This is a genomic window from Streptomonospora sediminis, assembly GCF_054778995.1.
This window is the reverse complement of record NZ_BAAGYZ010000114.1, coordinates 1-114,885: the sequence shown is the minus strand read 5'-3', so window position 1 is coordinate 114,885 and position 114,885 is coordinate 1. Positions and strand designations below refer to the sequence as shown.

Here is a 114,885-nt window from a genome sequence, read left to right as displayed (position 1 = left end):
GCGGTCGCGGGCGGCGAACACGGTCCCCATCCCGCCCGCACCAACGCGGCCGACCACCGTGTAGGGGCCGATGCGTGCGGGGTCGCCGTCCAGCAGCGGGGAGAAGTACGTGGGGGGTGTGTCGGTCATTGGCCTGTTCCCGTGTCAGTGCGGCGGTGCCGGGCTGCGGAACCGCAGGGCTGCAGGGGCGCAGGCCTGCGTGGATGTTGTGCGGATCGGATGTGCGCCGCATGCGGCGCCGGCGGCTCGGCCCGGTTGCCCGGACCGGCCCCCGGGCCGGGGTCAGCCGCACGGCATCCCGCCGCCCTCGCCGCCGGTGATCGGTTGTTGGTCGTGCCACTCGGGGCCCTCCTGGTAGCACACTCCGTACCCGTCGCGTTCGACATCGGTGAGGGTGTGTCCCCACAGCTGCTCGGGAGCTTCGTAGCGGAGGTAGCGCATCTCGTGCTCCGTGACGGGGTTGGCGGCGGGGTTTTCGTTCTCCGGCGGGACATCGTGGATGGTGAGGGTGAACTCGCCGGTGGGCTGGTCGGCGTCCAGCGTGGTCAGCACCTCGGAGTCGTCGGAGCGGTAGAACCGGTCCCAGCCGCGGTTGTAGAGGTTCTCGATGTCCTCCTGCTGCAGCCGGAACTCCATGGCCTGGAAGTCCTGGGTGTGCAGCGTGTAACTGCCCGCGTCGCGGAAGTATTCGGCGCTGCCGTCGAAGACGACGTCGTCGCCCTGCCGTTCGGCGGAGGAGAAGCTGATGTGCAGTTGCGGTTCCCAATCCCCGACGGTCGCCTCGCCGCTGCTGTGCGCCTGCTTGGTGGCGACCTCGATGGTCTCCGGGGAGATGTTCTGCACCTGCACCGCGCCGACCGCGAAGCCGTCGCCGGAGTCGGTGGGGCGCAGGTTGGCGCCGCCCTGGTCGATCTCGCCGAGCCCGCCGCCACCGGCGCCGTCACCGCCCGCCTGGCCGCCGTTCCGGCCTTCACCGCCGTTACCGCCGCCCTGCCCTTGCCCTTGTTCCTCCCCGTCGGGGGCGCCCAGGGTGCGCTGCCAGAGCACGGTGCCCGCGCCTCCGGCCAGCACCAGTACCAGCGCCGCGGCCACCGGCATCAGCACCTTGCGGTTGCGCCACCGGGAGCGTTTGGGCGGGGCGAGGCTGTTCCACGTGGTGGTGGCGTCATCGGCGCCCCTGATGGCGGTCCAGCGCTGCTGCAGCAGGCCGGGCAGGACCCTGGTCGCCTCATCGTTGGTGATCTGCGGACTGCCCGTCCACATGGCGGTGACCGCATCCAGCGCCTGGGTGGCGGTGGGACGCTGGTCCGGGTCCTTTGCCATCGCCGCGGCGACCAGCGGAAGCAGTTGCTCGGGAATCCCCGCCAGGTCGGGCTCGTGTTCCAGGGTGCGGAAGGCGAGTTCGTCGGCTGTGCCCGAGCCGAATGGGCGCCGGCCCGTGGCCGCGTAGGCCACAAGCCCGCCCCAGGCGAACAGGTCCGACTGCGGGGCGGGGCCGGAACCCCGGTACTGTTCCGGTGCGAGCCATCCCGGGGTACCGAAGAGGCCGCCGGTGCGGGTGATCGCGGACTCCTCGATCGCGCGGGCGATCCCGAAGTCCAGCACTTTGGGCCCTGACGGGGCGAGGATGACGTTGCCCGGTTTGAGGTCGCGGTGCACGATCCCGGCGGCGTGCACCACCTGCAGCGCCTCGGCGATCCCGGCCGCCAGTCCTAGTAGCATGTCGCCGCTCAGCGGGCCGTTCCGGTCGATGTGCTTCTTCAGGGTCAGACCCGGCACGTACTCGATACCAAGCCACGGGCGGGAGCCTTTGGTGTCGGCGTCGCGGAATCCCGGCACACAGGTGCCGGTCACCCGGCGCAGCAGGTCGACCTCGCGGGCGAAGCGCGCGCGGAACTCGGAGTCGGCGGCGTACTGGCGGTGCACGACCTTGAGCGCCAGCGGCGCGCCGCCGTTGTCGACGGCCGCGTAGACGGCACCCATCCCGCCCGACCCCAACCGCCCGACGACCCGGTAGCCACCGACCTCGGTGGGGTCGTTGTCAGTGCGGGGGGCAAGACCGGCGGCGGCGAACTGATCAGGAGTACTGTGCACTGGGATCTTCCGGGGGATAGGCGGGGGGCGGGGCGGCGGCGAACCATCGGACGCTCCCGGCTACCGGGCGTGTCCGGCGTTGGACGAACCTGGCATCGTACCGCACAGGCCGACCCTCGCCATAGACCCGGCAAGGCGGGACAGCGCCGGCCCCGACCGGCGGCCGGGCCGGACCGCCACCGCCCGCTTGGCGGTCCGCCGCGCGCCGCCTGCCACGACCGGCCCGGTGATGCGCGTGCTTCCGCTCCCGGTCCGCCCGCCGCCCCCGGTTCCCCCTTCTCCGCAGGCGGCCCGCCGCTGCCGCAACCGTTGCAGGTGGCCGGTTGCGGCCGGTCCGCCGTTGGTCAGGCCGCTGCCCGCAGGTGGTCCCGCGCCCATTCCTCGAAGGAGGTGAGGGGGATCCCGAGTTCCCGCGCGAACTCCGGGCGGGCGGGGTGGCCGAACTCGTTGAGTATCGCCTGTGCAAAGCCCATGCTGGGCATTCCGGCGGCGGAGGCCGCGTCCTCGGTCATGTCGGGAGCCGTGAGCTCGGTGCCGAGGTTGCGGGAGAGGACCGCGGCGATTTCCGCCATCGTCAGGTGGTCGCTCGCCAGTTCCAGTTCGACCCCGCCGAACCGCTCCGGCTCGGCAACGGCCGCCGCGGCGGCCCTGCCGATGTCATCGGCCGCGACGAGCGACAGCCGGGTATCGGGCTTCAGGAGGGTCACCAGGCCGCCCTCGACCCCGCGGGGGAACATGATCTCCGCGGAGGGGAGCAGGTTCTCCATGAAGTAGCCCGGTTTGATGAGCGTCCAGTGCGCGAACCCGGCCTCCCGTACGCGGTCCTGGATCCCGGCCTTTGCGGCGTAGTACGGCTGCAGGAACGACCAGCGGTCCGCGACCCAGGCGCCGTGCTGCCCGGCACCGGAGACGGAGGTGTGCACGAACTGCGGCACCCCGGCGGTCCGCGCGCCCTCGATCAGGTTGGCCGCCTGGGCGACCTCGCCGGCAAAGCCGCGTCCCGCCATGTCGGGCATTTGGACGGAGAAGACGGCGCGGGCCCCTTCGGCGGCCCGGATCAGGGAGCCGCGGTCGTCGAGGTCGCCGGTGACCAACTCGGCCCCGAGCGCTTCGACGGCCTGCGCCCGGTCGGCGGCGGGGTTGCGTACCAGTGCCCGGACGCCGATACCCCCGGCCAACAGGGCGCGTGCGGTGGCGCCGCCCTGCCGGCCGGTGGCGCCGGTGACCAGGACGGGGGCGGATGCTGTGGCCATGGTTCTCCTCGGGTTGCCAAACGAACGCAGATAAATGGCGAGGCCCGCCATTTGCAGCGCAACAATACGGAGGCCCCCGCCACTTAGCAACCGCAGAGGCGGCCGACGCCCCGCCGCGGGCATTGGCCGTACTGTCGGCGGACGGTATGGGGCCGGCATCGGCGCCAGGGCCGGGATGGGCCTTTGGGGTGGAAGAGCGCCCCCGGCTCCTGTCGGGCGGACCGGAAGGTGCATCATGACCTGAACCAATGCGGCCCGCCTGGGCTGGGGGAAGGAAGTAGCCGCGTGCCGAACGGACGCCCCAACATCGTTGTGATGATGACCGACGACCACGCCGCTCCGGCGATCAGCACCTATGGCAGCGTGATCAACCGGACGCCCGCCGTCGACCGGCTGGCAGCCGAGGGGATGCGCTTCGACAACGCCTTCTGCACCAACGCGATCTGCTCGCCGGCCCGCGCGACACTGCTCACCGGAACGTACAGCCATGTGCACGGCATGACCACCCTGGAGCAGCCGCGCCAGAAGTTCCGCGCCGACCAGCCCGCGTTCCCCGAGCTGCTGCAGGAAGCCGGATACCAGACCGCCATCGTCGGCAAATGGCACCTCGGCCACGGGTCCGGACACGACCCGCGCGGGTTCGACCACTGGGAGATCCTGCCCGAGCACGGCGTCTACCGGGATCCGACCTTCGTCACCGCCCGCGGCGAGCGGGAGTATCCCGGCTACGTCACCGACATCATCACCGACCTCGGCCTGAACTGGCTCGATGGGCGCGACCCCGACCGCCCCTTCTGCCTGCTCGTCCAGCACAAGGCGCCCCACCGGGCGTTCGAACCGGCCGAACGGCACCGCCACCTCTACGAGAACGAGGACATCCCCGCCCCGGCCACCCTGCACGACGATCTGTCGGACCGGGCCTCGGCCGCACGCGAGGCGCAGATGCGGATGTCCGACCTCACGCCGGAGGACCTCAAGGCGGAGGTGCCCGAAGGGCTATCGGCCGAGGAGGAGTTCGAGTGGCGCTACCAGCGCTACATCAAGGACTACCTGCGCGTGGTCGCCGCCCTGGACGAGAACGTCGGCCGGGTGCTGCACTACCTGGACGTTTCCGGGCTCGCCGAGGACACCGCGGTCGTCTACACCTCCGACCACGGTTTCTTCCTCGGTGAACACGGATGGTTCGACAAGCGGTTCATGTACGACCCCGCTATGCGGATCCCGCTGGTCGTACGCCATCCGGGCGTGACACCGCCGGGCAGCGCCTGCGCCGAACTGGTCGCCAACGTCGACTACGCCCAGACGCTGCTCGATCTGGCCGGGGTGGCACCGCACCCGCGGATGCAGGGCCGCAGCCTGGTGCCGCTGCTGCGCGGCGAGCACCCCGGCGACTGGCGCGACGCCGTCTACTACCGCTACTTCGAGCATCTGGACGTGAACCACAACGTTCAGGCGTGCTACGGCGTCCGCACCAGGACGCACAAGCTGATCCACTATCCCGGGCACGGTTCGGGCCAACCGGGCGCCCGCGGCGGGCGCCGCGAACCCGAGTGGGAACTGTTCGACCTGGAGCGGGACCCCGACGAGCTGCGCAACCGCTACGCCGACCCGGCCTATGCCGAGGTGGTGGCCGAGCTGACCGCCAAGCTCGAATCCCTGCAGCAGGAGTACGGCGACACCTCCGACCACCTCGCCGGCGCGTAGCCGCGATCCGCTGCAGCGGGGGCCGCGCGCGGACAGCTTGAGTGCACGGGCGGGGGCAGGCCGGCCGGACCGGTGCCCCCGCGTCCGGTCGGCGGCGCCCTCAGCGCTGGGCCGGCGCACCGCTGCGCATGCTCGGCGCGGCATCGGAATCGCGGATCCGCGAAACAACGACCAGCCCGAGGACGGCAAAGGCCACCGCCGCCAGGAATGCGCTGTGGTAAGCGTCCATCTGGGCTTGGGCACGGGCCGCGCCTGAGGCCGCCGCGCCCAGGGCCGCGGTTTCGGCCTGGCTGCGGATGACCAGTACGGTCGACAGCACCGCCACACCGGTCGCCGTGGCGACCTGGCGGCTGACGTTGAACAGCGACGTCGCCCGCCCCATGGATGCGGGCGGGGTCCGCGCGAACGTCGCGGCCTGCAGCGGCACCATGGAGGTGCCCATGCCGATCCCTTGGACGAACATCAACCCGCCCAGGATCCAGTACGGCGTGGCCAGCCCGACCAGTTGGAACGACAGGTTGAGGCACCCGATCAGGGCCAGCCCCGCCAGCAGCAGCCGGCGCGGCCCGATCCGCGGATACAGGCGGCTGATGAACTGCGTGGTGATGACCATGCCCAGCGCCTGCGGCATCAGCACCAGCCCGGCCTCCAGCGCCGAGGCGCCGCGCAGGTTCTGCATGTACAGCGGCACGAGGAACAGCACCCCGAACATCCCGGCGGTGATACACAGCAGCGCCGCGTTGCCGGCCCCGAAGAGCCGCTGCCGCAGCAGGCGCAGGTCCAGCATCGGCTCGCGTGCCGACAGTTCCCGCCAGATGAGCAGGCCGATCAGCACAGGAGCGGCGATGAGGCCGCCCCACACCGACGGCTCGCCCCAGCCCTCCTGCGCCCCGCGGTCCAGGGTGACCAGCAGGCTCGCCAATCCCGCACCGGCCAGCAGGAACCCGGGGATGTCGAAGCCGCCGGCGCGCTCCTGGGTCTCCTCGCGCAGGAACAGGAAGGTGAACAGCAGTGCCAGCCCGCCGATGGGCACATTGATGAAGAAGATCCAGCGCCAGCTCGCATACTCCACCAGGAAACCGCCCAGCACCGGCCCCAGGGCGGGAGCGATGCTCGTGGGGATCATCAGCACCGCCGAAGCCTTCGCCCGTTCATGTGCGGGAAAGGCGCGGAAAAGCATCGCCTGGCCGACCGGCACCAGCATGCCGCCGCCCACCCCCTGCAGGACCCGGGCCGCGATCAGCCACCCGATACCGGTGGCCAACCCGCACAGCACCGATGCCGAGGTGAAGACCAGGACGGCCAGCTGGAAGGTGCGCTTGCTGCCGAACCGGTCGCTGATCCAGCCGGATGCGGGGATGAAGACCGCGAGGCTGATCATGTAACCGGTCAGCACCCACTGCAGGGTGCCCTCGTCGACACCGAACTCGCGCCCCAGCGTCGCCAGTGCCACATTCAGGATGGTCACGTCGAGGATCTGCATGATCAGCCCGAAGACGAACGTGACCGCGACCAGCCATTTGTACTCGACACGACGCAACAGACGACGCAAAGGACGACTCCGTCTCCATGATGCGGTGACCGGCGCGGGCCGGCCATGGCCGGCCCGCCCGGATCGGGCCCTGGAGGTCCGGCCGGCGCTCGGCCCGAACCGCGGCTCCAGGGCCCGCCCCCCTTCTACCCACGGTCCCGAGGGGTTCCCGTTGATGACCATGCAGAAATGACCGTCTCAGCTTTGATATTCGGGCATTCCTGCATGGTCATCGGTGCGCTCACCGGGCTTCGCGGGCGCACCCGTCCGATCACCGCCCTGCCGCGTATCCCTGGGCGCCGCGCGGGTTCGCCGCCGCCTGCAGGACCCCGGTGTCCGGATCGCGGGTGACGACCGACAGCCGGCCCTGGCTCCACGGCCCGGAGACGGTCACGTCGTGGCCGAGTTCGCGCAGTTCGCCGAGAACCGCCTCGCCCGCTCGTTCCTCGACCACCAATCCCGCCGGTGTCCGGGTCCGCGGCCAGAACGAACTCGGCGCCGCGGTGGTGTGGAACGCCGGTGCGTCGATCGCCTCCTGCGGATCCATGCCCAGAGCCAGCGTGCGCACCAGGTAGATCAGCTGCCACTGGTCCTGTTTGTCGCCCCCTGGTGTGCCCAGCGCGGCCACCGGGCTGCCGTTGCGCAGCAGCAGGGTCGGAGTCAGCGTCGTACGGGGGCGCCGCCCCGGTGCCAGGCGCGACGGCGCAGCGGCATCCAGCCAGGTCATCTGGAGCCGGGTGCCCAGCGCGAAGCCGAGGCCGGGCACGGCGGGCGACGACTGGAGCCACCCGCCCGACGGTGTGGCGGAGATGATGTTTCCCCAGCGGTCGACGACGTCGATGTGGCAGGTGTCGCCCTGGGTCTCCCCGGTCTGCTGCACGGTGGGTTCGCCCACGCCGTCGGCCGGGACGTCGGGCTGCTCGGCGGTGAGCGGCGGAGTGTACGGTGCGACGCCGATGTCGCCGATGTCGCCGGGCCGGAACGCGGTCGAGGCGGCGGCGCCGATCAGGCCGGCGCGCTCCTTGCTGTAGGCGGGGGACAGCAGACGGCGCAGAACGGCCTGCGCGTCCTCGGGATCCAGATGGCCGTAGTAGGCCTCCCGGTCGGCCATCGCCAGCTTCAATGCCTCGGTGATCGTGTGGATCCCGCGGGCGGTCGACGGATCGATCCGCTCGTCGCCGAAGTGGTCGAGCATGGTGAGGGCCTGCAGCAGCACGGGTCCCTGCGACCACAGGCCCGCCTTCGCCACCGTGGTGCCCCGGAACTCCGCGCTGACCGCGGGTTCGACCGATGGCAGGAAGTCGGCGAAGTCCGCAGCGGTGATCACTCCGGCGTGGTCTCCGCCCGAGGAATGGCGGTGCGGTACGGCTGCCGACGCCGCCACCGCATCGGCCACGAAACCGGTCCGCCAGGTGTGCCGCGCGGCGTCGATCCGCGCGCTTCGCGTCGTGCCGGTGCCCGCGGCGACCAGTCGGCGCAGAGTGTCGGCGTAGTCGGCGTTGACGAGCGTGTCGTATGCCTGCGGGACCCGTCCTGCGGGCATCCACTGCGTGTACGACGCCGGCCAGTGTGTGCGGAACAGGTCCTCGACCGTGGCGAGGACGCCCGCCAGTTGGGGCACGACCGCAACGCCGCGCTCGGCATAGTGGACGGCGTAGTCCAAGATGTCGGAGAGTTCCCAGGTGCCGAACTCGGCGAGCAGCCAGAGCCAGGAGTCGACGGCGCCGGGGACGGCGGCGGCAAGGGCGCCCGCGCCGGGGACGTGGTCGAGACCTTCGGCTCGGAAGTGCTCGATGGTGGCACCCCGCGGAGCGTGGCCCTGCCCCGCCAGCACCAGCGGCGCCGGGTCCGCCGCGGTCGCCAGCACGGCGACGAGGTCGCCGCCCGGCCCGTTGAGGTGGGGTTCGGCCACATGCAGCACAAAGGCGCCGGCCGTGGCCGCGTCGAACGCGTTGCCGCCGCGTTCCAGCACGGACTGGGCCGTTGCGGAGGCCAGCCAGTGCGTCGACGCGCACATGCCGAAGGATCCGCGCAGCGTGGGGCGCGACGTGTGCGGGGGAGTGCCGGCGGGTGATGGTTGCTGACCGCCCATGGCTGTCACATTCCGTTCGTATGGCGTATGGCGTATGGCGTATTGCGTCTGGTGGCGCGTGGCGCGTGGCGCGTGGCGCGTGGCACGTGGCACGTGGCACGCGGCGGCTTATGGCGCGTGGTGGGCGGCGTGGTGGGCGGCCAGCACGTCGCCGCCGAAGTCGGTCTCCGGATCCCGCCACGCGGCGTGGGCGTGGTTCACGCCGCGGTGGATGTTGGTCCACTCGACGAGCAGCCGCGGCCCCTGCAAGCGGTAGTAGTGCGGCTCGCCCGCCGCGGTGGAGCCGGCCCAGGCGAGGTGCACGGCATCCAGCGCCGCCGGGTCGTCGTAACGGGGCAGCGGGGACACCCCGTCGGGGACCCGGTCGAGGTAGGTGCCGAGCAGGGAGCGCAGCAGCTCGCGCTGCGCCGGGTCGAGTTCGGCGCCCGGCACCCCCTTGGGCGGCGGGCCCAGCGCCAGCGCCCGCCGGTCCGCACCGTCGAGGCCGGTGGCCGGGTGCTCGGCGCGGTCCGGGGTGTGCGGGCCGGGGCGCCAGAGTTCGCTGCGCTTCACCACGCGGTCATCGACCCGGGGGCTGTTGCCCGCCACGATGTCGTTCGGGGCGGTCGGCAGCAGCACCGCGCGAGCGGCGAGGTCGGGGTGCAGGGAGCGGACCAGCTCGCGGGCGAGGTCCTCGGCCGTGCCCAGCGGGCGCAGCGCCGCGCCGCCCAGCAGTGGCGACGCGGCCGGGTCGGCGCCCAGGAAGCACGGCGTGGTGGCGGCGACCCGCCCGTCCACGACAAGGTTGTTCAGCGAGACGTGGTGGCCGCCGAACCGCCATCCCCACGGCTGCGATCCGCCGGGCTCACCGAAAACCCGCAGGTAGTACATTGCCGGGTCGCGAGTGCGTTCCCGCCCCCAGTTCACCGAGAATCCCTCGGAGCGGTCGAGCACGTTCTCCAGGCCGAGCACGGTGGCGACGGTGTTGTACCCGGCTTCGGACAGGCCGGTGGCCACCAGTTGCATCACCAACCGGTGCTGAGCGGGGCGCTGCTCGTGGAAGGTCAGGCCGCCGTGGTCGGTGGGCGTGTAGAACCAGCGGGTGCGTTCGGCCTCGGCCGCGTCGCCGGCGCCCGGCGCCGGTCCGACCCCCGTCCTGCGCTGTTCGGCGTCCAGGGAGTCCAGCCACGCCCGGGCGGCTTCGGCCATCCGGTCGGCGACCTCGCGGTCGGTGCCGGTCATCGCCGTGCCGTCCCATCGGACGCGGGCGCGCCTTCGACTCCGAGGAACTCGCGCACCGAGCGGGCGACCGTGTCGGCGAACTCCACGGCGATCCCGTGGCGCCCGCCTTCGATCTTGCGCAGTTCGGCGTCGGGAATCCGTTCCGCCATCAGCACGGCGCCGGCGTAGGGCGCCAACCGGTCCTCCGTACCGTGCACGATCAGGGCGGGTGCGGCGATCCGGGCGAGGCGGTCCCGGACCTCGTGCTGCCGAGCGGCATCGTGGCGGCGGGCACTCTGCTCAGGGCTGCGGGCGGTGAGCGTCTGAGTGGGCCGGGCCTGCGCCTCGGCCCGTCCCCCGGGGGTGAAGAAGAAGTCGGCGGCGGCGTTCTTGCGTTCGGTGTGGGACATTTCAAGGAGTTCGTTGACCGCCGCGCTGCCCATTGCGAAGCTCGGCGTGCTGGCGACCAGGATGAGGGATGCGACCCGTTCGGGATGCCGGAGCGCCGCGTGCTGTGCGACGGCGCCGCCGAAGGAGGTGCCCAGCAGGTGCGCACTCGGCAGCTCCAGCGCATCCAGCAGCGCGACGAGGTCGTCGGCGAGGACGTCCAGCGTGTACGGAACCGGCGGGTTCACGGTGATCCCCGAATCGCGCTGATCGTAGGAGATCGCCCGTACCCCCGCGCCGAGTCGCGCGCGGAGCGCCGCGAACTGGGTGCGGTCGCTTTCGCCGCCGTGGACGAGCACGAGCGGCACACCAGCGCCGCCGCCGTCGATGAACCCCACCTCCAGTTCCCCCGCCCGCACGGTGGACCCGGCCGGTTCGGCCGATTCGGCTGGTGTGCCCTCTACCGGTTGTGCTGCCACCGCTGACCTCCTGGCCGGCATCGTGTTCATATATATGTACCAATTGAGAGAAACGTATCATGTAATAGCCATAATGCTCCAGCGGCTGCTGCCCGGATTTCGCGTGTGCTCGGCGGGTTCGGGCGCACCGCTGCCCGGGCCGGTGCCACCGGTGCCGCTGCACTGGTGCCGCGGCCATCGGCGGCGCACGGATCCGGGCCGGCGGCCGGCCGAGTCCGGCGGCGCGCTGCAGCCGGCGGACCTGCCGGACCTGTCGGCACTGGGCAGACGGGCGGGCGGTCGCGGCCCGGGGCGGGCCGGGGCCGCCCGCGGCGGGGCGGTCAGCCCGCCTGCGCCCACCCGCGCAACGCACCGCGGTAGGCCTCGGTCAGCCGGGTGATGACCTGCCGGCGGGACAGACCGGTTTCCTGCAACAGGTCCTGGACCTCTCGCGGATCGAAGATCATGTTGCTGAGGAACAGGGCGTATTCGAGCATGTCCTGCGGGAGCCCGCTGTCGTCGAGCAATCCCCGCACCGGCCCGTTCCAGGCGGCGTGCATGGCGGCGATGATCTCGTTGCCGTTGTGGAGCCGCTCCAGATAGCCCCGCCTGGACCGGAGTTGCACCAGCGCCGGGCCGTGCTCGGCGAGGAGGTCCACCCACTTTTCCACGACGGTGTCGAACAGCGGCCGCCCTTGCGCGGTCGAGGCCGTGCTGAAGTCGTGCAGCTCCTCGACGACACTGAGCACATAGGCCGCGAGCACGTCGTCCATCGAGGAGTAGTAGCGGTAGGCGGTGGCCGGGCCGATCTCCGCGCGCGACGCGACCGCCTGCATGGTGAGCGCGTCGGGCGCCTCACGGGCAAGCTCGCCGACGGCCTCGAGGAGGCGCCGGCGGTTGCGGCGGGTGTCGCTGCGCAGCTTGCGCCCCCCGCGTGGAGCGGCCTGCTGGTCGGTCACGGGCCTCCTCCGCCTCGTAGAAGTGCAGGCAAAGGGTATCGCCTCCGAGGGCGGTGCGTTCGATCGCTCGGCCGTGCGCGGGGCGCTGCGCGGCACGCACGGCCGGCTCCGTCAGGACCTCCCAACGCCAAGGTAGCCGACGATGCGGGCCAGCCCGGTGCGCAGGTCGTCGGCGGAGGCCGCGAACGAGATCCGGATGTGCCCCTCGCCCGAGGGTCCGTATTCGGCGCCTGCCCTGACCAGCACCTTCCGCGCGGCGAGCTCGCGGACGACCGTCTCGGAGCCGAGACCGGCGTCGTAGCGCAGGAACCCGTAGAAGGCTCCTTCGGGCGGCACCAGGTGCAGGCCGGGAACGTCCGACAGGTGGGCGACCACCAGTTCGCGGCGCTGCCGGTACCTGTCGACCATGGCGTCCACGGCGCCGTTGGGCAGATCGAGGGCGGCAAGAGCCGCGTGCTGGACCGCCGTGTTCACCGAGCCGTTGAGGGTCCGGTGCACGTGCGCCGCCGCATCGACCACCTCGCGCGGCCCGGCCAGGTACCCCACCCGCCAGCCGGTCATCGCATATGTCTTGGAAAACGTCTGCACGTATACCGTCCGGTCGCGCAGCGAGTCGACCGCCGGTGCCGGAGTCAGCTTGTGGCCCGGGTAGACCAGCCGGTGGTACGCCTCGTCGCTGACCACCAGGACACCGGAGCCGTCGAGGAGGTCGCCGAGGGCCTTGAGTTCCTGCTCGCGGTGCACGATGCCTGTCGGGTTCGACGGATTCGAGAAGATCATCATTGCTGCACCGGGCAGCGCGGCGGCCAACGCTGCGAGGTCCCAATGCAGGTCCGGGCCGAGTGGGACGAAGTCCGCGGTGCCACCGGCAAGCACGACCAGGTCGGCATAGAGCGAGTAGGCGGGCTCGGGGATGACCACGCGGTCGCCGGGGCCGATCATGGCGAAGACGACCGCCGCCAGCGCAGCGGTTGCGCCGTGGGTGACCACGACGTCGTCCGCGCTCCACGGCCGGCCGGGAAGCGCCGGCAATCCGGACGCCAGCGCGGCCCGCAGTTCCACCAGCCCCTTCTGGTCGGCGTAGTGGGTGTGCCCCGCGCGCAGGGCGGCCGCGGCGGCCTCGACCACCGGTGGCGGTGTCGGGAAGTCCGGCTCGCCCATGGCCAGCGAGACGGACCCCGGCGGGGCCGGGGCGAGGGCCGGGCGCCGCGAACTCCGCCGCAGCTCCCCCATCCGGAAGGCGGGCGGCAGGGCGGTCATCGGGCCGCCTCCGGACGGTCGGGGCGTGCGGCGAGGATGCGCTGCCGGAGCGCCTCCTCCTTCTCGCCGATCCCGTCGACCGCGTCGACGACCTCCTGCACGCGGTGCCGCGGGACGACCACGACACCGTCGGAGTCGCCGACGAGCACGTCGCCCGCCGCCACCACCACGCCGCCGACCGCCACCGGTGCACCGATGGCGCCGGGCCCGTCCTTGAACGGTCCGGCGGGCGTGGTCGCCCGCGCGTAGACGGACAGGCCCATCTCCGACAGCGCCTGGACGTCGCGGACGGCACCGTCGACCACTGCGCCGGAGATCCCGGTATTGACCATGATCTCGCCGATGAGGTCGCCGATCAGCGCGCGGGTCATGTCGCCGTGCCCGTTGACGACCAGCACGTCGCCCGGCCGGGCATCGTCGAGCGCCCGGTGGATGGCGAGGTTGTCACCCGACCGCACGTCCACCGTCAGCGCATTGCCCAGGAGGGCGGCGCGCAGGGTGAGCGGCCGGATGCCGCCGTCCAGCACGGTCATGCGCTGGAGCGCATCGCCGACGTTGGCGGTCGGGACTTCCCCCAGCCGGCGGGTCTCCGCCGCTGCCGGGCGCTCCCAGCCCGAAACGATGGACACGCTGTCCGTTGGCGCAGCTATGAACACGGCGATACTCCACTCTTAAATGGGGTGAATATCTCAGATAAGCCAGCATAGTCGCCCGGTAGTCCGCCGACAATGGTCCGAGCCGCCCGGATACCGCGCCGGCCGGGAGCGGGCGGTCGCAGAGCGCGCGGTCCGGCCCGGGGGACGGCCCCGCCGAAGCCGTTGTGGCGGTTGCGGTGATCGGTGCGCCCGCCGGCGCCCCAATTGTCCCAGGGCTCCGTTACGGTGGCGCCTCCGGTCCGGTCGGCGCGAAACGGAGCCCAGACAACGATGTATGACCAAGTCCGCGCAGTGCAGGATGCCCTGGCCCCGCTGAAGAGCGCCGACGCCCATGCCTTCGGGCGGGCGGTCGGTTACGTTGCCGAGGGCGCGGACCCGGATGTCTTGGAGCTGCTGCCGAGCCTGCAGAGCGAGCAGCGGGCGATGATCGCCAGGCCGGAGGACCGCGTCCCGGCCGACCGCATCGACGCGGTGCGGGCGCTGTGCCCGGGGTGGACCCGCGAAGCCGCCGAAGCGGGACGCCGCGCGATCTACCGGGATGCGTCGGCGGATGTGCTCGCGCGGTTCGGACGGGTACTCGATGCCGCCAACGGAGGCGCGGCGCCGAACCCGGGCCCGTCCTGGCTGCGCTTGCTCGCCGACGACGTCGTCCGACTGTTCTGCACGTCCAACCGGAAAGGCGGGGAACCCCCGGCCGAGCGCTGGACACCGGACTTCGCGGCCGACATCGCCCGTTGCGGCGGTGTGCCCCACGCGGAGGCGCCGCGTGTGGTGCTGACCGTACTTGTCTCTATGGAAGTCCCGTCGCCGAACCGGCATCGCCGACTGATCGAGACCGCTGCCGGCGACGACTTCCTGGAGCGCCACCGCGGCGAACTGGCGCAGGTCGCCCGCGGACTCGACTCCTACAGCAGACGCCATCTCCCAGCCCGGTGCATACCGCGGCGCGAGGCCCACGCCACGCTCCTGGCCGGGCTGGCCGCCGACACGGACCCGGGGGTCCGTGCGGAAGCGCTTGCCGTGTCGGCCTGGCTCGACGCGCGGGTCCAGGTGGCACTGCTGGCGCCGCACTTGCGCACCGCCGAGCCCGAACACCTGCAGGAGATTCTGAAGCGGCTGACCGACCTCGACGGCGGCCTCGCGGTGATGGAGGAAGCGCTGGAGGCGGTCGCTTCCGGGCCGCCGGACACCGTGCGGAAGCAAGTCCTGCAGCGCACGGCCGATCGCGCGCGAGTCCTCCGGGCGCCGGCGCCCGAGCTTGCCGTCCCGCCCTGCGAGCAGCCGGCGGACGGCGGGCTCCGGGACGAGCTGCGCACGCGCCCCCTGGAGTGCCGCTACGAGGACGACTTCTGGCCCGGTGTGCAGCGGCTGCTGCCGCGGTTGCCCGATGTCCGCGCGCTTCGCGACGCACTGGCCGCGGCCGGGATGGCAGACGCCGACCGGCGGACGGTTGCGCTGCTGGTCACGCGGATTCCGGATGATTCCCATGCGTTGATCGGAGCCGAGCTGACCCCGCAGGACGCCGACCGGTGGTGGCCGCTGTTCGCAGAGCGTCTGGACCTGGTGGATGAGTACCTGGACCTGGCCGACGAGGACCTGGCCCCCGGCGTGGAGCCGATCGACACGACCGCGATGATGCTGAGGATTCTGGAACGCTTCCCAGCGGCGCCCGAGGTACTGGTACCGCGGCTGGCGGACCTCGCGCTGGGACACACGCGGCACCGCCGCGCCGCGCGCCGCGTGCTCGCGGGGCACCCGCGTGTGCGGGCGATCGCCGAAGGAGCCCTGTCCGCGCCCTCCGGCGGTGCCGAGGTGCGCGCATCGGCCGCTGAGTGGCTCGCTGAGCTGGGCGACACCTCGGCCGTACCACCGGAGCGCGGCTGGGAGTTCGGCCCGGGGGTGTTGCCCGAAGCGGTCCGCGCGCTGCCCGCGGACGTGCTGGACAGGCTGGAGCGGTTCCGCGAGAAAGCGCTCGCCCAGGGCATCCCGCCGGCGGATGCGGACCGCTGGCTGGGCCTCGCGCGCCCGTGCGCGGCCCTGGCGAGCGGCGGCGATGGACCGGTCGCGGCCCGGCTCGGCGGCCCGCTGATGCTTCCGCCCGACGTGCCCACCCCGGCCAATGACTTCGTGTCATCGGGGCGTGAGTACCACGTGGAGCACCAGCTCATCGCGACACTCGACCTGTCGGCGATACCTCCCGAGGCGAGCGGCCTGCCGTCTCCGCCGGACGGCTGCGTGCTCTTGTTCGCCAACCCCGAACTGGAGCCCCTTCCTTTCGGCGGCGCGGTGTACGTCCCGGCCGGTACTCCTGTGGAGGAACGCGACACGAACCTCGACTACGAGCCCTACGCGTACGACACGGCCGCGGATCTTGACGCGGAACTCCGGTCAAAGGGCGGCCTCAGGATGCGTCGCGACGTGACCCTGCCCTTCACCAATGTCGACGATCTCCTCGCCGTGCACCCGCACGCGAACTCCCTGAGGGATGTGTGGGCGGAAGTGGTGGGCGAGTACGAGTTCGGTGAGTGGCAGGTCGGCGGCCACGCCTGGGACCACGACCACCTCGGCGATCCGGTGTCCGAGTCCGGCCCGCACGACGCCGGCAACTGGACCCGGGACCGGCCCCAGGACCCGGTACTGCTGGCGCAGTGGAACGGTCTGCCGATGGCGTCGCTCTACTGGACGATCACGCGGCAGGACTTGGCGGCGCGGCGCTTCGACCGCGTGAACGTCATCATGTACGCCAATCCCTGACCGCGGGCAGCGGGCCGCACTGCCTGGGGCGGGGGTGCCCGCGGCAGCGCGGCCCGCGGCCGGCGCGGCGGACATGCGGTGGGCGCCCTGCCGCTAGTCGAGGGTCACGCGCCCGGTTTCCAACGAGTAGTAGCCGCCGATGATGTCGAGGCTGTGTTCTTCGACGCGGGGTGCGAGCAGGGGGTTGCCGCGGAGCGCGGCCACGGTGTCCCGGGTGTTGATGCGGATCATCCGGTCGACGCGGTCGGGGCCGCCGTGCTCGGCGGCTTCCTCGTAGGCGGGCCGCAGTGCCTCGGCGATGTGCTGCAGCCGGCCGGGCAGGTGCTCATCTTCGCGGATGGCGGCCTCGGCCGCGGTGACCGCTCCGCAGCACTGATGGCCGAGGACGACGACCAGCGGGGTGGCCAGTTCGGCGGGGCCGAATTCCACGCTGGCCGTTGCGGTCGCGCCGAGGAGTTGGGCCGCGGTGCGTACGACGAACAGGTCGCCGATCCCGGTGTCGAAGACCAGTTCCGCGTGACCCGTGAATCAATGCAGATGAGCACGACGGCGAAGGGATTCTGCCCGTCCGCGGCTTCTTCGCGGTGTTCCACCGACTGGTGCGGGTGGTGCAGCTTGCCGTCCACCCAGCGGGCGTTTCCCTTGAGAAGTCGCTTGCGCGCCCCGCGCGGTGTCGAGACGTCGCCGTCGCCGTGATGCGCCGGGGCACCAGAGCCGGCCTCGTGCGGAGCGTCGCCCGGGTTCCCGTTGACCATGGCGGCCACTGCTATCCAGCAATTTCACGAGATAACCAGTTCACGATTCATCCCGTCCCGGCGCGCCCAAGCGGGCGCAGCCGGCTCCGCGCCCAAGGGCACCGCTCCGGCGGTCCCCCCGGTTGAGCGGCCGGCCGCGGCCCGCTTAAAGGATCGCGTTGGGGGCCGGCGTCCCGGGTTCGGTGAACCGTGCGGTGCGGAACGCGGACAGGTCGAACGCCGGCTCCGAGCCGGTGACCAGATCGGCGATCGCCTCCACGGCCGCCGGGGCCAGGCCGAACCCGTGGCCGCTGAACCCGGCGGCGACGACCAGGCCCGAGGGGGTCTGCGACCGGTCGATCACCGGCAACGCGTCCGGAGTGGAGTCGATCAACCCGGCCCAGGCACGCTCGATCCGCAGCTGTCCGGCAAGGCCGGGCAGCGCCGCGCGCAGCCGCCGGATGCTGTCGTGGACCCGTGAGACGGTGGGCCGCGGTTCAGCGGGTGCGCGGTCGCGCGAGGCCAGCCGGGACCAGGCGTCGGCGACCAGCTCCCGCCCCACCCGGGGGCGCAGCCGGCGGTGGTTCTTGCGGAAGGCGGGCAGGAACTGCGGAGTCTGCCGCAGCGTGTCGATGGTGAGGTCGACCTCGCCGCCACCGCCCGTGGAGACCACGATCCGCCCGCCGGCCTCCTGGCGGAACGCCAGGCCGGGCGCCCACACGGTGGCTTCGGTGACCGGGCCCACCGGGGCGGTCACCGCCACCGTGCCGCGCACCGTGCTCTGCGGCAGCGACACCCCAGCGGTGCGCAGCAGCTCCCGGGCGCCCGACCCGGCCGCGCACACCACCGTGTCCGCGTGCAGCAGGCCGGTGTCGGTACGCACCCCGACGACGGTGTCGCCGACGCGTTCGATCCGGCGCACGGTCTGCCCGGTGAGGACCCGCGCCCCGTTGCGGCGGGCCGCGGCGGCATAGGCGGCGGTCACCATGCGCGGGTCGGCGTGCCCGTCGCTCGCCGCGTAGATCGCCGCGCTGAACGGCATGTCCAGCTCGGGCACGATCCGGCGGACCTCCTCGGTATCCACGAGCCGGGTGTCGACCCCGTGGCGCCGGCCGATCGGCACCCAGGCCAGGTACTGCCGCGCCTCCGCGGCCGTGCGGGCCAGCGCCAGGTTCCCGCCCTGGGTCCACCCGAAGGACGCGCCGAGTTCGGCCTCCAGCTTCTGCCACCGCTTGTTGGCGGCGCGCATGAGCGGCAGCTCCGCCCGGCTGCGGCCCTGTTGGCGGATGAAACCCCAGTTGCGGCCGGACTGCTGCGTACCGACGCCGCCGGTGTCCTGCTCGACCAAGGTGACGGCGACACCCCGCCGGCTGAGCTCGTAGGCGGAGCCGGCGCCCATGATGCCGCCTCCGATGATGGCCACGTCCGTGCTCGTATCCGAATCGGCAACCATGTGTCGCGGTACTCCCGGTCTCATTGCTCCGCCTCGCCGGCTCCGACCCCGTCCGCGGGTCGACGCCATTGATCCTGGCCGGGCACGGCAGCCGCGGCAATGGCCAGTCCGTGCAGCCCGGACGCCGTTTCATGCACTTACCGTGCAATCCTGTTGCGATGGCACTAACGCTGTCGGAGATCCTCGACTTCGAGCCGTTCCGCAGGTCGAGCGCGCGGGCCGTTGCGGGCGAGCACGCACTCGACCGCACCGTGCGGTGGGTGCACATCTCGGAGATGCCCAACCCCGGGCGCCTGTTCACCGGGGGCGAGCTGCTCCTCACCCAGGGCCGCGGAATCGGGTCCGGGCCCGAAGCCCAGCGCCAGTGGGTGGCCGAGTTGGCCAAAAGCGACGTCGCCGGTGCCGCCGTCGAGACCGGTGTGGCGTTCGCGGAGCTGCCCCGCGCCCTGGTGCGAGCCGCTCAGCAGGCCGGGCTGCCGCTGATCGAGCTGCACCACCCCGCCTACTTCATGGACATGACCCAGGCGGTTCACTCGACGATCGTCAACGCGCACTACGGCATGATGCGCCAGGTCGAGACGATCAGCCGGGAGTTTTCCGGGCTGATCCTGCGCGGCGCCACGCTCGGCCAGATCGTGGTGGAGCTTTCGCGCATCGTCGGCAACCCGGTGGTGCTGGAGGACGAAGGCCACCAGATCATGGAGTACGCGCCGCAGACCCCCGAAGTGGGCGAGCGGCTGCGCGACTGGAACGGTCACGTCCGCATCGGCCACGAGCCCGGCAACGACGCATCGCCCACCCGCACGAGCGAACCGGCGGAGCCCTGCGTGTGGGTGCCCATCGTCGTGCGCGGCGAGACCTGGGGCCGCATCCACGTGCTGGAGCTGCAGCGGACCTGCGACGAGGTGGGGATGCTCGCCGTCGACCGGGCCGCAGCCGCCATCGGGATGTCGTTCGCGAACGCCCGCGACCACGAACGGCTGCACGAGGACGCGCGCAGCGCGGTGGTGCAGGACGCGCTCCGGGCCCATTATCCCGACGCCACCCAGATCCGCCGGCGGGCGAGCGCCTTCGGCGCCGACCTCTCCGGTGAGATGCGCGTGGTGGTGCTGCGGCCGCTCGACGTGCCCGGCACCGACGACGGCGCCGGCCGCTTCCTGAACCGGCGGCTGCGCGTGGTGTCGTCGCTGGCCGGCACCCGCCTCGGGGCGGACGGCGCCCCGCTGGTCGGCTACGACGGCGGCCAGGTCGTGGCGATCGTGCCGCAGGCCGCGGGCACACTCCACGACCTCGGGGACCGCTGCGCCGAAGTGGTGCAAGAGTGCGCCACCCGCCGCGAACGTGTCCAAGTGGTCGCCGGGCTCAGCGACCCCGCCGATCTCGCCCAGCTGCCCCGGGCCTTTGCCGAAGCGGAGGAGGCGGTGCGCTACGCCGTCCGCCAGGGGCGCGGACGCGGCATCGTGCGTTCCGGCGACCTGGGGATCGACCGCCTGCTGCTGGAGTTGGACCGCGGGCCGCTGCTCGCCCGCCACGTCGAACGCGAACTGGGCCCCCTGCTCGACCACGACGCCAAAGCCGGCACACCGCTGCTGCCCACACTGGATGCGTTCTTGGAGTCCAACGGCGCGAAGTCGCCCGTTGCACGGCAACTGGGCATCGAACGCCGCTCGCTGTACTACCGGCTGGAACGTATCGAACGCCTGGTCAACGGCTCGCTCGACGACGCCGGTACCCGCCTTCGGCTGCACATCGCGCTGCGCGGGCTGCACTTCCAGGACGCCCGCACCGCGCGTGCCCGCCGCACCCGTTAGCGCGCCCGCCCCGGCAGCACAGCACGGACGCTGCACAGACTGTGCAGCGGTCCTGCGCAACGGTTGCCCACTCCGCCAATTGTCTCAGTTCGCGCCGCCCACGATGCTCAGTGGCCAGGACACGTGAGACGGCGCCGGTTTGCCAACGACCCTCGGGAGGCCCGTGTGGACCCTGTCATGCAAGAAGTCGTGCGGTACCGGCTTTCCGCGATCGCCGACGAGATGGAGACAGCGCTGCTGAGGACGGCCTACTCGTCGATCGTCAAGGAAGGGCTGGACGCCTCAGCGGCGATTTTCGACCTGCGGGGCAACAACATCGCCCAAGCCGCGGCGATCCCCATCCACCTGGGGTGCATGATCCCGGCCGTGCAAACGGTCATCGAGCGCTGGCCGGTCGCGGAGATGTCCGACGGCGACGTCTACATCCTCAACGACCCCTACGCCGGCGGCACCCACCTGCCCGACATCGCCGTGGTGCAGCCGCGGTTCCACAACGGGCGGGTGATCGCGCTGGCCGCCACGATGTCGCACCACCAGGAAATGGGCGGCATGGTGCCGGGCAGCCTGCCGCCCAACGCCACCGACGTGTACCAGGAGGGGTTGCGGCTGCCCCCGATGAAGCTGCTCGACGCGGGCGAACCGGTCTCGCAGGTGTTCGACATCCTGCGTGCGAACGTGCGCACCCCCACCGTGGTACTGGGCGACCTGCGAGCCCAGCTCGCCGCCTGCTCCCTCGGGGCAGCGCGCGTCGGCGAGCTGGCCGACGAGATCGGCGCCGCCGAGCTGGACACGGCCATGCGCGCCCTGCTGGACCAGTCGGAATCCCTCACCCGCGCCCGTATCGAGGCGATCCCCGACGGCCGGTACGCCTTCACCGACCACATGGACGACGACGGGGTGGACGTCGGGCAGGCCATCCCCATCACGGCCGCCGTCACCATCGCCGGCACCGGGATGCACGTCGACTTCACCGGCACATCGGCGCAGGTGCGCGGGCCGTTCAACTGCGTGCCCGCCTCGTCGATCTCGGCGGTGTACTACGTGCTGCGGGCCGTGACCGGTTCGGACATCCCCAACAACAGCGGGTGCTACCGCCCGCTCACCATCACCCTGCCGGAGGGCAGCCTGGTCAACCCGGCCGAGCCCGCGCCGGTCAACTCCCGCACGGCCACCGTCCGCCGCATCTGCGACACCCTCCTGGGGTGCTTCCAGCAGGCGCTGCCCGGCCGCACCCCGGCGGCGTCGTGCGGCCAGCTGCTCGTGATGAACTTCAGCGGGACCGAACCCGGCACCGGCCGGTTCTACGTCACCAGCGAACTCGGCGTGGGCGGCATGGGCGCCCGGCCCGGGATGGACGGTGTCGACGCGGTCGAGACCGACGCGACCAACTGCATGAACGTGCCGGCCGAAACCGTCGAACTGGAGTCGCCCATCCGGGTGCGGAGCTGGGAGATCTGGCGCGACTCCGGCGGCGCCGGCCGGTGGCGCGGCGGCTGCGGCACCGAGAAGGTCTTCGAGCTGCTCGAAGGCACCGCCGCAGCGAACTACCGCGGTGAGCGCCACGACCACCGGCCCTGGGGCGCCGCCGGCGGCGCCCCCGCCGTGTCCAACCGCGCGGTCATCCACCGCGCCGACGGCACCGACGAGACCCTGCCGTCGAAGACGATGCTCCGGCTCGCCGCCGGGGACCGGCTGCGCATCGGACTGTGCGGCGGAGGCGGGTACGGCGACCCGTTCGACCGGCCGGCCGAGGAGGTCGCGCGCGACGTCGCCGACCACCGGGTCAGCGCGGACCAGGCCCGCCGCCTCTACGGGGTGGTCTGCGACGGCGACGGCCGCCTCGACCACGGCGCCACCGCGCGCACCCGGGCCGAACGCACCGGCGCGGCCGAGGCCGCGACCCAGAAAGGAGACCAGGCATGAGGGCCTCTGTCGGCGTCGATATCGGCGGCACGTTCACCGACATCATCGTCTGCCCCGAGGACGGTGCGCCGAGCACGGTCGTCAAGACCCCGTCGACCCCCCGGGACCCGGGCGAAGGCATGGTGCACGGACTGCGCACCGCCCTCGACCGGGCGGGGGTCCGGCCCGCGGAGGTCGGCCAGCTCGTGCACGGCACCACGGTGGGCACCAACGCGGTACTGGAGCAGGCCGGCGCCCGCATCGGCATCATCACCACCGCCGGGTTCGAGGACGTTCTCAACATCGGCCGCGCCAAGCGCACCGAAATGTACGACCTGTTCACCGGCCCGGACACGCCCGACTTCCTGTGCCCCCGCAGCCGGGTGGCCGGTGTCGCGGGCCGCATGGGCCGCGACGGCACCGTGGTGGAACCGTTGGACGAGGACGCCGCCGCCGCGGCGATCGACCGGCTCGTGGAGCGGCACGGAGTCGAGGCGATCGCGGTGAGCCTGCTGTTCTCGTTCACGGACCCGGCCCAGGAGCGCCGCGTCCAGCAGTTGGTGGCCGAGCGCCACCCGCACGTCCACGTCAGCCTGTCCTCCCGTGTCGACCCGCGGTTCCGCGAGTTCGAGCGCCTGGTGGTCACGGCCATGGACGCCTACATCCGGCCCAAGATCGCCTCCTATGTGCGCGGCCTCCGCAGCCGCCTGGCCGACTTGGGCGTCGCCGCGCCGCTGCAGATCATGGAGTCGCACGGCGGCATCGTCGGCAGTCCACTGGTGGAGCAGCGCGCCGTGGGCACCCTGCTCAGCGGTCTGGCGGGCGGCGCCAACGGTGCGGCGGCGGTCGGTACGGCCGCCGGCCGGTCCCGGGTGATCGGGTTCGACATGGGCGGGACCAGCACCGACGTCACGCTCATCACCGACGGCCGGCCGGTGGTCAGCGATGAGGGCGGCATCAACGGCCACCCGCTGCGCGTGCCCATGGTGGACGTGCACACGATCGGCGCCGGCGGGGGCAGTATCGCCTACGTCGACGAGGCCCGAGCCCCGCGGGTCGGCCCGCACAGCGCCGGCGCCGACCCGGGCCCGGCCGCCTACGGCCGCGGTGGCACCGAACCCACGGTGACCGATGCCAACCTGCTGCTGGGCTTCCTCGGCGGCGACGGGCTCGCCGGCGGCACGCTGCACCTCGACCCCGACCTGGCCGAGAAGGCGATGCGGACCCGCTTCGCCGACCCGCTCGGCATGAGCGTGACCGAGGCCGCGTGGGGCGTGCACCGCATCGCCGGCGCTGCGATGTCCGCGGCGGTGCGGATCGTCTCCGTGGCGCGTGGGCACGACCCGCGCCAGGCCGCACTCATCGCCTCCGGCGGCGCCGGTGCGCTGCACGCCTGCACCGTTGCCGAGGACCTCGGGATCACCGACGTCCTCGTCCCGCCGCACCCGGGCGTGCTGTCGGCCTACGGGCTGTTGGCGGCCGATCTCAGCGTCCCCCGCTGGCGCACGTTCTTCTGTTCCCTCACCGGGATGGACCCCGCGGCGGTCGAGGCGGCGCTGGCCGAGGTCCGGCAGGAGGCGCTCGACGACATCGCCGCAGCCGGCGCCGATCCGGGCGGCGTGACCGTGCAGCGCGCCGTGGACGCCCGCTACGCAGGCCAGTCGCACGAGCTGACTGTGGAGGTCGGCGAGGGCACCCGCTCCGGGGATCTGCCGGAGCTGGTCGCGGCGGGCTTCAACGAGCGCCACCAGCGGCTGTACGGCCAGCACGACCCCGACGGCGAGGTGGAGATCACCGCAGTGCGCGCCACCGCCACCGCCACCCGCACCACCCCCAACGCGGCCGGCCGGGGCGGGGCGCAGGCGAGCGCGCGGCGCCGGATCTACGTGCCCGAACGCGACCGGTTCGAGGAGGTACCGGTGCTGCCGCGGCCGGCGGTGCGCGAACCGCTGGAGGGGCCCGCCGTGCTCGTCCAGGAGGACTCCACCGTGCTCATCCGCACCGGTTGGACCGCCCGCCCCGGGGCCGGCGGGATCCTCACCATGTCCCGCGGCGGCTGACCGCTCGGCACCCCCCGATTTCAGGAGAAGACACCATGGCAACGAGTGCGGGTTCCGGCTCCTACCGGCTGACAAAGACACAACGCAGCGCCTTCATCAGCGCCTTCATCGGCTGGCTGTTCGACTACTACGAGGTCTTCCTGCTGACGTTCCTGCTGATCCCCATCAGCCGGGAATTCGGACTCAGCGCAGGACAGGGCGCGGCGCTCGTCTCGGTGTCGCTGGCATTCATGGCGGTCGGCGGTGTCGTGTTCGGCGTCGCCGCCGACCGCTGGGGGCGGCGCCGCATCCTGATCTTGACGATCCTGCTGTTCACGCTGGCGACGTTCGCCCGCGGGATCGCCCCGAACTACCCCGTTCTGCTGGTGCTCACCGCCGTCGCGGGGCTGGGGCTCGGCGGTGAATACGGGGTCGGCCAGTCGCTGGTGGCCGAGGTCCTCGACCGGCACCGCCGCGGCTGGTGGAGCGGGCTGTTCTACGGCGCGGCGTTCTGGTCGATCATGGCGGCCGCAGTGGTGGGCGGCTACCTGCTGCCGCTGATCGGCTGGCGGTGGACGTTCGTGGTCTCCGGGCTGCCGGTGCTGGTGGCGTTCTGGCTGCGCCGGCACACGCCGGAGTCCGCTGCCTGGCAGAAGACATCCCAGCGTAGCCGCAACCGGCCGGCCGCCTACGGGCGGCGCAGTTTCCTGGTGCCGTTCGCCAAGTGCTTCGTGGCCGCCACCCTGTACTTCTGGGCTTACTACGGAGTGGCGACGCTGCTCCCGCAGTACCTGGTCGACAACGGATTCAGCATGGCCAACGCGTCGTGGTGGGTGTTCTTCACCGCGTTCGCGGGTTTCGTCGGCTGTGTCGCCGGCTCGTGGGCCACCGACCGGTTCGGGCGCCGGCCGACGCTTTTCGGCCTGATGGTCCTGGCCGCGGCAGGCGGGTTCGCGGTGTACCTGCTCGGCACGGAGATGCTGCTGAGCGTGTGGATCCTGGTGCCGTTCTTCGTCATGTACTTCGGCTCCAACGGTCCCACCGTCTTCGGTTCGCTGTTCAGCGAGATGTTCCCGACCGAAACCCGTTCCACGGGCGTATCCACGGCGATCCAGTTCGCCCGCGGCACATCCTCACTGCCGCCGATCCTGGCGGCGGCCATCATCCCGGCCACCGGGTTCACCACGGTCTTCCTTATCGCGACCGGGATCTACCTGCTCGCGGGTCTGTGGGCGTGGGTGTTCCCCGAGACCCGCGGGATGGACGTCGACAGCATCGACGGCGACAAACACGAATCCGCAACGGGGGACGGGCCGGCCGACCGGTCCCCGGCAACGGCCACCGGCCGCCCCGAGCCACCCGGCGAGCGCTGAGCCGCCGGGCCGCCGCGCCGCTGAACACGGCGGAACGGCGGCACGGGGCAGGGGGCTTGCGGCTCGGACGCAACCCCTTGCCTGCTGCGGTCACGGCCGGTAGCGGGTCGGCGCGGCGCCCGGGGACGCGCAGCCGATGCACGTGCGGGCCGTGGGGCGCGCGCTGAGGCGGGCCGCGGGGATCGGACCGCCGCAGCCCTCGCATGTCCAGTACACGCCCTCGCGCAGCCGCTGCGCGGCCCGGTCGAGCGCGGCGAGCTCGCCGCGCACGTGTTCGCGCATCGCCTGGAGCCGTTCGCGCTCGTAGGCGATGGTGGGCCCCTCGGGATCGTGCTCGTCGTCGTTGGCCGTCAACGCCGCCGCCTCGACGACCCCGTCCCACTGCCGCAGCAGGGATTCGGCCAGTTCCGCCGCCTCGGCTCTGGCCTGCCGAATCCGTTCCGCGGCCGCGCGGTGCTCGGTTCCGGGGGATTCGGGAGGATCCGCTGCTTCGTCCATGGTGCAGGCCACAACGCGATCCGCGCGGCGGCTATTTCGCGGTCGGCGGAGCCGGGTCCAAGGCGGCGGTGGTCACGGCCGGCCGGGGGAGGCGCTCAGGTCGATGCGGGCGCCATGTGCGGGAACTGCGCCGTGGCGGTGTCGATCAGGTCATCGAGTTGCCCGAGGGGGACGACCCCGCAGTTGGCGAGGCCGGCTATGCCCTGGAGCGTGGCGAGGAAGACCAGTCCGGTCTGTTCGGGGTCCTGCGCCGGCAGCAGGCCCTCGGCCTGACCGCGGCGGAACATCGCAAGCATCGGCTCGAACGCGGCGTGGGCGCTCTCGGCGACCGTTTGCCCCTCCGGCCCGTGCTTGTGGGAGAACATCACCTCGGCCAGGTTCGAGTCGGAGACGGTGAAGTCGATGTAGGCGGCGGCGACCGCGCGGACCTGCTCGCGATACTCCGGCGCCGCAGCCACGGCCTCCCGCAGCCGCGCGCCGAGCCGGGTGAAGCCTTCGACAGCCAGCGCGTCGAGCAGCGCCTGCCGGCTGGGGAAGTGCCGCCGCGGCGCCGCGTGGGTGACACCGATCTCGCCTGCGAGCTCGCGCAGCGACAACTCGGAGGCGCCCCTGTGGCGGAGCATTGTCACAGCGTGATCCAACACTGCCTGACGCAGGTTGCCGTGGTGGTAGGGGCGGGCCATAAACCCAGGCTATCAACAGAACCTCGAAGTAGTCATTGACTACATAGTTTCCACTGGATACATTGCTCGCATGTTCACACTTGCCTCGCCTTCGCAGCTGCCTGACCAGACCGGCCGCACCATCGTCATCACCGGCGCCAACAGCGGGATCGGCCGCGCCGCAGCGTCCGCATTGGCCGCCAAGGGAGCGCGGCTCGTCCTGGCCGTCAGAGACCAAGAGAAGGGGCGCGCCGCGGCCGCCGCCATGAGCGGCGATGTCGAGGTCCGTCCGCTGGACCTCGCCTCGCTGGCATCGGTCCGGGACTTTGCCGCCGGCCTTGACGGCGCGGTGGATGTCCTGATCAACAACGCCGGCACGATGACCGACGCACTGCGGCATACCGAGGACGGCTTCGAACTCCAGTTCGGGGCCAACCATCTCGGACACTTCGCGCTGACCAACCTGCTGCTGGACCGGATCACCGATCGCGTGGTGACCGTCTCATCGACCGCATACCGCTCCGCGCACATCGACTTCGACGACATGCAGTGGGAACGGCGGGCCTACAGCCCGTTCGGTGCTTACGGGCAGTCCAAGCTGGCGAACCTGCTGTTCACCACGGAACTGCAACGCCGCCTGAGTTCGGTCGGTTCGGAAGCGATCGCCACTTCCGCGCACCCCGGTTGGGCGGCCACAGGGTTCCGGATCACGAGCGGCAACCGGTTCTTCGACGCCTTGATGGCGGCGGGCACACCTCTGCTCGCGCACGGGCCTGAAGGCGGCGCGCTCCCGACCTTGCTGGCCGCAGTCGGCGACGTCCCCGCTGGCGGCTTCGCCGGCCCGAGCCGCTTCGGCGGCGTCCGCGGACCGGCCGCGCGGACCGAGCTATCCGCCGCTGCGACCGACCCGGAGGTCGCCGGACGGCTCTGGGAGGCCTCCGAACGCCTGACCGGAGCCCGCTTCCCACTCCCGGCCGGCCCAGTCGCGCCCTGACCGCCACCGGGTGCGGCCGGATGCGGGCCGCCCCCGGAGCCCGCCGCCACTCAGCGCTCCGCCGTTCGGCGCCTCAGCGAGCGTGGTCCGGGCTCGGGGGGCGGTTCGGTGGCCATGCCCCGCCAGACCAGGTCGGTGAGATCGGCGGCATTGCGGTACCAGTCGTCGTTGGGGTCGAGGAAGAACAGGCCGCCCAGCCCCCGGATGACCGTCTCGGGAGTCACGTCGGTGCGGACGGTGCCGGTCCGGATATTGGCCGCGACCAGTGCCGAGGCCGCACCGAGCATCGTGTGATAGGCGTTCGCGGTCACACCCTCGGCCGCGGTGCCGGCGGCCGCCAGCGCAGTGGCCAGCCCGCGTTTGGTCATCATGTAGCGCGCCAGGTGGTCGGTGGCCCAGATGCGGAATGCCTGATCGGGAGAGTGGGACTCCAGGAGGTGCGGGACCACCTCGGCCAGGTGGCGCACCTCGCGCTCGTAGACGGCGAGGACGAGCGCCTCTTGGGTGGGGAAGTGGCGGTACACCGTGCCGACGCCCACGCCGGCCGCCTTTGCGATGGCGTTGAACGAGAGTTCGCCGCCGGTGACCGACTCTGCTGCGACGGCGAGGATGCGGTCGTGGTTGCGCCTGGTGTCCGCCCGGCGGTGGCTGACCGGTCCTGTCGTCATCGCCCTCTCCCTCGGTCTTGCGTCCTAAACCGCCAATGCTAGGGGAGGCGGTCGGACCTGGGCCGGAGTGCCCCGGGGATGGCATCTTTGCGAAGCGGATAATAATCCGCTAGCGTCCGTGCAACGCCACACACTCGACCCATTACCGAACCGGCCCCGCCGGGAAACCCCTCGGTCCAGGGCCACGGGAAAGAGAACCAGTGGACATTGCACTTGAGATCAACGGCAAACCCCACCGCCTGAGTGCCGATCCGGGCGTCACCCTTCTGGATGCGTTGCGCGAGCGCCTCGACGTCACCGGTCCGAAGAAGGGCTGCGACCGCGGCCAGTGCGGTGCGTGCACCGTACACGTCGGCGGCAGGCCGGTGCTCGCCTGCCTGACCCTGGCGGCCACCGTGCGGCAGCCGGTGACCACCGTGGAGGGCCTGGCTGAAGGCGACGAACTGCACCCCGTCCAGCAGGCGTTCGTCGACCAGGACGCCATGCAGTGCGGATTCTGCACATCCGGCCAGGTCATGTCGGCCGTCGCAGCGGTCGAGCAGGACGTGGCCGATGTCCGGGAGTTCATGTCCGGCAACCTCTGCCGCTGCGCCGCCTACCCCAACATTGTCGCTGCGATCGAACAGGCGAGGCAGGCCGATGCGTCCCTTTGAGCTCACAGCCCCCCAGACCCTCGACGCCGCCCTGGCCTCGCCCGGCACCTTCCTTGCGGGCGGGACCACCCTCGTCGACCTGATGAAACTCGACGTCCTGACCCCGCAGCAGGTCACGGACATCAACGCGCTGCCGTTGCACGGCATCGACACCACCGACGGACTGCGGATCGGCGCCCTGGAACGGATGAGCGACGTCGCCGCCCATCCCGGCGTCTACCCGGTGATCACGCGCGCCCTGCTGCAGAGCGCCTCCCAGCAGCTGCGGAACATGGCCAGCATCGGGGGGAACCTGATGCAGCGCACCCGGTGCGGCTACTACCGGGACGTCGCCACACCGTGCAACCGCCGCGACCCCGGCAGCGGCTGCTCGGCCATCTCGGGCGCCAACCGCATGCACGCGGTGCTGGGCACGAGCGACTCCTGCGTCGCCACCCACGCCAGCGACCTGGCCGTGGCGCTCGTGGCACTCGACGCGCAGGTCCGGCTGGTCGGCGCCGAGGGGGAACGCACCGTCGCGCTCGCCGACTTCTACCGCACGCCCGGCGAAACACCGGACGTGGAGTCCGACCTGCGCCCCGGTGAGCTGATCAGCGAGGTCCTGGTCCCGCGCCTGGGTCCGGACACGCGCTCCACCTACGTCAAGGTGCGCGACCGCCAGTCCTACGAGTTCGCGCTCTGCTCCGCGGCGGTCGCCCTCGACATCGAAGACTCGCGTGTCGTCGGCGCCCGGGTGGCGGCCGGCGGTGTGGCAACCGTGCCGTGGCGGTTGCCCGCGGTCGAGGAGGCCCTGCGCGGTGCGCCCGCGACCCAGGCGTCCTTCGAGGACGCGGCGGCGGTGGCGGCCGAGGGCGCGCGGCCGCTGTCGCAGAACGGCTTCAAGCTGCCGTTGCTCCGGCGGACGGTCGTCCGCGCACTGCTAGAAGCGGCGGAAGGGGACAGTGATGGTCAAGCGGTATGACGGCGCACTGAAGGTCACAGGTGGGGCCAAGTACGGGGCGGACAACAACATCCCCGGCATGGTCTTCGGATACGTCGTGCTCAGCACGGTCGCAAACGGCGAGATCGCGGACATGGACACCGCGGCGGCACGCGGCGCGCCGGGGGTCCTCGGCGTGTACACCCCGTTGGAGCCGCTGGAGCTGCACACGCCCCTGCACCCGGCCTTGGGTTCCACCTGGGTACCGTTGCAGAACACGGAGGTCGCCTACTACGGCCAGCCGATCGGCTTTGTCGTAGCCGAGACCTACGAGCAGGCGCGCGACGCGGCGATGCAGGTCCAGGTCTCCTACCGCGCGCAGCCGGCGTCGACCTCGCTGCAGCAGGGCCTCGCAACGGCAGAGGATGCGCCGCCGGCCATGGACGGTTCGCCGCCGTCGATCGCGCTGCTCGCCCCCGATGTCGGATCCATCGAGGACGCTTTGGCGGCGAGCCCGGTGACTGTCGAGGGGACCTACAGCACCCCGACGCAGAACCATGCCCCGATGGAGCCGCACTCCGCGGTCGCGGTGTGGGAGTCCGGCAGGCTCACCGTCTACAGCGGCAACCAAGGATCCGACCTCCAGGCGGCGGCGCTGGCCCAGGCCCTGGGTGTGGAGCCTACCGCGGTCCAGGCCCTGAACCCCTTCGTTGGCGGGGCGTTCGGCGGCAAGGGCCACACCTCGGCGCCGGCGTTTCTGGCCGCGGCGGCCGCCCGCGAGCTCGGCCGCCCCGTCAAGGCCGCGCTCACCCGCGAGCAGGTCTTCACCGCAACCGCCACCCGCCCGGCAACGGTGCAGCGGCTTCGCCTCGGTGCAAACGAAGACGGCACGCTCACCGCGCTGAGCCACGACTCGACCTCCAGTACGCCGATCAGCCGTTCGTTCATCGAACCGACCTCGCACGGCACCTCGCGGGAGTGGTACGCCACCCCGAACCTGGCCATCAGCCAGAAGATGGTGCCGTTGCACGTCCCGCTCACGACGTTCATGCGCGCACCCGGCGAGGCACCCGGCTCGTTCGCCTTGGAGAGCGCGCTCGACGAACTGGCGGTCGCGCTGGACATGGACCCGATCGAGCTGCGTCGGCGCAACAGCTCGGCCGCACCGCCCGGCAAGGATCTCCAGTGGTCGAGCAAGCACCTTGAGGAATGCTTCAGCATGGGCGCGGCGCAGTTCGGCTGGGCGGAGCGCAGCCCGCACGGCCGGGTGGACGGCGACTGGCTCGTGGGCATGGGCACGGCCACCGCGATGTTCCCGGCCCTCCGGTTCCCCGCATCCGTGCGGGTCACGCTGCACGACGACGAAACGGCCGAGGTCGCTACCAGCGGCGCCGACCCGGGCACCGGTCTGCTGACCGTCCTGTCGCTGGTGGGCGCCGACTCCCTCGACATCCCTCCCGAGCGGGTCACACCGCGGCTGGGCGACTCGGCACTGCCCGCCGGTGGGATGTCCGGCGGTTCGACCGCCACGGCGAGCGCCGGCTCGGCCATCATGGCCGCGGCTCCGGCGGTCATCGAGGAGCTGCTCGCGCTGGCGGCCGCCCCCGGGGCTCCGTTCGCGGGCGCGGAGGTCTCCTACGCCGACGGCCGCGTGCTGGCCGCCGACGGCAGGAGCCTGACCTTCGGCGAGGTGCTGCGGGCGGCGGGCCGCCGGTCCATCGCCGCGACCGGGTCCTCGGCCCCGGGCGAGGAGATGACCAAGCACTCCTTCAGCTCGTTCGGAGCCCAGTTCTGCGAGGTGCGGGTGCACCAGTGGACGCGCGAGGTCCGGGTGTCACGCATGCTGGGCGTGTTCGACGCCGGCCGGATCATCAACGAGCAGGCCGCCCGCAGCCAGATCATGGGCGGCATGATCTGGGGCGTGTCGGCGGCGCTGCACGAGGGCCTGGAGATCGAGGAGAACGGCCGCCTGGCCAACGGCGACTTCGCCAACTACCTGATCCCGGTGAACGCCGACATCCCCGAGGTCGACGTCACGTTCGTGCAGTACGCCGACACCCTGCACAATCCTGTCGGAGCGCGCGGCGTGGGCGAGATCGGTGTCGTCGGCATGGCGGCGGCGGTCGCCAACGCCGTCCGCAACGCCACCGGCATCCGGGTCCGCCACACCCCCATCACGGTCGAGGACCTGCTGGAGCAGTAACGCGAGCCGGCACCGGCCGGCGCCCGGGGCGGCACCGTCCCCCCGGGCCGCCGGCGGCTGCCGACCGGCCCCCCGGTCGGACCGGACCGGCCGGATTTCCCGCCGCGGCCGGTCAGCCGGCGGTCAGCCGGCCGTGCAACGCATCATGACGAAACGCAGGAACGTGTCGTCCGGGCCCGCCGGCAGTTTGATCTCCATTTCCTCGTCGATTCGGAAACCCGCGTTTCGGGTTTCCGCCGCGACGACCGGCGGGTCCAGATAGGCGACGGTCTCCGCTGAGAGGATGCGCCGGGTGGAACCGTCCTCGCCGATGATCTCGGAGTACATGTTGCTGATCTGGCGGCCCTCGGCAGGCGCCTGGCGCACGGACATCACCGTGAACGCCTTTCCTTGGTCACTGGGGAACGAGAAGGGGATGTGGTTCTCCTTGATGCCTTCCCAACCGGGCCTGGGCATGTAGTCGCGCAGCAGGGTTCCGCCGTCCGCCAGGTGGCGGCGGCTCGTGCGGAGGGCGGCCGCCCTGCCGTCGTCGTCGAACGTGCTCAAGGAGAGGCCGCCGACCACGACCGCGTCGAATTTCTCCGCAAGGTCCAGGGAAGTGACATCGCCGGTCACGAACTCGACACTGCCCGGAGACCGCTCGGCCTGGCCGTTCCAGAGTTCGCGGGCACGTGCGATCATGTCCTCGGAAAGGTCGACAGCGGTGACGGAGTGCCCCGCGGCTGCCAGGTTCCGCGCGAAACGGCCTAGACCGCAGCACAGATCCAGGATCCGCGCGGGCCGGTCACCGGCCCACTTCTGCACCACATTGATGTCGACGGCGTTCTTATCCACGAAGTTGCCGTAGATCGTGCCGTGGAACCCTTCGTACATGGTGGTGACCCGGGTTCCGGGGATGTCCAGGCCGTGGACAACCTCCGCCATACCAAAAAAGTTCGGCATAAATTCCGTTTCTCACTTCAGGGGCAGATGGCGTACGTCGATGTGCGGAACGGTCCGATGGACTCCGTTGTTGTGGTCGTGTGCTTTGGCCGTGCGGTCTTTCGGCGCAGCAGGGCGCCGTTCCCGCCGGCCGGCCCCGCTCGGGCCCGGCGCGGCGGGCCGGGCCGCGATCCGGTCGGCATTCGGGTCACCGGCTCGCCCGTTCACCGGAGGGTTGCGCCGGGTTCCGCGGGACGACCGCCACCGCTTGGAAATCGGCACGCCCCAACAGCCCGGCGGCCTCGCGGACCTGGTCGGCGCTGGTGCCGCGGAGCTCGGCGACCGCTTCGGTGAGCCAGTGCGCACCAAACGGGCCGCCGACCACACCGGCGAGCATGTCGGCGAGGGCGTTCGGGGAGTCGAAGGCGAACGGAATCTGAGCGGTGCAGTAGTCGACCACCCCGGCCAGTTCGGCGTCGCTCGGCGGATCCTCGGCCAGGCGCCGCAGCTCGCGGCGGATCGTGTTCACCGACGCCTCCAGCCGCTCATGCGGTAATGCGGACCGCACGAACACGCGTGACCGGTCCGCGGACCAGTCGTATCCCGCGTAGACGATGGCTCCCTTGCCGTCCAGCCGCAGGGCGGCCGTGACCAGGCGGGACGCCGGATGGCCGCCGAGTACCCCGATTGCCAGGTGCAGGGAGGCGGCCGAGGGGATCCCCGCGGGCTGGGGCGTCCACAGGGTCAGATGGGCGCTCCGGCCCCGTCCAGGCAGAATCAGTGGTTCGCCGTCCGGTGCCCACGGTTCGTGCTCGACGGTCCCGTCCGGGGCGAGCGCCCACCATGCGCGGAAGGACTCCACCGCCATGGCGCGCAGCTCCGCCGGATCCACCGGGCCCACCGCCACAAGCAGCGCGCCGTCCGGAGCGGGGGCCGCCACCTGTTCCTCATCGGTGGTCTCGACTCCGGCCATGCTCAGCGCCCGGATCGCAACGTCAGCGAAGGCGTGGGGTGACTGCGGCGGCCGCGCCGGGGGGAGCCCGCTCCATGTTCCGGCAGGACCCGCGAGCACCGATCCCAGGCGGGTGAGCCAGTCACGGACGCGTTCCGGCGGTGCCGCTCCCACCGCTGTCAGCCACTGGCCGTCCGTGTCCAGTTCGAGCGAGGTACCGGTGGTCGGCCCGCCGAGCCCGGCGAGCCGGATCTGCAGGGCGCGGACGAGCCGCCCCTCCCGGCCGGGCCGGGACCACACCCGCGTGCCCAGGGGAACGCGCAGCCGGAGCTCGACGAGGGGGACCCGGGTGTCGCGGGCGCCCACGAGGCGCATCCGGCCATCGACGGCGGTATCGAACATGTCGGCCGCCACGTCCGACGTCTGCGGTACGAGGGCCGGGGGTGTGCGCGATCGGCCGGAGTCCGAGCCCAGCCGGGCGGCCGACCGGCGGGGTATCTCGGTCTCCGGCTCGGCGGGAAGGCGGGTCGGCCGCTCCCGGGTCTCCCCGGGGACGAGGACCAGCGCGGCGGTGCGGGCGCCGCCGAGCCGGCGGGCCGTCTCGGGCAGGAGGCCGGCCGCGGCATCCAGCCGTTCGGGGATCCGGTGGAGCAGCGCGGCGTCACCGAGCAGGATCTCGGTGCGGCCCAGCGAACGGGCCAACCGCATCGGATCGGCGTGTTCGCGGTGGTGCCGTTCGGCGATCCTGGCCGCCGCCTCCTTGCCGGCGGCGGGTGATTGCGCGATACCGGCCGCGCGGCCCCGCAGCCCCGCCAGGAGCGGGGCCGCGTGTTCGGCGGCGGGGACGAGCGCGGTGGTGACCAGGGTGTCCGGGCCGCGGGTGTCGAGGGGCTCGAAGAACCCGCAGGAGCAGTCCACGCGGGCGGGCGCCCCTCCCGGTAGCTCGACGGGACCGTCGGCGAGGAGTTCGGCAGCGAGCATATGGGCGAGGTATCCGTCCAGGTCCTCCTGGGGGGAGGGGAGCCGGTGGGCGAACGCCACCGCCGCCCCGGAGAGTCCCGGCTGGGTCCCGGTGTGCCACTGGTCGGCGGTCCAGTCCGGTTCGGTGCCGGGTGCCTTGAGAGGTGAGGGCGAACGGGCCCCGATGCCGCCGAAATGGCGGGCGACGAGGTCGGTGGCCCGGCCCCGCGAGAAGTCCCCGGTCAGCGTGAGCACGGCGTTGCCGGGGGTGTAGTGGCGGTGGAAGAAGGCGGCGCACTGGTCCGGGGTGGCGTTGGCCAGGTCCTTGGGGCTGCCGTAGCCGTCGTGGGCGTTGGCCCACGTCCGGTAGACGGCGGCGGGAAGGGAAGGCCAGGACAGATCGTCGAGCGGGCCGCCGTGGATCGCGGCGTCGATCTCCTCCCGGATGCCCCGCAGTTGGTCGCGGACGGACTCCGCGGTGAACAAGGGGGCGCGCATACGGTCCGCTTCGGCGAACAGGGCCGCCTCCAGCGCTCCGGCGGGCACCTTCTGGAAGTACTCGGTGTAGTCCTGGCGGGTGGTCCCGCCCGATTCGCCGAAGCTCTGCACGATGTGGTCGTGGAAACGGCCGTCCGGCAGGTTCCGGCTGCCCCGGAACATCAGATGCTCAAGCAGGTGCGCGAATCCGGCATGGCCCGGTTCCTCGGACCGGAACCCGACACCGTAGTGGACCGCTACGCCCACCCGGGGAGTCCGCGGGTCCGGAGCGAGCACGACCCGCAGCCCGTTGGCGAGTGTGTACCGGTGGATCGGTTCGGGAGGCATCGGTGCCCTTTCACGGTCACATGGACAGCAGGCGGCTAAGGAGGGAGCCGTAGGCCCGGATCTCGACCGCGTTCCACGGAAACGACGCGGCATAGTCGTGCAGGTGCAACGCGATCCGCAGGGTCGCGGCCCGGTGGCAGGCATCGCCGAGTTCGGCCCCGTAGCCCTTGCCGAACGCGTCGGCCAGTTCCTGCCAGGCGGAGGGATCGCTCCCGCGCCCCCAGCGCAGCTCCATCAGTTCGCCCAGGACGAAACCGAGGTCGTACTCAGGGGCGCACACCGCCGTATCCTGGCCCGTCAGCAGGTCGGCGCGGGTCAGCCCGGCGTCGGGCACCAGCGCTCCCAGGCTGGGGAATCCGTGCACGATCACCGTGTCCCGCCGATCGGTGAGTTCCCGCGCCCAACTCCGCAGCGTGCGCCAGTGGTCCTCGCCGACCACGCTGCGCAGCAGCCGCCCCACCGAGGCCGACTGCGAGCTGAGGGGGCGGTCCTCCAGCCAGCGGTTCAGCCGCTCCAAGGCCGGGGGGAGCGGGCTGTGCACGGGAGCGGGGGCGCATTCGTGGAGTCCCCGCAGTGCCTCCCCCATGCCGTGCAGCAGGTCGGGCAGGGGCCCGCCGTCGTCCCAAGCGCGGTCTTCGGAGGTCAGTGCCGCCGCCACGGACGCGCCACCAAGGGTCCGGTAGTCCCGGCGGCCGGGCGCGTCGCCGCCCAACAGCAGGCGGACGGTTCCGCTGGAGTCCGCTGCGTGGCGGGCGACCTCCGGGGGGACGGGGCCGAATCCGTTGGGACGCAACCATCCCGGCTCGACCGTCCAGATGTGGTCGGAACCGCCGGTGCGGGCGACCCGGCAGCGCTGCAGCGCGCTGCTGGTCCCTTCGCGCGGATCGGGATGTGCGGGCCGCGCCTTTTCCACTAGTGCTGCGCGGCGTTCCTGCAGGCGCCACAGCGCGTCGTGCAGGGGTCCGGAACTGCCGCCGCCCTGCTTGCCGGTGGTGAGGCTGATCCCCTCCAGGGGAGGCACGAGCACGATGTTGCGGCGCTCCACCAGGCGGGCCCAGTGCTGCTGGAAGGGCTCGGCCTCACTCGCCCCCGGCGGAACCGATGGCACGACCGCGACCGGAACGGTCGTGGACTGCAGGGCCAGCAGCGACGGAGTGTCGGCCAGCCCGAGCGCGAGCCGCCCCATGTAGTGCAGGGTGGCTGGGAAGACGATGGCCGCCTCGGCCCACTCCTGCAGCCGGACGTGCAGCGCCCCTTCCCCGCCGGCGTCGTCGGGCCATTCGTCGAAGACGACCTTCCTGGTGCCGGCCGCGCTGAGCGCGGTGGGCGTGGCGAACCGCGCCGCGCTCCGCGTCATGACCACGGTGATCTCCAGGTCCGCAACGGAGCCGTGCAACCAGTTGAGCCACCCCGGGATGGTGCTCGCCGGCGCGGCACCGGTGACCACGAACAGCAGCCGGCGCACATCCACGTCGGGGGGCGCCAGGTTGTCCGCGGTGGGTAATCCGTTCACTGTTCCGTCTCCTTGAGTACCGTCTCGATCTCCGCCAGCGCCGCCGCGGTGCCCGAGACCTGGTGTGTCCCGGTGAGGTTGATGACGACCTCGTCGGCGCCCGCCCGGTGGAACTCGGAGATCCGCCCGGCCAGTTCGGCGGGGCCGCCGGCGAGGAAGGCGCCCGCCTCGATGACCTGTTCGGCCGATTTGGGCAGGTCATCGGGGTCGACGGCGATCCCGGCCCGGCGCAGCATGTCCTGGTAGTGGGGGCTGCTCAGATGGGAACCGCTTCCCGCCAGCAAGACCCGCAGCGGGTCCCGGTCCGGTGTGTCCACGCACATGGGGACAATTGCGACGACACGCGGCACCGGCCGCCCCGCCTGGGCTGCTCCCTCCCGCATCCGGGGGAGCAGTTCGTCCCGGAGGTAGGAGGCGGGCGCGAGCCAGGTGATCGCCGTGTCCGCGACCTCGCCCGCAAGGCGGGCCATCCGCGGGCGCAGCACGCCCACACCCACCTCCACGCCTGGGTGCGGCACCGGGTAGAGGGACATGTCGCAGCGGACGTAGTCCCCGTTCAACCGCACGTGTTCGCCGGCCAGAATGCTGCGGACGGTGGAAACGTACTCGCGGGTGGCCCGCAGCGGACTGTCGTAGGGCCGCCCGAGCATCGCCTCCTGGATCCCGGGCTCACCCGGGGAGAACCCCGCGACGACCGGGTGGCCCGTGGCCAGCGCCAGCGAGCGGAACTGCAGGGCCGCCTGCAGGGGGTGCCGGTAGGGCATGAGGGTGACACCGATGCCCGCGGGCACCCGGAAACCGGCGCCTGCGGTCTGGGTGAACGAGTCGAGGGGGTCGATCAGCGGTGTGTGCCCCTGCCACAAGCGGGCCGCGGATGTCCACTGGACGAGGGCGGCGTAGGGCAGCATCTGCTCGGACCGCATCGGGACCAGCGGCATCAGCACGGAGACCGCGCCCATCAGGTGCCGCTGCCCGTGTCCGGTGCGGCCGTGCCAACGGCCGCCCCCTGGCCTTGCAGGAGCGCCGTGTAGGCGGCCGAGGTCACCGCGAGGTGGTTGTGGGAGCCCTGGCCGACGACCCTCCCCTCGTCCAGCACGACGATGTGGTCGGCCGCGCGAACGGTGGACAGCCGGTGCGCCACGACCACGACGGCCCGGTCCGCGGCGAGGCGGCTGACGGTATCGCGCAGGCGGTTCTCGCTCACACCGTCCAGTTGGGAGGAGGGCTCGTCCAGGAGCACCAGCGGTGTGTCCGCGGCGATCGCGCGCGCCAGCGCCAGCCGCTGGCGCTGGCCGCCGGACAGGTCGGTTTCGCCGCCCAGTACGGTGTCGAGGCCGGCGGGCAGGCCGCGGACCGCTTCGGCCAGGCCGACCTCGGACAGCACGGCATACAGTTCGTCGTCGCTCCGGCCGCTCTCAGCACCGAGCAGGAGGTTGCTGCGCACCGTATCGGACAGCAGGGTGAACGACTGGTCGACATAGGTGATCCGCCCCCGCAGTTCGGACAGGTCCGTTGCGGTGGTGTCCTGCCCCAGAACGCTCACCGTGCCGGCGTTGGGGACCATGAACCGTTCGATCAGCCCGAGCACGGTACTCTTGCCCGCTCCGGAACGGCCGACGATGGCGGTCAGCCCGCGCCTGGGCACGTCGATGTCAGCCCCGAACAGCGCCGGGCGGCCCTCGTAGGCGTAGTCGACCCCTTCGAACCGCACGGCGGGAGCGTCGTCGGACGCGGCCGGTGCCCCGGGGCGGTCGCCGTCCTTCTCCAAGGGCAGCGAGAGGACCTCGTTGAACCGCTGCTGGGCCACCAGGCCCGCCTGGATGGTGGCCATACTGGTCGCGGCCATGAGGATCGGGGCCGCCAACTGCAGCATGTAGAGCAGGAACGCCGCGAAGACGGCCATGTCGAGTTGGCCGTCGAGCACGCGGACGCCACCCGCGATGATCACCACGACCAAGGCGACCTGCTGGCCGAAGGTGATTGTGGGCACCACCAGCGACTCCAGCCGGGCGGCCTTGAGTTCCAGACCGCGCACGTGTTGGGCCACACCGGTCAGTTCGTCACCGATGCGCTTCTCGGCGCGGCTGGCCTTGATGACCGTGACGGCGTCCAGAGCGGCGACGAACCGATGGGACATGGTGCCGATGTCGCCTTGGACCGCCATGTAGATGCGGCGCAGGGCGCGGAAGACCCCGAAGACCAAGGCGAGCGCGATGGCGAACGCCGCGACGGTCATCAGGAGGAGGCCGACGTCCAGTACGGCCATCAGCACGATTGTGCCGATGAGGTTCACCGCGGCCATCGGCAGCTGCAGACCGGTCTCCACGGCGGCCTTGATCCGGGCGGAGTCGGAGGTCAGCCGCGCGGCCAAATCACCGGAGCCGATCCCCTTGATCTTGCCGACCCAGGTGCTCAGGCTGTGCCGCATCACGCGTTCTCTGGCCCGGAGGATGACCGTGTTGCCGACCACCTGCAGCTGGTAGGTGGCCAGCGCGTTGGCCACGGCGCCGATCAGGGCGGCCGCGACCATGGCCGCCACCCACACCGCCACCGGGGAACCCTGGCCGAAGTCGTCGATCACCCTGGCCATGAGCATGGGCAGGGCGAGGGTTCCCCCGGACGAGAGCAGGGCCAGGACGACCACGGATGCGATGCGGCCCCGGTACGAGAGGAGTTCCGAGACCACGTCGAAGCCGCCGGGCGGCGGAACCAGGGCCGCGATTTCGGAGGGCGGCTCCGCCGGGTTGGTTCCCTTCGAGTCGCTCATGACACCACCGTGAATTCCAAGAGGGAGCGGACGGCGGACTCAGGGCCCCGCCACGACAGTTGCAGCCCGGCCGCCTCGGCGGTGCCGATCAGTTCCGGCGCGGTCCGCGCGGGAGTGGTGATCGTCGCGGTGATGTACAGGTCGGACGCGGTGGACGCCGGATCGTCGGCCGCCGCACCGGCCTCGGGCAGGTTGACCTCCGACAGCAGCACCCGCCCGCCGGGTCCCGCGGCTTCGGCGACCGTGCGCAGGACCCGCCGGGCCTCCTCGTCGGTCCAGTCCGCGAGGATCGCGGACAGCAGGTAGACGTCGGATCCGCTGGGGATCCGGTCGAAGAAGCTCGCCTCGACCGCCTCCCCGCGGTCGCCGAGTCCCGCTGCGGTCAGGCGCCGCTGCGCGGCGGCGACCGCGTTGGGAAGGTCCACCACGCGGCCGTTCAGGTGGTCGTGCTTGCGCAGCAGTTCGATGAGCAGGGACCCGGTGCTGCCGCCGACGTCGGTGACATGGGTGACCGATTCCCAGGGGTAGGAGTCGATGATGATTTCAGCGTCCCAGCCCACGCCGGAGCCCAGCACGGCTTCGAGGGAATCGGCGTAGACGGGGTCCCCCTGCACGTCGGACCAGAAGTCCGTGCCGAAGACCTTCTCGTAGGAGGGGCGTCCGGTGCGCATGGTGTGCACGAGGTCCATCGTGCCGAGGTCCGCGCGACCGAGGACGCCGTCGGTGTCCAGCATGGCGCGGACGCTCAGGGGGCCGTCGGAACGGAGCGGTTCACTCATTTCGGTCAGCGTGTAGTGGTCGCCGTCGGTGCGTTCAAAGACCCCCAGAGCGGCCAGATGGCGCAGCAACCTGGTCAGGCGGTCCGGATCGGCGGAGACCAGGCCGGCCAGGTCGGCCGCGGCGGTGGTACCCGCGGCGATGTGGTCCGCTAAACGCAGGGTGGCCGCCGCCCTTATGGCCGCGGGGCGCAGGATTCCGGCCATGTCGAACAGGGTTCGGACCGCCTCCTCCGCGCTGGTCGAGGGCTGAGTCGACACTCGTCTGGCTCCTTCTGGTCGGCGGGGACGGTCCCGCCCAGGTCGTACTCGGCCGCCGTGGCCCTGGGCGGGGAGTGCCGCGGTTCCGGGCACCTCGGGTCGGGTCCGTTGGTGCCGGGCAGCACGGGGGTGGGCGTTGGTGCGGCCGAGCGGCCGCTTCGTCGTAGCGGGTGCGGTCCTGCAGGCTCCGTGGCCGATACCGGCGGTGTTTGCCGGACCCGGCCACCGGGCCGGGCGGCCGGCGATCCAGCTCACCCGGCCCGGCCGGCCGGCAGGGGCACGGCCGGACACCGGAAAACCCGACTGCTTCCGGTGGCGGTCGTGCTCACCTGCCGGCGGCCGCGGCCCCGGGTCTTGCGACCCGGCGAATTCCATCAGGCGGTTGGACCGCCTAAGGGGTTAGCAGTGGATGACGACCGTGTAGGTGACGTTGAAGCACGGCACCGAGCTGGCCGATGCGCAGGGGAGGGTGGTGGCGGGCGCCTCGGAGACCGCGTCGGCGGACAGCTCCTCAGCGGACACGTAGGAGTCGTAGGCCCCGATGAGTTCCATTACGGAGGTGTTCTTGTCGTCGCTCATGAACTTCTTCCCAATCGTTTGGGGCGGATCGTCCGGTTGAAAGGCCGGACTGGGGGTGTACTCGGATACGCCCCCAGGGAGCTCTTCAACCTCCGCCGGGTGAATGCAGGTTGCGGAACGGGGCGGCGGGGTCGATGCCCGCAGCCGTGTACTCCTCGACCAGGGCCTGTTCGAGGGGGACGTCCTCCTCGGCCGCTGCGCGGATGAGTGCCCGCGCGGTCACCGACGCCCGGTGCTGCCCGAAGCTGAGTCCGCGCATCTGGGGCCTGGAGTCGTCGGGTTCCCACGCGAGCGCGAGCCCTGGGGCGAGGATCCGGGCGAACACGGAGGTGTCGGGGTGCAGGCCCGGCAGGCCGGCGAGCCTTGCGGCGAGCAGTTCGGGCACCTCGTCGGAGGTTTCGGTCAGGTACACGACGAGCGCGTCGCGCCGCGGGTAGAGCGCGTGCGAGGAGAGGACCTTGGCCAGGTAGCCGGCGCCCCGGGCCTCCATGAACTCCAGGGCGCTCTTCCAGGCGGGGTAGGCCGATTCGGGGTCGCGCAGGTGTGCGTACAGGCGCAGGCGCGGCTGCCCCTTCACGCGCGTGGAACCGCCGGCCAGGAAGAACCCGGGGGAGACGGCGGGGCGGCCCGCAGGCACCCGCAGTACCGCCCGGGCCCCGGGAGGGCCGTCCGCGCCCTCGACGAGGTCGGACGCCTCGGCCCAGACCCGGACGCCTCCGCGCAGCACCAGTACCTGGTCCGGTGCAGGGCGGGGGGTCGCCGCGGAGTCGCACAGCACGACCTCGTCCAGGGTGTGGCGATGCGGAAGTGCCGCAGCGAACATCCGGTCGAGTTCGGGGTCGCGGAGCAGGTAGGGGCGTTCGTCCTCGCCCGCCGGGCCCGATGAATGGAGGGTGTTGTAGAGGGCGCCGGACAGGGCTCCCCGCAGTTCGGACGGGTGCGCAGCCTCCACGAGCCGGCCCGCTACATCGGCTCGGGCCCGGTCCGGCTCGACGGTGATGCCGGCGAGCGCCTCCAGCAGGCGCGGGCAGAGCGCGTACGTTGCGTAAGCGGTCATGCGCGGACCTCCCCGAGCCCGATGGCGGACGCGAACCGCTCGGGGTGGATGAGCGCCGCGCGGCCGATGCCCGCTGCGGCACGTTCGATCCCAGTGAGGCGGTTGGTCCGGCTTGCGGAGGCGAGCAGCCGCTCCAGCAGATGCCATCCGGCGTGGGCGGTGGCCCGTTGCGGAAGGCCGGGATCAGCTCCGGTGTGCTGTGCGCGGTAGGCGCGCCAGAAGCGCTCCACAAGCGGCCGCACTCGGGCCAGGTTGGCCGTGCCGCGCTCCATGACGTCCTCGTGGGTCAGGTCGGCGTCGCGGAAGGCGGACCCGGCGGGAGCCGAGACGATGTCCAGTACCGCCCTCTGCAACCACTGGCCCGCGTAGTTGCCGACGTCGCGCGCCGGATCGGTGAGCCGGAACTCCTCCCAGTCGCTGACGTACAAGGTCCCCGCGCTGATGAGGAACTGGTCGAGCCGCAGGTCGCCGTGGGAGGGCACCGCGGGGTTGGCGGTTTCGGCGGAGCACAGTTCGGCGATGGCCCGGACCAGCGGCGTGTCCTGCTGGAACAATCGCCAGGTGTCCACCTCGGCGATGGTGAGGGAGTCGTACATGCCGCGGGGAAGCCCGATGAAAAGGCTGGGATCGGGCATGTGCGGCTGCGACGCGTCCAGGTCGGCGAGGTAATGGCGGGATCCGGCGTGCACGGTGCCAAGCGCACTTCCCGCCAGTTCGGCGAGTGGAATGTCGAACCGGTCGTCGGCCGCGAGTTCGGCTCCCGTTTGCGCGTCGTCGATGTAACCGAAAACGCACAGTCCCGTCTCCGTGTCGCTGGAGAGGAGTTTCGGGGAATTCAGCGGCCCGGGGCCGGTATCTTCGCGGAAACGTTCGAAGGCGCGCATCCGTTCGATGCGTTCCGAGATGTAATTGCTTTTCCCAGTGAGGCGTTTGACGAAAACATGCCTACCTGATTCGGACGGACCCAGCCAAATATCGTTGCGTCCCGGGGAAGTGGTGACCTCCGACCGGACCAGTGGGCCGAATCCGAGTTGTTCGAGGAGTGCGTCGACCTCGGGTACTCCCGCGAGATCGACAGGAGTGTACCGCGCCGGTCTTCGTGTGGTGTTCACAGCCGTATTCACCTGCAGGTAGTCGAGCGTCTGATCGAATTCGTTCAGCCGGCACGGTGAGTTCGTCGATGCGGGGCGGTCTGCTCGACATGGCGGGTCAGGGCCTATTCGAGTACTTCGGTGGCTTCCGATTCCGGTTTCTGCTGCGGTCGTTGGCGTGCTGCGCCCGGTCGCATATTTCAGCGGTGTGTGGTCCATGAATTAATTCATGAAGATTCGAATTAAGTGGACAGCTTAACCTTCGGAACTCGGCGTGGCAAGACTGGGTAAGACCGAGAGGGGCCTGCCCTGCATATGGATGCATGCCGCACGGTCCTAAGCAGCACTTTTCTTGTCGGTGAATCCCTTGGCCGAATCCGGACACCCGGCGGTGGAGTACAACTCCGCAGGAGGATTTTCCGGCTCGGCCGGCCGCCGGAGATGATCATTTGGGCCCGGGAATTCGCTGCCCGCGGTCGGCTTCATGGCCTGGTCAAGAAGCCGCTGGAGGGGAACCGGGTCCGGCGGCCCGGCCGGCGTCCCTACGCGCCTCGACGCGACCCGCACGGCCCGGTGGACCGGTCGGCGTGCCGAAAGCGCCGGTCCCGGACGGATGAAGTCGCAGCTCACGGATGTCGAATAGGCGCTCGCGGTCGCCGAGCCGCCGATCACGGAAACGGGGGATACCCGCCTCAGGAGGAATGTGGGATCGTGGCGTCCGGGGCCGCGGATTGTCCGTCGTCGAGGCCGCTCAATGCGGCGCGGAAAGTGGTGCCTGTTATGGGCGGACCCTCTGAGGCGGCCCCGCCGCCGGTCCCGCGGGAACGGAAGAGAACCGGGCGGTTCGACTGGCAGGGGCTGAGATCCGATCTGCGCGGCGCGGTGCCCGACGCAGCCCTCGCCCTGGTGGTCACGGGCCTCGTCTTCGTGCTCCTGTACGTCCGGGTCGAGAACGGGACCTCGGCGACGATCCGCGTCATGCCGATGCTCGCAGACGCTCCCAAGTTCTGGATGTACTGGCTGTCCCAGGCGTTCGGCTGGTCGGGGTTGCTGTGGGCCTACGTAACGGTCCTCTTCGGCCTGCTCCGGTCCGGACCCCGCCCTCCGTGGCAGTGGCTGACCGTGCCGCGGGTGGAGAAACTGCACCGCACGACGAGCCTGACCACCATCGGGCTGATGTTCATGCACGCGTTCATGTTCTTCGCCGACCAGGTCCGGTCCAACCAGCAGGACTTCTCCTGGGCCGGGGGACTCCTCAAAGCCTTCGCCGACGTCTTCGTCCCCGGCGTCTACTCGTCCGGTACCGGCCGCATCGCCATCCTGCTGGGCCTGCTCGCGTTCTACCTCGCGATTCCGTTGGGGCTGGCCTTCTACGTGCGCCAGCGGACCGGATCGCGCATGTGGCGCGCCCTGCACCGGTTCATCATCGTGGTCTATGTCCTCAGTGTGTGGCACACCCTGCTGTATGGTACGAACGTCTGGTTTGACGGTCCGTTCCGCACTCTGGTGTGGGCGCTGCAGATGCCCCTCGCCGCGCTCCTGCTGCTGCGTCTGCTTGCGCCGGCGCGTCCGAGTGAACGCCTGCGCCTGCGAGGGCCGGGCAGGGAATCGCGGACGCTGCCGCTGACGGCGCGGTTCGCCGGACGGCTGGCCGCCGCGGCCACCGTGCTCGGCCTGCTGGCCGTCGTCATCACCGGGGCCGACGGGGGCCGCACACCGGGCGGTGAGCCGCCGGGGCTCTGGCCGGAGCAATGGGTGATCTGGGCGGGCCTGCTGGTGCTGGCGCTCGTGCTGGTGGCCGTCGTCCACCGCACGCGGCCGCCGGCCGCCGCACCCCCGCCGGGGCCGAGGTCCGGCGGCACCCGGCGGTAGCGCAACGTCCCGCGGAGCAAGGAGACCGGCGCCTCACTCCGCTGGGGTGATGTAGGGGTCGTTATCGGCAATCTCGGGGGAGAACGGCACCGGGACCACCGGTACGTACTTGCCGCTGGGATTTCCCACCTGGTTCTGGTTGAACTTCAGGGTGCCGGTGGCGCCGCGGACTTTGAACGGCGCGTTCATGATGTGGTCGCGGACGTCCTCGGGCGCCGGCGGGGGGCCCTGCTGCTCGGCGTGGGCGTGGGCCGACCTGATCGCAGTGACGGTAATGGCCAGCGAGTCGTGGTAGGTGGCGGCGTACCCGTTCTCCAGGTTCTCCGCCAAGGTCGCGGAATCCCGCTTCATGCGTTCGCTGTAGTGGGAGTAGAAGTCGGCGAAGCCGGCAGGCTCGCCTTCGTTGCCCGGCTGCGCCCAGCGGGGATCGGATCCTGTGGCGGTGAGGAGGGTGATATTGCCTTCTTGCAGGGCCGACAACTGCTCCTGCTCCCAGGGGTATTCGCCGATCTCGGCGAAAACCACGGAGATGGGGTCGGATCTGCAGCTGCGGTGGCCCAACACATCCAGGAACGTGCGCAGATCGGGGGCGCGCCCGGCGAAGAAGACCATGTCGGGTGGGGGGTCGAGCGTGCAGATGGAGTCGGTGATGGGGCCGAAGACGTTCGCCCCGAGCTCGTCTATCGACTGGCCCTGGAACGTCCGGCGGAAGTCGATGTAGTCGCCGAGCTTTGCCTCGTAGCCATCGTGCAGTGTTCTGACGAACAGGTCCTCTTTTACCTCGTCGGAGACCATGACCGCGGAGTCGAGGTCGTCCCGGTTGTGCAAATAGCGGTCGAGCGCGGTGACGAAGTCGGTGTTGCTCGGCGCGGCGCGGAGGAGGCCGTCGACCGCCTCGTGGTCGATGCCGTCGGCCGTCGAGGCTCCGGTGACGACCGGTATCCCATGTTCGGTGAGACGCTCAGCCGCCTTCTTGGTCCGCTCGGTGCCCAGGGCCTGACCCATCACCGCGACCAGGGGGACCTCGTCGTCGGCCATTGCCTCGATCCGGGAGACCGGGACGGTCCACTCCTGCTGCCTGCTGCCCTCGTTGGCGAGGTAGAGCTGGATCAGCGGCTTCCGGTCGCCCAGTTCCGGGGTGCGGTTGGCCCTGTACAGCGCCACGTAGGCGCCTTCCAGCGCCCTGAGCGCCTGGCTGGGCGTGATCGCTCCCTCGGCGGACGTGGTCAGAGGGGACAACAGCGCCACCTTGACCAGCGGAGTGTCCTCGTCCTTGGCGGCCTCCCGCGCCGCCTCGTCGTTCTCGTCCTTGATGGCCTCGCCGATCGCCTGCAGTTGCGGGGTGAACGCATACGAACCGTCGGTGACCCCGACACACTCCCCGCCGGCATGGCGCACTCCGTTGAACCATAATCCGCACCGCAGCGTCGGCACCGCCCACCAGATGGTGCCGGCCACCAGGGCCAGCGCGACCGCTCCCGCCCCCCATGCCAGGATGCGGAGCCTGCGCTGGGCGTGCGCCACGGCCGGCGGGCGCGGGATGGTCCCGGGCCCGTTCCGCTGTCCGGTTCGCTTCGCTGCCACCTGGTCTCCTTCGCCCTCTCGCGGCCGCGCTGCGCGCGGGATGCCGACGTTTACGTCCAGTCGTGTGCCAAGCCGCCATGCCGCCGGGCTTCCTGGAACAGGTCGACCGGCTGGTTGCTGTGGGCCGCCAGACCGCGGAAATCGGTTGCGATCTGCGTGTGCAGGAAATATCGGTCCGGCGAGGTGCGGGGATCGGCGGCGATCCACAGCCCCGCCGCGATGCGGGCGACAACGGGAAGGTGCCGCTGTGCCGCCGCGTGCTCTTCGGTGCCGCCGTCCGCCCCGGCGGTAGCGGCCAGGTCGGTCTGCAGCCGGTGCGGCGCCTGTTCCGCGGTATCGCCGGCGTCGTCGCTGATGTGCGGCACCGAGGTGACCTCCGTGAGCAGCTCGACCCAGGGCGGCCCATCGCCGTCCCGGGGCGCGCGGCGGTCCAGACGCTCGGTGAGGCTGCGGGCGACACCGGCAAAGTCGCCCGCGCCCAGCGCATGGTAGAGCTCCCCGGTGGTGTCGCCGGTGGTGCGGCAGCGTTTGCTCAGGTCGCGGTGCAGTTCGGGGACCAGGTTGCCGTCGCGCCGGAGCGACCAGCGCAGCAGCAGCCACCGCAGTAGCGAGTGGTCGCCGGTCTGCGCGCCGTGGGCCCACAGGCATGAACGCCACAGCGTCTCCGGGCTGAGCAGGGCCGAGTGGAGGCGCTCGGCGATCAGCCAGGCGGCGTCCTCGGTGGTACGAGCGGTTGCGAAGACGGCCAGGGCCGCCAGCAGGTCGTCGTCCAAGGGCGCGGTCTCCGGGATGCCGGGCAGACCGAGCAGCAGGTCCTCCCGCAGCCGCTCTTCGACGGAGATCCCGGTGGGCACGTCCGAACCCTCGGCTATGGACCCGGGCTCCTCCTGCACCAGCAGCGAAGGGATTCCGCCCTGGGCGGCCGAAGGCCACAGGGCAACGGTATGCAGCAGCAGCGCCGTGGTTCCGGGATGGCCGCCGGTGAGCTGGTGGATCAGGCGCGGCACCCGGTGGTCGACCTCGCCGGGCAGGTCGGGCCGCGCCAGTGCCTCGGTCTCGTCGCAGGTGAGATCGCGCAGCGGAATATCCCGCAGATGGTTCTCGCGGGTGAACCGCTCGGCCGGCCGGCTGGTCGCGGCGATGACCATGGGATCGGCCGGATGCCCGTGGACCGCGGAACGGCGGCAGGTCGACAGGTACTGGTCCAAAAACCGCCGGCCGGCCTCGCCATCGATGTTGTCCAGCAGCAGCACGCAGTCGTACATGCCCGGCCGGGCACGGTTCCCGCGGTTGAAGGCCGCACGCAGATCGGCGACGAAGGCCTCCATCAGGAGTTCGCTGACCCGACGGCGGTTGTCGGCATCGGAGAAGTTGCGCGAGCGGCGGTTGAGGTCGGCGAGGGCGTCCATCGGATCGTTGGTGAGCCCCTGGTCGCGATGGCCGTACCAGCGGTAGGGCTCGCCGAGCAGAAACCTGTTGCCGAACTGTCCCAAGGCGATCTGGTCGACACCGAGCGAGGCGAGCGCGCTCACCGGGGCGTCCAACGGCGCCGCCACGGCCTGCCCTGCCAGTTCGCCGGCGGCGACACGGGTGGCCTCCCAGACCTTGTCGTAGCCGCGGTGCTGGCGCAGGACCGCCGACATCCGGCGCCGGAACGCCTCGGGGTCGGTGAAGTCGGTCTCCTCGTTCATCGCCAGCCTGCCCACAACCAGCCGGTGGAACCGGAGGCGGCCGTATCCCGGGCATTTCCGGCCCAACTCGTAGGCCAGGTCCGACAGCACCTCCGGCAGGTCCAGGTCCGTGCTCCGGTCGACCTGGTCGAAGTCCACCTCGGCGTAGGGCACGACCTGGTCGACCTCTGCGGCGAGTTTGCGCAGCAGAGAGGACTTGCCGCTGCCGCCGGTGCCGGTGAAAAGGAGCACCGGGGACCGCTCTTTCGGCCCGGTTCTCTGTATGGCGTTCCGGAGTGTTTCAACCGCTTCCAGGCGGCCGTAAATCCGGTCGGTACTTGGCGTGAGCACCGGTCTCCCCTTCACTGCGCACGGCGATCACCGGATGGCGCCGACCCGCTCCGGTGCGGTAACACCGACAGCACTGCGCAGCGGCGCCGAGTGCGGACTTCGATGCCGAATTCCCGTATGCGGGTCTCCGGAGAGCAGGGGATCGGAAACAGGTCTGCCGGCGGCATCCGGACCACCGTCGTGCGCGACTAGTGTGCAGGTAAGGGTAAATGTAGCAGTCCTTCCCTATTCGCGGTGGATGAAAACTGCGTTCCACTGGCCGTGTTGCGGCGTTCCGCAAATAGGGAACCGATATTAGCGGGGCTCGCGGGGCTGTGTGCAGGCCGGATAGCCTATTGGCCGATTCCGGCAACCCCGGGACTTGTGCCGCGCGGCGTGCCGTTTTCCTGTAGGGCCCCTCGGGTGTGGAAATCCGATGTCGGATCAACCGACTATCTGCTGACGGTGCCGGATCTACCCCTGCCACCTGGGGATTCGGCGCTATTCTGCGCCTGCGGCCGCGAACACCGCCCCTCGGACCGTGGCTTATGGGGATGATGGTGCCGTGTTAGTCAACTGGCGGAATTGTGCATCCTTCACCACCAACTGAAAACCGCTCAGAGCAGGAGCGGAGCGAACCGCGACTGATGCCGGCCCGTAGAACAGCAGTTGGCGGAAGAGCGTCGGCCGGGTCTCCTCCGGGGCCGCGCCGAGGATGAGGCCCCCGGTGATGCCGAGCGGGTTGATGTCCACGACCACCGAGGACAACGCCACCGCAGGTACGGCGCTGACCGTCGACGCGCCCGCGTCCACGACCGCGGGCAGCAGCGGCATTGCTGTGCATTGCTGTCACGAACACCGCGATCGAGCTTGCCGCGAACGAGGTGATGCCGGCGATGGAGCACAGCAGAAGCAGGGTGAGCATTGCCGAGCCCTCGATCGTGAGCAGTTCGCTGATGTGCTCGAAGGCGCCGAGCTAATCCGGGATCGGTGTCCTGGCCCCGTTCGAGCCATCCACCGATGTCCGGTCTGCGCTGGATCCCGCTGCGCAGCGCGGATCCGGTCGGGATCTGCCCGGTGCAGCCCAGCGGCAGCCGGCCCGCGCCATCGGCGCTGATCGTGCGCCGGCTCATAGCGGAGCGCGCAGCCGAACTCCCCGGTCGCGCCGCAGACCTCCCGCATGGTCCCAAGGCGCCCGCAGCGGCGGGAGCGCCGCGCGCACGCATGCGGCGGCGGTCCTGAACCGGTTCGGCATCCGATGGCGAACCGGTTTGGCGGAAGGTGCGCCCGCATCCGACCCGAACACCACGCCTTCAGGGCCGGCTGCGCGTTGCAGCCGGCCCTGTACCGGTTCAGCCGATCCGGCGAATTTTCCGATCCGAGCACCGGCGGCTCGCGGGAGTTGCGGACGCCGGGGGAGTACCGATTGGCGGATGGCGATGGAGATTGCGGTTTTCCCTGCGCACTCGCGCTGGGGTCCGATTCGTCCGCATAGGATCACACGCTCGGAATTGCAACGATCGGATCACGCCGTGACTACTCGTGCGCCGATCCGGCCACTTCGCCGCGGTCCCGAGTTCTGCGACCCGCCTGTTCCCGGCGTTGCCCGCCACCGCCGAAGGCCCGGACAAGAACGGAATCGACACTGAATCTGCCCGGCCCGTGGGCCAGGACCAGCAGGTTCACCGCCGCCAGCACCAGCACGTACTCGTAGCCGCCGTTGTCGAGCATGAGCCCGTTGGGGGCGTGCACGAAAACCAAGGCGCCGATCATATTCACGATCAGTACGGCCGCGCCCGCGCGGGTCATAAGCCCCGCGAGCAGCAGCAAACCGCCGATCAACTCACCGTAGGCCAAGAAGATGCCGCTCAACTCGGGAAGCGGAATCCCGAGATCGCGATTGCTCTGCACGACCTCGGCCACGCCCTGGCCGGCGACCTTGTCCCAACCGTGGGCGAGAAAGACGGCGCCGACACAGAACCGCACCACAAGCACGACCGCGTCGGTCAGCAGGGCATGCGAATGCATCAGGTATTTCATCGGTTCTCCTTCGATGAGGGATGCCGCCCATTCGAGCAGGGTTCACCACCCCCGGAGAAATACCGATTGCGTAGGCCAGGCTACCCTAAGAGCATGCATGAGGTTGACCTGCGGGAGCTGCGCTACTTCCTCGCGGCTGCCGAGGAGTTGAATCTCTCCCGAGCGGCCGAGCGCCTGGGAATCTCCCAACCGCCCCTTTCCCGCGCCATCCGGCAGATGGAGCGGCGCATCGGCGCGCCGCTGTTCCACCGCCACCACAACACCATCCGGCTGACGCCCGCAGGCGCCACGCTGCGCAGTGAGGCACGCAAGGTCCTGGAGGCGGCGAGTGCGGCCACGCGGCGCACCCGGCGCGCGGGCCGCGAGGCCGCGCTGCTGACCGTCACCACCACCCCCGGCCGCAGCACCGAACTGCTGCGGCGCATCGCCGACGTCTATGCAGGCCTGCCTGACGCGGCCGCCCCCGATATCGAAGTCACCGGCTGCAGCACCCAGGAGGCGGCCCTGCGCAGCGGCGAAGCCGACCTCGCCCTCCTCGGCACGCCTTTCAACGCCGAGGGCCTGTGTGTGCGCACCCTGTACTCCGAAGAGCGGGTGGCGGCCGTGCCGGCCGGCCACCCGCTGGCCGGAAGTTCCGCACTGCGCTGCCTGGACCTCCTCGGCCATCCGTTCCCGCGCTGGCCCGGAGACACCGATGCGGCCCGGCGGTACCGGTCGGGGCAAGACCAGGCGGGCGCCACCGGCGAGGGCACGGCCCAAGGCCCGCTCGTCCACGACATTTCCCAGCTCATCGAAGTGGTCGGGCTGGGACAGGCGCTCGCCCTCGTGCCGCGCCATGTCGCCGAGGCCAATCCCCGCCCAGACCTCACCTACGTGCCGATAGCCGACGCCAGCGCCTACCGCACCGTCCTCGCCTGGCCTGAAGGGCCGACGAGGCCGGCCGTCGACTTGTTCGTACGCACCGCGGTATGCCTCTTCACCCCCGACGCACCGCCCCTCACGGCTCGGTGAGGTCCAGGGTGGCCAACGGGGACCGGTGGTCTCCCGCCGTCCCTCGGCGCGCCGGTGACCGCGCTCACGGCCAAGAGAGCGGTCAGTCTCCGATGACGCGTCCGACCAGGAACCGCCAGCCGTCGACCAAGGGTTCGTCGGCGCCGGGCTCCGGCGGTTCGGGGGCCGCCTGCTTCATCGGCAGATACAGCATCAAGGGCCCTTCCAGAGCGGCGGTCAGCTGCACGGCCAGGCCGTCGAGGCGGGCCGGGGGCAGCCCGGCCTGTTTCAAGAGCATGCGGATGTGGGGCTGGGTCATGCCGACCGCGCGTGCCGGTACCGGCAGGGCGCGGTCCACGGCGGCCCGGGCGATCGCGTGGTGCTCCAGGAGGTAGGGGATGCGGGCGCACCCGTAGGCGACCAGGCGCGCCGCAGGGTCGGCGCCCGGTCCCAACGGCGGCGGCCCCGACAGGACCTGTTGCTGGAAGCGGTGCTCGGCATCCTCGAGCAGGGCCTGGAAGATACCGGCGCGGCTGCCGAAGCGGCGGAATACGGTGCCCTTGCCCAGGCCCGCGCGCTCGGCGAGGCCGTCCATGGTCACCTGGCCTGTACCCATTTCGGCGATCATCGCGCGGGCCGTCTCTAGGAGGTGCTCGCGATTGCGTGCGGCGTCCGCGCGTTCGCCGCGCGGCTTTCCGAAGGGCGCCAGGGGCACAGTCACCCGGCCAATCTACCGCGGAAAGAGTAATCGGGGTATAGTCCGTTTGAGTCAAGCGGGGGATAGTCCGCTTATGGTCCGGCCGTACGGCCGCGCACCGCCATCCCGCGAACCCGAACACCCTGGGAAGAGAACCTGATGAACCTGTTCCGCCTGGACGCCAGCATCCTGCCCGGGACCTCCAACAGCGCCGAGATCGCCGACCAAGCCGAGGCCGAATGGACCGCGGCCCACCCGCAAGGCGCAGTAACCCGCCGCCACCTGGGCACCGACCCGCTGCCCGCCGACGCGTGGGCCCTGGCCACCACCGGCTCCGTCACCGCTGAGGACGACCGCACACCGGCCCAGCGCCAGGCCTTGGACCTGACCGCCGCACTGGCCGCCGAACTCCAGGAGGCCGACGCCGTGCTCCTGGCCGTCCCGCTGTACAACTACGGCGTCTCCCAGCACTTCAAAACCTGGGTCGACCTGGTGATCGCGGGTGCTGGTCCCACCAACCCGCTGTTGAAGGGCACCCCTGCCGTGCTCGCCACCACGCTCGGCGGCGGCTACGGACCGGGAACCCCGCGCGAGGGCTGGGACCACTCCACCCCGTACTTGGAGCGTGTCATCGGCGACATCTGGCAGGCCGACCTGACCCTCATCAAGTGCGAACTCACCCTGGCCGCGACCACACCGGGGATGGAGAGTCTCAGGGACCTTGCCGAGCAGGAGCGCGCGAAGGCCTTGGCCGCCGCCCGTGATGCCGGCCGGGAGCTCGCCGCGCGCTGACGGCCGTGATCAACCGGTCCGCGCGCTCCACGGCCCGGGCCACCAGCACCCCGGTGATCGCTCCGATGTGCAACGAGGCTCCCGCCCGCCATGCGCTGGAGGGCGGGAACCGCCTGCATTCCCGGCCCGCGGCCGAACGGGCGGCGCCGGTCAGCTGAACTCGACGCCCTGGGCCAGGGGCAGTTCCCCGGAGTAGTTGACGGTATTGGTGGCCCGGCGCATATAGGACTTCCAGGCGTCGGAGCCGGACTCGCGCCCGCCGCCGGTCTCCTTCTCACCGCCGAAGGCGCCGCCGATCTCAGCGCCCGAGGTGCCGAGATTGACGTTGGTGATCCCGCAGTCGGAGCCCCGCGCGGACAGGAAGATCTCGGCCTCCGCCTGGTCGGTGGTGAAGATCGCAGCGGACAGCCCCTGCGGAACCCCATTGTGCAGTGCGAGTGCTTCGTCCAGCTCCCGGTAGGTGACCACGTACAGGATCGGGGCGAACGTCTCGGCCCGCACGATCTCCGACTGGCCCGGCATCCGCACGATGGCGGGTTGCACGTAGTACGCATTTGGGTACTCGTCCGCCAGGACGCGCTCGCCGCCGGTGAGCAGGGTGCCGCCTTGGGCGCGGGCGTCCACCAGGGCCTGTTGCATGGCGTCGAACCCGGCCTTGTTGATCAGCGGACCGACGAGGTTCCCTTCCTCGCGGGGGTCCCCGATGGTGAGCGTGCGGTAGGCGCCGACAAGCCGCCCGGTCAACCGCTCGGCCACCGACTCGTGCACGATCAGCCGGCGCATGGTGGTACACCGCTGCCCGGCGGTGCCCGCCGCCGCGAAGACGATGCCGCGCAGCGCAAGGCCGAGGTCCGCGCTCGGCGTGACGATCGCCGCGTTGTTCCCGCCGAGCTCCAAGAGGCACCGCCCGAAACGGGCGGCGACCCGCGGGCCGACCTCGCGGCCCATCCGCGTGGATCCGGTCGCCGAGACCAGGGCGACCCGCCGGTCGTCCAGGATCTCCTGGCCGGCCTCGCTGTCGGCCAGTACGAGTTGGTGGATATCCTCGGGCGCGCCGCTCTCGCGCACGGCCCGGGCCAGCAGGGCGTTGGCCCCCGCAGCGCTCAGCGCGACCAACTCGGAGGGTTTCCACACCACCGTGTCGCCGCAGACCAGGGCCAGCGCGGTGTTCCAGGAGTACACGGCCACCGGGAAGTTGAACGCCGAAATGACACCGACGACGCCGATCGGGTGCCAGGTCTCCATCAACCGGTGGCCGGGCCGCTCCGAGGGCATGGTCCGGCCGTAGAGCATGCGGGACTGGCCGACCGCGAAGTCGCAGATATCGATCATCTCCTGGACTTCGCCTTCGGCCTCCGAGGTCGTCTTGCCCGCTTCGGCCTGGACGAGCACGGCCAGCTCCCGCTTGTGCTCGGTCAGCAGCTCGCCCCAGCGCTTCACCACGTTGCCGCGGGCCGGGGCGGGGACGTCCCGCCATGTCCGGAAGGCGGTGTCCGCCCGACCGATCGCCGCGGCGACCTCGCTGCGGGAGGCGTGCGGCGGCGAAACCAGGTCCTCTCCGGTCAACGGACTGCGCACCAGCGGTCCGCCCGAGAGCTCGTCCGGGCGGACCCCGCACATCTCCAGGGCGCGCCGAACGTCCGCGGCCAGATCGGACTGGTGAGGGCTCGGTGTCATGTCTGTACTCCTCGGGAGGTTGCCGGGGCGGCCGCCGTTGCGCAGGCGGCCCGGGACGAGGCGGTCATCTCGTGCGGCGGTCATCAGGAGAGCCGGGCGGGATCGAGCCGGTCAGTGCCGGGCAGGGCTGGTCAGCGCCGGTCAGGATCCGACCGCGGCGGCGGTGTCCAGCCGGCTGCGGAGGCGGGCGATCGATTTGTCCTGCTGGCGCCGATACAGGTCGTGGGGGTCGGCTACGGGCCGGCCCACGATTTCGGCCATGACCGCGGCACTGTAGTCGGCGCCCCGCTGGGAGTCGTCGCGCGACCCTTCGCCGCTCAGGTTGGATTGGAAGATCCCGGCGGCGGAGCGGGGCAGGAAGTCCTCGTAGACGATCGGCTGGGGGACGGCGATACCCGCCTTCACCAGGTCGGCCAGGCCGGCCGGATCGGCGGGATCGGCCAGGCCGGCCGATCCGCGGCCGCAGGCGTTACCGCGGGCGCGCAGGGCGGCTTCGTCAAGTGTGTAGGTGAAGTAGCCGAGCCCTTCCAGCGCGAGTTCCGTTTCGGTCCGGGGCAGGTTCTCCGCCCAAACCGCGCGCGCCACCTCCGTCCGCACTCCGCCGCCCTCCCCTTGGCCAAGGCGGCCGTCGGTCTCGGTGACAAGCCGGTCATAGAGGTCCCGGCCAGCGGGGGTCAGCGCGATTCCGCGCTGTTCGACCTCGCCGAACCGGACGCGGATTTCGCCGCGGCCCACGGTGCCGTCTTCGAAGCGGAAGCTTCTCTGTTCGGCCAGTGCGCGGAAGGAGGTCTGGCGCAGCAGCACATCGGGGCCCTCCCACCGGGGCGGCCCCTGCACTTCGTCGATCATCGCGATCCCCCGGGCCGCCATGCGCGCATAGAGGTCGTCGATGTCCAGCACGCGCGGGGTCAGGTGGTTGATGTGCGTGGAGGTCACGCCGCCGATGTCGGCGGCCACGGCCGAGACCCGCTCAAGCTCCCGGTACCACGCGTGGTCGACCGGGTCGGCGGACAGTTCGAAGGACCGGGTAGCCAGGTGCAGCAGCCGCGCATCGTCCGGCTGTTCCAAACCGCCCTGTTCGGCGGCACGGTCCGCCAGCGCCAGGAGTTCCGGGGGGAACAGGGTCCGGCGACCGACGAACTCCTTGAGCCGCCGCCGCAGGTCACCGGTGAAGAACCGGGGATCGTCGGCGGCGAGCATCGAGGTGAACACCCGGAACGGATTGCGCGCGAGTTCTCCGGGGTCGACCGGCCTGAAGGCGGTCGCGACCACCGGAACCGACGACGCGGCGGCGTCACGCAGGTCGTAGAACCCGACGGGATACATGCCGAACGCGGCGAACACCCGCGCAACCTGCGACATCTCCTTGCGGGAGCCGACGCGAACGGCCCCGTGCCGTTCGGCGGTGACACGGTCGGCGGACCCCAGGCGTTCGGCGCCGGCGCCGTCGCGGCGCAACCGGTCCTGGTTCACCTCGGTCGCGACGTCGACGAGGGTTGTGTAGGCCGGGACCTCCCGGCCGTACATCGCCGACAGGCGAAGCGCGAACTCGGCCCGGAGCTGCCACAGGGCCGTGAACGGCATGACAACCAGTCCTTTCCGTGATGGGTGGTCGGTTCGTATTGGTCGCAGCGCACCGGAAGGGCGGCGGGGTGCGCCGTCAGCGCCGGAAAACACCGGCCTCGACCGCATCCGAAAAATCCCGGGGCAGCCGGTGCTTGGCGATCCGCTGGCTCGGAGTGAGCGGCATTCCGTCGACAAGCTTGGCGAATCGGGGTACGTGGAACCGCGCGAGCCGCTCGGCACCCCAGTCGAGTACCTCGCGCGGATTGATCTCGCTGCCTTCCGCCGCGGTGAGGAACAGCAGCATCTCCTGTTCCCCCAATTCGGCTTCCACCCCCACGACGGCACAGCGGTCCACCTGCGGATGCTGGCCGAAAACCTCTTCTATCTGCCACGCGGAGACGTTCTCTCCCCGGACGCGGACACTGTCACTGGCGCGGCCGTCGAAATGGAGCCGGCCGTGGGAATCCCAGCCGCCCATGTCTCCGGTGCGGAACCACGTGCCCTCTTGGGCCTTGGCCGTGGCTTCGGGGTTGTCCAGGTACCCGGACGTCACCAGCCCGTCGAACCGGCCCCGTACCGCGATCTCGCCCGGTGCGCCCGGTGCGCCCGGTGCGCCCGTTCGGCCGGCGGCATCGCCGCCGCCGCGGGGCGGCCGTACCGCTACCTCGAACCACGGCAGCGGTTCGCCGACGCCGCCGTCGGGGCGGTTTTTGTTGACGGTCACGATGCTGGACGTCTCGGTCATTCCGTAGCACTCATGCAGGGCGAACCCGAACCTGTCCTTGCTCGCCCGCCACAGCGCGGGGGTGGCGCCGGCCCCCCACGCCACTCGCACGCGGTTGCGCCGCTCCTCAGCGGACACCGGCAATTGGAGCAGGATCTGGAGGACGCCGCCGAGGTAATGCACGTGCGTCACCCCGTAGCGGTCCACATCGGCCCAGAACCGCGAGGCGCTGAAGCGCGGGGCGAACGCGAGCGAAACGTCGGCGTACAAGGGAATGAGTATCGTCTGGGCGCCGCCGATGTGGAAGAGCGGCTCCCACAGGTACAGCACGTCATCGGGCCGGACTTCGGTCACCTCGATGGCGCCCAGGACCGATGCGCGCAGCATGGCCGAGCTGACCTGCACTCCCTTCGGCGGGCCCGTCGTTCCCGAGGTGTACATGAGTACATCGGTGCCCGGCGGCGGTGGCGCGGGCGGGGCCGCGCGCCCCACCTCGACCATGCGGACGCCGGAAAGCAGGTCCTCGCCGGCCGCACCCAGCCCCGCCTCGACGATCGCCGCTGCCAAGCCGCCCTCCTCGGGAACCAGGCAGTGCGTCACGTTGGCGTCATTGATCTGATGGCTCAGCGGCAGCCCTTTCAACTGCGTGTTCATGGGGACCCACAACGCACCGATCCGGAACAGGGCGAGAATGATCGCCGCATGCTGGACGGTGGTCGGGAGGGCGACCGCGATTCGCGAACCCGGGCTGATGCCGTGTTCCCGGAACGCGGCGACCAGGCCGTCAACGCGCTGGTCCAGGTCGGAAAGGGTGGTCGCTTCGTCACCTTCGACGCCGTACACGTGGCCGGGCGCCTCGGCCGCCCGTTGCCGCAGCCGTTGCCCGATGCCGGTCCCGTTGACGAACTCCCGCGCCTCGTCGAGCCGCATCAGCCGCGGTTCCTCCGTTCCGTGGAGCGGGCCAGAAACCGGTCCGCGGTCTTCTGCGGCTCTCCGGCCCCGTAAGCCTGCTTGTCAACCTCCAGGGCGGCCGCAAAGGCCGCGTCCAGGCCGGGAAGCAGCGTGGCGTGCACACGGCGTTTGGTCAGCTGGAAAGCCTGCTGCGGCAGTTCGGCCAGCTCATTGGCAAGGGCGATACCGCGCGGAAGCACTTCCTCCCTCGGGTGGATCTCCGCGATCATGCCCAGGCGGTATGCCTCTTCGGCTGGCATCAGCCTTCCGGTCAGCATCAATTCCGTTGTCTTGCTGTGGCCCAGCGACTGCCACGTCAGGTACATGCCGGTAATGCTGGGGATCCCGGACTTGACTTCGGGTTGGCCGAACTTGACCTCCGGGTGCGCAATACGGATGTCGCAGACCAGGGAAAGCTGGTATCCCGAGCCGGCGGTCACCCCGTTGAGCGCGGCGACGACCGGCTTTGAGGTGGACAGCACCGCGTTGTAGACCCGGTAAAAGCTGTCGAGCCAGTCTTCGACGTTGCCCGTGGTGAACTCGGCCAGTTCGTTGAGGTCCTGGCCGGCGCAGAACGCGCGGTCGCCGGCTCCGGTCAGCACGATGCCCTGCACTTCGGGATTCTGGTCAAGCTCCTGCATCAAGTCCGCTACGCGGTGCTGCATCGCCTGGCTCCACGCGTTGAGCGCTTTGGGGTTGTTCAAGGTGATGACTCCGCAGCCATCGGTGATTTCCACGTCGACGTGGCCCATGATTCCTCCATTGGGTAAATGGTTGCTGTTTCCGGCGGGCCGGCGAGAGACACGGGTCCGCCCCGCCGCCGCGATTCCGCGCCGCCATGAATGAAGCCGGTTTTTTGGGTGGGTTACACGGCCTTGGGCTCGGAGACCTGCCGGCTGAGGTGGTCGAAGTCCTGTCCGACCCGCTCCTTGGGCGCCGGACCCAGGAGGTTCCCCAGCCAGAGGGCGAGCATCCCCACGGCAAAGCCGGGGATCATCTCATAAAGGCCGATGGTGTCGAATTGGCGGTAGATGACCACGGTCAGTCCGCCGCCCAGCATTCCGCACAGAGCGCCTACCCACGACGTCTTGCGGGAATAGAGGGCCGCCAGCAGAACCGGGCCGAACGCCGATGCAAAGCCCGCCCAGGCATAACCGACCAAATCGAGAATGGTGCCGCCGTTGAGCGCGATGACCACTCCTATTGCGGTGCATACCCCAACGGCCGCACGGCTGAGCCACACCAGGGAGCGCTCGGACGCCTCGCGGTTGGCGAACGATCGGTAAAAGTCCTCGGTGAGGGTCGTGGACGCCACAACAAGCTGGGAGTCGGCCGTGCTCATGACCGCTGAGACCACGCCCGCGAGGAACACCCCGGCGATCCAGGAGGGCAGCAGGCTCGAAACGAGCTCCATGTACGCGTTCTCCGGGTTGTCGAGCCCCGGGCCGAACACCGCGATCGCCGCAATTCCGATGACGCCGGCGGTTCCGAGCAATGTGATGGACAGGAAGATGCCCAACCGGGCGCCGCCCTTGACCGAGCCGGCCGAGCGCATCCCCATGAAACGGGACAGGATGTGCGGCGAACCGAAGTACCCGAGGCCCCAGGCGAGCGCCGAGATGATGGCGACGGAGGCGAAGGGCGAGCCGGTCACCCACTCACCGTCGACCAGGCTCACCTCAGTGAAGAGCGAACCGATGTCCGGATTCTGGGCGGAGACCGCGCGGAACATCCCGCCGAGGCCACCGGCGTTCGCCACGGCGACCACGGACACGACGACAAGGCTCGCGAACATGAGACAGCCCTGGAGGACATCGGTGTAACTGCTCGCCAAGAACCCGCCCAGCGATGAATAGACCATCACGAAGGCAGCGCCGAGAACCACGCCGGAAGTCGTGGACACGCCAAAGAGCTGGTTCAGTATCATGCCGGTGGCAATGAACGCCGACCCCAGGTATATCACGTAGAAAACAATGATTATTGCGGCCGTTACCGACCGGAGGATGTCGCTGTGGAAGCGGTTGGCGAAGAACCCGGGCAAGGTAACGGACTCGGTTTCCGTTCCCGTTCGCCAGTTGAATCCCCGTGCCGAGTACTCCCTCAGGCGTCCCGCCAGGACGTGCCAGCTCAAGTAAAACCCGAGCGTCAGCCCGAGGATCATCCAGACGTTGCTCATCCCGCTGACATAGAAGGCCCCCGGAAGCCCGATGAAGACCCATTGGCTTGAGTCGCTCGCCTTGGCGCTGACCGCCGTGACGAACGTCCCCAGGCGCCTGCCGCCGATGGCGAAGTCACTCATCCTCGAGTTCTTGCGGTAGGACCAGATCGCTATTCCGAGCACAACTGCGAAATAGACGATAAAGGCAACAGCGGTTGATGTCTCGGCACTCCCAGACATTCGCAACTCCCTCCGCCGTAATACGGGTCGGCCTGTCCGGTCCGCGGTACACGGTGTTGCATCAGGAGCGTAGGAGTCGGCGGAGATCCGCGGTAGGAGCCGAGGATTAAAATTTTGCGGCCTCCTCGACAGCAGCGCTTATGCTCGTCCGCATGAGGGCCCGCGGCATGCACGCGAATTAACGGCCGGCGGACGCGGAAACACCGGCGAAACAGAAGCGGCCGTGTTACCGCTCAAGACATTCGTGGGTGACCTGCCGGACGGCTTTGACGAACGCATCGGCCAGCGGGTTGCTGTGCCCCTGGCGCGTCGCCGCCACGATCTGCCTGCGCGGCCGCCGCTGGGTGACGGGGAGGGCAACGATCGTGTCGTGGTCGATATGCGCCAGCTCCGAGATCATGGCGACACCCAAACCGGAGGCGACGATTCCGCGCACCGTACCGAGGTTGTTGGTGCGAAACGCGATGTTCGGCACGAACCCCTCTTTGCCGCAGAACGTAGCGAGGCAATCGCTGGCGGCGGTCTCCTTGCGGTGCGCCACCCAGCGCTCGTTCCGCAGCTCCGCGAGATCCACGGATTCCCTGCCTGCGAGCCGGTGCTTTCGGTGCGCAATGACATGGAGTTCTTCGGCCTGTATTCCCGCCAGCTGCACCTTGGGGTCCCAAACCCGCGGCACCAGATCGTACTCGAATCCCAGCGCCACATCCAGATCGCCGCTCTCCACCCGGGGGAACAACTCGTAGGGCTCGCCCTCGTCCAGCGTTATTTCCACATCATTCCGTTTCACCAGGAAACGTGTAATGGCCTGAGCGATAATGGGGCCTCCAGCGGAGGCGAAACTGCCGACCCGCAGGTGCCCGACCTGACCGGCGGCCCATCGGGCAATGTCGACCTGCAGCTGGTCCATCAGCCGGAAAAGATCGCCGGCATGGCTCTTCAGGTGTTCGGCGGCATCAGTGGGAACGATCCTGCGGGGTTCGCGCCAGAAAAGCTCCAATCCCAGCGCCCTCTCCAGGCTGGCCATCTGCTGGGATACCGCTGAGGCCGTATACCCGAGCTCTCGCCCCGCGGCGGCGAAGGACCCCGTCTCGATTACCGCGCGCAAGGTCTTCAATGTCGTCAGATCCAACGCCATCGCGTCAGGGTACAGCGGAGACGGAAGTCACACGAGGCCTCTGCGCAGCAAGATCCGGCCATGGCGAGCAGACGGCCCCGGGCGTGAATCGAACGTCGCCCGCCACCGCCGTCAGTCCGGCAGGCGCACCAGCGGGAGGTAGACGGTGTCGAGGATGGCGTCGATTGCGGTGTCCGCGATCGGGGTGCCGCTGATGGGAGCGGCGTCGGTGCGGGTGAGGGCACTGCGATGCGGGCGGCGGTGATTTCGCCGGGATGCGAACCAGTGGCCCTACCGGGTCCTCCGGACACGGAGACGGAGGTGGAGGCGGTTGCTTCCGAGGGGATCGCCGTGCGGGGCGCGGCACGAAGCCGCCGTCGTGCCGCGGCGTGGACCGCGGCACGACGGGGATAGGTGCGTGCCGGAGGTCAGTTGAGTTCGATGTAGTCGAGTTCGGCGTAGCCGGCGGCGCCCCCGAAGTGCGGGGCGCCCTTGGCCAGGCGGATGACGTTGTATCCGGCGTGCAGGTCCACGGTGGTCGACACGGTGCCGCCGAACTCGCCCCATCCGCTGGTGGCCGGGTACTCGACGGTGCTCCACGGGCCGCCGTTGTAGGCCAGCCCGTGGGTGGCGGGCTCACCGGTCCCGTTCGCGTAGCCGATCGTCATGGTGTATTCGCGTGCCTCGGAGACTTCGACGGTGAAGTCGACGTAGCTGTCGGTGCGGAAGTCCCCGCTGTTGTCGATCCGGCCGACGTAGCCGCCGTTGGACGCGCTGCCGGACTCCAGGCGCTCGGCCCGGAACACCGACGCGTTCTCGGCCTCGTACCGCTGGGGATGGTCGGTCCCGCCGAGGGGCTCCACCACGAGCCGGTAGGCGCTGGTCTCGACCATCCCGGGAACCTCTACCTCGACCTCGCCGTCCTCGACGGCCCGGGTCGCCTCCAGCACGGTGTCGGGCTCGGGCACGTGGGTGAAGCGCCCGGAGGCCGGGGTCGACTCCACGCGCACACGCACCCGCTGGCCGAGGTCCTCCAGCCCGGTGACGCGGACGGTGTTATCGCCGGCCTGGTCGCCGAAGACGACGCTGAACGCGCGGCGCTCCTCGTCGTAGGCGGCGAACCCGTCCAGGCCGGTTCGGGCAGGCGGCTCGGTGTCCACCATCCGCCCGGTCATATCGCCGTACCACTTGTACAGCCACCAGGTTCCGGTGGGTTTGTCGTTGTCGGTCACCAGCCCGTTGACGGTGCCGTACTCGAACCAGAACGCGCGGTTGGCCGAGTCCACGCCGCCGCGCTCGAGCTTGGCGATGTAGCCGGCGACGGGGCCGGGCTGGTCGACCTTGTCCCGCGAGTCGTACGACGAGCCGTACTCGTTGATCGCGATCGGGCGCGGGCTGATCCCGAGTTCCTGTTCCAGAGCGCGGTAGTCGGCGATGTTCTGCTCGACCCGCTCGGAGGTGGGCTGGAGTTCGTGCCAGCACACCACGTCCGGCAGGGTTCCGGTGTCGCGGGCGTGGGTCAGGAAGGACCGCATGAAGTCCTCCCGGTAGCTGGAGATGCTCGGCCCGATGATGGGTGTCACCGGGTCCTGCGAGCGGACCCGCTTAAAGGTGCGCACCCACCCCTCGTTGAAGGGGCCGGCGGCCTCGGTGTCCCAGGTCCAACCGGGCTCGTTCCACAGCTCGTAGCCCTCGATGTTGCTGATGGACGAGGCGTCGAGGCGGTCCTGCACCTGGGTGTCGACCTTGTTCAGCCAGTCCTCCCAGCTCACCCACTGGTAGGGGAAGTCGGGATAGATGTCGGGCATCCTGATGATCACGCCGGCGCCGGCCCGGTCCGCCTGCGGCGCGACGCGCAGGGCGTCGCCGCCGGGCGGCTGCCCGTTGGGCTCGTGCAGGCTGCCGGGCGCAGGCTGGGTGACGTTGCGCATCCGGATCGGGTGGAGCATGGAGTCGTCCGGGCGCTCGTTCTCGGCGAGCGCGTAGAGCCCGCCGGAGGCGGCGTGGGTCACCGGCCGGAGGGGCTGCGCGGCGTCGACGACGAGTTCCGCGGCGGAGAGGGCGGGGGTGGCGCTGAGGCCCGCCGCGGTCACGGTGAGGACCGCGGTCGTGGCAGCCCAGCGCAGTGTCGTTCGTTTCATGGGGGACCTTTCTGCACGGCCCGGCCCGGCACGGTGGCCGGGGGCGGATCGGGTCGGCCGCGGCCAATCCATCCGGGGGCGGACGCGTAGCGGAGGAACGAACCGGTTCGACGGCGCTGTCGGCCGCAGACGCTATTTTCGAACGACGTTCGCCACAAGCCCCCGTCAGCAACAAACTTTTGATCTGGGGAAATAGCGAAAACCGGGGTTTACGCCAGCGAAATGCGCGGTTAAGGTCCGAACCGGTTCGCATTCGGCGCATCCGCAGCAAGGGAGTAGGCCATGGCCACAATCGGGGACGTCGCCCGCGCCGCAGGCGTCGCGCGTTCGACCGCGTCCTACGCCCTCAGCGGCAGACGCGCCGTGTCCGACGAGGTGCGCGAACGGGTCCGGCAGGCGGCGCGCGAGCTCGGCTACGCGCCCAACGCGGGCGCCCGCGCACTGGCCACCTCGCAAACGAGGGTCATCGGCCTGCTCGCGCAGTTCCTGCCCGACGAGTTCGCGCCGGCCATGCTGCAGTACATCCAGGGCGTGGCGAACACGGCCCGCGACGCCGGATACGACATCCTGCTCAGCTCCGACCCGGACGGCCCCACGGCGCTCAAACGCATCACCGACTCGCGCATGGTCGACGGCGTCGTCCTGCTCAACGTCGCCGAGTACGACGACCGCCTGCCCGTGCTGCGGGCGGCACCGCAGCACGGCGCACTGGTGGGTCTGCCGGGCGACTGCACCGGCGTGGACGTGTTCGACCTCGACTTCGAGGAGTCCGGCCGCAGCATGGTCGCGCACCTGGATGCACGCGGACACCGCGAACTGCTCCTCGTGTCGCAACCCGAGCACGTGATCGAGCGCGGCGGCGCCTACGTCTGGCGCCTGCAGAACGCCGCGCTGGAGACCGCCGCCGCCCGCGGCATCACCCTGCACGCGGTCTACGGGTCCTCGGCCCAGCCCGAGATCGGGCGCGAGCTGCACGCCCTCCTCGACGCCTACCCGAACGCCACCGGACTCCTGCTCAACAACGAGGCCGCAGCCGCGGCCCTGCCGACCGTCCTGCACGAACGAAACCTGTCGGCACCCGAGGACCTGTCCGTCATCGGGCGCTACTCCGACGAGTTCGCCCGGACGTTCTCCCTGCCGTTCTCCTCGGTCGAAAGCGCCCCCGACCGCCTCGGGCGCATGGCCGTGCGCCAGCTCGTACGCCGGATCCAGCAGGAGGTCCCCGCCGACGCCCCCTACGTGGTGCGGTTCGTGTCGCCGGATCTTGTGGACCGGGGCAGCACCGCCGCCCCGCCGCAGGGCGACTGACCGCGCCTCCCGCGCGGCGACGCCGCGGCCGGGACTGTTCAGGAAGGAACCCCCCATGCACGACACCAGACGCACGCCCGCTGCCCGGTCCGTGCCGGCGGGCCTGGCCGCCGCAACACTCGTCCTGGCCACCGCGTGCACATCGGCCGGCGACGGCGGCGGCACCGGCCAGGACGCTGACACCTACACCTGGTGGGACCCCTACCCGCAGCACAGCGAGGGCTCGGCCTGGGCCGAGCGCGTCAACGACTGCGGCGAGCGGGCCGGCGTGGAGATCGAGCGCACCGCCTCCGACACCACCGAGCTGACCAACCGGGCCTTGCTGGCCGCCCAGGAGGGGACCAGCCCCGACGTCATCCTGCTCGACAACCCCGCGGTGCCCACGCTGGCGGATACCGGCATGCTCGCCACCGTCGGCGAACTCGGTCTCGAGGTGGGCGACGTCGACGAGAACCTCTTGGCCGCCGGGGTCGTCGACGGGAAGACCTACGGCATCCCGATCGGCGCCAACACTCTGGCGCTCTACTACAACGCCGAGATCCTCGGCGCCGCCGGCGTCGACCCGGAATCGATCACCGATTGGGAATCGCTGACGGAGGCGCTCGCGCGCGTCGTGGACAACGGCGACAAGGGCATCACCTTTGCGGCCGCCGGCACGGAGGAGGGCTCCTTCCAGTTCTTGCCGTGGTTCTGGGGAGCAGGAGCCGACCTGCGCGACCTCGATTCGCCCGAAGCGGTCGAGGCGCTGGAGTTGTGGGACGGCTGGCTGGCGGAGGGCTATGCGCCGGAGTCGGCCATCAACAACTCGCAGAACACCACCTGGGAGGAGTTCTTGACCGGCGAGTTCGGCTTTGCCGTCAACGGCACCTGGCAGGTCAACAGCGCCGCCGAGGCCGACTTCGACACCGGCGTGATCCAGATCCCGGCCCAGGGCGGCGGCACGGCGCCGGCACCGACCGGCGGCGAGTTCATCGTCGCTCCGCTGCAGTCCGAGACCGGCCGCTACGACGTCACCCGCCGGATCGTGGAGTGCATGACCACCCCGGAGGGCTTCGTCGAGACCGCGACGACCTTCGCCTACTACATCCCGCCAACGGCCGAGGGGCAGGAGGCGCTGCTGGAGAAGCGGCCCGAACTGGACCCGTGGGTCCAAGCGGTGCGCGGCGCCAAGGGCCGTACCAGCGACAACCTCGGGGCCGACTACCCGGGGATCTCCGAGCCGATGTGGACCGCGGTGCAGAAGGCGCTGTCGGGATCGGCCACCCCCGCCGAGGCCCTGAAGCAGGCGCAGGCCGACGCTGAAGCGGCGACGGGCAGATGACGAGGAGTATCCCGTTCATGGCCGCGAACCCGGCCGAATCGGGGGGACGCGGGGCCGCCGGCGGTGCGGCGGGCCGGGCACCCGCCGCACCCGATCGGCGCGAACGCCGCCGGCTCCCGTTGACCCCGCAGCAGCTGAGCGCGATCGGCTTCGCCGCGCCCCTGCTGGTCTATCTGCTGGCGTTCTACGCCTACCCGCTGTGGCGCAACGTCGAGTTGAGTCTGCACGACTACACCGTGCGGGCATTCGTGCAGGGCGACCCGGAATTCGTCGGGTTCGCGAACTACGCGGAGGTGTTCGCATCCGACACATTCGGCGCCGCCGTGGTCAACACCGCCGTGTTCACCCTCGTCTCCATCGCGTTCCAGTACGCGATCGGACTGGCGCTGGCCGTGTTCTTCCAGGCGAACTTCCGGTTGTCCGGCGTACTGCGCGCGCTGTTCCTGGTGCCTTGGCTGCTGCCGCTGATCGTGTCGTCCTCCACCTGGGCGTGGATGCTCAACAGCGAGTACGGGATCGTGAACTCGGTCATCACGGCGTTCGGCGGGCAGCAGATCAACTGGCTGACCTCGCCGGAAACCGCACTGATCTCGGTGATCATCGCCAACATCTGGCTGGGCATCCCGTTCAACCTGGTGATCCTGTACTCGGGTCTGCAGCAGATCCCCGCCGACCTCTACGAGGCGGCCGCCCTGGACGGGGCCACCGCCTGGCAGCGGTTCCGGCACATCACCCTTCCCCTGCTGCGCCCGGTCACCGCCATCACCCTCCTGCTGGGCTTCATCTACACCCTCAAGGTGGTCGACGTCGTGTGGATCATGACCACCGGCGGGCCCGGTGACGCGTCGCTCATCCTCGCGGTGTGGTCGTATCGCGAAGCCTTCGGTACAGGCCGGCCGGAGTTCTCCCCGGCCGCCGCGATCGGCAACCTGCTCATCGTCATCGCGCTCGTGTTCGGATTCGTCCATCTGCGGTTGCAGCGTTCCGGGGAGGGATCATGACCGCCCGCCGCCCCTGGTGGAAGACGGTGCTGGGCGCGGCGCTGACCGCGTTCATGCTGTTTCCCGTCTACTGGATGGTGAACGTGTCGCTGACGCGGACCGAGGATCTGCGCCGCGGCAGCCCGCGCTGGTTCCCGAGCGCCCCGACTCCGGACGGCTACGCCGCCGCCCTGGCGCAGCAGCTTCCCGCGCTGGGTACCAGCCTGGTCATCGGATTCGGCTGTGTGGCCCTGACCGTCGTGATCGCCGCTCCGGCCGGCTACGCGCTCGCGATCCTCCATCTGCGCGGCGGACGCACGCTGCGCTTCCTGCTGCTGGTCGCCCAGATGATCCCGGCGGTGGTCATGGCGATGGGTTTCTACGCCGTCTATGTGCGCCTGGGCCTGCTCAACACGGTCTGGGGGCTCATCGTGGCCGATTCGACCATCGCGGTCCCGTTCGGGGTGCTGCTGTACTCCACGTTCATGGCGGGCATTCCGCGCGAACTCGTCCAGGCCGCACGCATCGACGGCGCCGGCGTCTGGCGCATCTTCGCCGCGATCGTCCTGCCGGTGAGCCGGAACTCCACGGTCACGGTGTCGCTGTTCGCCTTCCTGTGGGCGTGGTCGGACTTCATCTTCGCCTCCACGCTCAACCGCTCGGGCGAGCTCGTCCCGATCACGCTCGGCATTTACCAGTACATCGGCAACAACACCACCCAGTGGAACGCGATCATGGCGACCGCCGTGGTGGCATCCCTGCCCGCGGCGATCCTGCTGGTCGTCGCGCAACGCTACGTGGCCGCCGGCGTGACCGCCGGAGCCGTGAAGGACTGAGCTGACACGTGGAAAACGACACCCGCCCCCGAGCCGCAACCCGCGCAGTACCGGTCGCCCCTTCCACCGGTTTGCGCAGGGGGATCGGGCTGGAGGAGTTCCGCCTGGCCGACGGGTTCTGGGAACGGATGCAGCGGTCGAATGCGCGCAATACTCTGCTCCACTGCCTCGACTGGATGGACCGTCTGGGCTGGACCGCGAACTTCGACCGAGTGGCGGAGGGCGCCACCGGCGGCGCTCGGCCGGGGTGGCCGTTCTCCGACTCGGAAATCTACAAGCTCCTGGAGGCACTGGCCTGGGAATACGGCCGCGCGGGCGAGGCGTCGGTGAACGCGGTGTTCGAATCGCTCGTCGACCGGGTTGCCGCGGCACAGGACGGCGACGGCTACCTCAACACCTGTTTTGGGCACCCCGGCCGGCAGCCCCGGTACAGCGACCTCGAATCGGGGCACGAGCTGTACTGCACGGGCCACCTGCTGCAGGCCGCCGTCGCCCGTGCGCGGACCACCGGCCCGGACAGACTCGTCGAGGTGGCCCGCCGGGCCGCCGACCACGTGTGCCGCGAGTTCGGCCCCACCGGCCGTGCGGGCCTGTGCGGCCATCCGGAGATCGAGCTCGGCCTGGCCGAACTGGGGCGCGTGCTCGGCGAACCGCGCTACACCGAGCAGGCGCGCCTGTTCATCGAGCGCCGCGGGCACAACACCTTGAAACCCGTCGCGCTACTGGACGCCTCCTACTTCCAGGACGACGTGCCGGTGCGCGAGGCCGCGGTGTGGCGGGGCCATGCGGTGCGGGCGCTGTACCTGGCGGCCGGAACCGCCGACGTGGCCGCGGAGACGGGCGACACCGGGCTGCTCGACGCCGTCCAGCGGCAGTGGCGGCGCACAGTGGAGCGGCGCACGTACTTGACCGGCGGCATGGGATCGCGGCACCAGGACGAGGGGTTCGGCGAGGACTGGGAGCTGCCGCCCGATCGCGCCTACTGCGAGACGTGCGCGGGAATCGCCTCCGTCATGGTCTCGTGGCGGCTGTACCTCGCCACCGGCGAGGTCCGGTACGCGGACCTGATCGAGCGCACGCTTTACAACGTCGTCGCCGCCTCGCCGGACCCCGGCGGACGCGCCTTCTTCTACGCCAATCCGCTGCACCAGCGCACGGCCGCGGACGGGATACGGCCGGACGGGGTGAACCCGCGTGCCGAGGGAGGCGTGCGCGCCCCTTGGTTCGACGTCTCCTGCTGCCCGACGAACCTGGCACGCACACTCGCCGCCTGGCAGGGCTATGCCGCCTCGGTCGAGGGCGACACCGTGACGCTGCTGCAGTACGCGGCCGGCGAACTGCGCCTGGCTTTGGACGGCGGCGGGGCCCTGGTCCTGCGCATCACGACCGGGTACCCGCACGACGGGGCCGTGCGCATCGAGGTCGTCGAGGCACCATCCGACCGGGAGGTCGACCTGCGGATGCGGGTGCCGCACTGGGCGCACGGCGCCACGCTGGACGGCGGCGCGGGAGAGCGCGGCGTCGAACCCGGCTGGGCGCAGGAACGCGGGACGTTCGCCCCGGGCACCGTCCTCGACCTCCAGTTGCCGGTGGAGCCCCGGTTGAGCTGGCCCGACCCCCGCATCGACGCGGTACGCGGCTGCGTCGCCGTCGAACGCGGACCGCTCGTGCTGTGCGCGGAGTCCATCGACCTGCCGGAATCCTGGGTGCTGGACGATATCCGCATCGATGCCGCGCGCCCTCCCCAGGCTGATGGCGACGGTGCGGTGGCGCGGATGACACCGGTGCGGCCGCCGCCTCCCGGGCCGGGTTCCGCCGGGTACCCCCCGTACCGGTCCTCGGCGCCACCACCGCGCCGGGACGGCCCGTCCGGTTGGCGCGACGTCGCCCTTGTCCCGTACTACCGGTGGGCACGTCGGGGAAGCTCGGCGATGCGGGTGTTCCTCCCCACGGCACCGGCCGCCCCTGGAGACGACGGCTGACCGGGCGCGGCCGCGCCCGCGAGCCCCGCTGGTGCGCCCGGACGGGAACGCCCCGCACCGCCCACCCGGTCTCGGCGGCCGGTTCGACGGCTCGCACAGCCCGGGCAGACGGCCGGGTGGCGGACGCCGGCGCGTCACACGGACTTGATCGCGCCACCGTCGATGATGTGGTCCGCCCCAGTGGTGCTGCCTGCGAGCGGTGAAGCGAGGTAGGCGACAAGGTCACCGACCTCCGCGGGCTCCACGAGCCTGCCGGTGACCATCCCCATGGACGCGGGGAGGTTGTCCACCAGTTGCTCCCGGCTCAGGCCCAGGGACTCGGCGAGCTCTGCGCCATAGCCGTCCGAGGATTCCCACATGCGGGTCCGGACAGGGCCGGGTGAGACCGTGTTGATGCGTACTCCTTGCGGGCCGAACTCTTCGGCCACCGCTTTGCCGAAGGCGGTGAGCGCAGCCTTGGCGGTGGTGTAGGGGATCGGTCCGGCATGCGGGGTTCGGGCGCCGTTGGACGAGATATTGACGATCGCGCCGCGGCTTTCCAGCAGATGCGGCAGTGCGGCCCGCGTGGTGCGGACCGCCGCCAGGAAGTTCAGGTCGAACGCGCTGCTCCACTGCTGATCGGTGAAGGTGAGGAACCCGCCGGTCTGGCCGGCGCCGTCACCGCCCCCGACGTTGTTGACCAGCACATCGAGCCGCCCAAGCTCTGCCTCCGCCTGTTCGATGAGCTGAGCGGGGCCGCCGGGAGCGGACAGGTCGACGGACACGCTGAGCGCCCCCGTGGCCTTGAGCTCAGGTGTGATCGTGCGTGCTGCTGCCAGCACCCGCACTCCTTCGCCGATCAAGGCCGAGACCGCGGCCAGCCCGATTCCGCGGCTTGCGCCGGTCACGACAGCGGCCTTGCCGTCCAACTGCAGATCCATGAGGCTCCCAAGTACGATTGACGTCATCAATGACGCGGATAGCCTAAGAGGTGCAACACAGTTGTTGCAAGTGTCTTGTGAGTGGCGACCGTTGCGTAGCCTGGGCGGGGATCATGAGCAGGAGGTCACATGGAGCAGGAGAGGCGAGTACGGCCGATGCGCGCAGACGCCGAGCGGACGGTGAAGGCGATCCTCGAGGCCGCGGAACGTGTGCTGAGCGCCAATCCCGCAGCCACCATGGAACAGATCGCGGAGGCTGCGGGCGTCGCACGGACGACCGTGCACCGCCGGTTCACCAGCCGCGAGGCTCTTGTCGGCGCCATGACGGCCTGGGCCACCCAGCAGTTCCACGACGCCGTCGCCAGCGCCCGGCCCGAAACCGCTCCGCCGCTGGTCGCGCTGTATCAGGTGACCGCTAACGTGCTCCGCGTCAAGATCGGCTGGGGGTTCGCCATGAACGCCGCCAAGCCTGAGGACTCCGAGGCCGCACTCGTACATGCGGACGTGCTCGACCAGTGCGACCGCCTTTTCCAGCGGCTGCAGCACACAGGTGCCCTCCGGCCCGACACCGATCTGGTATGGGCTCGGCGCACGTACTACGCACTGATCCACGAAGCCGCACAGATCCAGCCCACCGACGCCCGGGACGTCGATGGACTGGCAACGCTCGTCGTGGACACCCTGCTGACCGGCGTGGGCCGGCAACCGCTGAACCCCGGCATCTAGCAGAGCCCCCGGAGCCGGCTCGGGTACAGCCGGCGCGGCACCGGCGGCTCAGTTTGCGGGCAGGGGTAGTCCAGTGGCGTGGAAGAGCCGGTCCCTTGATGCCGCGGTCCGCTCGAAAACGCCGTCGCCGATTGACATCAAGCTACCGATTGACATCACCGCCGCCGTTTCGGGAACCGATGAGGCATATGCGTATTGTGCGTGTTTTGTCGGTTTTCCATAACCTCATCGTGCTCGCCCAGCAGGGCTGACGGGTCGGTCCGGACGCGTTCAGGCCAGGCCGAGGAAGCCCGGGTCGCGGCCGTGGAGCTGGTGGCAGAAGTCCCGGTTCAGCGTGAGTACCTCGGTCATCGGGACGGCTCGGCGGCTGGTCGCCGCCATGTCGTCCCTGGCCTCCCTGGACCACAGGAAGGGGAACACGGAAACACCTTGGGACGTGGCGAGCGCCTGGGTCTCCGCTCTCCAGCCCGGCCAGCGCAACGCCGAGTAGAACTGCGCCAGGCCGCCCGACAGCGCCCAGTGCACCCACGCGGTGTGCCCGGCGTCCAACGCCTCCCACTCCAGGGAGTCGGGGGCGAAGTACACCATCTCCCCGGGTTGTCCCGGACGCCCCACGGCAGCGGGGTCGTGGCCGTTCAGGGCGAACGCTCCCCCGAGCACGTCATGGGCCACGACGATCCCGTTCTCCGGCCGCCAGGCCGAGTCGTCGCGAGGACCGCCGTTGACGGCCTCCAGACCGGGCAATGCGCCCGGAAGCCCGGTACCGGCCCCTCCGTAGATGCGGAGCCACCCGTAGTCCAGCAGCAGACCGCCGCAGTGCAGGGCGAATGCGCCGAGCGTGGAACGCGCGGTGACCTGAAGCCGCCCCAAGCAGGAACGGCCGCGCTCCTCATCCGGAGTCATGCACCGGACATTCGCCGGACTCGTGGCGAATCGCTCCAAGAGTGCAGGCCATGCGGGATCCGGTACATCGAGGAGTTCGCTCAGGGGTCGCACCGCATAATCCTCGCATACCGGCACTGTGCAACAGTGCCTGCCGCGCTGCGCCCGTGCACGCGGTGCCCCTGGTGGACGCCGACGTGGCCTGGACACTCAGCGCAGTGGTCTCCGCGGGACGCCCGCGCAGCCGCGCGCTCTACGCCTTTCTCGACTTGATGCCGCACCACATCCGGGGCGATCGTGTGTTCTGACCAGCGGTTGTACACGGTGGTGGCGCGCTGGAGCAGGTGGTGCGTGTCGGTGATGGGGTGATCCTGCCGGCGTTGGAACGGCTGCGGGGAAGCCCTATGGCAACGCTCCTGCGGCATCGAACCAACAGCCCGGGGCGTATGGCCTGTTGCCGGTCGGGTAGGCGTAGACCTCAGAGCGGGGGTGGATGGGGTGCAGCCCTGCCCACCGCCGGCTGCACCCGTGCTGATGAGGAGAGCGGCGGCGATGAAGGGCAAAGCGTTGCAGGAAGCGGCGCAGCAGTGTGCGCAGAACCTCCCGGCAACCACGCTGTACTCCTTCGAGCCCGGTTGGGAGGCGTGCAGGGTCCACGAGAAATGGTTCATGTTGATGACCGAGGTCCCGCGGCACTCCCGCGTGCGGGACAGCCGGATCGTGGCCGGTCAGCCGGTCGTGATCGTCAAGGCCGATCCGAGCGACGCGGCAGCGCTCCGGGAGGCGTACCCGGACATCACCGCCGGCTACCACATGAACAAGCGGCACTGGATAACGCTGGCTCCCGGCGACTCGATCGACACGAAGCTGGTCGAAGAACTGGTGACCGAGTCCTACCGCCTTGTGCTCGCCACACTGCCGCGCTCGCGCCGCCCCATTGACCCGGAGGCGGTCGGCGCCTGACCGCGAAACGGCGAAGGTGCGCAACCTCCGCGCGGTCTGCACCGACCGGGGGATCAGGAGGCGTCGGCCTTGCGTCCGATGCCGCAGCGGGTAAGTGTCTCGCGTGCCTGGCCGACTTCGATGTCGTCGGGGCGCCACTGAGGGCATGCCACCAGTCCCGGTTCGACCATCTCCAGCCCGTTGAAGAAGGCCGCGATGTCCTCGGGGCTGCGGACGCGGTAAGGCAGCGGTGCCGCCTGGTTGTAGTCGTCCATGGCCGCGTTGGCCTCGGGGTCGGTGTTGGATCCTTCGCAGAGTGCAAGGTAGCTGCCGGGAGGCAGGCCCCCGACCAGGCGGGCGACGATGCCGTAGACCTGATCGTCGGGGATGTGGCCGAGGATGCCCATCAGACTCAGGGCAATGGGGCGGTCGAAGTCCAGGCGTTTGCGGGCCTCGGCAAGGACGGTGTCGGGTTTGCGCAGGTCGGCGTGGACGTAGTCGGTGAAACCTTCCGGGGTACTGGTCAGCAGCGCGGTGGCGTGGGCGAGCACCAGCGGGTCATAGTCGACGTAGACGACGGCCGAGTCCGGGGCCGCGGCTTGGGCGACCTCGTGGGTGCTGTTGTGGGTGGGCATGCCGGTGCCGACGTCGAGGAACTGCCGGACGCCGGCCTCGCCTGCGAGGTAGCGGATGGCGCGCCGCAGGAACGCCCGGTCCTGGCGGGCGACTTCGATGATGACGGGGTACTGCTCGGCGATCTGGGCGCCGACCTCGCGGTCGACGGCGTAGTTGTCCTTGCCGCCCAGCCAGTAGTTCCACACGCGGGCGGAATGCACCACGGTGGTATCGATCGGCGATGGGGCGCCGGCGGTTCCGGAGGTTTCGTTCACGGGAGGCCTCACATTCGTCGGGTTTGACCATTCATACCTGCCGTGTGGGGGCTACACCGAGTCGCTATGTCAGGTTTTATGGCGTATGACTATTTGTTCCGAATAAGTGGTGATCGCCCCGGCATCGCGCACGCTCAAGGCCGGATGCGCCTCCGGCGCCGCGCTCAGGACCGTCTCCCGGCCGGCGTTCGCCATCGGCCACTGGTCGAGGTGGTCAGTGGTGTGCGCGGTGACAACATCGTGGGGCAGCGTGACGTCGCCGAAGCCGAGCCCGTTCTCGTAGACCGCGACCACCTTGGCCTCCGTGACGGTGCCGTCGCTGAGGTGCACGTCGACGCGGCTGCCCACGTCGACGCCGACCGTGCCGGCGACCAGGCGGCTGAGCGTGACCGTGGACCCGGTGAGACGGCTCAGGTCGCCGCGCAGCACGGCCAAGTCCATGGTGTCCGGTACGGCCGCGGGGCCGACGCCCTGAGCCGTGGAGATCCGGTACTGTACGCCGTCGTCGCCATGCCAGGTGAGGATCGTCGAGGTCCGCGCAACCCGGCCGACCGTGCGGACGCCGGAGACGTCGCGGAGCTCCTCGGCCACAGGCCGGGCCGCGATCCAGCCGCCGACCCGGGCCGCGAGGACGGGGTGCCCGAAGTCGCGCCGCCGGCCCGGCCGGGACATCGGATGCGGGGGGGATGGGAACGTCTGCGAACACGTCACCCCGGCGATGACAGAACAGGTGCGCACGGTACTGGACGAGCCCTGGCAACGGAGCCTGACACACGCCGAACGCGACCGCGGCCACCGACCCGCTCTCCGACCCCACTTTTGGTTTCTGCTCGGGTTGCATTGACCCAAGGCGGGGCAGCCCGCCCTGGTGGATGCTACGAACTGCGAGAGATGGTGGACACTATGATCGAGAAGTTGTCCCGGGCCGGCGTCACCTCCGACATGGCCTACGCGGCAGGGGCTATCTCCATCGGCCTGAGTATTTTCGCCTGGTCGGCCTCGAAGGCGAAGGAAAACGCCGGCACCGATCGTGCCGACCGGTGGGGGATGTTCGTTGGCGAATGGGCACCCACGTTCTTCGCGTTGGGCGTCGCACTCCGGCTGGAGGAGACACGCAAGTAGCACCCGCCCATTCGGGCCATGGGGAGCTAAAGGCGTGCTACGGCCGGTCTGCTCCGCGAAAAGCGAACGGCCTATCAGGGGCCTGTTCGACCCTGACTCGCCCTCCGTGCCGAGCGGCGAGCCAGTCGAAGCTCTGGCGGATTCGGGCTTCGTTGTTTAGCGGACTGGGCGTTGGCCATGGGCGAGGCCTGGCTCGCCGAGTCTTACCACGAGGAGACCGCGGGCAAGCTGAAGCGCTTCGCCCATGAACTCGACGAGAAGGTGCTGAAGCAGGGCTGGCGCGCTGCCGGCGCCGGCCCTCGCGCTTCCGCCTCGCGGTCTCGCGCTACTCCGACGGGGCGGGCCACGTTCGTCGAGCGTCACCGCCGCCCGACGTCGTACGGAGCTGCCCTCGCACCAACGCGTTTCGACGATCGGCCGGACCTCGGTGGAGGAAGCCCATGCCAAGGAAAGACGATCAAAAGCGGATCGAGACCTATCCGCGGATATTCGCCGACATGGCGCGCGAGCTTTTTTCACATGATTCGGTGGAAGACGTTCTGCAGCGCATCGTGACAATGGCTGTGGAGAAGATCGGCGGATGCGAGGAGGCCGGACTCCTGCTGGTCGACCGCCGCAAGCGCGAATTCCAGACACCCGCGGCCACCGGCGATCTGGTTGTCACCTCCGACCGGGCCCAGATGGAGTGCAATGAGGGACCGTGCCTGGACGCCGCCCGCCACGGACAGAGCTTCCACGTCGGGGACATGGCCAACGACCCGCGCTGGCCTTGCTACCGTCCCCGCGCGGTAGAGCTGGGTATCGCGTCGATGCTCGGCTTCGATCTCTACACCGATGACGAGCACTTGGGCGCACTCGACCTGTATTCGCGCGCACCTGGTGCGCTCGGCGACGACGCCCGCGAGATCGGCTGGGTGTTCGCTTCGCACGCCGCACTGGCCATCGCCGGGGCCCAGCGCGAAGCCACGCTGCGCCAGGGCTACACCACCCGTCAGGAGATCGGTGAGGCGGTCGGCATCGTCATGGAGCGCCGCCGGGTCACCAACGACCAGGCGTTCGACATGCTCAAGACGGCGTCGATGAACACCAACACCAAACTGCGCGATGTCGCCCGCCGCATCACTGAGACGGGGGAGATGCCGGGCGAGTGACACAGCTGCCGAGGGCCCCGGGACTGGCTGCCAGGCCTGTGCGATGCCACAAGGCGACGCCCAGTCACCTGCCCCTGGTCAGCCCTCCAGTGTGGAGAGGCGGTCGCCGAAGCCGCCCGGGGCCCGCGAGTCGGAGCGGGCCGAGGTCGCCACCGGCAGGTCGGCGGGACGGCGGATGAGGTGGCCGCGGTCCTGCAGGGTGGTGACCAGAGCGTGGTCTTCGGCGCAAGACAGCCCGCGAAATCCACCCGAGTCGAGGTAGGCCGAGGCGCGCAGGCCCAGGTTGGCGCCGTGGACATGGGGGTGCTCCTTGCCGCGGAAGCGGTAGGCGTCGGCGAACGCAGCCGCCACCTCCGGCGGGCGCCCGGACCAATCCTCGACGGTGATGGTGCCGACCACCGCGTCCCACCCTGCCTCGGCGTAGTCCAGCTGCTCGGAAACCCAGCGCAGCGGGACGATGCTGTCTGCGTCCGTCGTGGCCAGCCATACCCTCCCGGCCGGGTGACCGCGTGTCCGCTCCAGCGCCAGACGCATCCCGGCGGCCCGCGCCGCCCCCGTGTTGCGGTGGCCGGTTTCCACGACGAGAGCTCCGGCGCGGCGGGCGATGGCGGCCGTGGCGTCCGCGCACGCGTCGGCGACCACGATCAGGTGTCGTTCCGCGGCAGGCAGGCCGCACACCGCCAACGACGCGGCGGCGGAGTGCAGGCACGCCCCGATCGTCCCGGCCTCGTCGTTGGCAGGGACGACCACGGCCGCGGCGCGGATCACACCAGGCCTTCCCGCTGGGCGACCGAGGGCGGGACCGCAGAGCCCGCTGTGTAAACGTCGATGCGGAAATCCGCCTCCCTGTGGCAGGCCACGTGTGCGAACCCGCCGTGCGCGGCGAGCACGCGGTGCGCGTCGTCGCCGGGGCGGGTGTGGTCGGGAGCCGGATGGCGCCAGTGCACCGCCACGACGGTGCCGCCGGGGCGCAGCGACGCGGCCGTGTGGTCGAGCACGCTGTGCAGATCGGCGTCGTCGAAGTAGTACAGCAGTTCCGACAGCACGATCAGGTCGAAGGTGCCCCGCGGCCACTGCCAGGGGACACCGGCCTGGAGTACCCGCACGTGGTCGAAGCCGGCCAGGTCGTACTCGGCGCGCTGCCTCGGCGATGCGATCGGTTCCCAAGCCACCAGCTCGTCGCAGCGCGCGGCGAGGTCGCGTGTCAACGCGCCGATGGCGCAGCCCGGCTCGAATGCCCGCTTGTAGCGCTCATGGGGCAGGGAGGCGAGGGTCAGGGCGCGTTTGCGGCGCTCGTACCAGCTCGCGCGCAAGCCCCACGGGTCCGCCGAGCCGCGGTAGATGCCCTCGAAGTAGGCGCGCTCGACACTCATACGAACACCAATTCGTGGTCTCGTTCGAAGTGGGCGAGCATTCCCGGCGTGAGCACGGCGGCGTCGGCCGGGTCGGTGCTCAGCGGCGCGGTCTGGGTGGTGAAGCAGCGCAGGGCGGAGGCTTTGCGGTGCTGGGCCCACGGGGGCAGTTCGATGCGGCGCGCCGTCGGCCAGGGCACGGCGGGATGGTCAGGGAAGGCCCAGTGCCACATCCACACGGCATAGAGCAGCGGCCGCCTGCCGTGCACGGCTGCGGCCGCTACCGCCGCGGCGCCCGCCGCGTGGTGGTCGGGGTGCAGATCGCCCGGCCAGGGAGCCGCACACACGTCGTAGCCCGAGCACAGGGCGTCCAAACGCTCGATCAGTTCGTCTCGGGCGGCACCGGCACCATCGGGCAGGCCCAGCCGCACCACCTCCGCATTCTCGACGCCCAGACGCCGCAGCGCCTGCGCCCGCTCGCCTTGGCGGCGTTCGGCCATCAGGGCGGGCGACAGGGTGGGGCTGTGCGGATGGGAGGCCTCGCCGTCGGTGACGGCGACGATCCGCAGCCGGGCCCCCTGCCCGGCCAACAGCGCCAGCGCTCCGCCGAAGCCCAGTACCTCGTCGTCGGGGTGGGGGGCGACGACCACGGCGCTGGCTGTTCCGGACACATCGAGCGGTGCCGCGTGCCTGAGGCGGTCCCATGCCTGCCAGGTCGCCTCGGGGGTGCCCTCGGCGTCGATGGGGTGGGCGGCGGGGGCGGTCTCACGCGGTCGGCTCATGGCCGTCCTCCCAGTGGCGGGCCGCGCCGGTCCCCAGTTCGGCCAGATCGCGGTCGCCGTGGTGCTGATGGAGGTAGGCGGTCAGGTCCTCCCTCGCGCGGGCATAGTCGGCGTCGGCGGCCAGTGGGCCGGCGCCGAGCGCTTCGCGTGTGCTGTTCAGCACGTTCGCGCAGGCGGCGGCGACGGCGGCGCGCGCCCGCATCGCTCGCAGGCGTCCGCCCCCGAGCAGGTCGCGCGGATCGGCGTCGATCTCGCGCGCCGCGGCGGAGAGTACCGCCTCGGCGGCGTGGAGGTCCCGGGCGATACCGCCGAAGTAGGCGCGCGCGTGCGCATCGGCCTTGTCGGCGGCCACCCGCGCGGCCAGCGGAGCGGCGACAGCGAGGGCGCCGCCGTACCAGCAGGCGGCGACGCCGATGCCGCCGTGGTGGAAACCCGGGCGCGCGGTGTAGGCGCCGGCGGGGCCGACGGGGGTGGCGGCGGTGTCGTCGAAGGTGAGTGCCAGCGTGTCGCTGGCCGCCATTCCGGCAGCGGCCCAACTGCTGCGCTCGGCCCGGGCCGTGTCCGTGCGCACGGCGAACATGCGGCGTTGATCGTCGCCGAGGCGCGCGCTGACCAGCCCATGGGTGCACACACGGGCGCCTGAGCAGAACTGTTTGGTACCGCTGAGTCGCCACCGGGTACCGCCCGCGTCCGATCGGGCGTGCAGGTCGGGGCCCGGCGGATGGGCGGCCCAGACTCCCCACACGCTGTGCGGATCGGGCGCGGGCCCGCCGAGTTCGGCCAGGATGGCCGCGGCGTCGCAGTGGCCCTCGGCCAGGCGCGCCAGCGACAGGTCCCGGCGGGCAAGGTCGCGCAGTGCCGCCCACCGGCCCCACGTGTCACCGCTGCCGGGCAGCGGCAGTTCGAGGCGCCCTTCGCCGATCTCGCACACCAATGCGGCGGCGATGTCCAGCCGGTGTCCGCTCGCCTCGTTCACCTCGCCGGCGTGGGCGCGCGACACCGAGGCGTCTTCAGCTGCGGTAGCCGGCGCGCTCCTGTGCTCTGCGGCGTTCACCGGGCGCCTACTGCCCTGCGCACCTCGGCACAAACGTTCAGCGGCAGGCTCCCGTGGCGGCCGTCGGGCGCGGCCCGGAGAGTGCAGGTGATGGGCCCCGGCCGGCCTGCCCGACGGCTCTCCAGACCTGCGGCCGCCCCAGTGTGGACACGGCGCTGCGGCACAGTGCCGTGGTGTATTCGCCGTCCGAAGCCGCCCGAGAAGGGGGTGTCTGGAGTCGGGTACACCGCGTGGCCGAACCATCCCCTGCTCCCGCACATGTCACCGGCCGATCCGGTTAACCGCAGGAGTATGGAGAGCGGCGAGGGGGACGGCAGTACGAACCGGCCATCGGAGAGGTCAGGCAGGCAGCCGGCGCCGAAGGACCTCTGGTCGCGCATGGGCCAGTGGCTCCGGCGCGCCCGAGGGGACGGGCACGAACGGCACACGCTGCTGATGATCGGCAAGAGTGCGCTGGCGGCCACCATAGCCTGGGTCATCTCCTATGCGGTGCTGCAAGCCCAGGCGCCCGCCTTCGCGCCGTTCTCCGCGGTGCTGATGATCCAGGTCACCGTCTATCAGTCGTTCGCTCAAGCGCTGCGGTACCTGGGTGCTGTCGGCGCCGGGGTGGCCGTCCAGGGCGTTGTGGGGTTCCTTGCCGGCCCCAACCTGGCCGCATTCGTGCTTGTCGCCGTGATCGCGCTGGTCATCGGCAGGTGGCCGCGGTTGGGAGCGCAAGGCTCGCAGGTGGCGACAGCGGCGTTCTTCGCTTTCGCGCTGTACATCACAGCGACCAGCACCATGGAGCGCGCCGCGCAACTGGGCCAGATCATCCTGTTGGTCGCCATCGGCTGCGCGGTGGGCGTGCTGGTCAACCTCCTGGTGGTGCCGCCGATGCGCTTCCGCAGCGCAGAGTACGGTGTCAGGGCCCTTGCACGGGCGCTGTGCCAACTGCTCTCGGACATGCACCCCGCCCTACGGGAAGGCGCATTCGACGCCGACCGCACCCGCCAGTGGCGGGAGCGCGCCAACCGAATGGAGGGCACGGTCTCCCAGGCCCGCAGCGCAGTGCGCACCGCCGAGGAGAGCGTCTACTACAACCCGCGCAAGCTCATCAGCGGGCGCCATCGGCACCGCACCTTCTCCGGCTACGCGGGGGTGGTCGCCGCGTTGGAACGGGTGACTTATCAGCTCTCCTCGGTCGCCCGCACTCTGGACATGGCGGCGGAGGAAACGACGGAAGTGCCGCATCGCACGGAGTTTCTGGGCCTCTACGCCGAACTTCTGGCCGCACTCGCCGAGATCACCGACGAGCTCGGTGAGCTCGACGAGGACCACCTTGTCGAACAGGCCCGCCACCTGTGTTCGCTCGCCGAGCAGGCTCAGGAGTACGCGGACCGGTTGGCCGAGGGCGCAGACGACATCGCCGACCTCGTCACCGACCGGTCCAGCCCTTACGGCATCTTGCTCGTGGAAGCCACGCGGCTGCAGGAGGAGTTTCAGCACACCTGCGACCTTCTGCAGCGCTCCGTCCGTCAGGAGTACCCGAATAGCTGAGGTCGGCCCGGTTGCGTAGCGAGCGCGTCACCTACGTAGTGCTGTGACCGGAAACGCGCGCCGGGGCGGTGGATGAGTGCCGGGGTCGGCTGCAAAGCGCAGCCGACCCCGGGGTGATGTGGTGGCACTGCCACCACGAAGGGCGTCGGCCTGCCTGGATCCTGCTCATCCGGGCCCGATGCGGCTGTCCGCCCGAGACGCCACGCCGGGGATCGGCATTGCGGTTGCTTCGGGGTGGCATCGTCATACGCTGCGAATTCCGGCGTTTCACCAAACCCGGTTCCGTGCCCTTTGCAACGAGCTCCGCGAACCGGGCGACGCCAGAAGCGCCACTTCCGCTGACCCAACGCAGTCGACCCGACACCTAACGCCACCGACCGTAGGAGTCTGCAATGACCGCGACTCGCCCGGGTCCGCCCGGTGCCGACTCGTCAGCCGTGCACCGCGCGGCCGATGATCCGCAGAGCTTCGACGACCGCGTCGTCGACACCGTGGTCCACTGCCTCGCGGAGTACCTCGCGGCACGTCGGGGCGCAGTCCGGGAGAGCGACGCATGCGTCGCCGAGGAGGCCGTCGCCCGTCTGGAGAGCTTCACGCTCGGCGGCGGAAGGCGCATGCGCCCGCTTTTCGCATGGTGGGGATGGCGAGCGGCGGGCGGTGCGCCAAGCGGTCGGATGGCGCACGGCGCATTGCGAGCGGCCTCGGCACTGGAGCTCGTCCAGGCGTGCGCGCTCATTCAGGACGATGTGATGGACGACTCGGCGACGCGCCGCGGGCAGCCGGCGATGCACACGGCACTTGCCGAGGAGCACCGCGCCGCCGGCTGGAAGGGGGATCCCGGACGTTACGGGCGATCGGTGGCGGTCCTGGCGGGCGATCTCGCGCTGGTGTGGGCCGACGACCTGCTGGACGACGCGCTGGTCGACTTCGGCGGCCGCGGCCGCGGCCGTGTGCGAGGCCCGTGGCACGCAATGCGCACCGAGATGATCGCGGGCCAGTTCCTGGACATAAGGACCCAAGCGGCGGCCGACGAGTCCGAGGCCGCCGCACTGCGGGTGGACCGGCTGAAAACCGCCGCCTACAGCGTGGAGCGTCCGCTGCACTTCGGAGCCGCCTTGGCCGGAGCCGATAGCGGACTTGTCTCGACGCTGCGCGCATACGGGGCGGATATCGGGACCGCGTTCCAGCTCCGCGACGATCTGCTCGGTATGTACGGAGATCCCGCCCGGACCGGCAAACCCGTGGGGGACGACCTTCGCGAAGGCAAACGTACGCTGCTGCTGAGTATCGGTCTGAAACGGGCATGTCAACGCGGGGACCGCGCGGCGGAGGACACGCTTCGGGCGGCCGCGGGCGATGCGGGGCTCACGGCGGACGACGTCGGAGCCGTCGCGGGACTTCTCGACGACCTCGGTGCCAGGGACGCCGTGGAGGAGTATCTGCACCGCCTGGTGGAGCGCGGTCTGCGGCAGGTGGCGGATTCGGCCATCGCCGGCGAAACGAGCGTCATGCTGGCGGAACTGGGCCGTTGGGCGACAGCCCACGTCCGCTGAGCTCCGGCAGCGCAGAAGCGGAGGATCGCCCAGCGTGTTCCGGAACCGAACGCTCGCACTCCCGGGGCGCAGCGACCGCATCGTCGTGGTGGGTGCCGGCGTGGCCGGCCTGGCGGCGGCACTGCACCTGCTCGGTACGGGTCGCGAGGTCACCGTCGTGGAGCGCGATGCGCACCCGGGCGGCCGCGCCGGCCGCCTGGACATCGGCGGTTTCCGGCTGGACACCGGACCCACCGTACTGACCATGCCCGAGCTGATCGACGAGGCGCTGTCGGCGGTCGGCGCCTCCGTGGAAACCAGTCTGGACCTCGTCCGGCTGGAGCCCGCCTACCGCGCCCGCTTCGCCGACGGCTCCAGGATCGACGTATACACCGAAGCCGAGGCCATGGCCGCCGAGGTGCGCCGCGCCGCCGGCGAACGCGACGCCCGCGGCTACCTGCGGCTGAGGCGGTGGCTCGGCGGCCTCTACCGGTTGCAGATGCGCCGCTTCATCGACACCAACTTCGACTCCCCGACGCAACTGCTCTGCCCCGAACTGGCCCGCCTCGCCGCGATGGGCGGGTTCGGCCGGCTCGCTCCGGCCATCGGCCGGTTCCTCTCCGACGAACGGCTGCGCCGCATCTTCTCCTTCCAGGCCCTCTACGCCGGCGTAGCGCCCCAGCGCGCGCTCGCCGCCTACGCCGTCATCGCGTACATGGACACCGTGGCCGGCGTCTACTTCCCCAAGGGCGGGATGCGGGCCCTGGGGCAGGCCATGGCCGATGCGGTGGTCCGGGCGGGCGGCGACATCCGCTACGGCAGCGAGGTACGCCGGCTGGAACGGCGCGGCGAGCGCGTCACCGCCGCCATCACCGCCGACGGCGAGCGCGTGGGCTGCGACGCCATCGTGCTGACCCCGGACCTGCCGCTGGCCTACCGGCTGCTCGGACGCATGCCTTGGCGGGCGGTCCCCCTGCGCTACTCGCCCTCGGCGGTGGTGCTGCACGCCGGCACCGACCGCAGTTGGCCGGAGTTGGGCCACCACACCATCTCCTTCGGCACCGCCTGGGAGCAGACCTTCGACCAGATCATCCGCCAGGGGTCCACCATGACCGACCCGTCCCTGCTGATCACCCGTCCCACCGCGACCGACGCCGCGCTCGCACCGGCGGGAAGCCAACTCCTGTCCGTGCTGGCTCCTTGCCCCAACCTGCGCACCGGCACCACCGACTGGCACCGTTCGGCCCGCCGCTACCGCGACCACCTGGTGGCCACCCTCGAAGAGCGCGGCCTGAGCGGCTTCGGCTCGGCGATCACTGCCGAGCACCTGGTCACCCCCGAGGACTGGTCGCGCAGCGGGATGGCCTTCGGCACCCCGTTCGCCACCTCGCACACCTTCGCTCAAACAGGGCCGTTCAGGCCGCGCAACACGGTCGCCGGCACAGCCAACGCCGTCTTGGCAGGTTGCGGCACCACGCCGGGAGTGGGACTGCCCACCGCCGTGATATCGGGCAAGCTCGCAGCGGCGCGCATCGCAGGCGCCGCCGCCATTCGGGGGACGGGCTGATGGGGACCGCCGCCGAACTCGACGCCGCCGGAATCACCGCCCCCGGACTCCGCGCGGCCTACACCCGCTGCCGCGAGCTGCACGCCCGCCACGGGCGCACCTACTATCTGGCCACCCGCGTGCTGCCCCCCGCGCGCCGCCCGGCAGTGCACGCCCTCTACGGGTTCGCCCGGTGGGTCGACGACGTGGTCGACGCGGCCCCGCGGGCGGACGCCACCACCGCCGGCGCCCACGCGTCCGCGCCCGACACGGCCGCGCGGGGCGCGCGCATCGACGCCGTCGACGACGCCATCACCGCCGCTCTGCAAGACCCGGACGGCCTCGGGGCCGCCGCGTGCCCCGGTCGCCGGGAAGCGCTCGGTCCCGCCTCCGGCGGCTCCGTCGTCCGCGCCTTGGCCGACACCGCCCGGCGCTACGACATCCCCGCCGGGTATTTTCACGCCTTTATGTCGGCCATGCGCGCCGACCTCACCGTCGACCACTACAGCACCTACGACGATCTGCGTGCCTACATGTACGGATCGGCCCAAGTGATCGGGTTGCAGATGCTGCCGGTGCTGGGCACCGTCGTGCCACGGCAGCGGGCCGCCCCGCACGCAGCAGCGCTGGGCGAGGCCTTCCAACTCACCAACTTCCTGCGGGACGTGGCCGAGGACCTCGACCGCGGCCGCGTCTATCTGCCCCAGGATGTGCTGGCCGCCCACGGCGCCGACCGCGCGCTGCTGGAGCACTGCCGCGACAGCCGCACCCAGGACCCGCGGGTGCGCGCGGCGCTGGCCGAGCTCTCGGCCCTCAACCGCGAGATCTACCGCCGCGCCGAGCCGGGCTGCGCGCTGCTCGACCCGGTCTCGCGTCCCTGCATCCGCACCGCCCTGGTGCTGTACCGCGGCATCCTCGACGAGATCGAGGCCGCCGACTTCGACGTGTGGACCCGCCGCCACCGGGTGCCCAACTCCCGCCGGCTGCGCGTCGCCCTGCCGGCGCTGGCGCGTTCGCTGGCGGCCCGCATGCGGGCCCGGTGAGCTGCGGCGACGCACAGCCCGCCCCGCACATCCGGCCCCGAAAACAGGAGCCGCCCGGCACCCGTCCAGCAAAGGAAACCCCATGGAACTCGATCCCGCACCGCGCCGCCTCCCGCTGCGCCGCCTGCCCGCCTCTACCTGGAGCCGCCAGAATCCGACCTGGCGCGATGCCGAACCCGGTGTGATCGAACCGGCGCTGAAGCGTGCCCTGGCCCGTCCCTCGGGCAACTGGTTCGTGCTGGCCGCCAGCAGCGAAATCCGCGCCGGCCGCCCCTTCGGCCGCGTCATTGCAGATACCGAGATCGTCGCCTGGCGCGGCGCTGACGGCACCCTGCAAGCCGCCCCCGGCGCCTGCCCGCACCTGGGCGCCCCGCTCTGCCGCGGCGCGGTGGCCGAGGGCAGGCTCGTATGCCGCTGGCACGGACTCTCCCTGGACGGCGGCGGATTTCCCGGCTGGCAGCCGTTTCCCGCCTACGACGACGGCGTGCTCGCCTGGGTGCGGCTCGACGCCGCGGGCGGAGAGGAGCCGCTGCCGGAGCCGGTCGTGCCCGGCCGGCCGCACTACTCACCCGCCATCGTGGCCGTCGAAAGCATCGCGGGCCGCTGCGCACCCGAGGACGTGCTCGCCAACCGGCTGGACCCCTGGCACGGTTCCTGGTTCCACCCTTACTCGTTCGTCGGGCTGCGGGTCACCGAGACCGCGTCCGACAGCGGTCCGGATTCCGACCGCATGGTGGTGGAGGTCGCGTTCAGAGTGGTCGGCCGCTGGGGCGTGCCCGTGCGAGCCGCCTTCGAGTGCCCCGAACCGCGTACCGTCGTCATGCGCATCATCGAGGGGGAGGGGCAGGGAAGCGTGGTGGAGACCCACGCAAGCCCGCTGGGCGTGCGTGGCGGCGTTCCCCGCACCGCGGTCATCGAGGCCATCGTAGCCTCCTCCGACCGCTTCGGTTTCGCCCTCGCCCGCTGTGCCGCCCCCGTCGTCCGACCTTTTATCCGTGCCGCCGCCCGCCGCATCTGGCGCGACGACCTCGCCTACGCCGAACGCCGCTATCTCCTGCGCACCACGGGCCGCCATCCCGGATAGGCGGACGGGGGAGTCCGGTGCCTTCAGCGGCCGTAGGCGGTCCTCACCGGCATCCGCTGTCAGCGGCGCGCCCAGCGGGCGAGCGCGCGGGCGGCGGGGCTGCGGCCCTGGCGGGGCACGCTCCAGACTGTATGGCCGGAAAGGCCCCACCGGGCCAGGAGAGCGTTGGCTGCCAGGATTCCGCTGGTGGCTGCGCGTTCCATCAGGGCGACCGGCAGGTCGACGCGCACGTGGTCGCCCGCCACCACGACGGCCGGGTCGGGTGTCGTCACAGCGGCGCGCCGGACGTGGCCGCCCGGTGGGAACAGCGGGCAGTCGGCGTGCAGCTCGTGGCGGGAGTCCACGACGCCCGCGTCGGCCGTCTCCGGATAGACCCGATGCAGCTGCGCCATCAGGCGCTCGTGCTCGGTCCGCGCGTCGCAGCCCTGCGGCAGGGCGTAGGCGTGCAGCTCCACGACTGAGCCGCCGGTGCGGCGTGCCCAGGCACGGGCCTCGTCCTCATAGCGATCCAGCACACTGACGTTGTCCAGCGTCGCGAAGCCTGCGGTGCCCAGAAACCCCGGACGTGACGAATCCACCGGCCGGTCCAGCCACAGGCGCGACACCAGGAACGGCGGTGCGCTGGGCAGGCGCGCGAGCCCGGACGGCCAGGCGGCGCCGGCCGGGGCCTGCCACCCTGCGGCCAGCTCGCGCAGACCGGGGACGTCTGCCGCCAGCACCACGGCGTCGAACTCCTCGGCCCCCGAATCCGCACACACCAGCGCGAACCTGCGCCGCCGCCCCTCGTCCACCGCCTCCACCCGCGCCGACGTGCGCACCTCGGCACCCAGCTCCGCCAGCCGCGCGGCCAGCGGCTCCCACAGCGCCCGCGGGAATGGGGAACGCGGCACATCGAAGACCAACCCCTCGCTCGATCCCAGGAAGTAGATGTGGAACATGACCGCCAACTCGGCCGCCGAGAGCCGGTGCGGATCGGCGAAGAAGCTGCGGGAGAACACCTCGAAGGCGAGGTGCCGCGCGCTTTCGGGGAAGCCGATCGCCTCCAGCAGCGCCGGGGCGGCAACGTGGTCCAGCCGTTCGTAGACGCCGGGGACGTCCACGTCCAGCAGTTGCAGGGCCGCGGCGACGTTGACCCCCGCCAACTCGCGCGCCGGAAAGCTGCGGCTGCGCACCGCCAGCGCCAGCGCATTCCACGGCGGCCTGCGCGGCAGCCCGGCGAAGCCGTCCCGGGCGCCGCGGGCGTGCACAAGCGGATAGTCCGCGAGCGGTGCGAGCGCCTCCAGCCCCGGATCGGCGCGCGCCAGCAGGGCGCGGAGGTTGTAGTACTGCCGGAAGAACGCGTGGAAGCCGCGCGTCATCGTCGCCGCCGAGCCGTCGCGCAGTCGGATCGGCCACCCCCGCAGCCTCCCTCCCAGGCCGTCCTCGCGCTCCAGCACAGTCGTGGCCACCCCCCGCTCGGCCAGCGCGGCCGCGGCGGCCAGCCCCGCTATGCCGCCGCCCACCACCGCCACTCGCGGCGCCGGGTCGGGCAGGCCGCCCGCGGCGGGTCGAGGCGCGATTGCGTCCGCGCGCCCGTCGCGCCAGGGCGACCTCAACCGCCGTCCAGACCGGGGGAGTGCGCCGCATGCGGACGGCGGGCGGTGAACGTGTGCGTGATGCCGCGCTGCCAACCCGGCAGCGGTGCGGTGGCGACGTCCACCAGCCCCGCCGCGCTCATCCGCCAGCGCAGCCCGGCGGCGCCGTCGAACTCCAGCACGCTGCGCCACAGGTAGCGGTACAGGCGGGTGCGGCCCGTCCAGAACAGCGCCAGCGGGATGACCACTCCCCAGCACACGAGCGTCCATACCGCACGCGACGCCGCCGAGTCGGCCACGGAGTACTCGTGCAGCGCGATCGGCGCGCCGGGCCGCGCCAGCGCGCTCGCCGCCGCCAGCGCCGCGTCGGTGTCGGGGCAGTTGCGCAGCAGGTAGGCGGCGAAGACGGCGTCGGCGCGGCCGCCCAGGCGGTCGGCGGTGACGTGCTCGGCGCGGGCGTGCACGAAGCGGACGCCGCTGCGCCAGTGCTTGCGCCGCGCGACCGCGAGCATGCCGGCCGAGGCGTCGACGCCGACGATCTCCGCGCGCGGCAGCGCCCGCGCAAGCGCCCGCGTGGAGGCACCGGTGCCGCAGCCCAGGTCGGCGACCCGCACTCGGGCGCCGCCCGGTAGCGCGGCGGCCAGCCGCCGCGCGGAGATCTCCAGGTGGCCGTGGTAGCCGGGGTTGGCGCCCACCATGCGGTCGTAGTCGGCGGCGGCGCGGTCGAATTCTTCGGTCACCGCTCCGGCTTTCCTCTCCTGTGCCGAACTGTCCATGTCGCCCCCGTCGTGTCTGCGTGGAGCCGCGCCGCCGGTGCCTGCCATGCTTGCGCCATGCGCGTGTTCGACGTCGCGGTGGTCGGCGGAGGCGCGGCTGGCCTGTCACTTACCCACCGGCTGGCCGGCGCGAACCGGTCCAGTAGGCAGCGGCTGTCGGTCGCGCTGGTGGACGCGCCGCCCGGCCCGCTGCGTCCGCCCGAGCGGACCTGGTGCTACTGGGAGCGTGGCGCGGGACGCTGGGACGCGCTGCTCACCGCATCATGGGACCGGTTGCGCGTGCTCGGCGCCGACGGTGCGGAACACGGCTCGGCGAGTGCGCCATTCCGGTACAAGATGCTGCGTTCGGCCGACTTCGAGGAGCATGTGCGCGCCGGGACCGCCGACGGCGTCGTCTGCTACCGCGCGCGCGTAGAGCACCTCGCCGACGGTGCCGAGCGGGCCGTGGTGCGCGCGACGGATTCGAGCGGGCGGCCGGTCGAGTTCAGCGCGCGGTGGGTGTTCGACTCCCGGCCGCGCACGCCGCCGCCGGCCCGCACCGCCCTGTTGCAGCACTTCCGCGGCTGGTTCGTACGCACGCAGGACGACGCCTTCGACCCGCGGAACGGCGCGATACTCATGGATCTGCGCACGCCCCAGCCGCCCGGCGGGGTCTCCTTCGGCTACGTCCTGCCGCAGTCGGAGCGCACCGCGCTGGTGGAGTACACCGAGTTCACCCGGGAGGCCATCAGCGAGGCGGCCTACGAGGCGGCGCTGCGCGACTACACCGGCCGCCTGCTCGGCCTGCGCGGCTTCGAGGTGACCGCCGCCGAAGAAGGCGCCATCCCGATGACCGACGCGCGCATGACCACCCGCGCCGGGCGCCGCGTGTTCCGCATCGGGGCGGCGGGCGGTGCCACCCGGCCGTCGACCGGCTACACGTTCGCAGGCATCCAGCGCCAGACGGCCGCGGTCGCCGCCGCCCTCGCGCGCGGGCACACCCCCGTGCCCCCCGTCCCGCACCGACGCCGGCATCTGGCCATGGACGCCGTGCTCCTGCGGGCGCTGGACTCCGGGCGGGTCGACGGGGCGGCCTTCTTCACCCGGCTGTTCGCCCGCAACGCGCTGCCCGGCGTGCTGGAGTTTCTGGACGGTCCTTCGGGCCTGCCTCGCGAACTGTCGATCGGCGCCACGACACCGCTGCTGCCCATGTCCCTCACCGCCGCCGAATGCGCCTTGGGACCACTGTGGCCGGGTGCTGTCGCGTCCCGGGGCCGACGCGGGCTCTGAACCCGGGAAGGACGCAGAGCCTGGCAGCACCAGGGACCTCGGGCGTCGGAGACCGGTCCTCTTTCCCGCCTCGCTGGTCCCGACGTGTTCCAAGGCCCCGCAGGTGCTCACCGGGCGCCCCGCCGCGCCCGCGCGTATTGACCGCGCGGCTGCGCTTGGGTCGTGCGCCGACGACGCCCCGAGTGTGGCCCCGCTCAGTGGTGCCCGTGTCCGAGGACGCCGATTCGGAGCCCGCACGTGGTGGCCCGCACGGATCGCCCGTCCCGCGGACGGCTGATTCCCGAACTCGAAGTGCCGCGAGCGCAGGGCGCAGATTCTTCTCGCCTTCGCCGGCAGCGCCTGCGGACCCTACTGCCGTCCAAGGCGCGCCGATCGGCGCGATCCGTCACTCGGCCTTTGGCCGAGGCGGGGCCTCCGCTCCCCTGACGCTGGACAGGATGTCGGGATCCATAGGGCGGCCGTCCATGTTTTTGAGCAGTACCGAGACATCACCCGTGGTCTCCAGCACCACGGCCGAGACCTGCTCCACGTTCGTCACGCCGGCCAGCCGCAGCTTCGAGCGCAGGTCGTTCTCGGTCATCCTGGCCTTGCTCAGGTTCTGCGCCAGTGTCCGGGAATCGCTCATCAGCAGCAGTGGGCGGTTCTCCAGCAGCCGCTCCATCCGGAAACGGCTGCGCACTTTCGCCACTACCGCCTGAACCGCGAACAGGACCGCGAGGGCCAGAGCCCCCTGCAGCAGGGAAACGTCGGGGTTCACGACCGTGGTGGCCAGCATCGAACCGAACGCCACGGTCGCGGCCAGATCGAAGTTGGTCATCTGGGAGAAGGAACGCAGACCGGCGACCCTCGAGAACGCGATCAGCGCCAGGTAGGCGATCGGGGCCGTGACCCCCACCAGCGCGAGTACCTCCCAGGAGGTCCCCAACCGTTCCACATTCATGGCGTTTTCCTTCCTCATGGAGCACCCGCCCGGAGGCAGCGGCCCCAGCGTCCTGCACGCCCCCTGCGTTCTTCCGTATGCCGCGCGGTAGGCCTCCACCGGAAGGAACACCCGGGTGTCACCGCCTTCCGCCCGCGGCGGTGAAAATTTCGTGCTCGCCGAACCCGCGACGTTAGCAGTATCGATGTCGGGACAGCGGAGCCTACCGAAGCGTCGTGGGGGAGGGGCGCCATGAAGCGGAACGGCAACCGGGCTGAGGCACCCGTGACCGTGCGGTCGGGGCGAGGTTAGATGCGTGTTGTCGTCACCGGTGCCACCGGGTACATCGGCGGGCGGCTGGTACCCGAGCTGCTGCAGGCGGGGCACAGGGTCCGCTGTCTGGCGCGTTCACCGCGCAAGCTGCGGGATTTCCCGTGGCGTGCGGAGGTCGAGGCCGTCCAGGGGGATGTGCTGGAGCGTGCCGACCTGGACCGGGCGCTGGAGTCCGCCGATGCGGCCTTCTACCTGGTGCACGCCATGGGTTCCGATGCGGGTTTCGCCGCTCGCGACCTCGATGCGGCCCGCACCTTCGCTGCGGCCGCTGAAGGCGCGGGGGTGCGCCGGATCGTCTATCTCGGAGGTCTGAATCCGCCTGATCAGAAATTGTCGGCTCATCTCCGGTCACGTGAACAGGTAGGCGAGATTTTCCTGAACTCCGCCGTTCCGAGTGCCGTGCTGCGCGCCGCAGTCATCCTCGGGTCCGGCTCGGCCTCCTTCGAGATGCTGCGCTACCTAACCGAGCGGCTGCCGGTCATGACCACACCGCGCTGGGTCTTCAGCCGGGTCCAGCCGATCGCTGTGCGCGACGTGCTGCGCCAATTGGTGAAGGCACTGGAGCTGCCGGAGGAGACCAACAGGACCTTCGACGTCGGTGGCCCCGAGGTGCTCACCTACGCCGAGATGATCCAGCGCTTCGCCTCCCTCGCCGCAGTCAGGCCACGCCTCGTCATCCCCGTCCCCGTGCTGTCACCGGGCCTGTCCAGTCTTTGGGTCGGCTTGGTGACACCGGTACCCGGCAGCCTCGCACGGCCATTGATCGAGTCGGTGCGCCACGACGCCGTGTGCCGCGAAAACGACCTTGCCGACCAGCTCGGCGACCACGACCGCCTCGGCTTCGATGAAGCCGTGGCACTCGCCCTCCGCTGTGTCGGTGAGGCCCGGGTGGCCACCCGCTGGTCCTCGGCGGCCTGGCCGAGCGCACCGTCGGATCCGCTGCCCACCGACCCCCACTGGAGCGGAGGGTCGCTCTACGTCGACGAGCGCGAGCACGGTGTCGCCGCATCGCACGAAGACCTCTGGAAGGTGATCGAGGCCATCGGCGGAGAACACGGGTGGTATTCCTGGCCGCTGGCCTGGAACGCGCGCGGCTGGCTCGACCGTGTCGCGGGCGGTGTCGGTCTGCGGCGCGGGCGGCGCCACCCGACCCGGTTGCGGGTGGGCGACCCGGTGGACTTCTGGCGAGTCGAGGAACTCGAACGCGGCGAACTGCTGCGGCTGCGGGCCGAGATGCTTTTGCCGGGCCTGGCCTGGCTGGAGTTGCGTGCCGAGCAGCGGAACCAGGGCACCGTTTACCGCCAGCGGGCACTGTTCCACCCGCGCGGGCTCATCGGCCAGCTCTACTGGTGGGGCGTGTATCCGTTCCACGGCTTGGTGTTCGGGTCCATGGCGCGCAACATCGCCGCGGAGGCGGAATCGGCTCCCGCGGGGCCTGAGTAGCGCGGGACCAAGGGGTGAGGCGATGTCGGCGATCGTGGTGCTGTTCACGCGTGACTTGCGGGTAACCGACCATCCGGCCCTGCATGCCGCGGTGCAGCAGGCCGACCACGTTATCCCGCTGTTCGTCCTGGACCCCGAAATTCTGCGGCGCAGTGCGCGCAACCGCATCGCCTACCTGCGCCAGGCGCTTGCGGACCTGCGCGAGTCGCTGCGGCGGCGCGGCGGCGACCTGGTGATCCGCCACGGGGACACGGTGGCCCAGACGCTGCGGATCGCCCAGGACAAGGGCGCGGAGGCAGTGTTCTACAGCGAGGACGTCAGCGCAATGGCGCGCAGCCGCCGCCGACGGCTCACCGCCGCATCCGAAGGGGCGCGCATGGAGGCGCGCGCGTTCCCCGGCGTGACCGTGGTCCCTCCTCAAGACATCACCCCGGCAGGCAGGGACCACTACGCGGTGTTCACCCCGTATTGGCGGGCCTGGGAGCGCCGGGCCCGGCGTGAACCCGTACCTGCCCCGGGGCGCGTGAAGCTGCCGGCCGGCGTTGGCAGCGGTCGGTTGCCCGACCAGACCGTGGAGTACCACGGGCGGGGCGAATACTCCCCGGACCGGCTGGCGGGCGGTGAGACCGCGGCGCGGCGCCGGATGCGCGACTGGCTGGACGGTGGCATCGCCGATTATGAACGCGACCACGACGCCTTGGCCGCCGACGCCACGTCGCGGCTCAGCGCGGATTTGCGCTTCGGCTGCCTATCGCCGCTAGAGCTCGCCGAGGCGGCCCGCGCACGCGAAGGCGGCGCCGCCTTCGAACGCCAACTCGCCTGGCGCGACTTCCACCACCAGGTCACAGCGGCGTTTGCGGACATCGCCCGGCGCGACTACCGCCACCGCGAAATCAACTGGCGCGAGGACGAGGGGGCGCTCGCGGCCTGGCGCGAGGGGCGCACCGGCATCCCGATCGTGGACGCCGGCATGCGCCAGCTCCTCGCTGAGGGCTTCATGCATAACCGGGCCCGGCTCCTCACGGCCTCGGTGCTCACGCGCAGGATGCTCGTGCACTGGAGGCTTGGCGGCGACCACTTCCACAGCCTGCTGCTCGACGGCGACATCGCCGACAACTACGGAAACTGGCAGTGGGTGGCCGGCACCGGCAACGACACCCGGCCCAACCGGAAGTTCAACCTGCTGCGTCAGGCACGGCGCTTCGACCCCGGCGGGGACTACGTGCGCCGCTACGTGCCCGAACTCGCCCACCTGGACGGCACCGGCATCCACACCCCGTGGCGGTCGACACGGCCGCCCGACGGCTACCCGTTGCCGCTACTCGACCTCGACGGCGCCACCTCACAGCAACCGCTGCCGCCGCCATGAACACCGGCGAGGTGTCGACCGGTGACCGCACGATCCGCGTTCTGAGAGCAAGAGGACGAACCCCGATGCGGCCGTCCGGCCCGCGGCGCCACGCCGCGGATCGGCATAGCGGTTTCTTCGGGGCGCCATCGTCGTACGCTGCGGCTCTGATGCTTCACACGCACCCGGTCTGTTCGCGTTGCAACGAAGAGCGAACACAGGTATGGGTAGTTCATCTTAGCCTTTTTCGATCGAAGTGTCGGAATGGTGTGATCGCACAATGGGCGGCTCAGTTGCATTTGGGATTGTGGTAGATATTTCCGGGTGTTCATCGTGATGTGGATTCCCTGGTTCTGCGTAGACGTTTCCCGGATCCCGTGGGAAAAGACCGACACGCGCACCTCAGGCAGGGGCGAGTCAACGACAGCCGAGGGGCTGAGGTGGCCCCCTGTGATAGCGGAGCTGGACGGGGTCTGAGCCCCAGTCGGCACAGCTGCAACAAGCTGCTGTCGCCGACCCGTGCTTAGCGCCGTCCTCCCTGGGTAGCGGGGGCGCTGTGGAAAACTCGTGGCCTTCCCGCAGCGGGGCTTCAGCAGCGAAATGAAGGCGATGACGATGAAGGCTTTTGCGATGTCCGGGTCGTCCCCCGCGTCGACTGGGGTGGGCATGGCCGATAAGACGATCGAGACGGGGTTGTGCCCCGGCGGGAGGTTGCGGATGGAGCGTCTGCTGCGGCTCCTCCAAACCGGCCGCCTCGATCCCGCACCCATGACCACGCACAGCTTCGCCTTCGATGATATGGAACGCGCTTTCGAGGTTTCCGATAAGAAACTCGACGATGCCGTCAAGGTTCTGGTCGCGTTCTAACCGCTGTTCGGCCAGCGGCCGGTACAGAGAGACGGGGAAGCGTGATGATGGACTCCGATCCGCCGTTGCGGCGAGTGCACAGGTATAACGGCTACTTGGCGCTGGAGGATCTCGGGCTCATCGGAGACGGAGCAACAGCGGCGCTCGTGGGACTGGACGGGTCCATACCGTGGCTGTGCCTGCCCCGCTTCGACTCCGATCCGCTGCTGTGCGGCCTTTTGGACCACACGCGGGGCGGGCACTTCACCGTTCAGCCGGAGGGGGTCGCGCACGCGCGGCAGCGTTACGAGCCCGATACCGCCGTCTTGGTGACAGAGATGGCCACCGCGGCCGGCCGGGTCCGCGTCACCGATGCGCTTGCGCTGCGCCCGGGCGCCGACCTCAGCGACGACGCCCCCGCCGACCGGGCCGAACTCGTGCGCTCGGCAGTCGTCCTGGACGGCGACGTCCGCCTGCGGGTGGAGTTGGCCCCGCGGGGCGGGGCGCAGGTCCGCCCCGCATCGGGCGGGTTGGCAGTGCAGTCCGCCCGCCATCCCGATCTGCACCTGCACTTGCGCTCGAACCGGCCCGTGGACGGCCTGGACAGCACCCACGTGCTGCGCCGCGGAGACCGCCTTGACCTGGTGCTGTCATGGGGGCGTTTCCACCGCCACCACCGGTTCGACGCCGAGCAGATGCTGCAGGACACGGCCGAGGCATGGCGCCGGTGGATCGCCCACCTCGACTACCACGGCCCTGAGGAGGCGCTGGTCCGCCGGTCGGCGGTCACCCTGAAACTGTGCGACGACTGGGTGAACGGAGCACAGGTGGCGGCGCCGACCGCCTCCTTGCCGGCGCCGGTCGGCGGAAGACGCAACTGGGACTACCGCTACGCCTGGGTCCGCGATGCCGCCTACAGCGTGTTCGCGATGCGCCGTATCGGTTTCGGCAGTGAAGCCGACGCTTTTCTCGGCTGGGTCCTCGACGCCTTCGAGTAGAGCCGGACGCCGCGGATCATGTACCGGCTCGACGGCAGCCCGGTGCCCGAGGAGACCGAGGACGCCGAGTTGGAGGGCTATCGGCGCTCCGCCCCGGTGAGGTGGGGCAACGGGGCGGCCGACCAGCTGCAGCACGACCTCTACGGCGAAGTGCTGGACTGCGCCGACCAGTGGCTGCGGGCCGGCGGGACCCTGGAGCCCACCCTATGGAGTGCCCTGGACGGCCTCGCCCGAACCGCCGCCACCGCGTGGCGGCAACCCGACCAGGGCATCTGGGAAGTACGCAGCGGCGGCCGGGTGTTCACCTACTCGGCCGGCATGTGCCACGTGGCCATGGACCGGGCGGCCGCGATCGGGGAACGGCTGTGCCTGCCCGGGCCGACCGCGGCCAGGCGGGCATCGGCCGACAGACTGCGCCGGCGCATCCTGGAGCACTCCTGGGACGCAGACGCCCAGACGTTTCGCGAGCACCTCGATGGCAGCGGCGGCCTGGACGCCAGCTTGCTCGCCCTCCCGCTGCGCAAGGTGGTACCCGCCGACCATCCGCGCGCGGTCGCCACCACGACTCGCATCACCGAGAGGCTCACCGCAGGAAACGGCCTGCTGTACCGCTACCTGCACGAGCACTCCGCCGACGGCGTGCCCGGCGAGGAGGGGGCGTTCCTGCTGTGCAGCTTCTGGCTGGTGGACAACCTGACGCTTCAAGGGCGGAGCGACGAGGCCGAAACGCTGTACTCCTCGCTGTGCTCCCGCGCGAGCACCCTCGGTCTGTTCCCTGAGCAGATCGATCCGTCGACCGGCGCGTTCATGGGCAACTTCCCGCAAGCCTTCAGCCACATCGGCGTGATCGCCAGTGGAGTGAACCTCGCCCGAGCCAAGGAACAACGGACATGATCGATCGACTCGCCGTCTTCGGCGCCACGGGCGACCTCAGCGCGCGCTACCTGCTGCCCGCGTTGGCCGCGCTGCGGGCATCCGGAAATATCGACTGAGACGGTCCCGTAGCCGTCTAGGATCAGCGGCCGTTCCAACGTCGGGCGTCGATCATCACAGACCCGGGCCAGGTGCGGAGAGCGTGGCCGATCGCAGTGGCAAGACGCTGAGCGGGGAACGGCTGACCGCTGACAGCGCTGCTCGGGTCTTTTACCGGCCAGGGGGCGTCGTGGAACCGTCGGCGCCATGCCAGGCGCGCCAGGCGAGGTGCGCGAACGGGACGATCACCAGCACGTCGACAAGGTAGGCGACCCATTCGAGGCGGAGAACGCGGCCGGCGGGGAAGGCGATGGCGGCGAGGCAGATCAGGGCGGCGACCCAGAGGGGGGACGTTCGCGTCCAAGCGATGATCAGGCCGAACACCAGCAGTGCCAGCGGAAAGACCGGACCCGGCAGCCACAGGACGAGAACGCCCTGCGGCGGATAGTCGTCGAACCCCTCCAGCGCCGGACGCCCTTCCAGTCCAAACGTTCCTTCGAAAAATCCCTGCAACCCGAAGGCGATGCTGCCGAACATCCCCACCAGCACCAGCAGCAGCCAGATCCCGGCGATATTGGGGGCGTGTTCGCGTATCCGATCGTATTCGCCGATGAGTCCGTATACCCACGGAACCATGGACAGCGCAATCAGCATTCCGCCGTTCACCCCGTAATGCCCGTTGGTCCAGAAGAACGGTGATACGGCAAAAATAATAGGGCCGAGGAGAAGTGCCGCCGCCTGCAATCGTCGCACCAACATGGCGGGCACATTATGGTGTCTGATTCAGGCGGGCAACTCCACACACGGGGAGCTTCCTTGTTGCTCCGTCTGCGCGTTCCGGTCCAAACGATTCATCGCCCTCACTGCGTCGCCGGTACCGTCTCCGGCCAGGAAGACGCCCAGCCGTCGTTCGCACTCATGGGTGCGTATGAGTTGCTCATGCGCGAGTTCCGCACCGACGCTCGCGGCGTACGCAAGGCGAACGCAGATGGCTGAGCAATCCCTGCGCAGGGAGGAGGCTGAGTCCGGGTCAGAGCCGGTGTCGGCTGGTCAGTCTGAGGCCCCGCAATCTCGCGGGCCACAGGTCGGAAACCGCCCGCGTCTGCGCGTGGTCGAGGCAGCCGACAGTGCCGCTCCAGCGGTCGCCACGGAAACCGCGGCTCCGTCCGGGTGGTATTTCGGATCCAAGCGCGGCGGCAACGTCCGGACCGGCCAACTCTGGCACCGGTCACCCGGCCCGGCGAACGTTTCGACCAACCTGAGGGGTTTGTGAGGTGCCCGGTGAAATGACGGTCCCGTGAACAACCGTCACCTTCACAAGACATGTCCGCGTACTTGGGTACGATCCGCGTACCGGCGGCCCGGGTTGGAAGGCCCGTCGGGCGCGGCGACGCGCGCCCATGGCTCTTCGATATCGCCCTGCCCCAATACATTGACATCGTGCACCGCCGAACTTGTTCGACGGGGTCGTTCTCGAGCCCGCCGACACGGCTGAACCCCCGCCGAGCTTGGAGTTGATGTGACCGCACAGTTGCCCCAGACCGACTACTCGCCACTGCTGCGTACCGACTTCACGGACGACGAGGCGTGGCAGGCGCTGCTGGAGGGGATCGGCCGCGACTGGATGACCCTCCTGGCCGACCGCAGCCACCAGGGCCTGTCCGTGCCGGAGCTGGTGGAGCTGGTCCCGCAAGGCAGCCGCTATCCGGTGCTGGTCGTCGCCGACAGCCTGGCGTTCTCTTCGGACGAGCGCTCGCTGCTGCTTGTCGACGTCGACGAGGACCCCGGCCGGACGTTTCGGGTCGTGCCCGGTGCGATCTCGTCCGTTGTCGGCGACCTGGCGATCCAGAACCAGAGTTTCGACGACTACCTGGACGCTGTCGGCGGCTCCGGTGCCTATCAGCTCCCCGAGGGGCGTCGTCGGGCGCTCTCGGAGCTGCAAGGGCGCACCCGGGCCGGCGCGCCCGCAGGCTCATCCCGGGCGGCGGCGGGCCCGGTACGCGCCGCGCCGCCGAGCCGGCCCGGTCACGCCGTACAGCCGTCGAGTCGTGAGCCCGGCCACGCTGCACAGCCGCCGACTCCTGGCGTGCCGCCCGGAGCCTGAGCCCGCCGCGCCGACCTCCGGCACGCGCCGAGTCGATCCCTGACCGCCGAGTATCGGTGGAACATCCGATCCATGCATCGCGGATGAGTCGCGCGAGCGGCACGGCGGGCGGAGCCCTCCTGCGCCACGGCAGACTGGGCATGGTGGGCTCCGGCACCGTCCATTCGGTGGCCGCGGTCAGCACCGTCAGCTTTCGGCGGCGTGAGCGGTTTCGGCGCGGGGCTCGGCGTCCGGGCGCGCCGCGGCGGGCGAAGCCTTCCTGCGCCAGGGCATCAACACCAGATACGAAGGTGCGATGACTCCTGCGGCGACGAGAGCGCGGTAGGCGATCAGCGGGGACCCGATGATGGTGGGCAGCAGCCACGCGAGCAGGTGCCCGTCGGTGAACTGCACGGCCACCGGCGTCACGTAGGCGATCACGGTCGACATCATCAGCACGAGGTGGATCCGGTACCACCGGGCGACGGGTTTGCGCCAGGCCAGGTACACCCCGGCCGCAGCGGCGGCCAGCGTCGCCGTGGCGATGATGCCCAGCCACCGCTGCCCGGGAGCGAACGGCAGGAGCGCGTAGGTGGACAGCGCCACCACGACGACGGTCGCGCCGAAGACCCGGCCGGCGATCGTATGCACACCGCGGCGCTTGCGGGCGAGGAGGGCGATCGAAGATGCGGCAAGACCGACGGTTCCGGCGGTTACGTGCAGAACAAGCAGCAATGTGTGCATTGAGTCCCCCGTGAGGACAGGCGGTGCGGGTCACGAACGCTCCCGGACCGTCCACAGTGGAATGTTGCTCACTCAGATTGGACCTGACACAGTGGACTGTCAAGGGGGTGGGGAATGAACGGACGCCGTGCCGGCCGGGACGCACAGCACGGGCTGAACAACACGGCCGCCTCCTTGCTGGGGTTCCTGCACGAACGGTCCATGACCGGTTGGGACCTGGTGACCGCGGCCCAAGAGCTCATGGGCGGCTTCTGGTCCCTCACCCGAAGCCAGGTCTACCGGGAGCTTTCGGCGATGGCGGCGTCCGGGCTGGTCGAGGAACTGGAACGGGGCAAGAGAGACCGCCGTCCCTACGCGATCACCGACGCGGGCCGCCAGGCCTTCGCCGCGTGGAGCGCGGTCGTGCCCGCCGAGGAAGCGGTGCGCTTCCCCCTCCTGCTCATGCTGACCCTTGGCCGCCACGTCGCCCCCGCCCATCTGGTCGCAGCGATTGAGCACCACCGTGCGGTGCATGAGCGGCGCCTCGCCGAATACGAGGACGAATTCCAGGGCACCGAGGACCCCTACGCCATCGCGACGCTGAGCTTCGGTATCCACTACGAACGCGCGGTGCTCTCCTGGTTCGACGACCTGCCGGACGAGATCACGGCCGACGGGGCCCCGCGGGAGGGCTTTCACTCGGACGCCTCCCGCGCCCGCGAGGACGGAGCGGACTTGAGGACGACGGGCACAGCCGGGCATGCGCCACCCTGACGCCGTAGCCCGCCGCTTTTTCCATCCCTCGGCAGTGCCGTGGCCGCCGCGCAGTGTGGGGGAGTAATGGGCTCAAGTGGTGTGTCCGGTCGGTGCCGGAGCTATGGGATCGGTGGGAGGGCGTCGCACTCCGCTCCCGACAGGCGTTACCCACGTCCAGCCCTCATGCAACTAGTAGTTGAGCTCGACGGTGTCGCGGGTATCGGGGTCGGCCGGGTCAGCGCCAGCGGCGACCTCCTGCTGGTAGTGCCGCAGGCCCACCCCGTCCAGCCGCGTGCCGTCCAGGCCGGACTTCCAGTAGGCGGCCGAGTGCAGGTCGGTCCGCGCGACGCCGAGCTCGCCGAGGAGGAGGCGCCGCACCCCGCGCATAACTCCCGCTTCGGCGGCGAGCCAAGCCTGGACGCGCCCGCCGACCCGCTCGCCGTCCCGTACGGCCCGCTCCAGCGGGGACCCGGCGCCAGTGGGCGAACCGCCCGCCACCCAGTGCACGGCGACGTTCGCGCGCGGCCTCAGCAGGTCCCTGTCGGATGAGTGCCCGACCGCGAGGTAGACGGTGGCGGGGACGTGCGGCGGCAGCGACTCGGTAATCGCAGCGACCGCGGGCAGGGCGCTCGCGTCGCCGACCAGGAGGTGGCGGTCGACCCCGGCGCCGGGGTGGAACTCGCGGCGCATCCCGGCCAGGCCGATCGTGTCGCCCACGGAGGCGCTGTCCAGCCACCGCCGGGTGAACCCATCGTGCCGCAGGACGTCGAAGGTGATCCGCCGTCCGCCGCGGTCGAAGCGGCGGACGGTGAACGCGCGGAACACCGGCGGCCGGGCGTTCGGCGGCCAGTACGGCAGCCCGTCCTCGCCCCGCTGCGGGAACTCCACGTCACCGCCGCCGTCCGCGGGGAGCAGGAGCTTGAAGGCGTCGGCCGGCAGCGCGTCGCGGTAGTCGACCAGTTCGTCGCCGGCGACCGCGACCCGGGTGAAGCCGTCAGAGACCGCGGAGACCGACGCAATCCGCACCCGGCAGCTAAGCGCTTGGCCCTGCTTGCTGAGCCGCCGGATCCCCTCACGTACCGAGGTCATGACACACCCTCCAATTCGATTAGGTTAGGTTAACCTAATTGATTGTCAATGCGGTCTTCAAGGGGGCGAGCAAAGGGGGTGCTGCGGGGATATGCGGATAGAAGGACCCGGGCCACCACGGGGGGCGACGGTTTACACGGCGATCGACTGAGGTTAGCCTCACCTTATGAAAATCATCCCCCGTGGTTTCGCCCGCCCGATCGCGCTCGCAGCCGCCCTCGTCCTCGGCGCGGCCGCGTGCGGCGCCCCGGACTCCGAGCACGCCGCCGGCGGGCCCTCCCTGTCCGAACCGGTCGCGGTGGAGCACCGGTTCGACACCACCACCGTCGAAGCGGTGCCCAAGCGCGTCGTCACCCTGGATCTGCAGTGGATCGACGTCATGCTCTCCATGGGCGTGGAACCGGTCGGCTACCCGGACGACACGGCGATGCCCGAATCCGGCGTGCCCTGGCAGGACCTCTCCGGCGACGCGGAGCCGCTGTCGCTCGCGGACGGGCTTCCGGTCGAACAGATCGCCGCGCTCGAACCGGATCTGATCCTCGGCACCTACACAATCCCGGACCGCAAGAGCTACCGGCTGCTCTCGCGTATCTCCCCGACGATCGCCTCACTCGACGAGCGCCAGGTCATGCCCTGGGCGGAGCTGGTCGGAATCGCCGGCAGGGTCCTCGACAAGCCCGCGGCGGCCGACGAGATCGCCGCGTCGGTCCAGGATGAGGTCGAGGCCGCGGCGGCGGACATGCCGGGGCTGGAAGGCCGGACGTTCGCGCTCGCCCAGTATGTGGTCGGCGACAAGATGTACATCGTCGCCGACAAGCACGACGGGTCGAGCACGTTCTTCCAGGACCTGGGCATGCGGATGTACCCGCCGGTCAAGCGCAGGGGCGAGGAGACCGGCGAGGCGCGGATCGGCGTGAGCACCGAGCGCTCCGACCTGCTGCGCGCTGACTTCGTGGCCTTCCTGGTCAACGGCGGTGATGAGAGCGAACTGGGCGACATCCCCGGATTCGATGAGCTTCCCGGTACGGTCGCCGTCCTGGACTACCCGACGATTGTCGCGCTCAACACCCCCACGCCGCTGTCGATCCCGCACGCGCTGGAGACCCTGCGGCCGCACTTGGCGAACGTGGAGGGCGGGGCCGAATGACGCTGTGCCTGTTCGGCTTCCGGCTGTCGTATTCGGGCAAGGCCGTGCACCGGGCGTTCGCCTCCGGCGGCCAGGAGGCGTTCTTCGAGGGCCACGTGCACGCTTCGAGTGTGCTGGGCGGAGTGCCGTTCGGCCAGGTCCGCTAAGACTAGGGGCGCCACACCCACCGCACGTGGCTGGCCGACGACGGTATCCCCGAAGTGGGTCGGGCGGCGCGGCTGGGGCATCGGATGCCGGGGATGGCCGATGTCTACGAGCACGTCACACCCGAGACCAAGTCCCGGATCCTGCAGGTGCTGACCCGCCGGTGGGAGGAGAGCCTCACCGGGCTCGATCACGCAGAGCGACGAAAACCGGAGCTGTTCGTGCCGGAGTTGGCCGATGGGCACTACCGGGACGATGCCGCCTGAGGGTTCAACGACCCTGTGAAAAAAGAATGATCTCCCAGATATCTCCCACGGCGGCTGACGCCTTCCGTGGACAGATCTGAGAGACCCATCCTGACCTGCGATGTTTCTGGTGGGCGATACTGGATTCGAACCAGTGACCTCTACCGTGTCAAGGTAGTACGGCGCTCCGGCCGACCTGGACCGATGTGCGGAGTCGCAGGTCAGAGGCCCTCATTGGGAGTCGTTCGACGCCGTTGAGCCCTGTTGAGACATCTTCCTGTCTCCATTTCGTCTCCACGCCGCTGGCGCACTGACGCCGTCTCCACGAGCTTCTGAGACGTGCGTCCACGGTAGTGCTCACCGGCGCCCGGCTCCTGCGTATGGCTAATGACCTGCGAAGGGGAGCGAGTGCCCATGTCCAGTCCGGTGTCGCGCTGGACCACCGTCGCGACCGTCTGTCTGTTGGCCGCCATCGCGGCCGTGGTCTCCTACGCCCACATGTTCGAGCTGGCCCTGCGCCACGGCGAACCGTCATGGCGCGCCGGCCTGTTCCCGCTGTCGGTCGACGGCATGATCGTCGCCGCCTCCATGTCCCTGCTCAGCGACGCCCGCCAGGGCCGGCGCGGGGGAGTGCTGCCCTGGACGCTATTGATCGTGGGCAGCGCCGCGTCCCTGGCCGCCAACGTTGCGGTGGCCGACCCGACGGCGTGGTCGCGGGTGATCCACGCCTGGCCGAGCTTCGCCTTGATGGGCGCCTACGAGCTGCTCATGCGCCACTTCCGCGTGGCCGCCCGCAGCGAACGCGCCGCATACGCAGACGATGAGCGGATCGGAACGAGCGACGGCTGTGCGCCGGAGCCGGACGAGGAAGCCGGCGCTGCAGGCGTGCAGCGCCCCTATGGAGGATTCCGCGTTCTCGAACCCGAGGACGCTGTGGCGCCGGCATTCGGCTCTGTCGGTCTGGGGACAGCTGTGCCACCCGTCCAAGTCGAGGCCTGGAAGTGGGCACTGGGCCATCGCCGCGAGGACGGTTCACTGCCGACCGGCGGCGAGATCGCCGAAGCCTTCGGGCGGAAACAGCGTTGGGGCCGGTTGGTCAAACAACGAGGGCAGCAAGAAGTGCTCCAGGAGAGCGCCGCGTAGCCGGAGTCGGTCGAAGTCGGAGCACTCGCCTGGTGGCTTGCGGCACGATGTTGTCGAACGTAGGGGGTTGTAGGAAAGAGGGCCTTCCATGGGGGGAACGGCGTATTCGTTCGGATGGGCTTCTTGCTGGGGGAGGTGCAGCGGAGTGTCCATGTTTCGAGGCGGCGGTTTCCGGCTTGCGAGTCCTGGCGGAGACGGCTCGCGAACAAAATCCCTCCAGGGATGATCTGCGACCGGGCGGCGACGTCCGCCATCTCCGTCAGGTCATCACGTTGCGATCCCTCCAGGGACGATCTGCGACACGGGATAAGGCGCGCCGGGAGGCGGAGCAGATGCAGTTGCGATCCCTCCAGGGATGATCTGCGACGCCCGGGCGCGAACCTTCGGTCCATGTTCTTCCTGTTGCGATCCCTCCAGGAATGATCTGCGACTCGGCAGCCACCGGGTGATGCGGCGCCGCGTGCTGTTGCGATCCCTCCAGGGATGATCTGCGACGATCGGGTACACGGGTGACCTTCCCAGGCCAACAGTTGCGATCCCTCCAGGGATGATCTGCGACCTGCAGCGCATCCTCGGCTCTCCCGACACCGCGATGTTGCGATCCCTCCAGGGATGATCTGCGACCTACGCGGGCGCGGTGCTGTGGCATGCCCACGCTGGGTTGCGATCCCTCCAGGGATGATCTGCGACCTTTGGTCTTGAACGATTTAGACTTGCACGCGTCATGTTGCGATCCCTCCAGGGATGATCTGCGACACGAGGACAGCTCGAATCTGACCGCCTACCAATTGTTGCGATCCCTCCAGGGATGATCTGCGACACCCGACGGTAAAATCGCAGGTGAGAGCTACCTTTAGCGCTGCCGCGATCGGGTTTCCGGCAGCAGTCCGCCGGTAATGCAACCGCCCAGGTCAGAATAGGAAGGCACCTCATAGGACCGGACTGTCGGAAGCGAGTTGCTGCCCGACAATGTCGGTCTGCACGCCAGAGGCACCTTGGACACGGTAGATCACGACACTGTCGTACCCCGTGTCGATGACCGCCTCAACGGCGTGTATGAAGGACCGGTACTGGGCAGTGGACAATTCGCCTTGAAAAACGCTGCGCTGGACCCATCGGAGATACCGGCGGCAGGTTTTCAGCACGCGCGGGTTCCGCTCGGCTAGCGTGTCGTAGACCACGATCACGAACACGGCTACCACCAAGGCCGGAACGGCTTGTACTGCGCGTTTTCCAAACAGAGCCGGACGATCTTCAACGCCTCCAGATGTATCAGCTCCTCATAGGAGACCTTGCGGCGCAGCTTGCGGTGGTAGACGGTGGTGGACAGTTCAGTGCGCAGCATCTCGGCGACCTTCTTGCGTCCGTCTTTGCTGAGCGAGGCGCGGCCGACGGAGGATTCGAAATCGGACTCGCGCAGTGTTCTCTGTGCTGCGGCGCGGCGCAGGAGGCGTTCAGCGAAAAGCGGTTTGAACGGTTCGGCCAGGTCCAACGCGAGCGTGTTTCGGCGGCGGTCGGTGTCGGCGTGCAGGAATCCGATCGCGGGATGCAGCGGTGTGCAGCGCAGCTGTCAGCATCCGTGCGTAGACGATGCTGTTGGCATAGCTGATGAAGGCGTTTCCCGCGTTGGTGGGCGGCCGTCGCGTGCGGCCGTCCAGGCGCAGCCAGGGCGGAAGCATCGTGTCCAGGACTTCCCAGGCGCTGCGCCGGAAGTTGCCTTCGACGCCCATGCAGTTCTCGCACTCGTCGGCGTTGTCGATGTCCTCGTTCAGCCGTTTCAAGGGAGCATCCAGCAGGTTGGTGTCCAAGGCCCAGGCCACGTTCGCGGCGGTGGTGCGGACCAGGTCCCGGGCGATGTTGGTTTTGGCGGCCGAGTCGTCGGTCACCTGTACCTGGCGGCGCACGGTATGCGCTGAGGACATGTCCTCGGCGGGTGTGAGGCTGCCGGCGTAGTTGCCGTAGTGGTCGAGCACGTGGGCGGTGATGCTGTGGCGGCTGAGCAGGGAAACGGCTGCGGTGTTGATGTCGGCGTGGTCGAACAGCACCAGGTCGCGGATGTCGGTGATCGGGATGCGTACCGGTGTGTGGTCGGGGCGTTCGATGCGGACGCTGTTGTCTTCCCGGCGGATGCGGCAAAGCTCGGTGAGCCAGTAGGTGCGTGCGGAGGCACTCAATTCATTCTCCCCAGCAGTAGTCGATGTAGGAGCAGCCCCGGCACTGGGACCGCTCCAGCCGCGGCTGCGCGCCGGGCGCGTCGATGACGGCGCGGGCGGCCCGCTCGGTGCGTTCGGCTTCGGCACGCGCGGCGCCGTCCCAGGCGACCTCGACGGTGCGGCGGATGAGGGGGTAGTGGACGACCCCGCGGGCGACGTTGACTCCCAGCCGCCACAGCAGAAGGCAGTAGTGGCGGACCTGGGCTTCGTGCTGGGGCGAGGGGCGGCGGGAGGATTTGGTTTCGTGGACGACGGCGCCGGTGGTGACCCAGTCGATTTTGGCTTCGCCCAGGTCGATGTCGCGCCTTCGGGTATAGGTGGTCTCATCGACGGCCTCGCCGAAGGCGACGGTTTCGCTGCGGTGTTCGGGGCGGTAGCCGCGGGTGTAGAGCCAGAGTTGGCGCGGGCAGTGCAGCAGGTACTTGATGTGCACTCCGCCGAGGCTCTCGGCGTCCTCGCTCATAGAACCGACGTTTCGGGCCGGTCGGGCTGGGAGGCCGCGGTGAGGTCGAGGCCGCGCTCGGCGGTGTAGGGAAGGTCGGTGATCCAGGTTGTGGTCTGGCGGTCCCACCAGATCCGGCGGGTCCGGCGGTGTTTGGCGAATTGCCCGTAGGTGATGGGGATGAGCAGCCGGGCGGCCAGCAGCGCTGACTGACCGCGCAGATCCAGGAATTCACTGTGGTTGCGTTCCAGCAGTACGTCGACGGTGTCGAACTGCTCGTCGAGGCGATCGGCGTGGCCGCTGCGGTCGTGGAAGGGGTCGGGGAAGGTGAGGAAGGCGGTGGTGAAGGCGTCGCGGGCGCGGCGCGCCTGCTCCAGCCAGGTGCGGCCCCAGCCGGTGTCGTAGGCCTGGCGCAGCCATTCCTCGATGGTCTGCTCGGAGACGAGGGGGCCGGGGGTGGTGGTTAGGGCGTGCCAGGCGGCTGCCAGCGCCGCCGACTCGTAGGGGGCGGCTTCTTCTACCGCGTGCACGCGGAACTCGACCGGGCCTTGCGGGTGGCGCCCGCGCCGGTTGACGCGGCCGGCACGCTGGGCCAGGGCTTCGACCGGAGCCGCCTCGCTGGCGCCCCGGTCGAAGTCCAGACACAGGGACACCTCCAGGCATTGGGTCGAGACCACCAGGCCGCCGCGGCGTTGGGATTCCTCTCCGTCGCGCTCGGGGTAGTCGTGGGTGATGCGGGCTTCAATGGCGGCGCGGTCGCAGACGCGAAAGCGCGAATGCAGCAGGATCGCTGCATTGGCGTCGTCGGGCCAGGCGGTGCGGGCGGTTGGGGCCAGTTCGGCGTAGAGGTGTTGGGCGGTGGCTACGGTGTTGGCGACCACCAGCACGCTGTGGCCTTGGGCGAGCCATGCGCGGATGCGCTCCAGGCTGTGGGGGTGGGTGATGGGGTGCTCGTCCAGGGCGAGGCGGTGGCGGTCAGGGGCGGTGCCCTGCGGGGCCTGCAGGTGCGTGACCGGCTGGGTCAGCGTCTCCTCGACCAGGGCGAGCATGGGCGGGGCGAGGGTGGCCGACAGCACGGCCACCCGGCTCCCCAACTGCTCCCACAGCCGCATAGCCGCGCAGATCCGGCCGAAGGTGGTGGGGTCGTAGGCGTGCAGTTCGTCCAGCACGATCACCGTGTTGGCCTGCTCCAGCAGGACACTCGCATAGCGCGGGCCCGCGATCGCCGCCCGTAGCAGCTGGTGCGGGGTGGCGATGCGCACCCGTTGGGCGAAGAGACCGCGCATCACGTCGGCTTGGTCGCGCGCCTTGTGGGCGGCGGCCGTATCGGCTGCCGCGGTGGCCTGTGCTGCGGTGTCGTCGGCGACCGCGCAGGTCAGCAGGGTTTGCGCCGCTCCCGAGTGCAGGATGGCGATGTCGGGTTTGTCGTCTCCGGGGGCGGGAATCAGCGTGTGGCGGAACCGGTCGCGGGCGGCGTCGATCGAGGCCCGGTAGGGCAGCACCCACACCAGGCGGGGTTGGGCGGGCATGGCGGCGATCTGGCGGGAGGCCCAGGCCAGGCCGGCTTCGGTCTTTCCGCTTCCGGTGGGGGCGCGCAGCACCAGGTGGCCGTCGCTGGCGGCGGCGTCTTTCTGGTGCGGATAGGGCGAGGCCAGTGTGGTGAGGAAGTCCGCCGGCAGGGGCATGTGGGTTTGCAGATCCACGTGGGCGGAGGCGGCGTGGTCGGCCAGGGTGAGGGCCCCTTGCAGCAGGACCGCCACCAGTCCCTCCTGCCCCGGGACGGGGGCGCACCAGTCGGCGTGGCTGCGGGCGAAGGCGTCGCGCGCCAGCTCCCACAGTTTGCGCCGCTCGTCTGCGGGGGCTCGGGTGTGCAGGTGGCCGGCGAACCAGGACAGGGCGGCGCGGTGGCGCGCCGGCGGCACCTGGGTGCGGGGACGGCCCGGTTCGGGGGAGGGGTCGATGCCGAACTTCTTCTTCCAGTCGGCGACGGGCGCGTAGTGCTCTGCGAGCTGGTTGGCGCCGATCAGGCAGCGGTGGTGGCTGACGACGGCCGCCGCGATCATGCGGCGATCGTGAGCGGAGCGGGTGCGGGTGAGCAGATCGACATAAGCCAGGGACAGCACTTCGTGGCGTTCGCCCCAGGCGGGCCCGCCCGGCCGTAGCTGCCGTTGGAAGCCTTCGGCGACCTTGCCGGCGTCGTGCAGGAGCGCCGCGGTCTCCACCCACGACCAGAAACCGGCGATTTCGGCCAGCAGGCCGGGGGAGCCGATGCGCCGGGCGAGGGTGCGTGCCGTGGTGCGGACCTGCTGGCTGTGCTCGGTCAGCAACTCCGGGCGGCCCAGCGGTGAGCGCTCCGGCGATTTGGCCCACACCTGGGCCAGCTCCGCGTGCTCGGCTGCGTCGGGGGCGGGGGTGTGCAGCCAGACGGCCTGGTCGTCGGTCGGGTCGCGGTAGGCACCGCGCACCGGTGCGCGGCCCGCGGGCCGCGCACACCACAGGAAACTGCCGTACTCGGTGGTCCACCGGTCGGTGCTGACGGTGTGGGCCAGACGCAGCACCGTGGCCGCAGGCGCATCGTGGGAGCCGGGCGGTGCCAGGGCGTGACCGATCACCGCCTCGCGGGTGGGCTGCAACCGCACCCGGCAAATGGAACGGATGTGGACCAGGTCCTGGGAGCGCCCCAGGCGCAGGCCCCACACCGGTCGGCGCAGCGCCGCCGCGATGCGCTCGGCGTCGGGCTCGGGCACCCACACGGTCAGGTGCACCCCGACCAGAAACGGGCGCTGGCGCAGCGTGCGACCGCCCTTGCCGGCGGCGACCTGCCCGGCCACGGCCGGGTTGGAGCCGTCGGCGGCGATGGGATGGTAGGTCTCGTCGTCGACCCCGCGCCCGTCGTGGTGGGCGGCCAGACCGAGCACGACCGGCTCGGCGCCGGCCCCGGTGGCGGCGGCGAGCATGCCACGCACCGTGGAAGGCGGCGGGACCGGCAAGCAGCGGCTGACACAGGGAAACATCGGGTCGCGGAAGGAGGCGACCGGCGCGAACAGTTCGATGCGCGCCGCTGCCACCGGGGCCCGGGCGGTGCTGACCTGGGTCATCGCTGGGGGTCCTCGAACCAGGCGTCGTGGGTGCCCTGGCGCAGCTCATCGGCCAGCGTGCGCAGCATCGTACGCGGATGGTCGATGCGCACCTGCCCCGCCTCCAGCAAGGCCGCGGCCCCGTCTTCGAACGCGGTGCGCGAGGCGTCGCGAAAGCCCGGCCGCCACCCCATGCGCACCGGCGCCTCCCACTGCCCCGACCAGGCATCCAGCTCCTGGGACAGCACGTCGCCGCGCACCCGTAGCCCTTTGTTGTCGGGGCCGCCGTCGATCACCATCCCCAGGGGGTTGGTGCCGCCGGCCATCGGCACCGCCGCCACCAGCGCCGGAGTGCGGTCGCCGTAGTGCAGCGCCTTCTTCGCGCCCCCCGCCAGTTCGGCCAGCGCCTCCAGCAGCAGCCCAGCCCGGTCACGGCGCTGCTCCAGCGGCAGCCGCATCGCGGGCTGCCCGCGGAACGTGAGCGCGCTCGCCCCCGAGGCGGCCGCCTCGGCCGCCTGGGCGGCGGCCTCCGGGCTGAGGTAGTTCGCCTTGCCGCCGCCGCTGGGCAGGGTGAAGGTCCCGACCCGCGGCAGGTCCAGCAGGAACGGGGCGGCCAGGTCGGCGGTGTAGAACTCGTGGGAGTGCAGTACCGGATCGTCCACACCGCGCGCCATCACGCCGAAGTCCTGAGTGGGCCGGGCCGGTTCCACCGACATGAAGGTGCCCACCATGAAAGGGCTGTCGCGCAGGGTGGTGGACTTGTCGCTGTCCTTGGCGCCGGCGCGCATGTAACCGAACAGGTCATCGTCGGCATAGCGGGCCGGATCGGCCGTGGTGGTCGCCTTCTGCGCTTTTCCCTTGCCGGCGCGCTCAACGGGCGAGGGCAGGGATCCGGCCGCGGTCATGGTCTCGCGCAGCCACCGTCGAAAGGCCTGCGCCGAGACGTAAGGGTAGGTGGCGCCGCGCACCCGCGCCTGCTTGACCGGGGTGGCGGTGCTCCCATCGCCTTTGGCGTTGTTGGGCGCACCGGCCTCCACAGCGAGCACAATGCTTCCCGCCAGATAACTCATCAGGCATACTCCTCGTCAGCCAGGGGGTCGGTGTCCTCATGGCGCATCGGCGCCTCATCGCCGGCCTCGTCGTCCTCGCCGGTGGCGAGAGAGGCGCCGCGCTCGTGCAGTTGCACCAGTACCTCGAACCACAGGTGGCACCGGGCCTGCCACCGCAAACCGCCGCCGGCGACCACCTCGTCGACCTTCTCCGGCGGCACAGGGACACGCCGGGGATCGTCCAACGTCAGCCGGCCACTGGCATTCATCAGCACCTTGTGCAGCAGGTAGCCGTGATCGGCCGCCCGCCGGTACTCGTTGAACCGGCCCCGGCTGGAATCAGCCGTGATCCATTCCGCCAGAAGCGCGGCGACCGGTTTGAGATCGTGGTTGTCCACGCCGTACATCACCTCCAAATACAGGGCTGACAGAGCCCGCCACTGGTGCAGCGTCTGCCACGACAGGCGCCCGGGCTCGCGCGCCTGGTAACGCAGTTGGCTGACCAGCCGATCGGCCGGCTGCAGGTCCGGGTCGAAAAGGGTGCGGGCCGCGGCTGTTGCCCCATCCACCTGCACGCGCCCCGATGCATCGCGACGCTGCATCACCTGACGCAGCTCGCGCCACCCGGCTCGGCACTGGCTGTCGGTCAGCATCCGCTCCAGGAACCGGGCGGTGCCGCTGCGGGTGCTGCGGACCTGCAACCACGGCTCCTGGTTGTCGTTCTTGAACACCCACAGCGTGGCCGCAGCCTCCTGCTCGGCCACGTCGGGCCGCAGGACTTGGACCGCGGCGGCCTCCGGCCCGCGCCCCGCGGACCCGGTATCGAACCCCAACTGCTGGATGCGCAGCGCCCGCACGGTGTTGCGCGCCACGAACTCCCGCTCGACCTGCGGCGTGTCGCTGGTGAGGACCGCGGCCCACCCGGCGGTGACCCAGGCGCCGTAGGGCAGCGCCCACATCGCCACCCGGCATGGGCGACACACCGGCCACCCGGCCAGACCGGTGGGCAGGGTATTGAGCACACGGTCGGAGTCGAACATCGGCAACGCGGCCTTGGCCCACACCACGGTGGCCGCCGCGGTGCAGAACGCGCACGGCCGCACCGGTCCGCCGCCGCCATCGGGCGCGAACATCGCCGCCACCTCCCGACGCAGCACCTCCGGATCCTTGGGCCGCTTGGCATGGGTGGGCTTGGAATTGGGGTACAGCGCGAAAAGCACCTTCCACCAGTCATAGGCCGCGCTGGACTTGGCGGCACTGGCCGCGGCCACGACGTCCTCGACGATCCGCTCGGCGACGCTCTCCAGGTCCTCGGCGGTGACCCGGTCGGGGCTGGGGCGCCCGGCTAGTTCGGCGACGGACCGGGCGCCGCACCGCTGCAGCGGGTGTTCGCTCAACCGCACCACGGTCGGCTCCGGGGTCAGGGTCATTTCACCCACCCGAACCCTTGGACGGTCTGCAGCCCCAGCCCCCAGTCATAAAGGGCATCGAGCAGAGAAGGCGCCGCGGAGATCCGTACGGTGGCCCGGGCTCCGATCCGATACCCCTTACCGGTGTGGAAACGGCGCCGCGGCCCGGAATCCAGCACCTCGACCGCCGCCTCGTTCGGCAGCCCTAAAACGTCGGCCTTGTGTCGGACGTTGTGTACAAACCGGTCAACGAACCAGGAATCCTCAGGAAGCAGGAAACGGCTCTCGTGTTTGAGCACCACAGGCGAGAGCGTTTCGAACACCGCCGTGCCCGCGGAATGGTCCGGGGCCGGGTCCACCTGCACACCGCCGACCTTCACCGTCAGCCCGCCCCACCGCAGTTCCTGGCGCTGCGCGATGCTTCCCAGCAGGCACCCCGCGATCCGCGGCACGGGCGATCCCAACCGGATGCGCCCGTTCTCACAGACGGCGATTCCGGTGCTGCCGGGCTTGGCCTTCGCGAACACCGGTGGGCAGATCCCCAGCGGCCGCAGCGTCGAACCGGACCACCCCTGGTCATGCAGCTCCGCGGCCAGCGCCGCATCGTGTTCACCGACCAGTTCATATAGGACCGCGCGCGCCGGCGCATGGACCTGTTCCCACGGAATCTCGTGATCAGCCGCGGCCACCTCGATGCAGAAGCGCACCGGTATCCCTCCCTCACCATGGCGGGCTCTCTGCGGAATGCTTACCGGAGGCCACCGACAAATCCGAGAAGGAGCGTAGCCACAGGGGCCGCACATGCGGGGCTAAACGAAAAAATCGACATGCGGGACCTCAACGCGGATGCTCGGAGAGCTGCATTAACATGAGCGGAACACCCTGGAGGGATCGCAACATTGTCTCTTTCGCTGAGACGAATATGTCATCATCCCTGGAGGGATGTCCGAAAGAGTCCTGAAGGTCGGAAAAGGATGATTCGCGTTCGAAGGCGGTGCTGACCGCCGAGTCCGCGCCAGGTGTAGCGAGGGGCTGGTCTCCAGCAACTGGAGGCCAGCCCCTATGTCTGTGCGCGTGCCCCGGCATTACTCGTGTGGCAAAGGGCGGCCTTAACCGATCCCCGGTTCAAGCGCGACGCGCAACTGAAGTTTCGCCACTCGCAACCGTGGCAGTGCCGTCCCGATCAGGATCCCAGTGATCAATGACCACAGTGGCACGTCCTCGAACACGATATCGATATCCCTTCCATTTGTTTCTGTGAGGGTTGCGTTACTCTATGCGACAATTCCTGGTGCTGTAACTGTCCATGTAGCTGGCACGCGACATCTCAGCTAACCTCGATCTTTCGTGAGGCTGCGGCGTCGAAGTGAAGGACCCGGCCCTGTCTCACGAG

General features: G+C 70.6%; 94 protein-coding genes, 2 pseudogenes and 1 CRISPR repeat array (1 of these 97 only partly in view). Of the genes and pseudogenes, 39 read left to right on the top strand and 57 right to left on the bottom strand.

The annotated features are described in order from the left end of the window. The 3 genes from ACYVD5_RS22570 to ACYVD5_RS22560 all read right to left on the bottom strand — a co-directional run. A protein-coding gene (locus tag ACYVD5_RS22570) for a serine/threonine-protein kinase (protein WP_461003123.1) crosses the window boundary here: on the bottom strand, positions 1-129 show its start. It extends 1,602 nt beyond the left edge of the window; the window shows 129 of its 1,731 coding nt (coding positions 1-129); its start codon is at positions 127-129; its stop codon lies off the left edge, out of view. Between the two features lie 153 nt (positions 130-282). Next, complete coding sequence (locus tag ACYVD5_RS22565; RefSeq protein WP_461003122.1) at positions 283-2,094, bottom strand: serine/threonine-protein kinase; 1,812 nt, start codon at positions 2,092-2,094, stop codon at positions 283-285. 344 nt (positions 2,095-2,438) lie between these two features. Continuing rightward, positions 2,439-3,347, bottom strand: a complete 909-nt coding sequence (locus tag ACYVD5_RS22560; RefSeq protein WP_461003121.1) for an NmrA/HSCARG family protein — start codon at positions 3,345-3,347, stop codon at positions 2,439-2,441. A gap of 285 nt (positions 3,348-3,632) precedes the next feature. Here ACYVD5_RS22560 and ACYVD5_RS22555 point away from each other — a divergent pair, with 285 nt between their 5' ends. Next, positions 3,633-5,051 carry a sulfatase family protein gene (locus ACYVD5_RS22555; RefSeq protein WP_461003120.1) on the top strand — a complete coding sequence of 473 codons (1,419 nt, stop codon included), beginning with the start codon at positions 3,633-3,635 and terminating at the stop codon, positions 5,049-5,051. A gap of 100 nt (positions 5,052-5,151) precedes the next feature. On the opposite strand, the gene ACYVD5_RS22550 is transcribed toward ACYVD5_RS22555, so the two are convergent. The 7 genes from ACYVD5_RS22550 to ACYVD5_RS22520 form a co-directional block, all read right to left on the bottom strand. After that, on the bottom strand, positions 5,152-6,591 hold the full coding sequence (locus tag ACYVD5_RS22550; RefSeq protein WP_461003119.1) for an MDR family MFS transporter: 1,440 nt from the start codon (positions 6,589-6,591) through the stop codon (positions 5,152-5,154). Between the two features lie 262 nt (positions 6,592-6,853). Beyond that, positions 6,854-8,674: a gamma-glutamyltransferase family protein gene (locus tag ACYVD5_RS22545; protein WP_461003118.1), complete on the bottom strand. Its 1,821-nt coding sequence runs from the start codon at positions 8,672-8,674 to the stop codon at positions 6,854-6,856. 108 nt (positions 8,675-8,782) lie between these two features. Next, positions 8,783-9,895, bottom strand: a complete 1,113-nt coding sequence (locus ACYVD5_RS22540; RefSeq protein ID WP_461003117.1) for a DUF3500 domain-containing protein — start codon at positions 9,893-9,895, stop codon at positions 8,783-8,785. Next, positions 9,892-10,740 carry an alpha/beta fold hydrolase gene (locus ACYVD5_RS22535; protein ID WP_461003116.1) on the bottom strand — a complete coding sequence of 283 codons (849 nt, stop codon included), beginning with the start codon at positions 10,738-10,740 and terminating at the stop codon, positions 9,892-9,894. The genes ACYVD5_RS22540 and ACYVD5_RS22535 overlap by 4 nt, the downstream gene beginning before the upstream one ends. Positions 10,741-11,060: 320 nt before the next feature. Then, positions 11,061-11,678, bottom strand: a complete 618-nt coding sequence (locus ACYVD5_RS22530) for a TetR/AcrR family transcriptional regulator (RefSeq protein ID WP_461003115.1) — start codon at positions 11,676-11,678, stop codon at positions 11,061-11,063. A gap of 111 nt (positions 11,679-11,789) precedes the next feature. Further along, positions 11,790-12,938: a pyridoxal phosphate-dependent aminotransferase gene (locus tag ACYVD5_RS22525; RefSeq protein ID WP_461003114.1), complete on the bottom strand. Its 1,149-nt coding sequence runs from the start codon at positions 12,936-12,938 to the stop codon at positions 11,790-11,792. Further along, a complete protein-coding gene (locus ACYVD5_RS22520) occupies positions 12,935-13,594 on the bottom strand; it encodes an RraA family protein (protein WP_461003113.1) in 660 nt (219 codons plus the stop codon). Before ACYVD5_RS22520 ends, ACYVD5_RS22525 begins: the two co-directional genes overlap by 4 nt. 270 nt (positions 13,595-13,864) lie before the next feature. Between ACYVD5_RS22520 and ACYVD5_RS22515 the strand changes: the two genes are divergently transcribed. After that, entirely contained in the window at positions 13,865-16,348 is a 2,484-nt protein-coding gene (locus tag ACYVD5_RS22515) for a YwqG family protein (RefSeq protein WP_461003112.1), read from the top strand. Between the two features lie 93 nt (positions 16,349-16,441). On the opposite strand, the gene ACYVD5_RS22510 is transcribed toward ACYVD5_RS22515, so the two are convergent. Both ACYVD5_RS22510 and ACYVD5_RS22505 read right to left on the bottom strand, forming a co-directional pair. Beyond that, a complete protein-coding gene (locus ACYVD5_RS22510) occupies positions 16,442-16,858 on the bottom strand; it encodes a carbonic anhydrase (RefSeq protein ID WP_461003157.1) in 417 nt (138 codons plus the stop codon). 390 nt (positions 16,859-17,248) lie between these two features. Beyond that, positions 17,249-18,505, bottom strand: a complete 1,257-nt coding sequence (locus ACYVD5_RS22505) for an NAD(P)/FAD-dependent oxidoreductase (RefSeq protein WP_461003111.1) — start codon at positions 18,503-18,505, stop codon at positions 17,249-17,251. A gap of 188 nt (positions 18,506-18,693) precedes the next feature. On the opposite strand from ACYVD5_RS22505, the gene ACYVD5_RS22500 reads away from it, so the two are divergent. The 4 genes from ACYVD5_RS22500 (at position 18,694) to ACYVD5_RS22485 (ending at position 25,660) form a co-directional block, all read left to right on the top strand. Beyond that, positions 18,694-20,346, top strand: a complete 1,653-nt coding sequence (locus ACYVD5_RS22500) for a PucR family transcriptional regulator (RefSeq protein ID WP_461003110.1) — start codon at positions 18,694-18,696, stop codon at positions 20,344-20,346. 177 nt (positions 20,347-20,523) lie between these two features. After that, positions 20,524-22,269 carry a hydantoinase B/oxoprolinase family protein gene (locus ACYVD5_RS22495; RefSeq protein ID WP_461003109.1) on the top strand — a complete coding sequence of 582 codons (1,746 nt, stop codon included), beginning with the start codon at positions 20,524-20,526 and terminating at the stop codon, positions 22,267-22,269. Beyond that, the gene (locus ACYVD5_RS22490) at positions 22,266-24,308 is read left to right on the top strand and encodes a hydantoinase/oxoprolinase family protein (protein WP_461003108.1); all 2,043 of its coding nucleotides are present in this window, start codon (positions 22,266-22,268) and stop codon (positions 24,306-24,308) included. Before ACYVD5_RS22495 ends, ACYVD5_RS22490 begins: the two co-directional genes overlap by 4 nt. Before the next feature lie 35 nt (positions 24,309-24,343). Further along, positions 24,344-25,660 (top strand): MFS transporter, encoded by a 1,317-nt coding sequence (locus tag ACYVD5_RS22485; protein WP_461003107.1) that lies wholly within the window; start codon positions 24,344-24,346, stop codon positions 25,658-25,660. A gap of 90 nt (positions 25,661-25,750) precedes the next feature. On the opposite strand, the gene ACYVD5_RS22480 is transcribed toward ACYVD5_RS22485, so the two are convergent. Together ACYVD5_RS22480 and ACYVD5_RS22475 are read right to left on the bottom strand one after the other, a co-directional pair. Then, the gene (locus tag ACYVD5_RS22480) at positions 25,751-26,158 is read right to left on the bottom strand and encodes a TraR/DksA family transcriptional regulator (protein WP_461003106.1); all 408 of its coding nucleotides are present in this window, start codon (positions 26,156-26,158) and stop codon (positions 25,751-25,753) included. A 95-nt stretch (positions 26,159-26,253) separates the two neighbouring features. Beyond that, positions 26,254-26,841, bottom strand: coding sequence for a TetR/AcrR family transcriptional regulator (locus tag ACYVD5_RS22475; RefSeq protein ID WP_461003105.1), 588 nt, complete (start codon positions 26,839-26,841; stop codon positions 26,254-26,256). A gap of 70 nt (positions 26,842-26,911) precedes the next feature. On the opposite strand from ACYVD5_RS22475, the gene ACYVD5_RS22470 reads away from it, so the two are divergent. Beyond that, complete coding sequence (locus tag ACYVD5_RS22470; RefSeq protein ID WP_461003104.1) at positions 26,912-27,814, top strand: oxidoreductase; 903 nt, start codon at positions 26,912-26,914, stop codon at positions 27,812-27,814. A gap of 50 nt (positions 27,815-27,864) precedes the next feature. Here the strand turns inward: ACYVD5_RS22470 and ACYVD5_RS22465 are convergent, their stop codons facing one another. Next, positions 27,865-28,482, bottom strand: coding sequence for a TetR/AcrR family transcriptional regulator (locus tag ACYVD5_RS22465; protein ID WP_461003103.1), 618 nt, complete (start codon positions 28,480-28,482; stop codon positions 27,865-27,867). 200 nt (positions 28,483-28,682) lie between these two features. Here ACYVD5_RS22465 and ACYVD5_RS22460 point away from each other — a divergent pair, with 200 nt between their 5' ends. The 3 genes from ACYVD5_RS22460 to ACYVD5_RS22450 are packed head-to-tail and all read left to right on the top strand — an operon-like array spanning position 28,683 to position 32,257. Next, complete coding sequence (locus tag ACYVD5_RS22460; RefSeq protein WP_461003102.1) at positions 28,683-29,135, top strand: (2Fe-2S)-binding protein; 453 nt, start codon at positions 28,683-28,685, stop codon at positions 29,133-29,135. Beyond that, positions 29,122-30,096 (top strand): FAD binding domain-containing protein, encoded by a 975-nt coding sequence (locus ACYVD5_RS22455; RefSeq protein WP_461003101.1) that lies wholly within the window; start codon positions 29,122-29,124, stop codon positions 30,094-30,096. Before ACYVD5_RS22460 ends, ACYVD5_RS22455 begins: the two co-directional genes overlap by 14 nt. Beyond that, entirely contained in the window at positions 30,080-32,257 is a 2,178-nt protein-coding gene (locus ACYVD5_RS22450; RefSeq protein WP_461003100.1) for a xanthine dehydrogenase family protein molybdopterin-binding subunit, read from the top strand. Before ACYVD5_RS22455 ends, ACYVD5_RS22450 begins: the two co-directional genes overlap by 17 nt. Before the next feature lie 123 nt (positions 32,258-32,380). On the opposite strand, the gene ACYVD5_RS22445 is transcribed toward ACYVD5_RS22450, so the two are convergent. From ACYVD5_RS22445 to lxmK, 9 genes are all read right to left on the bottom strand, one after another. Continuing rightward, positions 32,381-33,181: a class I SAM-dependent methyltransferase gene (locus tag ACYVD5_RS22445; protein ID WP_461003099.1), complete on the bottom strand. Its 801-nt coding sequence runs from the start codon at positions 33,179-33,181 to the stop codon at positions 32,381-32,383. A 205-nt stretch (positions 33,182-33,386) separates the two neighbouring features. After that, positions 33,387-35,915, bottom strand: coding sequence for a M16 family metallopeptidase (locus tag ACYVD5_RS22440; RefSeq protein WP_461003098.1), 2,529 nt, complete (start codon positions 35,913-35,915; stop codon positions 33,387-33,389). A gap of 16 nt (positions 35,916-35,931) precedes the next feature. Beyond that, a complete protein-coding gene (locus tag ACYVD5_RS22435; RefSeq protein WP_461003097.1) occupies positions 35,932-37,428 on the bottom strand; it encodes a flavoprotein in 1,497 nt (498 codons plus the stop codon). Then, on the bottom strand, positions 37,425-38,387 hold the full coding sequence (locus ACYVD5_RS22430; protein WP_461003096.1) for an LLM class flavin-dependent oxidoreductase: 963 nt from the start codon (positions 38,385-38,387) through the stop codon (positions 37,425-37,427). The genes ACYVD5_RS22435 and ACYVD5_RS22430 overlap by 4 nt, the downstream gene beginning before the upstream one ends. Then, on the bottom strand, positions 38,387-40,195 hold the full coding sequence (locus ACYVD5_RS22425) for an ABC transporter ATP-binding protein (RefSeq protein ID WP_461003095.1): 1,809 nt from the start codon (positions 40,193-40,195) through the stop codon (positions 38,387-38,389). The genes ACYVD5_RS22430 and ACYVD5_RS22425 overlap by 1 nt, the downstream gene beginning before the upstream one ends. Further along, on the bottom strand, positions 40,192-41,232 hold the full coding sequence (locus ACYVD5_RS22420; RefSeq protein ID WP_461003094.1) for a methyltransferase: 1,041 nt from the start codon (positions 41,230-41,232) through the stop codon (positions 40,192-40,194). The genes ACYVD5_RS22425 and ACYVD5_RS22420 overlap by 4 nt, the downstream gene beginning before the upstream one ends. Before the next feature lie 399 nt (positions 41,233-41,631). Then, positions 41,632-41,811: an LxmA leader domain family RiPP gene (locus ACYVD5_RS22415; RefSeq protein WP_461003093.1), complete on the bottom strand. Its 180-nt coding sequence runs from the start codon at positions 41,809-41,811 to the stop codon at positions 41,632-41,634. Positions 41,812-41,896: 85 nt separating this feature from the next. Beyond that, the gene (locus tag ACYVD5_RS22410) at positions 41,897-42,868 is read right to left on the bottom strand and encodes a T3SS effector HopA1 family protein (protein ID WP_461003092.1); all 972 of its coding nucleotides are present in this window, start codon (positions 42,866-42,868) and stop codon (positions 41,897-41,899) included. Next, entirely contained in the window at positions 42,865-44,178 is a 1,314-nt protein-coding gene (gene lxmK / locus ACYVD5_RS22405) for a class V lanthionine synthetase subunit LxmK (protein WP_461003091.1), read from the bottom strand. Before lxmK ends, ACYVD5_RS22410 begins: the two co-directional genes overlap by 4 nt. Before the next feature lie 561 nt (positions 44,179-44,739). Here lxmK and ACYVD5_RS22400 point away from each other — a divergent pair. Continuing rightward, positions 44,740-45,831 carry a ferric reductase-like transmembrane domain-containing protein gene (locus ACYVD5_RS22400; protein ID WP_461003090.1) on the top strand — a complete coding sequence of 364 codons (1,092 nt, stop codon included), beginning with the start codon at positions 44,740-44,742 and terminating at the stop codon, positions 45,829-45,831. 33 nt (positions 45,832-45,864) lie between these two features. Here the strand turns inward: ACYVD5_RS22400 and ACYVD5_RS22395 are convergent, their stop codons facing one another. The 4 genes from ACYVD5_RS22395 to ACYVD5_RS22380 form a co-directional block, all read right to left on the bottom strand. Further along, the gene (locus ACYVD5_RS22395; RefSeq protein ID WP_461003089.1) at positions 45,865-47,415 is read right to left on the bottom strand and encodes an ABC transporter substrate-binding protein; all 1,551 of its coding nucleotides are present in this window, start codon (positions 47,413-47,415) and stop codon (positions 45,865-45,867) included. A 50-nt stretch (positions 47,416-47,465) separates the two neighbouring features. Next, the gene (locus ACYVD5_RS22390) at positions 47,466-49,337 is read right to left on the bottom strand and encodes a hypothetical protein (protein WP_461003088.1); all 1,872 of its coding nucleotides are present in this window, start codon (positions 49,335-49,337) and stop codon (positions 47,466-47,468) included. A 624-nt stretch (positions 49,338-49,961) separates the two neighbouring features. After that, positions 49,962-50,249 carry a hypothetical protein gene (locus tag ACYVD5_RS22385; RefSeq protein ID WP_461003087.1) on the bottom strand — a complete coding sequence of 96 codons (288 nt, stop codon included), beginning with the start codon at positions 50,247-50,249 and terminating at the stop codon, positions 49,962-49,964. 702 nt (positions 50,250-50,951) lie between these two features. After that, positions 50,952-51,455, bottom strand: a complete 504-nt coding sequence (locus ACYVD5_RS22380; RefSeq protein WP_461003086.1) for a DoxX family protein — start codon at positions 51,453-51,455, stop codon at positions 50,952-50,954. 93 nt (positions 51,456-51,548) lie between these two features. Between ACYVD5_RS22380 and ACYVD5_RS22375 the strand changes: the two genes are divergently transcribed. Beyond that, positions 51,549-52,466, top strand: a complete 918-nt coding sequence (locus ACYVD5_RS22375) for a LysR family transcriptional regulator (RefSeq protein WP_461003085.1) — start codon at positions 51,549-51,551, stop codon at positions 52,464-52,466. 82 nt (positions 52,467-52,548) lie between these two features. Here the strand turns inward: ACYVD5_RS22375 and ACYVD5_RS22370 are convergent, their stop codons facing one another. Further along, positions 52,549-53,166: a TetR/AcrR family transcriptional regulator gene (locus tag ACYVD5_RS22370; RefSeq protein WP_461003084.1), complete on the bottom strand. Its 618-nt coding sequence runs from the start codon at positions 53,164-53,166 to the stop codon at positions 52,549-52,551. A 135-nt stretch (positions 53,167-53,301) separates the two neighbouring features. Between ACYVD5_RS22370 and ACYVD5_RS22365 the strand changes: the two genes are divergently transcribed. Continuing rightward, positions 53,302-53,934, top strand: a complete 633-nt coding sequence (locus tag ACYVD5_RS22365; RefSeq protein ID WP_461003083.1) for an FMN-dependent NADH-azoreductase — start codon at positions 53,302-53,304, stop codon at positions 53,932-53,934. Positions 53,935-54,084: 150 nt separating this feature from the next. Here the strand turns inward: ACYVD5_RS22365 and amaB are convergent, their stop codons facing one another. The 7 genes from amaB to ACYVD5_RS22330 all read right to left on the bottom strand — a co-directional run bounded on the left by amaB (position 54,085) and on the right by ACYVD5_RS22330 (position 64,505). Continuing rightward, on the bottom strand, positions 54,085-55,611 hold the full coding sequence (gene amaB, locus ACYVD5_RS22360; protein ID WP_461003082.1) for an L-piperidine-6-carboxylate dehydrogenase: 1,527 nt from the start codon (positions 55,609-55,611) through the stop codon (positions 54,085-54,087). Between the two features lie 141 nt (positions 55,612-55,752). Next, the gene (hglS, locus tag ACYVD5_RS22355; RefSeq protein ID WP_461003081.1) at positions 55,753-57,195 is read right to left on the bottom strand and encodes a 2-oxoadipate dioxygenase/decarboxylase; all 1,443 of its coding nucleotides are present in this window, start codon (positions 57,193-57,195) and stop codon (positions 55,753-55,755) included. Between the two features lie 76 nt (positions 57,196-57,271). After that, a complete protein-coding gene (locus ACYVD5_RS22350; protein WP_461003080.1) occupies positions 57,272-58,831 on the bottom strand; it encodes a class I adenylate-forming enzyme family protein in 1,560 nt (519 codons plus the stop codon). Next, positions 58,831-59,604, bottom strand: coding sequence for an enoyl-CoA hydratase/isomerase family protein (locus tag ACYVD5_RS22345; protein ID WP_461003079.1), 774 nt, complete (start codon positions 59,602-59,604; stop codon positions 58,831-58,833). The genes ACYVD5_RS22350 and ACYVD5_RS22345 overlap by 1 nt, the downstream gene beginning before the upstream one ends. A gap of 113 nt (positions 59,605-59,717) precedes the next feature. Further along, positions 59,718-61,151: a sodium/proline symporter gene (locus ACYVD5_RS22340; RefSeq protein ID WP_461003078.1), complete on the bottom strand. Its 1,434-nt coding sequence runs from the start codon at positions 61,149-61,151 to the stop codon at positions 59,718-59,720. Between the two features lie 325 nt (positions 61,152-61,476). Then, positions 61,477-62,385 (bottom strand): LysR family transcriptional regulator, encoded by a 909-nt coding sequence (locus ACYVD5_RS22335; protein ID WP_461003077.1) that lies wholly within the window; start codon positions 62,383-62,385, stop codon positions 61,477-61,479. Positions 62,386-62,792: 407 nt separating this feature from the next. Then, a complete protein-coding gene (locus tag ACYVD5_RS22330; protein WP_461003076.1) occupies positions 62,793-64,505 on the bottom strand; it encodes a CBM35 domain-containing protein in 1,713 nt (570 codons plus the stop codon). A 282-nt stretch (positions 64,506-64,787) separates the two neighbouring features. Here ACYVD5_RS22330 and ACYVD5_RS22325 point away from each other — a divergent pair, with 282 nt between their 5' ends. Genes ACYVD5_RS22325 through ACYVD5_RS22305 form a run of 5 tightly spaced genes read left to right on the top strand, consistent with a single transcriptional unit; the run spans position 64,788 to position 70,932 of the window. Continuing rightward, positions 64,788-65,813 (top strand): LacI family DNA-binding transcriptional regulator, encoded by a 1,026-nt coding sequence (locus ACYVD5_RS22325; protein ID WP_461003075.1) that lies wholly within the window; start codon positions 64,788-64,790, stop codon positions 65,811-65,813. Between the two features lie 55 nt (positions 65,814-65,868). Continuing rightward, positions 65,869-67,134, top strand: a complete 1,266-nt coding sequence (locus tag ACYVD5_RS22320; protein WP_461003074.1) for a sugar ABC transporter substrate-binding protein — start codon at positions 65,869-65,871, stop codon at positions 67,132-67,134. A 17-nt stretch (positions 67,135-67,151) separates the two neighbouring features. Then, positions 67,152-68,135, top strand: coding sequence for a carbohydrate ABC transporter permease (locus ACYVD5_RS22315; protein WP_461003073.1), 984 nt, complete (start codon positions 67,152-67,154; stop codon positions 68,133-68,135). Beyond that, positions 68,132-68,950: a carbohydrate ABC transporter permease gene (locus ACYVD5_RS22310; protein WP_461003072.1), complete on the top strand. Its 819-nt coding sequence runs from the start codon at positions 68,132-68,134 to the stop codon at positions 68,948-68,950. The genes ACYVD5_RS22315 and ACYVD5_RS22310 overlap by 4 nt, the downstream gene beginning before the upstream one ends. Before the next feature lie 8 nt (positions 68,951-68,958). Then, a complete protein-coding gene (locus ACYVD5_RS22305) occupies positions 68,959-70,932 on the top strand; it encodes a glycoside hydrolase family 127 protein (RefSeq protein ID WP_461003071.1) in 1,974 nt (657 codons plus the stop codon). Between the two features lie 134 nt (positions 70,933-71,066). On the opposite strand, the gene ACYVD5_RS22300 is transcribed toward ACYVD5_RS22305, so the two are convergent. Next, the gene (locus ACYVD5_RS22300) at positions 71,067-71,879 is read right to left on the bottom strand and encodes an SDR family NAD(P)-dependent oxidoreductase (protein ID WP_461003070.1); all 813 of its coding nucleotides are present in this window, start codon (positions 71,877-71,879) and stop codon (positions 71,067-71,069) included. A 102-nt stretch (positions 71,880-71,981) separates the two neighbouring features. On the opposite strand from ACYVD5_RS22300, the gene ACYVD5_RS22295 reads away from it, so the two are divergent. After that, the gene (locus tag ACYVD5_RS22295; protein WP_461003069.1) at positions 71,982-72,578 is read left to right on the top strand and encodes a TetR/AcrR family transcriptional regulator; all 597 of its coding nucleotides are present in this window, start codon (positions 71,982-71,984) and stop codon (positions 72,576-72,578) included. Between the two features lie 270 nt (positions 72,579-72,848). Here ACYVD5_RS22295 and ACYVD5_RS22290 read toward each other — a convergent pair whose 3' ends face one another. Continuing rightward, complete coding sequence (locus tag ACYVD5_RS22290) at positions 72,849-73,574, bottom strand: DUF2625 domain-containing protein (RefSeq protein ID WP_461003068.1); 726 nt, start codon at positions 73,572-73,574, stop codon at positions 72,849-72,851. Between the two features lie 53 nt (positions 73,575-73,627). On the opposite strand from ACYVD5_RS22290, the gene ACYVD5_RS22285 reads away from it, so the two are divergent. Both ACYVD5_RS22285 and ACYVD5_RS22280 read left to right on the top strand, forming a co-directional pair. Continuing rightward, positions 73,628-73,768, top strand: a complete 141-nt coding sequence (locus tag ACYVD5_RS22285) for a hypothetical protein (RefSeq protein WP_461003067.1) — start codon at positions 73,628-73,630, stop codon at positions 73,766-73,768. 244 nt (positions 73,769-74,012) lie between these two features. Beyond that, positions 74,013-74,423, top strand: a complete 411-nt coding sequence (locus ACYVD5_RS22280) for an MmcQ/YjbR family DNA-binding protein (RefSeq protein ID WP_461003066.1) — start codon at positions 74,013-74,015, stop codon at positions 74,421-74,423. A 53-nt stretch (positions 74,424-74,476) separates the two neighbouring features. Here the strand turns inward: ACYVD5_RS22280 and ACYVD5_RS22275 are convergent, their stop codons facing one another. Further along, positions 74,477-75,292, bottom strand: coding sequence for an SAM-dependent methyltransferase (locus ACYVD5_RS22275; protein WP_461003065.1), 816 nt, complete (start codon positions 75,290-75,292; stop codon positions 74,477-74,479). Between the two features lie 69 nt (positions 75,293-75,361). Continuing rightward, positions 75,362-75,964, bottom strand: coding sequence for a hypothetical protein (locus ACYVD5_RS22270; RefSeq protein ID WP_461003064.1), 603 nt, complete (start codon positions 75,962-75,964; stop codon positions 75,362-75,364). Positions 75,965-76,195: 231 nt separating this feature from the next. Here ACYVD5_RS22270 and ACYVD5_RS22265 point away from each other — a divergent pair, with 231 nt between their 5' ends. Beyond that, the gene (locus ACYVD5_RS22265; RefSeq protein ID WP_461003063.1) at positions 76,196-76,414 is read left to right on the top strand and encodes a hypothetical protein; all 219 of its coding nucleotides are present in this window, start codon (positions 76,196-76,198) and stop codon (positions 76,412-76,414) included. A gap of 440 nt (positions 76,415-76,854) precedes the next feature. Next, entirely contained in the window at positions 76,855-77,565 is a 711-nt protein-coding gene (locus tag ACYVD5_RS22260; protein ID WP_461003062.1) for a GAF and ANTAR domain-containing protein, read from the top strand. Between the two features lie 78 nt (positions 77,566-77,643). On the opposite strand, the gene ACYVD5_RS22255 is transcribed toward ACYVD5_RS22260, so the two are convergent. Genes ACYVD5_RS22255 through ACYVD5_RS22240 form a run of 4 tightly spaced genes read right to left on the bottom strand, consistent with a single transcriptional unit; the run spans position 77,644 to position 80,699 of the window. Beyond that, the gene (locus ACYVD5_RS22255; protein ID WP_461003061.1) at positions 77,644-78,333 is read right to left on the bottom strand and encodes a glycosyltransferase family 2 protein; all 690 of its coding nucleotides are present in this window, start codon (positions 78,331-78,333) and stop codon (positions 77,644-77,646) included. Continuing rightward, a complete protein-coding gene (locus tag ACYVD5_RS22250) occupies positions 78,330-78,938 on the bottom strand; it encodes a class I SAM-dependent methyltransferase (RefSeq protein WP_461003060.1) in 609 nt (202 codons plus the stop codon). The genes ACYVD5_RS22255 and ACYVD5_RS22250 overlap by 4 nt, the downstream gene beginning before the upstream one ends. After that, complete coding sequence (locus ACYVD5_RS22245; protein ID WP_461003059.1) at positions 78,935-79,699, bottom strand: PIG-L deacetylase family protein; 765 nt, start codon at positions 79,697-79,699, stop codon at positions 78,935-78,937. The genes ACYVD5_RS22250 and ACYVD5_RS22245 overlap by 4 nt, the downstream gene beginning before the upstream one ends. Continuing rightward, entirely contained in the window at positions 79,683-80,699 is a 1,017-nt protein-coding gene (locus ACYVD5_RS22240) for an acyl-CoA dehydrogenase (RefSeq protein WP_461003058.1), read from the bottom strand. The genes ACYVD5_RS22245 and ACYVD5_RS22240 overlap by 17 nt, the downstream gene beginning before the upstream one ends. 432 nt (positions 80,700-81,131) lie before the next feature. Here ACYVD5_RS22240 and ACYVD5_RS22235 point away from each other — a divergent pair, with 432 nt between their 5' ends. The 5 genes from ACYVD5_RS22235 (at position 81,132) to ACYVD5_RS22215 (ending at position 87,494) form a co-directional block, all read left to right on the top strand. Further along, positions 81,132-82,289, top strand: a complete 1,158-nt coding sequence (locus tag ACYVD5_RS22235; protein ID WP_461003057.1) for an FUSC family protein — start codon at positions 81,132-81,134, stop codon at positions 82,287-82,289. A gap of 392 nt (positions 82,290-82,681) precedes the next feature. Further along, a complete protein-coding gene (locus ACYVD5_RS22230) occupies positions 82,682-83,842 on the top strand; it encodes a polyprenyl synthetase family protein (protein ID WP_461003056.1) in 1,161 nt (386 codons plus the stop codon). A gap of 34 nt (positions 83,843-83,876) precedes the next feature. Continuing rightward, positions 83,877-85,388, top strand: coding sequence for a phytoene desaturase family protein (crtI, locus tag ACYVD5_RS22225; RefSeq protein WP_461003055.1), 1,512 nt, complete (start codon positions 83,877-83,879; stop codon positions 85,386-85,388). Next, positions 85,388-86,410, top strand: coding sequence for a phytoene/squalene synthase family protein (locus ACYVD5_RS22220; protein ID WP_461003054.1), 1,023 nt, complete (start codon positions 85,388-85,390; stop codon positions 86,408-86,410). Before crtI ends, ACYVD5_RS22220 begins: the two co-directional genes overlap by 1 nt. An 82-nt stretch (positions 86,411-86,492) precedes the next feature. Further along, the gene (locus ACYVD5_RS22215) at positions 86,493-87,494 is read left to right on the top strand and encodes a DUF5914 domain-containing protein (RefSeq protein WP_461003053.1); all 1,002 of its coding nucleotides are present in this window, start codon (positions 86,493-86,495) and stop codon (positions 87,492-87,494) included. A gap of 59 nt (positions 87,495-87,553) precedes the next feature. On the opposite strand, the gene ACYVD5_RS22210 is transcribed toward ACYVD5_RS22215, so the two are convergent. After that, complete coding sequence (locus ACYVD5_RS22210) at positions 87,554-89,089, bottom strand: FAD-dependent oxidoreductase (RefSeq protein WP_461003052.1); 1,536 nt, start codon at positions 89,087-89,089, stop codon at positions 87,554-87,556. Then, positions 89,086-89,844 (bottom strand): methyltransferase domain-containing protein, encoded by a 759-nt coding sequence (locus tag ACYVD5_RS22205; protein WP_461003051.1) that lies wholly within the window; start codon positions 89,842-89,844, stop codon positions 89,086-89,088. Before ACYVD5_RS22205 ends, ACYVD5_RS22210 begins: the two co-directional genes overlap by 4 nt. A 57-nt stretch (positions 89,845-89,901) precedes the next feature. Between ACYVD5_RS22205 and ACYVD5_RS22200 the strand changes: the two genes are divergently transcribed. Further along, positions 89,902-91,113: a lycopene cyclase family protein gene (locus tag ACYVD5_RS22200; RefSeq protein WP_461003050.1), complete on the top strand. Its 1,212-nt coding sequence runs from the start codon at positions 89,902-89,904 to the stop codon at positions 91,111-91,113. A 385-nt stretch (positions 91,114-91,498) separates the two neighbouring features. Here ACYVD5_RS22200 and ACYVD5_RS22195 read toward each other — a convergent pair whose 3' ends face one another. Next, complete coding sequence (locus tag ACYVD5_RS22195; RefSeq protein WP_461003049.1) at positions 91,499-92,053, bottom strand: DUF421 domain-containing protein; 555 nt, start codon at positions 92,051-92,053, stop codon at positions 91,499-91,501. A 291-nt stretch (positions 92,054-92,344) separates the two neighbouring features. Between ACYVD5_RS22195 and ACYVD5_RS22190 the strand changes: the two genes are divergently transcribed. From ACYVD5_RS22190 to ACYVD5_RS22175, 4 genes and pseudogenes are all read left to right on the top strand, one after another. Next, positions 92,345-93,808, top strand: coding sequence for an SDR family oxidoreductase (locus ACYVD5_RS22190; protein ID WP_461003048.1), 1,464 nt, complete (start codon positions 92,345-92,347; stop codon positions 93,806-93,808). Positions 93,809-93,830: 22 nt separating this feature from the next. After that, entirely contained in the window at positions 93,831-95,177 is a 1,347-nt protein-coding gene (locus tag ACYVD5_RS22185) for a cryptochrome/photolyase family protein (protein ID WP_461003047.1), read from the top strand. 546 nt (positions 95,178-95,723) lie between these two features. Then, positions 95,724-96,023, top strand: coding sequence for a hypothetical protein (locus tag ACYVD5_RS22180; protein WP_461003046.1), 300 nt, complete (start codon positions 95,724-95,726; stop codon positions 96,021-96,023). 44 nt (positions 96,024-96,067) lie between these two features. Next, positions 96,068-97,894: pseudogene (locus ACYVD5_RS22175) on the top strand (glycoside hydrolase family 15 protein). 249 nt (positions 97,895-98,143) lie between these two features. Here ACYVD5_RS22175 and ACYVD5_RS22170 read toward each other — a convergent pair. Continuing rightward, entirely contained in the window at positions 98,144-98,731 is a 588-nt protein-coding gene (locus tag ACYVD5_RS22170; RefSeq protein ID WP_461003045.1) for a hypothetical protein, read from the bottom strand. Between the two features lie 760 nt (positions 98,732-99,491). On the opposite strand from ACYVD5_RS22170, the gene ACYVD5_RS22165 reads away from it, so the two are divergent. Further along, entirely contained in the window at positions 99,492-100,076 is a 585-nt protein-coding gene (locus ACYVD5_RS22165; RefSeq protein ID WP_461003044.1) for a DUF6924 domain-containing protein, read from the top strand. Positions 100,077-100,262: 186 nt separating this feature from the next. Here the strand turns inward: ACYVD5_RS22165 and ACYVD5_RS22160 are convergent, their stop codons facing one another. Beyond that, positions 100,263-100,799 carry a hypothetical protein gene (locus ACYVD5_RS22160; RefSeq protein ID WP_461003043.1) on the bottom strand — a complete coding sequence of 179 codons (537 nt, stop codon included), beginning with the start codon at positions 100,797-100,799 and terminating at the stop codon, positions 100,263-100,265. Between the two features lie 114 nt (positions 100,800-100,913). On the opposite strand from ACYVD5_RS22160, the gene ACYVD5_RS22155 reads away from it, so the two are divergent. Continuing rightward, a complete protein-coding gene (locus ACYVD5_RS22155; protein WP_461003042.1) occupies positions 100,914-101,552 on the top strand; it encodes a PadR family transcriptional regulator in 639 nt (212 codons plus the stop codon). Between the two features lie 171 nt (positions 101,553-101,723). Here the strand turns inward: ACYVD5_RS22155 and ACYVD5_RS22150 are convergent, their stop codons facing one another. Next, complete coding sequence (locus ACYVD5_RS22150) at positions 101,724-102,623, bottom strand: siderophore-interacting protein (RefSeq protein ID WP_461003041.1); 900 nt, start codon at positions 102,621-102,623, stop codon at positions 101,724-101,726. Between the two features lie 166 nt (positions 102,624-102,789). On the opposite strand from ACYVD5_RS22150, the gene ACYVD5_RS22145 reads away from it, so the two are divergent. The 4 genes from ACYVD5_RS22145 (at position 102,790) to ACYVD5_RS22130 (ending at position 105,302) form a co-directional block, all read left to right on the top strand. Next, the gene (locus ACYVD5_RS22145) at positions 102,790-103,770 is read left to right on the top strand and encodes an ABC transporter substrate-binding protein (RefSeq protein ID WP_461003040.1); all 981 of its coding nucleotides are present in this window, start codon (positions 102,790-102,792) and stop codon (positions 103,768-103,770) included. Continuing rightward, positions 103,767-103,916, top strand: coding sequence for a hypothetical protein (locus tag ACYVD5_RS22140; RefSeq protein WP_461003039.1), 150 nt, complete (start codon positions 103,767-103,769; stop codon positions 103,914-103,916). Before ACYVD5_RS22145 ends, ACYVD5_RS22140 begins: the two co-directional genes overlap by 4 nt. A 93-nt stretch (positions 103,917-104,009) precedes the next feature. Continuing rightward, positions 104,010-104,180, top strand: a complete 171-nt coding sequence (locus ACYVD5_RS22135; RefSeq protein ID WP_461003038.1) for a hypothetical protein — start codon at positions 104,010-104,012, stop codon at positions 104,178-104,180. A gap of 393 nt (positions 104,181-104,573) precedes the next feature. Further along, entirely contained in the window at positions 104,574-105,302 is a 729-nt protein-coding gene (locus tag ACYVD5_RS22130) for a DUF2637 domain-containing protein (RefSeq protein WP_461003037.1), read from the top strand. A 204-nt stretch (positions 105,303-105,506) separates the two neighbouring features. Continuing rightward, positions 105,507-106,122: direct repeats of the CRISPR family, unit length 30 nt; unit sequence GTTGCGATCCCTCCAGGGATGATCTGCGAC. A gap of 109 nt (positions 106,123-106,231) precedes the next feature. Here ACYVD5_RS22130 and cas2 read toward each other — a convergent pair. The 7 genes and pseudogenes from cas2 to cas6 all read right to left on the bottom strand — a co-directional run bounded on the left by cas2 (position 106,232) and on the right by cas6 (position 114,199). Next, positions 106,232-106,495, bottom strand: a complete 264-nt coding sequence (gene cas2, locus ACYVD5_RS22125; protein WP_461003036.1) for a CRISPR-associated endonuclease Cas2 — start codon at positions 106,493-106,495, stop codon at positions 106,232-106,234. A 2-nt stretch (positions 106,496-106,497) separates the two neighbouring features. Then, positions 106,498-107,476 (bottom strand): annotated as a pseudogene (cas1b, locus tag ACYVD5_RS22120) (type I-B CRISPR-associated endonuclease Cas1b). Between the two features lies 1 nt (position 107,477). After that, complete coding sequence (locus tag ACYVD5_RS22115) at positions 107,478-107,978, bottom strand: CRISPR-associated protein Cas4 (RefSeq protein ID WP_461003035.1); 501 nt, start codon at positions 107,976-107,978, stop codon at positions 107,478-107,480. Further along, the gene (gene cas3, locus ACYVD5_RS22110; RefSeq protein WP_461003034.1) at positions 107,975-111,055 is read right to left on the bottom strand and encodes a CRISPR-associated helicase Cas3'; all 3,081 of its coding nucleotides are present in this window, start codon (positions 111,053-111,055) and stop codon (positions 107,975-107,977) included. The genes ACYVD5_RS22115 and cas3 overlap by 4 nt, the downstream gene beginning before the upstream one ends. Beyond that, on the bottom strand, positions 111,052-112,104 hold the full coding sequence (gene cas7i, locus ACYVD5_RS22105) for a type I-B CRISPR-associated protein Cas7/Cst2/DevR (protein ID WP_461003033.1): 1,053 nt from the start codon (positions 112,102-112,104) through the stop codon (positions 111,052-111,054). Before cas7i ends, cas3 begins: the two co-directional genes overlap by 4 nt. Continuing rightward, on the bottom strand, positions 112,104-113,513 hold the full coding sequence (locus ACYVD5_RS22100; protein ID WP_461003032.1) for a hypothetical protein: 1,410 nt from the start codon (positions 113,511-113,513) through the stop codon (positions 112,104-112,106). Before ACYVD5_RS22100 ends, cas7i begins: the two co-directional genes overlap by 1 nt. Next, the gene (gene cas6, locus ACYVD5_RS22095; protein ID WP_461003031.1) at positions 113,510-114,199 is read right to left on the bottom strand and encodes a CRISPR-associated endoribonuclease Cas6; all 690 of its coding nucleotides are present in this window, start codon (positions 114,197-114,199) and stop codon (positions 113,510-113,512) included. The genes ACYVD5_RS22100 and cas6 overlap by 4 nt, the downstream gene beginning before the upstream one ends. Positions 114,200-114,885 lie beyond the last annotated feature (686 nt).

Excerpts from the sequence above, each read along its gene's own strand:
- ACYVD5_RS22350 (WP_461003080.1), bottom strand. The coding sequence starts at position 58,831 with ATGCGGCTCGACGAGGCGCGGGAGTTCGTCAACGGGACCGGCATCGGG.
- ACYVD5_RS22485 (WP_461003107.1), top strand. The coding sequence starts at position 24,344 with ATGGCAACGAGTGCGGGTTCCGGCTCCTACCGGCTGACAAAGACACAA.
- ACYVD5_RS22205 (WP_461003051.1), bottom strand. The coding sequence starts at position 89,844 with ATGGACAGTTCGGCACAGGAGAGGAAAGCCGGAGCGGTGACCGAAGAA.
- cas3 (WP_461003034.1), bottom strand. The coding sequence starts at position 111,055 with ATGACCCAGGTCAGCACCGCCCGGGCCCCGGTGGCAGCGGCGCGCATC.
- ACYVD5_RS22380 (WP_461003086.1), bottom strand. The coding sequence starts at position 51,455 with ATGAAATACCTGATGCATTCGCATGCCCTGCTGACCGACGCGGTCGTG.
- ACYVD5_RS22230 (WP_461003056.1), top strand. The coding sequence starts at position 82,682 with ATGACCGCGACTCGCCCGGGTCCGCCCGGTGCCGACTCGTCAGCCGTG.
- ACYVD5_RS22540 (WP_461003117.1), bottom strand. The coding sequence starts at position 9,895 with ATGACCGGCACCGACCGCGAGGTCGCCGACCGGATGGCCGAAGCCGCC.
- ACYVD5_RS22235 (WP_461003057.1), top strand. The coding sequence starts at position 81,132 with ATGGGCCAGTGGCTCCGGCGCGCCCGAGGGGACGGGCACGAACGGCAC.
- ACYVD5_RS22265 (WP_461003063.1), top strand. The coding sequence starts at position 76,196 with ATGATCGAGAAGTTGTCCCGGGCCGGCGTCACCTCCGACATGGCCTAC.
- ACYVD5_RS22445 (WP_461003099.1), bottom strand. The coding sequence starts at position 33,181 with ATGGCGGAGGTTGTCCACGGCCTGGACATCCCCGGAACCCGGGTCACC.
- lxmK (WP_461003091.1), bottom strand. The coding sequence starts at position 44,178 with ATGGACCACACACCGCTGAAATATGCGACCGGGCGCAGCACGCCAACG.
- ACYVD5_RS22130 (WP_461003037.1), top strand. The coding sequence starts at position 104,574 with ATGTCCAGTCCGGTGTCGCGCTGGACCACCGTCGCGACCGTCTGTCTG.
- ACYVD5_RS22330 (WP_461003076.1), bottom strand. The coding sequence starts at position 64,505 with ATGAAACGAACGACACTGCGCTGGGCTGCCACGACCGCGGTCCTCACC.
- ACYVD5_RS22340 (WP_461003078.1), bottom strand. The coding sequence starts at position 61,151 with ATGAGTGACTTCGCCATCGGCGGCAGGCGCCTGGGGACGTTCGTCACG.
- ACYVD5_RS22385 (WP_461003087.1), bottom strand. The coding sequence starts at position 50,249 with ATGCCGCTGCTGCCCGCGGTCGTGGACGCGGGCGCGTCGACGGTCAGC.
- ACYVD5_RS22325 (WP_461003075.1), top strand. The coding sequence starts at position 64,788 with ATGGCCACAATCGGGGACGTCGCCCGCGCCGCAGGCGTCGCGCGTTCG.
- ACYVD5_RS22415 (WP_461003093.1), bottom strand. The coding sequence starts at position 41,811 with ATGAGCGACGACAAGAACACCTCCGTAATGGAACTCATCGGGGCCTAC.
- ACYVD5_RS22315 (WP_461003073.1), top strand. The coding sequence starts at position 67,152 with ATGGCCGCGAACCCGGCCGAATCGGGGGGACGCGGGGCCGCCGGCGGT.
- ACYVD5_RS22560 (WP_461003121.1), bottom strand. The coding sequence starts at position 3,347 with ATGGCCACAGCATCCGCCCCCGTCCTGGTCACCGGCGCCACCGGCCGG.
- ACYVD5_RS22515 (WP_461003112.1), top strand. The coding sequence starts at position 13,865 with ATGTATGACCAAGTCCGCGCAGTGCAGGATGCCCTGGCCCCGCTGAAG.
- ACYVD5_RS22365 (WP_461003083.1), top strand. The coding sequence starts at position 53,302 with ATGAACCTGTTCCGCCTGGACGCCAGCATCCTGCCCGGGACCTCCAAC.
- ACYVD5_RS22245 (WP_461003059.1), bottom strand. The coding sequence starts at position 79,699 with ATGAGCCGACCGCGTGAGACCGCCCCCGCCGCCCACCCCATCGACGCC.
- ACYVD5_RS22150 (WP_461003041.1), bottom strand. The coding sequence starts at position 102,623 with ATGACCTCGGTACGTGAGGGGATCCGGCGGCTCAGCAAGCAGGGCCAA.
- amaB (WP_461003082.1), bottom strand. The coding sequence starts at position 55,611 with ATGACACCGAGCCCTCACCAGTCCGATCTGGCCGCGGACGTTCGGCGC.
- ACYVD5_RS22300 (WP_461003070.1), bottom strand. The coding sequence starts at position 71,879 with ATGACGTCAATCGTACTTGGGAGCCTCATGGATCTGCAGTTGGACGGC.
- ACYVD5_RS22475 (WP_461003105.1), bottom strand. The coding sequence starts at position 26,841 with ATGGCCCGCCCCTACCACCACGGCAACCTGCGTCAGGCAGTGTTGGAT.
- ACYVD5_RS22190 (WP_461003048.1), top strand. The coding sequence starts at position 92,345 with ATGCGTGTTGTCGTCACCGGTGCCACCGGGTACATCGGCGGGCGGCTG.
- ACYVD5_RS22260 (WP_461003062.1), top strand. The coding sequence starts at position 76,855 with ATGCCAAGGAAAGACGATCAAAAGCGGATCGAGACCTATCCGCGGATA.
- ACYVD5_RS22220 (WP_461003054.1), top strand. The coding sequence starts at position 85,388 with ATGGGGACCGCCGCCGAACTCGACGCCGCCGGAATCACCGCCCCCGGA.
- hglS (WP_461003081.1), bottom strand. The coding sequence starts at position 57,195 with ATGCCGTTCACGGCCCTGTGGCAGCTCCGGGCCGAGTTCGCGCTTCGC.
- ACYVD5_RS22170 (WP_461003045.1), bottom strand. The coding sequence starts at position 98,731 with ATGTTGGTGCGACGATTGCAGGCGGCGGCACTTCTCCTCGGCCCTATT.
- ACYVD5_RS22450 (WP_461003100.1), top strand. The coding sequence starts at position 30,080 with ATGGTCAAGCGGTATGACGGCGCACTGAAGGTCACAGGTGGGGCCAAG.
- ACYVD5_RS22345 (WP_461003079.1), bottom strand. The coding sequence starts at position 59,604 with ATGGGCCACGTCGACGTGGAAATCACCGATGGCTGCGGAGTCATCACC.
- ACYVD5_RS22335 (WP_461003077.1), bottom strand. The coding sequence starts at position 62,385 with ATGGCGTTGGATCTGACGACATTGAAGACCTTGCGCGCGGTAATCGAG.
- ACYVD5_RS22195 (WP_461003049.1), bottom strand. The coding sequence starts at position 92,053 with ATGAATGTGGAACGGTTGGGGACCTCCTGGGAGGTACTCGCGCTGGTG.
- ACYVD5_RS22440 (WP_461003098.1), bottom strand. The coding sequence starts at position 35,915 with ATGCCTCCCGAACCGATCCACCGGTACACACTCGCCAACGGGCTGCGG.
- ACYVD5_RS22215 (WP_461003053.1), top strand. The coding sequence starts at position 86,493 with ATGGAACTCGATCCCGCACCGCGCCGCCTCCCGCTGCGCCGCCTGCCC.
- ACYVD5_RS22495 (WP_461003109.1), top strand. The coding sequence starts at position 20,524 with ATGCAAGAAGTCGTGCGGTACCGGCTTTCCGCGATCGCCGACGAGATG.
- ACYVD5_RS22465 (WP_461003103.1), bottom strand. The coding sequence starts at position 28,482 with ATGACGACAGGACCGGTCAGCCACCGCCGGGCGGACACCAGGCGCAAC.
- ACYVD5_RS22295 (WP_461003069.1), top strand. The coding sequence starts at position 71,982 with ATGGAGCAGGAGAGGCGAGTACGGCCGATGCGCGCAGACGCCGAGCGG.
- ACYVD5_RS22400 (WP_461003090.1), top strand. The coding sequence starts at position 44,740 with ATGGGCGGACCCTCTGAGGCGGCCCCGCCGCCGGTCCCGCGGGAACGG.
- ACYVD5_RS22480 (WP_461003106.1), bottom strand. The coding sequence starts at position 26,158 with ATGGACGAAGCAGCGGATCCTCCCGAATCCCCCGGAACCGAGCACCGC.
- ACYVD5_RS22375 (WP_461003085.1), top strand. The coding sequence starts at position 51,549 with ATGCATGAGGTTGACCTGCGGGAGCTGCGCTACTTCCTCGCGGCTGCC.
- ACYVD5_RS22115 (WP_461003035.1), bottom strand. The coding sequence starts at position 107,978 with ATGAGCGAGGACGCCGAGAGCCTCGGCGGAGTGCACATCAAGTACCTG.
- ACYVD5_RS22310 (WP_461003072.1), top strand. The coding sequence starts at position 68,132 with ATGACCGCCCGCCGCCCCTGGTGGAAGACGGTGCTGGGCGCGGCGCTG.
- ACYVD5_RS22140 (WP_461003039.1), top strand. The coding sequence starts at position 103,767 with ATGACGCTGTGCCTGTTCGGCTTCCGGCTGTCGTATTCGGGCAAGGCC.
- ACYVD5_RS22410 (WP_461003092.1), bottom strand. The coding sequence starts at position 42,868 with ATGACCGCTTACGCAACGTACGCGCTCTGCCCGCGCCTGCTGGAGGCG.
- ACYVD5_RS22320 (WP_461003074.1), top strand. The coding sequence starts at position 65,869 with ATGCACGACACCAGACGCACGCCCGCTGCCCGGTCCGTGCCGGCGGGC.
- ACYVD5_RS22455 (WP_461003101.1), top strand. The coding sequence starts at position 29,122 with ATGCGTCCCTTTGAGCTCACAGCCCCCCAGACCCTCGACGCCGCCCTG.
- ACYVD5_RS22280 (WP_461003066.1), top strand. The coding sequence starts at position 74,013 with ATGAAGGGCAAAGCGTTGCAGGAAGCGGCGCAGCAGTGTGCGCAGAAC.
- ACYVD5_RS22185 (WP_461003047.1), top strand. The coding sequence starts at position 93,831 with ATGTCGGCGATCGTGGTGCTGTTCACGCGTGACTTGCGGGTAACCGAC.
- ACYVD5_RS22545 (WP_461003118.1), bottom strand. The coding sequence starts at position 8,674 with ATGGGCGGTCAGCAACCATCACCCGCCGGCACTCCCCCGCACACGTCG.
- ACYVD5_RS22200 (WP_461003050.1), top strand. The coding sequence starts at position 89,902 with ATGCGCGTGTTCGACGTCGCGGTGGTCGGCGGAGGCGCGGCTGGCCTG.
- cas7i (WP_461003033.1), bottom strand. The coding sequence starts at position 112,104 with ATGAGTTATCTGGCGGGAAGCATTGTGCTCGCTGTGGAGGCCGGTGCG.
- ACYVD5_RS22250 (WP_461003060.1), bottom strand. The coding sequence starts at position 78,938 with ATGAGTGTCGAGCGCGCCTACTTCGAGGGCATCTACCGCGGCTCGGCG.
- ACYVD5_RS22100 (WP_461003032.1), bottom strand. The coding sequence starts at position 113,513 with ATGACCCTGACCCCGGAGCCGACCGTGGTGCGGTTGAGCGAACACCCG.
- ACYVD5_RS22470 (WP_461003104.1), top strand. The coding sequence starts at position 26,912 with ATGTTCACACTTGCCTCGCCTTCGCAGCTGCCTGACCAGACCGGCCGC.
- ACYVD5_RS22155 (WP_461003042.1), top strand. The coding sequence starts at position 100,914 with ATGAACGGACGCCGTGCCGGCCGGGACGCACAGCACGGGCTGAACAAC.
- ACYVD5_RS22500 (WP_461003110.1), top strand. The coding sequence starts at position 18,694 with ATGGCACTAACGCTGTCGGAGATCCTCGACTTCGAGCCGTTCCGCAGG.
- ACYVD5_RS22270 (WP_461003064.1), bottom strand. The coding sequence starts at position 75,964 with ATGTCCCGGCCGGGCCGGCGGCGCGACTTCGGGCACCCCGTCCTCGCG.
- ACYVD5_RS22135 (WP_461003038.1), top strand. The coding sequence starts at position 104,010 with ATGGCCGATGTCTACGAGCACGTCACACCCGAGACCAAGTCCCGGATC.
- ACYVD5_RS22430 (WP_461003096.1), bottom strand. The coding sequence starts at position 38,387 with ATGGGCGCGGTCTCCGTGCTGATGCCGCTGGTCCCGATGCGGTCCGAG.
- ACYVD5_RS22145 (WP_461003040.1), top strand. The coding sequence starts at position 102,790 with ATGAAAATCATCCCCCGTGGTTTCGCCCGCCCGATCGCGCTCGCAGCC.
- ACYVD5_RS22160 (WP_461003043.1), bottom strand. The coding sequence starts at position 100,799 with ATGCACACATTGCTGCTTGTTCTGCACGTAACCGCCGGAACCGTCGGT.
- ACYVD5_RS22425 (WP_461003095.1), bottom strand. The coding sequence starts at position 40,195 with ATGAGCGACTCGAAGGGAACCAACCCGGCGGAGCCGCCCTCCGAAATC.
- ACYVD5_RS22490 (WP_461003108.1), top strand. The coding sequence starts at position 22,266 with ATGAGGGCCTCTGTCGGCGTCGATATCGGCGGCACGTTCACCGACATC.
- ACYVD5_RS22525 (WP_461003114.1), bottom strand. The coding sequence starts at position 12,938 with ATGACCGCCCTGCCGCCCGCCTTCCGGATGGGGGAGCTGCGGCGGAGT.